The organism is Arcanobacterium urinimassiliense, from assembly GCF_900119495.1.
Lineage (GTDB): Bacteria > Actinomycetota > Actinomycetes > Actinomycetales > Actinomycetaceae > Arcanobacterium_A > Arcanobacterium_A urinimassiliense.
Genome location: NZ_LT632435.1, coordinates 884,736 through 1,000,078 on the forward strand (window position 1 = coordinate 884,736; position 115,343 = coordinate 1,000,078).

Sequence of the window (115,343 nt, forward strand, 5' to 3'; positions counted from 1 at the left end):
CCCCGGGGATAACAGGCTGATCCTGCCCAAGAGTTCATATCGACGGCATGGTTTGGCACCTCGATGTCGGCTCGTCGCATCCTGGGGCTGGAGTAGGTCCCAAGGGTTGGGCTGTTCGCCCATTAAAGCGGCACGCGAGCTGGGTTCAGAACGTCGTGAGACAGTTCGGTCCCTATCCTCTGCGCGCGTTAGAAACTTGTGGAGGGCTGTCCCTAGTACGAGAGGACCGGGACGGACGAACCTCTGGTGTGCCAGTTGTACCGCCAGGTGCATGGCTGGTTTGCTACGTTCGGTAAGGATAACCGCTGAAAGCATCTAAGTGGGAAGCCTGCTCCGAGATAAGGTTTCGATAACCCTTTAGGGTTGGGAGGTCCCCTATAGACTATAGGGTTGATAGGCTAGAAGTGGACAGGCCGAGAGGTCTGGAGCTGACTAGTACTAATGACCGATCACTTACCAACAAATCTATAAAAGTTTTATTTAATGTTTCGCATCCACTATACAATTCCCGGCCACCAACCAAAAAAAGAGGATTCTTTTCAGAAAGAGTGGCTATCCAACCGTTTTGGCGGTGGCAATAGTGCCAGGGAAACGCCCGGTCCCATTCCGAACCCGGAAGCTAAGCCTGGTAACGCTGATGGTACTGCACTCGAGAGAGCGTGGGAGAGTAAGAAACCGCCGCCATTCAAACCAATAAACAGAACGGGGCTCCAAACAAATGGAGCCCCGTTCCCACACCCCAAAAAGAAATTTTACGGATTATGATTTCTAGATAGCACCCGGTTAGGGTGCTTATTTTTATTAGTTGAATTTGGGCCTTAGTATATTACCTATTTACTAGGTATTTTGTGTTTATAGAGTAAGTTTATTTCGCCAGTAAAGTTGGGCAGTGTTAAAAAGTATTTAATTTTTAGTTTTTATTTTACAGCTTTCGCAAAGTTCTATTTTTTGTTAATTCTTTTTGTTAGGCTGGAGCCGATAATGATATGACAAGAGAAAGATTCTACAAAGCTATGCAGAAATCACGTATCTTCGCTACCCGAGTAGGAGCATTTTTCCTTTTCCTTGCTCTGGTATTTTCTGTTTCAATTTTTGGTATCGCTACGAAAGCCAGCGGAGAAGACAACTCCACAAAAAACCTTTCCGCTATCGTAGATAAAGATAAAACTTATGTTGATAAGCGTAGCTCCATAGCGAGCAATGGATATGCGGGAACTATGTATTTTGCTTTGTTGCATGATCCAGAAAAAAACGGCCTGAGCATTAAAGATGGCGATAGCGTAAATATCGGTTTAATTGCAAAAGATCCGAATTTAAATTTTTTGCGTTTCAGTAATAAATTTGATGATATAAAAACGATTAAAGACAGTGCCAGCGGGCAGCTGCTTGCCGATGTACGTAATTCGAACAACATCATCTACTTTACTTTTAAAGATATAGATTTACCTTTTAAAGCGAAAGGCGAGGTAAGTCTTTACGTTTCTAGTTATAACGCGAAAAAATATTTTGAAGAGCATCCCGAAAAAGAGCAAGTGGAATTCAGCTATGAAATACAGATAAATGGGGTGCCAACTGGAAAAATTTATAATTTCGTCCTAAAGAAAGAAAAGCCTACTTTACCTAGTAGTTTTGATCCAGAAAAATCAGCTGGAGGTTATTCGGAGGATAAAGATAAGGATGCGCCAGGGCGTGGAACTATTTACTACGAAATTCACGCCTCTAGTAAATTGCGGCAAAATAACGAAATAGTTATTTATGATATGCCGGATGTAAATTTAGCCCTTGACTGGAATAAGGGCGTAACAGTGTATTTTGCTGCGCAGCCTGGAAGTAAAGCTGGTAACTCAGTGTATATCTTTAATCAAGGGAAAGCTAAGGAAAAATGCCGTTCCTATGCGGGAGATGCAGATTGCGCCCTCTATAATTTTAAAGAGGAAAACACTGATCCTGATAAAACGACCGAGATGTTTTTCTATGATGTGTACTACGTGACGGAAAAGCCAGTTTCGAAAGTGGCCTCTCGTTTACCTGGTTTTGAAGAAAAAAGTCTTATTTTCCCGCGGAAAAATGTGGTTGATAATTCTCAAGAAGTTAAAAGCCAGGGCATGGTAGTAGCTCCGAAGGATATCTTATTGGAAAAGCCTGCGGGCAGTGAACTAACCGAGGTAGAAAAGCAAAAAATTGCTGCAGCAGGAGGCTTACATAAGACGGTAGGGAAAGGCTTTAAACTGCGGATTAAGAATCACCGCAATGCAGCTTTCCCCGCTGGCGGCGGCAATATTGTATTAGCTTTCAATATGCGTGTGATGAATGATTCCTTAGAACTTTCTGATAAAGGGAATCCGCTCTACCACAATACTTTTTCGTATTACGGGCAAGAAATTCCCAACTGTTTACCAACTGATGAAAACTGCACTCCTATAAAGGTAGAGCGTACAGATCCGAAGATGGTAAAAGGGAAAACTGTGAAAGCAGAACTTTCTGTGCCACAAATTACGGCGGAAACTGATAAGTATCAGTCGTTGAATTTTACAAAGAAAAATGCACAAGGTGAACCTTTAGCAGGAGCAAAATTTAGTATTTATAAAGCTACTAAAGAAGGGGAGCGAGGAGAACTAGCTGAAACGAAAGATGGAGTGAAGCTGGAAAATCTGGTGACAAACGCAGATGGAAAGCTCTGTTTAGCAGGTAAAAGCACTCCATTAGATATAAAGATTCTACGTGGGAATTATGTGCTAGTTGAAATAGAGGCTCCGAAGGGATATCAACTTCCGAAAGAGAGCGATACTTTAATTTCAGTGCAAGTGGCGAAGAAAGAATTCTCCATAACAAACGAAATTGAGCCTGCTCCTACGCCGCAACCTGATCCGGAACCGGCACCGCAGCCTGAGCCTGCTCCTACACCGCAGCCTGCTCCGAAACCAGTACCGGAAGTGAAAGAGATGCCGCAGACCGGTAGTAAAGTACTTTTGGTGGGTGGAATTGCTGGGTTGTGCCTCCTGCTAGGAGTGGTGGCAGCGCAGAAAACGAAAGGAAATCGCCGTAAATAGCGAGCCTTTGTAAATAAAATCGATAATCCCCAGGCATTTTCTTTGATGCCTGGGGGTTATTTTTATATGGTCGGTAACCTACACAAATAGGTGAAATATATAAACTTTACTTATATCACATTCTGTAGGAAATTTGCTAGGAAAGTATTTCAGCAAGTAGACTAAAGACTTCTTTATAAAATTTTCCGTATCTAGGTAAAGTTGCACTTACAGCGGCTATTTACAAAGGGTGCGGAGTATTTATAAAGAATAATGTAAATGATACCGTCGCGAAGCGTAAAAGGCGTTTTCTAGATTGTATTGCAAAGGAGGGTTACATGCGTATGCCAAAAACCGTTGTGGTTGGTTTTGCTTTATTTGCTATGTTTTTTGGAGCGGGAAATCTAATTTTCCCCGTAATGATTGGAGCCGATGCGGGACTAAATGTTCTGCCTACTACTATTGGTTTCCTAATTACCGGCGTAGCCCTTCCCGTGCTAGGCATGCTGGTGGTGTCTACTGCTTCTGATAAAGAATTAGAAGGAGGCGGGATACCTTCCCGAATCGGAAAAACGCCTGGTCTTATATTTACTTTAGCTATTTTTCTCTCTACCGGTATGCTTTATGCTGTGCCGCGTGTGGCTACTGTGACGCACGAAATGGCAGTAATGCCTTTCATAAAAGATGCTCCAGGTAGCGATTCTTTGAAGCTTTTCCTTTTCACAGCAGTATTTTTTGCAATCGTTACTTACTTTATTTTCACTCCGTCTCGCGTAGTAGAAAGAGTGGGTGGCTATCTTACTCCAGCTCTGTTGATATTCTTAGCGCTGCTGATAATCGTCACCTTATTTAGTTCTTCTGCTTCATTGCCGAATCCATCCGAAAAGTATGCTAGTGCTCCAGTAGTCACCGGTATAATCGATGGTTACTTTACAATGGACGCTCTTGCCTCTTTCGTATTCGGCTTCATAATAATTTCCGAACTCAAAGAGCGTGGCTATATAGCACGCAAAGATCGAGTACGCGGAATGCTGCAAGCTGGTCTGATTGCCGGTGGCTGTTTAGCTTTGGTATACGTAGGGCTTTCTGCGGTAGGTACGCGAAAGGCGGGTGCCGGATTTGAAAATGGTGCAGAGCTATTGGCTGCAGTAGCTGGAGAGCGCTTCGGAGCTGCTGGGCAACTCATCTTCTCGCTGATTGTATTCTTAGCTTGTTTGACTACCGCCATTGGTCTGCTTAGCTCTTCGACTGAGTACTTCTCGAAGTTACTGCCAAAAGTAAATAAGAATGTGCTAATCGTAGTGCAAATATTGGTGTCTATGGCCTTGGCGAATTTGGGATTGAATATGATTCTGAAGGTAGTAGCTCCGCTCAATCAGCTCATCTATCCGATAGCAATAGTGATAATAGTGCTTTCGCTGCTCGGGCTGGCCTTGCCTTTCCGCTTGAATGTAGCTTATAAAGCAGGAGCAGCGGTAGCGGCAGTATTTGCTCTTCTGGAGGCGCTCTACTTGGCTTGGCCAGATGCATTTACATCACTGCGCATTTTCTTGGATCATTTCCCAGCTGGGCAGATTCAGATGGGCTGGTTAGTGCCAAGCGTAGTAGCTTTGCTAATCGGCATTGCAGTTGATTATGTACGGCGCTCTGCGGAAGCTCCGCAGGCAAAAGCGGAAGTGACTGCATAATTTACATAACTTAATTACTGCATAGCTTAGATGAGCGGGGGCAGCTTTCTGAAGAAAGCTGCCCCCGTTTGATTTCACAATGCATTATGTGGAGATATGAGTAGCATTGCGGGTAGGCTGAGCAGAGTAGAGAGGCGGTAATGCCTCAGTTTTTGAAAATTTAATCGCGAGGAATAATGTCTGATAATCATCGTCATTCTGATCATGCTGAAAAGAAGTCAGCTGGCCAATATAACAAGAAATCAGCTTGGCGCTCTGCAGCCGGCAATTCTCGAAAAGGTGGCCCGCAGCGGTCCGCCCCAAATGGCCGTGGACATTTTTGGAGTAGCGACGAAGACGGGCGCAGCGAGCAAAAACGCGGTAACCGGTACGGAAATAAAGATAATCGGCGTTTTGAGCGAGATTCGCGAGATAGTAATCGAGATAGTAGCGGCGCCGGCAGATTTGCAAATAAACGCCGGGGAAACTGGCGGGATAATGATAGCTCGCGCGGGAGTTGGGGCGATAGTAAAGAGTCCCGAGGGAGCTGGCAGCGCAATAGAGGCAGAAATGGCGATAATTTCTCCGAGCGTTCTGAATATAATAAAAATTCCCGGGGGAACTGGCGGGATAATGATAACTCGCGTAGGAATTGGCGCGATAGCAAAGACTCGCGCGGCTATCAAAATAAATACCAAAAAGAGGGAAGTTTTTCGCGGCGCGATGGCAGCTATCAGAATAGTCGTTTCGCGAATACGGAGGATAATTATCGGGCAGAGCGGCGTAATGAAAGAGATAATCCGCGTCGGCGTCTTTTAGCTGAAATCCCTGAATCTATTACTCCGGAGACTCTCGATAAAAGAACGCGCAAACATTTGCGCAGCCTTACACCCGATAACGCCGACATAGTTGCTCGGCACTTGGCATATGCAGGAGAGATGCTAGATTTAGATCCAGAAGTGGCCTATCAGCACACCAAAATAGCTTTTCAGCGGGCAGCCCGCATTGATGTAGTACGAGAAGCCTTGGGGTTGGCGGCCTATGCTACTGGGCGTTATGGAGAAGCATTAAAAGAGTTGCGTACTTATCGTAGAATGAGTGACGACTATGAACACGTGGCGATGGAAGCAGATGCGGAGCGCGGTTTAGGAAGAGCCGAAAAAGCCTTGCGTTTTATTAGTAATATTCCTTTGCAAAAACTCGATATGGTAGCAAAAATTGAGCTGGCCATTGTAACCTCCGGAGCTCGCGGTGATTTGGGTGATGCTGCGGGTGGTTTATCCGTATTGGAAAAAATTATTGTAGAGAATTTGCCTGCTGAGTTAGCTGCTCGGGTGCAGAGTGTAAAAGCGGATCGTTTAGAAGAGTTGGGTCGCTTAGAAGAAGCGCAAGAGCTGCGTAAGGAGTATTTGCCGATACTGCAGGGGGAAAATGCTGATACCGACTATTTATTTGATTTAGATGAAATTTTGGATGACGAAGCATTTGTAGATGCAGAGTTAGCAGATGAAGAATTAGTGCCCCCGGAGTTGCAGGCGGATTTGGCTGCGGAAGCGGAAATAGATACTGAAGTTGAAGCGGAGGCGGAAGCTGAAACAGATACGAATGTAGAAGCTGAAGTTGATACCGAACCCGAAGTAGTTGTGGAAACAGATACTGAAGTGACTATCGAAGTTGCAGATTCTGTAGATTCTGTAGATTCTGCCGACGCTGCAGATTCTGCTGATACAGATAAGGAGTTAGAGGAGTAGTGGCCTATTTACTCGATTGCCCGCAGCCATTAGCGGTTTATTATGATGCCTTACTCCTGGATTTAGATGGGGTCTGCTATAGAGGAAAATCAGCTATTGACCATGCGCCGGCGTCTTTGGAAAAAGCGGTAGCAGGTGGCACAGAACTTAGATTTATTACTAATAACTCGGCCCGCCCGCCTGCAGTAGTAGCCGCACATTTGAATGAAATAGGTATCGCTGCTAAAGAAGAGCAAGTAATAAATTCTGCTCTTACCACCGCGGAGCAGATACGTGCCCACTATGCACCGGGTAGCAAATTATATGTAATCGGTGGGCTGGGCGTTCGGGAAGCTTTGCAAGATGCCGGATATGAACTAGTGGATTCGGCTGCCGATGATCCGGTAGCGGTAGTGCAAGGTCTGAGTGAAACTGCTTCCTGGGTAGAGCTGTCGGAGGCCGTATTAGCTATTAAAGCTGGTGCGAAGCATTTTGCTACTAATTTAGATGCTACTTTACCGCGTGAACGGGGAGAGATGATTGGTAATGGATCCCTCGTAGCGGCAGTTACCAATGCTACTGGTAGTGAGCCGATAGTCTCTGGAAAACCGAATTCTTTTATGTATGAGTATGCAGTTAGGAAAATATCTGCGCGGCGCCCGCTTGCTGTGGGAGATAGATTAGATACCGATATTATTGGCGCGAATAGAGCAGGCTATGCTTCTTTACATGTATTGACGGGAGTATCTAGCGTCCGAGATATTATGCAGGCCACTCCGCTGGAACGCCCTAGTTTCCTCGGTATTGATCTACAAGATTTACATATGCCGATGCCAAAGGTAGAGAAGAAAGCGACAACCTGGGAGTGTGCTGGCCACAGTGCAGAAGTAAAAGCGGGGAATTTAGAAATAGATGGAGTAATTTACCACGCTGAAAATTCGCCAGTAATAAATTTGGAGCAGTATCGTGCCGCTACCTGCGCAGTTTGGGATTATATAGATAACATAAGCGCAGATAAGCAAATTGCTTTGCCAGATTTCCACGTACAACGTTCGGCATAAGTAGATACATAATCGCTATAAAAGACGGGAAGGAAAATTCGGCTACACCTAAAATCTATGTGTAATAGAAACTAAAGTATCTATATAGAGAAAATATGTATAGATAAAAGATGGAGTAGGGAAGTAAAGGTAGGAAAAGAAATTGATACCGGAAAAAGAGGCAGCTAAGCCTGCTCCACCTCTGGATGCTGCAGAGGCTTTAGAAAAAATTTCTGAGTTAAGTGCCGATGAACAGGTAGAGATGTTGGAAGCGGTGCATCTGGAACTTACAAAACGCTTGAATCGGGCGCGTATCTAGTATGGGGCGGTTGATACGAGTTGATGCAGAATTAGTACGCCGCGGTTTAGCTCGCTCGCGCGCTGCTGCTGCCGAACTCATTCAAGAGCAAAAAGTGTTTTTAGCGGGACTCCCCGTCACTAAACCTTCTCGGCAAATGGATCCTGCACAACCCTTAGTCGTAAAAAATGCGGATGCTACCCCTTATGCTTCCCGCGGCGCCTATAAGCTTATTGGTGCTTTAGATGCCTTAGGGGTAGCAGGTCCGCAGATTTCCGGAATTCGTGCTTTAGATGCTGGCGCTTCTACCGGTGGTTTTACTGATGTGCTTTTACGCCGGGGCGCTGCTTCAGTAGTAGCCGTAGATGTAGGTTATGGGCAGATAGCTTGGCGTTTACGGGAAGATACCCGGGTAGAAGTGATTGAACGTATGAATATACGCAATCTCGATCCGCAGCTCGTAGCTCCAGCTCCTCAGCTAGTAGTAGGAGATTTATCTTTTATTTCTCTCACCTTAGTGATTCCCCCTTTAATAGCTGCTGCGAGTGAGACTGCCGATTTTTTACTTATGGTCAAACCACAGTTTGAAGTAGGGAGAGAAAATATCGGCGCCGGTGGCGTGGTTCGAGATACTAAATTACATTACCAAGCTGTGGAAAAAGTAGCAGAACATGCCACTGCTCAGGGTTTAGAAGTGCTGGCAGCAGTGCCTTCCCCGCTTCCGGGCCCCAAAGGTAATGTGGAGTACTTCCTGCATATGAAAAAAACTGGAAAAACTGCGAGTAAGCAAGCAATTCATGGCATGATTGAAGGAGCAATTCTGGCTGGCCCGGCTAACTCAGCTGGGATAAAAGCGGGGGAAGGAGAATCGAAGTGACTCGCTCTATCGCTCTGCTTACGCACGCATATCGCTTGGATATAAAAGAATCGGTGGCTGCATTCCGGAAAGGGATGCAGGATATCGGATTCGATGTGAAAATGGTGGATGATGGCGATGATATAAGCGGAGCAGAACTGTTGGTAGTATTCGGAGGCGATGGTACGATACTGCGAGCTGCAGAAATAGCGCGGGGGCGCGAGCTACCTATTTTAGGGATAAATTATGGGCATGTAGGATTTTTAGCAGAAGCCGACCCCAGCTCTATTCGGGAAGTAGCCGCTGCCTTAAAAGAGCGAAATTGGAGCGTTGAAAAGCGCATGACCATAGACATTACGGTTGCGCTTCCAGATGGTTCGCTAATATCAGGCTGGGCATTAAATGAAGTATCGGTAGAAAAAGAAGCTTCTTGCCGAATGATTGAGACTGACTTAGCGGTAGATGGGCGAGGCCTTTCTTCTTTTAAAGCCGACGGAGTACTTTTTTCTACCCCGACTGGCTCCACTGCGTATAATTTTTCTGCTGGAGGCCCCATTGTTTGGCCAGATGTAGAAGCGATTCTTATGGTGCCGATTGCGGCGCACGCTCTTTTTACGCGCCCCATGGTGGTGGGAATAAATTCCGAGTTGAAAATGCATATTCGTTCTGAATTGGCAGACGTCTGGTGTGATGGACGGCGTTTGATTCCAGTGCCAGCGGATTCGATAGTAACTGCCCGATATGGGAAAGAGCCGGTGCTACTAGCGAGAGTAAATGATGCTCCTTTTTCGGAGCGTTTAGTGGCAAAATTTAATTTGCCAGTAGCTGGATGGCGCAGTTGGCAACCGCCGGTCATTCCCACTCCGGCCCAAACTTCTCCTAAAATTTCTTCCCAAACTGCGAAACAGATTTCTAAAGCGGTACCTAACTCTCCGGAAACTGCTGCAGCTGCGATTTCTGAGATAGGAAAAAGAAAACCGTGATTGAAGAAATTACTATCCGTAATTTAGGAGTTATTGCGCAAGCACATTTAGATTTGCGGGCAGGGATGACGGCTATTACCGGAGAAACGGGAGCCGGAAAGACCATGGCTTTAACTTCTCTACATCTTTTATTGGGTGGGAAAGCGGATATTTCCAAAATTCGCACGGGAGCTGAAGAAGCTTTTGTAGAAGGAATATTTAGCGTAGCTCCAGATTCTCCAGCTATCGAAATAGTAGAAAAAGCAGGCGGGGAAGTAGAAAAAACTGCAGAGCAAGCCGTGATAATTACGGCTCGAAAATTACTGCGTACCGGGCGATCGCGAGCCTATGCAGGAGGAGTCTCCGTACCTGCTACTTTACTTGCCGAGTTAGCAGCAGAATTATTTACCGTGCATGGGCAATCTGACCAGATGCGTTTAGTAAAATCGAGTGCACATTTATTCGCCCTCGATACTTATGCGGGCTTAAAAACCAAGCCGGTGTGGCAGCAATATATGCAGGTCTGGGAGGAGTATCTACGGCTGCAGCAAGAATTAAAAACGGCGCAAACGGCTAGTAAAGATATCGGGAGCGAAAAAATAGCTTTGACTGCGCTATTAGAAAGAATAGAAAAAGTCGCACCCCAAGTCGGTGAAGATGAAGCACTCAAACAAGAAGCAATGCGTCTGCAAAATACCGAAGTGCTGCGCTCTTCGCTCAATAATGCCCGCCTACTTTTAGATGGAAATACTGGGCAAATAGGAGCCTTAGAACTATTAGATAAGGCCGCTAGCGAACTCGAATATACTGGCGATACTGAGATTGGGAAAATGGCCGCCGCGCTACGGAACACTTCAGAATCAGCTGCCGAAATTCTGAACCAAACTGGCGAAATTCTAGAATCTTTACAAGCCGATCCGCAGCATTTAGATGAAATTTATGCACGCCGAGCTGAATTACGGGATCTACAGCAAGAATTGAGCATGAATATTCCGGAAATCCTAGCGAAAAAAAGTAAAGCGGAGCAAAGATTAGCTAGCTTAGCAGATCCGCAAGCCTACCTAGATGAACTCACCACCCGCACTAATTCCCAGCAGGAACTGGTAGAAAAATATGGGCAGGAAATTTCGGAAATTCGCCAGCGGCAAGCGCAGCTATTGAGTAAGGCGGTCACTGCGGAGCTGCAGGAGCTCGCTATGAAAGATGCGCGATTGGAAATTACTGTGCAGCCGGTGCTTCCCAATAGTACAGGCTGCGACAGCGTGGAATTTTTATTGATGCCACATAAGGGAGCTACCCCGGGGCCGCTCAGTCAGATAGCTTCGGGAGGAGAATTATCCCGCATAATGCTGGCATTAGAAGTAGTACTAGCTGGTGCGCAAGAAATAATAGATCATACTTTTATTTTTGATGAGATAGATGCCGGTATAGGAGGCAAAGCCGCTCTCGCGGTAGGGAAACGTTTAGCGCAGTTAGCAGAAAAATCACAAGTATTGGTGGTTACTCATCTTCCGCAGGTAGCGTCTTGGGCCGGGTGTCAGATTGTAGTAGAAAAAATAAATCCGCGCGCCGGTATTACTGAGGTAAGGGAAGTAAAGGGAGAAGCTCGGGAAAAAGAATTGGCGCGGATGCTTTCTGGGCATAGTGATTCTACAGCGGCACGTATTCACGCCGCAGAATTATTAAAAGACGCAGGTACAGAGGTGTAGAACTGTGATACTCGAGAAATTGCTGGAAAAATTGCGAAAAAAAGATTCCGAAATTGTGTTGCAAGATGCGGAGGGGATAGCTCGGGTAGATAAGCGCACCAAAAATCTTACAAAGCGCTTAAAAGCAGGGGAAATTGCCGTAATTGACCATACTGATATAGATCGAGTGTCGGCAGAGGCATTAGTGGAATGCCGACCAGCTGCAGTCTTAAATGCTGCTCCTTCCACTTCTGGGCGCTATCCGAATCTCGGCCCCAGTATTCTCCTGGAAGCGGGTATTCCTTTAATTGATAACCTGGGCGAGGAAATTATGGGTATCCCCGAAGGTACAATAATTTCTTTTGCGCCGGGCGGAAAAATTTATAGAGATGGGGAATTGATAGCCACTGGCGTGGAACAGAATGAAGAATTGAATGCTGCGGATTTGGCGCGGGCCCGGGCCGGAATGAAAGATCAGTTTAAAGCTTTCGCTGCTAACACCATGGAATATATGGAAAAAGAGCAGGATCTTATTCTAGGCGGCGTAGGTGTACCAGAAATTGCTACTTCACTGGTAGATAAGCACGTGCTTATTGTAGTGCGCGGATATCGCTACAAGGAAGATTTAATAGCGCTCGCCCACTATATCCGAGAGTATCGACCGGTAATTATGGGAGTAGATGGCGGTGCAGATGCGGTACTTGAAGCTGGTTATACTCCCGATATTATTATTGGGGATATGGATTCGGTGTCTGATTCGGCGCTGCGCTGCGGGGCGGAAATTATTGTACATGCGTACCGAAATGGGAAAGCTCCCGGTCAGCAGCGTGTGCAAGAATTAGGGTTGGATTATGTAGTATTTCCGGCCGCCGGTACCTCAGAAGATATTGCGATGCTGCTAGCTGATGCAAAAGGGGCAGAATTAATCGTAGCAGTAGGCACCCATTCCACTTTGATTGAATACCTAGATAAAGGCCGCGCCGGAATGGCCTCTACTTTTTTGACTAGGCTTCAGGTTGGGGCGAAATTAATAGATGCAAAAGGCGTATCTCAGCTCTATCACTATCGCATATCGAATCTGCAGATATTTATTTTAGTGCTGGCAGGTTTTCTCGCGATTGGGGCAGCCGTAATTGTTACTCCCATGGGGCAGATTCTCTTAGACTTAATACGTGTATGGATATCAGATATTTTCCATTGGTTACAAGGAATATTTTAGGCGGTAAAGATGATTGATTTTCGCTACCATATTGTTTCTCTAGTTGCCGTATTTCTTGCTCTAGCCACGGGTATAATTCTCGGGGCTGGCCCGCTGCAAGGATCAATAGGCAACGCTCTCTCCGGAGAAGTCAGTAGTTTGCGAAAAGATAATACTGCCTTGAAGGCGGAAATAGGCGAGTTGAAAAAAATAAATGAGCAAGAGGAATCCGCCATTGCCGATATGGCTCCGGAGCTAAGTAAAGGCACACTTACTGGCCGTAATACTACCGTAATTGTATTTCCGGATACTCCCAAAGAATATCTAGAAGATACTAAAGAATCTTTAGAGGGAGCGGGAGCGAGTATAAATGGCATTATCGAAATCTATCCAACTTGGACGGATAAAAATAAAGAGACAATGCGCACGCAGTTAGCTGCTTCGTTAACACCTTTAATAGCGGCGGATATGAAATCCTCTGAAGTAAATTCATTACTTGCAGCAGCTTTGAATCAATTAGCTCGCGGAGGCAAAGCAACTGGTAATAATGCGGAAATTGGGAAAATTCTCGCCGATAGTAAAGATCCGCTTTTGAAAATTTCGACTGGCTGCGATAAACCAGCTGAAAGTATTATTTTCCTTTCGCCGGATATACCGGATACTCCTGCCCCTGATAATGAGCCGACAAATCCAGATAAGGTAGCACAGCTTGATTATGATGCAAAAACTTATGCAGCTTTGGTGGCAGCGATAGGGGAAAAAGGGCCAACTGTGCTGGCCGGTAACGCTAATTCACAGCATGATTTAGTAATCGTAGTGCGCACGAATAATAATAAAGTTTCTACCGTAGATTCTTTACATCGAGCGATTGGAAAAGCTAATATTCCGCTCGCATTAGCGGCTGAATTTACTGATAAAACGGTGCGTTATGGTCTAGGGGATACCGCTTCATATGTGATTGGCCCGCGCATAGTAGTACCGGCGGGAGTATTACCGAGTGCAGGAGCTAGTCAGTGAATAAAAATGCCGTAAAAGCTGCTGCTGGTGCCATACTCGGCTATGGGGGTGCGCGCAGTATTTATCCGTTATTAAGCAGCTCTACTTGGGAAAAAACTTCTTTTCAAGGTACTCCGGTATCTTTGCGTGCCGGTTTCGCGGCGGCGAGTGCGCTCGGCAGTGGTTTAGTGGTTATACTTCCAGTTCCACCTGTGCGAGCAGCCTTGATGATGACGGCGGCGGGAAGTTTTGCCGGCTGGTTAGATGATCAATATGAAGATAAATTTTCCACGCAAGGGAAAGGTCTTGCTGGGCATTTGCGGGCGCTTCGAGAAGGGAAAATAACTTCGGGTGTAGTAAAAATAGCTGTTATCGGAGCGGGAGCCACAGTAGGAAGTATACGGCTGCTTTCGGAGCAGAAAATAGGGAAAAAATCTCTAGGAGAATTTCTGGCTAATGCGCTGCTGCTAGCGGGCAGTGCGAATTTGATAAATTTATTTGATTTGCGCCCCGGGCGTGCTCTAAAAGTGGTCACTTTGTTGGCTTTGCCGGGACTGCGTCTACCAGGAAGTGCGTCTGGGATTGCCGGAGCATTGCTCACCGCTTCTGCTTTAAGTTTGCCGGCTGATTTGCGCGGAGAAACTATGCTGGGTGATTTAGGCGCGAATGCGCTGGGGGGAGCTCTTGGGGTGCTGTTGGCGCTGCCAGTATCTTTTCCGCAAAAATTATTTCGAGCTGGATGCGTCACCTCTCTAATCATGCTTTCGGAAAAAATTTCTTTTTCGCGTTGTATAGAGAAGAATGCTTTGCTTTCTGCCCTTGATAATTGGGGGCGCCCCGAGCGAAAGAATAAATAAGTGATGCAGCGATTTTTTGGTAAAGCAGCTGGGGCAGCCGGAATAATTGCGTTACTTACTTTGCTTTCCCGGCTCGCGGGATTGATAAGAAAATTAGCGCAATCGTGGGCTGTTTCCGATAGCGCGGTAGCTGCCGCTTACGATACTGCTAATACGCTGCCAAATATACTTTTCGAAGTAGCGGCTGGTGGAATGCTTGCCGGAGCAGTTATACCGCTGATTTCTAGATATATAGCGCAAGGAGATTATAATTCCCTACGCCAGAGCGCTTCAGCTCTCTTTACCTGGATACTATTGGCCGGAACTACGGTAGCACTGGCGGTAATTATCGGGGCTCCGCAGTTGGCGCAGCTCCTTTTCGGGGCTGATACGAGCCCGCATGTTTTAGTTCTGGCGGCGGCTCTCTTACGAATGTTTGCCCTACAGATTCCACTTTATGGATTATCGGTGGTATGCACCGGAGTGTTGCACGCGCACAAAAAATTTACTTTGCCAGCTTTAGCTCCGCTACTTTCCTCGCTGGTAGTAATAGCGGTATTTAGTTTTTATGCTTATCGAATTGGTCCGGAGGTGCCACCGGAGCAAGTACCGCACAATGCACTCTTATTACTCGGCTGGGGTACTACCGCGGGGGTAGCTGCTTTTTCACTTCCACAGCTAATTCCGGTGCAGAAAATAGTGAAATTGCGTTTCACCTTGCACTTTCCTCCTGGCGCCGCGCGAATGGCTTTCCGCCTGGGATTAGCCGGCTTAGGGGCGCTACTTGCGCAGCAATTAGCGATTTTAACTATTATGTACACCGCTAATACGGCCGGAGGGGTGGGGGCATACAGTGCCTTTAGCTATGCGTATGTGATCTTTATGGTGCCTTATGCAGTATTGGCAGTACCAGTAGCCACGGTAGCTTTTCCCCGTATTTCATTGGCGGTACAAAAAAATTCGCAGCGAGAATTGCTAAATTTAGTAGCGCGCTCTACTCGCCTAGTACTCGCGATGGGAATGATATCGGCAGCTTTAATTATTGCTTTAGCACGGCCGGCGAAAATTGTGCTGGAAGTGGGGCGGGATATTGCAGGATTAGAGCAAGCTTTGGTGGCCCTAGCTATCGGAGTGATTGGATTTTCTTTGCTTTATCACGGAGCCCGCATACTTTATGCGCTGGAGGAAGGAAAAAAGGTAATTCTTATTAACTCTTTAGCTTGGGGCGGGGTGTGTTTATTAGTAGTCTTGGGAAAAATTTTCGGCATAGCGGGGCGGATTCCTACTCTCCAAGCTATCGGAGTAGCTATGAGTGTGGGATTAAGCGGGGGAGCTTTTCTAGTTATTTTTACGCTCCGCCGGCTGCTGGGAGAAAAAGCAATAACGGGGTTGAGGAGAATCTTTGCCAGTGAATTGCTGCTTCTAGTGCCGGCTACGATTTTGGGGTGGCAATTCACGCACTACCTATTAGAAATGGGGAATAATTCGGAGATTTCTGCTTTTCTCGCTGCGGGAATAGTTGGAATCCTACTGTTAGCTGCCGGCGCTGTTCCCTACTTTTTTCTTGAGCGCTGCAAGAAAGAAAAATAAATATCGAAAATCGGAAGATAAATAATAAATCGGGAGATAGATAATGTGGAAAGAAAACGAATCGGCACTGGCTGCGGATTTATGCGATATAGATGCTCCAGCGCATGTGCAAATAGTAGCTAGTAAAGAGTGCTTTCGCAGTCCTATCTTCACTATCTATGATGACGATATTGAATTTGCTTCTGGCGATAAGGTAAAGCGGCAATATATGCAACATGCAAATGCAGTAGCAGTAGTGGCTCTTCGCGCTCAAGATGTGCAGGAGAAGGACGCAGGAGAACCGAGACGCGCTCGAGAAGACGCTCGAGAAAGCACAACAAAATCGGAATATGTGAGTGAAAAGAATTGGGAAGTGCTACTTATTCGCCAATATCGCCACGCTCCCCGGCGGCTTTTTTGGGAAATTCCTGCTGGTTTATGTGATGTAGCTGGTGAGCATCCGGAGCAAAGTGCCCAGCGGGAATTACTGGAAGAAGCAGACGTCAAAGCTACCTATTGGGAAAAACTGGTTTCTTTTTATGCCTCTCCTGGTTGCTCCACTGAACGTCTAGATATCTATCTGGCGAGTGGCATAGTAGAGGCGGCGGCTGAAAATACTTTTGTGCGCGAAGCAGAAGAACGAGAAATTTATTGCCGGTGGTTTCCACTTCCGCAAGTGCAAGAGCAAATTCGCCGCGGCGCTTTAACGAGTCCCACCTTAGTGACGGGAATTTTAGCTTTGGGAGATTTCTTAGCCACGGGGAAATCTCCGCAACTGTGAGTATGTATATTTTCAATACTTCCGACTTGCGTAATTGCAATAAAGAAAGGAAAATGTTACTTAAAGGGTAAAGGGAAAATTTAGCACTTTGCAAAGGGGGAGCAGTGGAAAAAGAAATCCCAAGCACGTGCGAGCAAATTCTGCATTTAATTATTGAACGCGGTCCTATTACTCCTGGAGAATTGGCAAAATTACTGGTGTTGACGCCGGCAGCAGTGCGGCGGCATATTTCGGTTTTAGTGCGCGATGGGCATATCGAGGTATACGAAGGGCACAATCATCGGCGAAAAGATCGGGGGCGGCCTTCCCGCCGCTACGTGGCTACTACGCGCGGACAGGCGCAGCTAGAAGAAGGCTATGCCGATATGGCTACGGAAGCTTTGCGATTTATTAATAAACGCCTCGGTGAAAAAGGGGTAAATGAATTCATTGAGCAGCAGGTGGCGAGTATAGAAGAACGCTACGGCGAAGTATTAGCAGCGGCGGGAAGTAACCCAGTAGAGCGGGCTAAAGTGCTCGCTCGCGCCTTAGATAAAGACGGATTCATGACCACTCTACGCCGGGGTGGACCTTTTGGAATGGCGCTTCAGCTCTGCCAAGGGCATTGCCCGGTGCAAGATGTGGCAGAAGAGTTTCCGGCACTCTGTGAAGCAGAAACACAGGTATTTTCCCGTTTATTGGGAGTGCCAATTCAGCGTTTAGCTACTTTAGCGGGTGGTGAGCACGTATGTACCACCAGCATTCCAATTGGTGATCCACAGATGCTCCGCGCGCGGCTAGGGGCGAAGAAAATATGAGAGAGAATCGCTGAGTATTAGATAGGCGATAGTGAATAGATAGCAGTAGATAAGCGATAACAAGTAGACGATAGTAGATAGCGGTAAAGCTAGGAACAGTAATGCGGGTATTCCGCGGGAAAATGATGATGAGAGAGCTGAGGTAATCAGTAAATGGCGCAAACGACACCAGGGAAGAGAGAAACTCTTACCCAGGAAGAAACGATTGCTGCTTTTGATAAAAAGTATGAATTCGGGTGGCACGATAGTGATATTGCGGGAGCTAGCGCGCAGCGTGGCTTGAGCGAAGCAGTGGTGCGCGATATATCTCGGCAAAAGCAAGAGCCGGAGTGGATGCTGAAGAAACGGCTGCGAGCTTTGCAGCTGTTTATGCGCCGCCCGCTTCCTACCTGGGGAGCAGATCTTTCCGGCATAGATTTCGATTCTATTAAGTATTACGTGAAATCTACTGAAAATATCGCAAATAATTGGGAAGATTTACCCTCGGATATCAAGAAAACCTATGATCGGCTCGGAATTCCGGAAGCAGAAAAAGAACGGCTTGTAGCCGGAGTAGCCGCGCAGTATGAATCAGAAGTGGTATATCACCAGATTCAAGAAGATTTAGCCCGGCAAGGCGTAGTATTTCTCGATACTGATTCTGGCTTACGTGAATATCCAGAAATTTTTGCAGAATACTTCGGGAAAGCCGTGCCGCTTGGAGATAATAAATTTGCTTCCTTAAATTCTGCTGTTTGGTCGGGTGGATCGTTCATCTATGTACCGAAAGGAGTGCACGTAGAGATACCACTCCAAGCGTATTTCCGAATGAATACTGAAAATCTCGGGCAATTTGAACGCACCCTGATTATTGCTGATGAAGGTTCCTACGTGCATTATGTAGAAGGCTGTACAGCTCCTATTTATAAATCAGATTCATTGCATGCGGCAATAGTAGAAATTTTTGTGAAAAAAGATGCGCGCGTGCGCTATACAACCATTCAAAATTGGTCGAGTAACGTGCTTAATTTAGTTACTCAGCGCGCCATAGTGGAGGAAGGCGCCACTATGGAATGGGTAGATGGAAATATTGGTTCGAAACTCAATATGAAATATCCAGCTTGTTATTTGGTAGGACCGCATGCGAAAGGGGAAGCGCTTTCTATGGCTTTCGCCGGAGCTGGGCAGCATCAAGACACCGGAGCAAAAATGGTGCATATGGCTCCGCATACCTCCTCTTCTATCGTCTCTAAATCGGTATCACGCGGTGGAGGCCGTTCTTCCTATCGCGGCTTGGTACAGGTAAATGAAGATGCACATCACGCAAAATCAAATGTACTTTGCGATGCTTTGCTCGTAGATTCCATTTCGCGTTCTGATACCTACCCATATGTGGATGTGCGGGTAGATGATGTAGAAATGGGGCATGAGGCCACCGTATCGAAAGTTTCTGAAGATCAACTTTTCTACTTGATGAGTAGGGGTATGACGGAGACAGAAGCTATGGCTATGATTGTACGCGGCTTTATTGAGCCAATTGCTCGCGAATTACCTATGGAGTATGCCTTAGAGTTAAACCGCTTGGTAGAGCTGCAAATGGAAGGATCGGTTGGCTGAAATGACGCAAAAAAATAAGTTTTCTTCTTCTCGTGCGGACCGGCCACTCTCATTCAAGTCTGCTGATTTCCCGCTTCCGCAAGGAAATGAAGAAGAATGGCGTTTCGCTCCTTTAGAGCGAATTTCCGAGTTCTTTGATTCAGATATTGCGGGTGCTCCTCCACAGATAACACTACATGCGCAGCAAGCGGAGCAAATTGTGGAAGAAGATCTACCCCGCAACGATGCTCGCTTGGGGAAGCTAATGCCTCCGGAAGATAAATTAGGGGCTTTAGCTTGGGAATCTTTTTCTACTGCGCGGGCGATTACCGTAAAAGAAAACGCCGTTCTGGATAATGAAGTAGTAGTCGATATAAAAGGGCAAGCGAACGGGGATAATTCTGCTCTACCGGCCGCCCTGCAGCTGCTGATTACGGCCGAAAAATTTTCCCAAAGCACCATCGTGCTTAACCACAGTGGAAGCGCCAAGCTGACTTCCGGAGTGGAAGTGATGGTGGAAGAAGGAGCACAGCTAGTTTTAGTTTCTATCCAGGATTGGGATAGTGATGCAAAGCAGGCACTTTCTTATCGGGTGCGCGTGGGAAGAAATGCTACTTTCCGGCACATAGTAGTTACGCTAGGTGGAGATATCGTACGCATTACCACTTCTGTGGAGTATGCAGATACGGGCGGAGATGTAGATTTGCTAGGTGCTTATTTTGTAGATGCTCGCCAGCATTTTGAACATCATCTATTTATTGATCACAACCAGCCAGATTGCCGTTCTCATGCCACTTATAAAGGAGCGCTGCAAGGGGAGTCGGCACATTCAGTTTGGATAGGTGACGTGCTGATTCGCCCGCAAGCTACCGGCACTGATACCTATGAATTGAATCGTAATTTAATTTTGACGCGAGGTGCTGCGGCCGATTCGGTACCGAATTTGGAAATAGAAACTGGCGAAATTGTCGGAGCGGGGCACGCCTCCGCGACGGGCCGTTTTGATGATGAGCAGCTTTTCTACCTCAAATCACGCGGTATTCCGGAAGCAGAAGCGCGCCGGCTCGTGGTGCGCGGCTTTTTTGCGGAGCTGATTAATAAAATAGGGGTGCCTTCGGTAGAAGCGAAACTCTTAGCAGCTATTGAAGAAGAACTGGCTCTAACCATGGGAGTGAGCAATGGTTGAAAAACTTTGTAGTGTAGCCGATTTGGCGCCCGGAGAAGTGAAAGGATTTCAAGTAGCAAACCGAAGCGGAAAATTGGTGGATATTGCGTTGGTGCACAGCGAGAGCGGCAAATGGTATGCCTTGGCTGATAAATGTTCGCACGGCCGGATAAAACTATCTACCGGTTTCGTAGAAGGAGAATGTTTAGAATGTGAATGGCATGGATCGCGTTTTTCTTTAGAGAGCGGCCAACCTCTGAATCCGCCGGCTTCTCGCCCGGTGGCTACTTATTCCTTAGAAATTATTGATCAAGCAATCTACGTCAACTTAGATAATTAAAGAGAAAAGAAACTACAGTGGCTAATTTAGAAATTAAAAACTTGCATGTATCCGTCACTACCTCGGAAGGGGATAAACCCATCCTCAAAGGAGTGAATCTAAAGATTAATGATGGAGAGATTCACGCCATTATGGGGCCGAATGGATCGGGAAAATCTACTCTGGCTTATTCGATTGCTGGGCATCCTAAATATCAAATTACTTCCGGGCAGGTATTGCTCGACGGAGAAGACATCGTGCCTCTGAGTGCAGATGAGCGGGCACGAAAAGGTCTCTTTTTAGCTATGCAGTATCCGGTAGAAGTGCCGGGAGTATCGGTGGCTAATTTTCTGCGCACCGCCCGTACCGCGATTGATGGGAAAGCTCCTAATCTGCGTGCTTGGGTAAAAGAAATGCGCCAAGCGATGCAGAGATTAAAGATTGATGCCGATTTTGCAGAGCGCGACGTAAACTACGGATTTTCTGGCGGGGAAAAGAAGCGTTTAGAAGTGCTGCAGCTCGAGCTATTGCAGCCTAAGTTCGCGGTATTAGATGAGACTGATTCGGGCCTCGACGTGGATGCGCTGCGTTTAGTGGCAGAAGGCGTGAATCGCGTACATGCCCAAAATGGTAACGGCGTGCTTTTGGTAACGCACTATACGCGAATTCTGCGCTATATTAAACCAGATTTCGTGCACGTATTTGTAGATGGGCAAGTGGCAAAATCCGGAGGACCAGAACTAGCTGACCAGTTAGAAGAACACGGGTATGCGGAGTATGAAAACTGAGAAGATGCTGGCGGAAAATTTTCCGCAGATGCCGGTAGAGCGGGCAGATTTTCCGATTTTACAGCGGCAAATGCGGGGAGGAAAACCGCTTATTTATTTAGATTCTGCTGCCACGGCGCAAAAGCCGCAGCTGGTATTGGATACGGTAAATGCGCAAGAAACTCTGCACAATGGAGCAGTGAAAAGAGGAGCGCATGAGCTGGCGGAAGAATCTACTACTGCCTATGAAGATGCGCGGCAAAAAGTAGCGGATTTTGTGGGAGCGGACGCAGCAGAGATAATTTGGACAAAAAATTCTACTGAGTCGCTCAACTTGCTTGCTTATTCGTTCGGTAATGCCAGTTGTGGGCGGCAGCTGCCCAATGCAAAGCATAATTTTGCTCTCGGCGCGGGGGATAACATAGTAATTACGCGGGCTGAGCACCATGCCAATTTAGTACCCTGGCAAGAGTTATGCCAGCGCACGGGTGCGGAATTGCGCTGGTTAGATTTAGACGCAGCTGGGCGTATCGATTTAGCGACGGCTTCCGTAATTGATTGTAATACGAAAGTATTGGCTTTTACGCATGTATCTAATGTGACGGGAGCTATTTCTCCCGTGGCAGAGTTAACTGCTCTGGGGCATAAAAATGGGGCAGTAGTGGTCTTAGATGCCTGCCAATCGGTGCCGCATATGCCTATCAACTTTCAAAGTCTCGATATTGATTTTGCAGCTTTTTCCGGCCATAAAATGGGTGCTCCTACTGGTATTGGCGCCCTCTATGGAAAAGCAGAACTATTAGCTGATTTGCCGCCCTTCCTCTGCGGAGGATCCATGATAAAGCAGGTGAGCATGGAAATCAGCACTTATGCAGATCCGCCGGAGAGATTCGAAGCAGGTACCCAACCAGTGGCCCAAGTAGTTGGATTTGGGGCGGCGGTAGATTATTTGCAAAAAGCGGGTATGGAAAATATCGCCGCCTACGAGGAAGCACTTACTGCTTACGCCTTGCCACGGATGCAAGAAATCCCCGGAGTGCGAATTCTGGGGCCAGCATCGGCAGAAAACCGCATAGGAGCTATCTCTTTTGCAGTGGCTGGAGTGCACCCACACGACGTAGGGCAAGTATTAGATTCCTATGGGATTGCAGTGCGGGTGGGGCATCACTGTGCACAACCTCTACATCGGCATTTTGGGGTGTGGGCTTCTAGCCGGATTTCTTTTGCCCCTTATAATACGGTAGAAGAGATAGATATATTTTTAACAGCGCTTGCCGAAGTGCGTAAATTTTTCGGAATTGAGGATATTAAATGAGCGGTTTAGATCAGCTCTATCAGCAGATTATTCTCGATGCGGCGCGGGAGCGCTACGGAGAAGGAAGTCTGGAAAATCCAGATGGGGAATCTTTCCAAGTGAATCCTACCTGCGGCGACCAAGTAAAAATGCAGGTACAACTTTCGGAAGATGGTTCCCGTATTTCTCATATTGCGTGGGAAGGGCATGGTTGCTCGATATCGCAGGCTTCTATCTCGATTATGACGGAAATGCTCGAAGGTTTAGAAATAGCGGAAGTAGAAAAAATCTATAACGTTTTCCGGGAGATGATGGATAATCGGGGGCATGATATTTCTGCTGCAGACAGTGAACTTTTAGATGCTGCAGCGGCGTTTCAGGGAGTTTCTAAGTTTCCGGCTCGTATAAAATGCGCTTTGCTGGGGTGGATGGCACTTCTCGATGCGACTACCCAAGCAACCGCGCAGGAAGGAAAAAACCATGAGTGAGCAGCTGAATAATACGGCAGAAAATCCTGCCACTATTGCCGATATTGAAGAAGCCTTGCGCGATGTAATAGATCCGGAGTTAGGGATTAATATCGTAGATTTAGGCTTACTCTATGGAGTAACTTTCGATGGAAAAGTAGCCATTGCCGATATGACTCTTACTTCTGCTGCTTGCCCACTCACAGATGTAATTGAAGAGCAATCGAAGCTAGCAGTAGCGGGTCTAGTAGAAGAATTGCGCATTAATTGGGTGTGGTTACCGCCGTGGGGGCCAGATCGAATTACCGAATCGGGGCGGGAGCAGCTGCGGGCGCTAGGTTTTAATGTCTAATTTTTCCCTCACTACTTCTCTCGCTAAGATATCTCTGTGATTAGTGCGCAAGAATTATCGCTACGTATAGGGGCGCGTCCGCTCTTGAAGGCAGCCAATCTGCATGTAGATAAAGGGCAAAAGATTGGATTAGTGGGGCGCAACGGAGCTGGTAAAACTACTTTATTGCGATTACTCGGCGGCGAGAATCCACCAGAGAGTTTAGAATATGGCGGGAAAATTTTTCGCCGCGGCACTATCGGATATCTTCCCCAAGATACGCGTGCGGGAGAGAGTGCCGCCACCGCCGGAGAACGGGTGCTTTCCGCGCGGGGAATTGCAGAGAAAATTCGCCGTATCCGCAAAGCAGAGCGCGATATGTCTACTTTAGAGGGTAATCGCCAGCAAAAAGCTATGGAGCGCTATGTGCGCCTAGATGCAGAGTTCACAGCGGCCGGGGGATGGGCAGCTCATGCCGAAGCAGCACAAATTATGGCGGCATTGGGGCTAGAGCAAGATATATTAAATTCTCCTTTGGGTACGCTTTCCGGTGGGCAACGCCGCCGAGTTGAATTAGCGCGGGTGCTTTTTTCGAAAGCAGATACGCTTCTCCTAGATGAGCCCACCAACCATTTAGATCATGATTCTATTCTCTGGCTGCAAGATTGGTTAGCGAGTTACAACGGCGGGTGCATAATTATTTCCCATTCCGTCGATCTGCTGCGAGGTACTGCCAATCAAATTTGGTTTTTTGATAGTCGGCGAGCTGCTATAGATGTCTATGCTATGGGCTGGGATGCCTATCTTCGGCAACGGCAAGTCGATGAAAAACGCCGGCAGCGGGAGCGGAAAAATGCGCAGAAAAAAGCTGCTGCGCTGCTGGCACAAGCCGATAAAATGCGCTATAAAGCTACGAAAGCGGTGGCGGCGCAAAATATGGAAGCGCGGGCGCGGGGATTGCTGGCGGAGGTAGCAGAAGAAACTCCCGAAGAAAGAGTGGCGGCTCTGCGTTTCCCAACCCCGGCTCCGTGTGGAAGAGTGCCGCTCGAAGGAAAAAATTTGGCGAAAAAATATGGAGAAAAAGAAATTTTTTCCGGATTAGATTTAGCTATTGATCGCGGTGGGCGAGTAGTGGTGTTGGGGCTAAATGGAGCGGGGAAAACTACTCTCTTAAAATTACTATCCGGAAAGATTGCTCCTAGTGACGGAGAAGTCATCTATGGCAAGGGGGCCCGCATCGGATATTACGCGCAAGAGCACGAAAGTATTGATGACGATTTGACCGTGCTAGAAAATATGCTGCAAGTGGCTCCGCCGCTTTCTGATACCCAATTGCGGAGCGTATTGGGCTCTTTTCTTTTTTCGGGTGCAGAAGTGGAGAAAAAAGCCGGGGTGCTTTCTGGGGGAGAAAAGACGCGCCTCGCGCTAGCTATGTTGGTAGTATCCGGAGCGAATGTGCTGCTTCTTGATGAACCAACTAATAATTTAGATCCAGCTTCACGGGCGGAAATTTTGAAAGCCCTACAGCTTTACGAGGGCGCTATAATTTTGGTTACCCATGATGAGGGAGCAGTCGCGGCTCTTGATCCGCAACGAGTATTGTTGCTTCCCGATGGAGAAGAAGACCTCTGGTCGGCAGATTACTTAGAACTTATATCTTTAGCTTGAGCGCTTTGGCGGGTTTGAGCGGCTTGGCGAGCTTGGCGTTTTTGCGCTAAATATTTTTTGCGCTGCTCTGCCCAGAGTTTGCGCAATTCAGGGTCGCTCATCACCAAAGCTACCGTCTGGCAATCTTCTGGTCCGCTTACATAGGCTTGGCAGAGTGTGCACGGTTCCCCGAAACGCAGCGGGCATTCCGGTTGGTTAAAATGCCCACGGGTGGGGCGGCCGCTTCGGGAAGGGAGAGTCACGGTATATCCCATCCGCACAGGGCGGCGAGTGCATCGAGCCGGCGAAAAGGAAGTGCGGTATCTGCATGCTCATTTACCAGAGGTTTAGCGCAGAATGCTACCCCGTAGCCAGCTGCATCCAGCATCTGTAAATCATTTGCTCCATCGCCCACTGCGAGAGTTAGCTGCAGATCTATATTTTCTGCTTTTGCCCACTTTTTTAATGCGACGGCTTTTGCCCGGGCGTCAATAATATCTCCACAAGTATTTCCTGTGAGTTTGCCGGCAGATTTTTCGAGATTATTGGCTAAGAAGTAATCAATCTGGCAGCGCTGAGCCAGACTTTCCACTATCTCCAGGAAGCCCCCGGAAACTAAAGCGAATTTTGCACCCTGAGCTCGCCCCGCAGCTAAGAGTTTTTCTACGCCGGGAGTGAAGCTGAGGAGAGGAAGAATATCGCTACAGACTTGGGCAGGTAAATCTTTTAACGCCGTTACCCGCTGGTGCAGCGATTTAGCGAAATCTAGTTCTCCCCGCATAGCGGCAGTGGTGATAGCGCGAATTTCTGCTTCTTTGCCGGCAAAACGAGCCAGTACTTCTATTACTTCTTCGTTGATGAAAGTAGAATCCACATCGCTGACGATGAGGCGCGGTCCGTGCTGCGCTAATTTACCAGTGAAAAAAGCGGCGGCGTTGCGGGAGCTGGAAGGTAATAAGTTCGAAATCTGGTGGTGGAGTTGTTGCGGGCGAGAGGTGGTGAAAGTAAAACTTTGGGCATAAAAATCGGGAGTATCGAGGTTACGCCCAGTTAAATTTCGAATATCCGGAGCTAAATCCCGCAGTTTTGCTTCCCAATTAATAGAAAAAGGGTCCAAAGATACGAGGGAGAAACGCACCGGCGTCTCTCCCTCGTAGTAATCCCATGTACTCATAGTAATAATTCTACTAGAGAAAACTTTCTTTACAGATTTTTATTTCTCTACGCGCATGCCTTTCGGCACTACTACGATTCCTCCCTCGCTTACGTGGAATCCGCGCTCTCTATCGTGCTCTAAATCCACGCCTAACTGGGCGCCTTCGTCTATCACGACGTTCTTATCCACGATGGCGTTTGCCACTATTGCATTTCTTCCGACTTTTACATTGTCGAAAAGTACTGAATTTCGTACCGAAGACCAAGAATTTACGCGGACGAAAGGAGAAAGCACGGAGCCCATTACTTCACCTCCAGAGATAATCACTCCCGGAGAAATTATGGAATCTAGTGCGTGCCCTAAGCGCTCGTGATGGCCATATACGAATTTTGCAGGTGGGAAACCGGTGTAACCGGTGAGAAGAGGCCATTCCCGATTGTAGAGATTGAAAATCGGGCTCACCGAAATAAGATCCATATTCGCTTCAAAGAAAGCGTCGATAGTACCTACATCGCGCCAATAGTTACAATCACGCTCGGTGGCACCCGGAATTTCGTTGAAGGTGAAGTCGTATACGCCGCAATCGCCGCGCTCTACGAAGGCCGGCACAATATTTCCGCCCATATCGTGGGCAGAACTATCGTCTTTTGCGTCTTCTTTGAGTGCTTCTACTAGGGCTTCGGTGGTGAATACATAATTTCCCATCGAAGCGAGAATTTCGTTAGGAGAATCTGGCAATCCTGTGCAGCTGGTCGGCTTCTCTAAAAATTCTCGTACTTTCTTTACGTCAGTGGGGTCAGTGTCGATTACGCCAAAAGCGCTGGAAAGTTCGAGTGGTTGGCGAATTCCCGCAATAGTGAGCCCGGCTCCACTTTCGACGTGCTGGGCAATCATCTGGGAAAAATCCATCCGGTAGATATTATCAGCGCCGGTAATTAAGACTATATCGGGTTTTTCATCTTCAATTACATTCATTGACTGGTAGACGGCATTAGCCGAGCCTAGAAACCAATCTTTACCTTTGCGCTGTTGTGCCGGTACCGGAGCAATATAGTTACCTAGCAGCGTAGACATCCGCCAAGTTTGAGCAATATGGCGGTCAAGTGAATGTGATTTATATTGAGTGAGCACTACCGTCTTTAAATATCCAGAATTGACTATATTTGAAAGTGCGAAATCAATTAATCGGTAAATACCGCCAAAAGGCACGGCGGGTTTTGCTCGATCGGCGGTCAGCGGCATGAGACGCTTTCCTTCTCCTCCGGCGAGCACAATTGCAAGTACATGGGGTTTCTTAGTCATACTTCAACCATACCCTAAAGCAGAAAAGAATAGGGTGCACGTCACAGATATTTTTCATTTTCTTTTTCGCTTTGCGTTTTTCGCTCCGTGCTTTTTCACCGCAGCTTCTATTTCTTAAAAATTAGCTTTTTCATTTTCGCTAATGCATACCTGCCCTTTTTCTAGTCGTATCACGTAAACTGAAGGAGTTGAGAGCAGGGATAACTTAGGAGAAGGCAATGAGAGTAGATTTATTGACTCGGGAATTTCCGCCTTTCGTTTACGGAGGTGCCGGAGTCCATGTGACGGAATTGGCTAAGGTTTTGAAAAACCATGCCGAAGTGCGAGTACATGCCTTCGATGGGCCGCGGCTAAAAGAAGAAGTTCCTGGCGTTAAAGTGCAGGGATATGATTATCCGCACGAGCTCGAAAAAGCTAATTCTGCTCTCCGCACTCTCGGAGTCGATTTACAAATGGCTAATGATTTGGCTGGGGCCGATATTGTGCACTCTCATACCTGGTATGCCAATATGGGCGGGCATATCGGAGCAATGCTACACGGTATTCCGCACGTAATTTCGGCACATTCCCTCGAGCCTCTGCGCCCGTGGAAACGCGAGCAATTAGGTGGGGGATATGAAGTCTCTTCGTGGGTGGAAAAGACTGCCTATGAAAATGCAGCCGGTATTGTGGCGGTATCGCATGCGATGCGTTCCGATATTTTACGATGCTATCCAGCAATCGATCCGGAACGAGTCCGCGTGATTCACAATGGTATCGATTTAGAAGATTGGAAAGCTCCGCAGAGCATAGCTGAGTGGGAAGAAGCGCGAAAGTATTTCACTACTTATGGTCTAAATCCGGATAAGCCAACTATCGTTTTCGTAGGGCGCATTACTCGGCAAAAAGGAGTGCCGGGATTGCTGCGGGCTTTGGCGCAGATACCAAGCGATATTCAAGTAATTCTCTGCGCAGGAGCTCCCGATACGCCGGAAATAGCAGAAGAAACTCGCCATTTAGTAGCTAATTTACAAAAAGAGCGTTCCGGAATTGTTTGGATTGAAGATCATTTGCCCCATGCACGTATTGTGCAGTTGGAAGCGTGCTCTACGGTATTCGTCACTCCTTCGATTTACGAACCGCTCGGAATAGTGAATTTAGAGGCGATGGCGGTGGGCTTGCCAGTAGTAGGGACGGCGACGGGAGGTATTCCTGATTGCATTGAAGACGGAGTTACTGGCACTTTAGTACCTATCGAACAGATGAATGACGGCACGGGTACACCGTTAAATCCGGATAAGTTTGAAAAAGATTTAGCGCAGGCGCTTACGGAGATGTGTGCCAATCCGCAACGAGCTAAAGAGATGGGGCAAGCGGGACGGAAACGGGTAGAAGAACATTTTGCCTGGGAAGCTATCGGCGAACGGACTATGGAATTTTACCGAGATATTCTTTCTCGATAAATGCTAAGAGAAGCAGAAGAATTCTCGATGCGCATCATAAATACCGAAATAGCGGATACGCGGTTAGCAGATTTTACTTTGCTCACCGATGTAGCCCTGCGGAAAAAGCTGGAAACTGAACGCGGTCTTTATTTGGCAGAAGGCTTGAAAGTAATTGCGCGGAGTTTAGCGGCGGGGCATGTGCCGCGTGCTATTCTATCTGCTCCGCGCTGGGTAGAAGGTATCGAAGAACTACTAGAAAAATCTGGTTATGCGGCGGCAGCGGTGCCAATTTTTGTAGTTTCGGAAGAGCAAACACAAGAGATTACTGGTTATCGTATTCATCGCGGAGCTTTAGCGGCGATGAACCGCCCGCAACTACCGGAAGTAGATACTTTCTTAGAGCAGTTGGCTGCGAAAAAAGGTCGGCGTATTATTTTTATACTCGAGGATTTGGTGGATCACACCAATGTGGGAGCAATTTTTCGCTCTGCAGCTGCGCTGGGGGTAGATGGAATTTTAGTGAGTCCATCGTGTGCGGATCCACTCTATCGACGTTCTGTAAAAGTATCTATGGGCAGCGTATTCCAAGTACCCTGGGCGCGGCTATCTACTTGGCCACGCAGCATAAAGCAGCTACAGGAAGCGGGCTGGATTACTGCTTCTTTAGCTCTCGATAAAGAAGCTATTTCGTTGCGAGATTTTGCTGCTCTTCCGGCGGTGGCGGCTCCAGCGGCGCGCATAGCTCTTATTCTCGGCACCGAAGGCGATGGCTTGAGCGGGCGCACAATAGCAGCTGGAGACTATAAAGTAATGATTCCGATGTGCCATGGAATAGATTCTCTAAACGTGGCGGCAGCAGGCGCATTAGCTGCTTGGGAATTGGTAGGAAGTGCGGGGGATAAATAACCCGCGGGTGTAGGAAGCTCCGGTAGTGTAGACAGCTTAGGTGGTTCGAGTACTTAGACAGAAGGTGGCGTTGGCGTCTCTTTTTCAGTAGCTTGCGCATAAAGATGGAGCGGTTCAGCGAGTAAATCTAGCAGTGAGCACTCCAGCACTTGGGCAACTTTCAAAAGAGTAAAAAGCTGCGGATTAAGAGGCCGATTACTTCTTCTATCTGAACGAGCCGATTCCATAAGTTGATAGTGATTGCGGTCAATGCCAGCTTCTAAAGCTATTTGTTCTTGCGTTTTTCCGATTAGTTTACGCTGCCGGCGCAGGGCCTGTGCCAAGGCGGAGGCGAGGATTTTTTCTGCTGGACTATAGGTGCTCACGTTACAATTATGGGGTATACACGGCTATTTGTGGGCGGGGTATACACGGTATTTTAAGATATTTCTGCGGATTGAAAAAAATCTAGTTGCCGCCAGGCTTCGTATAGGGCGATAGCAGCAGAGTTAGCTAAGTTTAAGGAACGCCGCGCCGGCAGCATCGGAATGCGGAGTAACTTCGTTATACGTGCATCATCTAATACTGCAGCAGGTAAACCGGTTGGTTCCGTGCCGAAGAGCAGTACATCTTCATCTTGATATTTTTCAGTGGCATAGGAATTGCGAGTATGAGAAGTAAAAGCAAAAATTCGGCGCTGATCTCCGAAATAGGATTTTGCTGCTTCCCAATTAGGGTGAATTTTTACTTTCGCTAAGTCGTGATAATCCAAGCCAGCTCGGCGGAGATGAGCATCAGAAAAATCGAAAGCAAGCGGCTCGATTAGGTGTAGGCATGCTCCGGTACAAGCCGCTAGACGGATCGCATTTCCGGTATTTCCCGGTATTTTTGGTTCATGGAATACTATATGCAGCACTTATTCAGGGTAACGCAAAAGCTACGTATATGCTTGTAGAATAAGAAGGGGAAACTGTGAAATTGAGAGGCGGAAATAAAATGTGGAATATGCGGGCACTTATAAGAATAGCTAGTATAGCTGGGCCAGCTCTTTTTAAAATACTGCGTAAATACGGGCCAGAGATACGAAAGTTGCTTGCCGAAAACCCAGATTTGCGCCAAAAACTCGAGAAAAGAATTCGCCGTACAGCGCAGAATAAGAAAACGCGCACAGGAGAAAATTTGGCCCAAAGGATAGCTATGTTGCGCGAGCAGACCACTTATCTCTACGCCTCCGCTAATACGCCGGAAATAGCGGCACAAGTGCGTTTTTGGCGCAGTGAGATTGGAGCTTTAGAGAATTCTCTTCCATTGCTTGCCGCAATGAGTGAAAAAAGACGCAAGGCTGAAGTAGCGCGGTTGCATGAGCGTTTAGATGATTTATCAGTGGCATTGCTGGATCTTACAATCAGTGATGATATTGAAGATGCTTGGAGCGGAGATATGCCAAAGCAAAATAGAGATGTGGAGGGCGATAAAAATGACGGAGGGGCAAGCAGCACAGGATACTAAATAAAAATAGGCGAGAGGGGTAAGCTTTGCGATTTATCGCAAACTCGTACAGATAACCTGAAAGAAGTTTTCTGCTGGATAAAATTTAATAAAAACTTTTTGGGACATATTTTTGATAGGAGATGTCCCAAAAATTTTTTCTGATTTCTGTTTCGTTGTCCCAAAAATGTCCCAAAAACGCGTTTTTCGGCATTTTGAAAATACCATTTTTCATTGGTATATCAAGGAAAAGTGGTTAGTGCGCGGAGGGGGACTTGAACCCCCACCCTCTAATACGAGGACTAGCACCTCAAGCTAGCGCGTCTGCCTATTCCGCCACCCGCGCAGGTGTATTTAAGCGACGGATAATAATTTATCATTACTTGCGGATACGCGCAATTTTGCAGTCACGCGCAGCTGTGATTTAAGGCAAATCTGGCTGTGTTTTCCCTCTGTGCGCCGCGAGAGCTATGATGGAAGAGAAATAAGTATGGAAGAGTACCTGTGCAGGATGAAGTGACTATGCGAAAATCAGATAAAGACCCGCGGCAACCGGAAGAATTAGTGCGGGAATTTCACGAAGTGTACGGCTTGCCAATTGTGCACGATAAGCCAAATGTAGATCGGGAACGAGTACATATGCGGATGCGGCTTATTGCAGAAGAATTTTCTGAATTAGTAGGGGCAGTGTATGGGAAAGCTGCTCGGCAGACTATAGAAACTGCTTTCCGCAAAGCAGTAGAAGAAGATGACGGTACTCGTGATACTGTCGAAACTGCCGATGCGCTGGGCGATTTGACGTATGTGATATACGGTATGGCCCTAGAAACCGGTATCCCGATGGTGGAAGTATTGGAGGAGATTCAGAATTCTAATCTTTCGAAACTGGGCGCAGATGGAAAGCCAATTTATCGAGAAGATGGGAAAGTACTAAAAGGTCCCGGATTTTTTTCTCCTGATATTGCGCGGGTACTGGGCTTGTAGGTATTGCCAAGGCGCCTGAAGCAATTTTGGAAATTTATCTAATATAAATTCTAAATAAATAGCGAGCGGGGAAGTGCTAGTAGCACTTCCCCGCTTACGTTATCTGTAGGGCAGTGAGTGGTAATTAAGACTCAAAACCCATAATTCTAGCTAGGCATTCTTATATGCTCTAGATTTGCGCAATGCGATTGCGCCTGCTCCGCTGAGCGTAAGGACAGCTCCGAGCAGGGCACTGCCAGCAAATCCAGTCTGGGGGAGCTGCGGTTTCTTCGCAGCAGCTGCCTTCACCGTTACCTTCGCTACCGCAGAGACACTCGCGCCATTTTTATCCGTAAGAGTAAATTTAATCTCATAGGTGCCGGGCTTAGCGTTGGAAAAATCTCCTGCGTCCACCTTTACCTGGTTTAGTAAATTCGGCCCATCCTGCGCATCTGCTGCTTTGGTGACTAGAGAAAGGAAGTCGAGGTTTTCCCCTGCCGTAATGGTGGCGTCCTTAACTTCTAATACCGGAGGAGTATTCGGTACATAGATGGGATACACAGCTAAATCTTGCATAACTGCGGTATCGGCGTTGAAAGCAACTCCGCTGCCATCTGCTTTGGTATTCCATTCTTTAAATACGTAGCCTTCTTTAGCCGGATTCGGGGCGGTAGGTAAAGTTTTCTCTAGACAGGTCGTGCCGTCACTGAGGCAGTTCTGGGCCAGAGAATGCTTGTAATATACCTGTATCGAAGTAAGTAAATCTGGATCTGCTCCATCTACGCTCTCTTTATAGAACTTCACTTCCGGAATTTTTTGATCCAAAATTACGGTAAATACGCGACCCTTAGCGAATTTAGTCATCGTATTTACGCTGTCATTTCCTACTTCCCACCTCAAATACTCGAAATTGCCTCTGTGAATTGTAATAGAGCTGAGCGGCATCACTTCACTTTTATTTGTCTCTTCGTCAGTATAGATATAGTGAAAACCGTTCGGCATATAGCCTTCGGATGCAAGCTTATCTAAATCCTGCGCGGGTGGAAGGGTCACTTTACTATCTTTGTCGATTGCCGTAATTAAATAATCCTGACCTTCTTTATACTTAGGATTAATGCCGGTTACTTTTCGGCCATCTACCATAATAAGGTCTTTAGCCACATCCGCATTCTTCGCATAAGCAATATTTAATACCTGCATATGGAAACGCACTTCGGCAATTGGATTAGTGTCTTCTTTTACATTCGTAGCAGAGGCGTGATCGGTACTTACCGTCATTACCTCACTTTTTTCCGCATCTTGTTTCCTTAGGTCAGATTTTAGAGCGGTAAACCACGTATGATAGCCAGAAGGAATAGTAGATTTATCTACTTGTATCGTATAGGCAGCGCCCTGGGGGTAGGGGCCAAGATATTTAGCGCCTGACCAGCGGTTTGATGCTCCTAGTGTCCCCTTGGTGGTTTCTATGAGCTTGCCATCTTCGTCATATACGTGAAAAGCAACATTATTCCAAATTTCTTTTACTTTTTCTTGAGTTGGATGGAAGCTGCCGTATACGCTCATGGTGGCATTTGCCCCAATAGTTTCGCGTGCGTGGTGGAATATGTCGTTGGTATCCCTATTGACGTATATTTCTGGAAGAACTTCTATACGCACTTGTTTAGATGAATCGTTTTCCTGCGCATTAGCTACTTGCATGGTGGTAAGTATTCCGAATCCAAGCAACATGAGCGTAGCTATTGCCCAAGTTATAGTTTTCTTTACACCTTTTTGCATTTCATATTCCCCTTAAAGGCTTTTATAGGAAAAGCCCTGTATGTTTGTGCAGTTATATGCTAACAAGTAAAGGGATGAGTAGAAAGTATAATTTTCAACTGTGAGGTAGAAGTTGAGATGAATGAGGTGAAAGGCGTGCGCGCAATAAATCAGTGCGCTTTACCGGCGTCGGCTCGCGTCCAGATAGATTCGGCAATCTCGCCCAGGAGATAAGTATTGCCTTCCGATACGAAAGCCGATTCACCGCCGCCTACTTCGTAATCCTTTAATAGCCCGAATGCCCACTTACTAAGCAGCAAAATAGCTATTAAATTGATAATAGACATGAAGAACATCGAAGTGTCGGCGAGCGTCCACACAAAGCTCAACTTCGTCACCGCTCCGATATAAGCAGCTGCTACAACTGTGAGACGCAGTAGCAAAGTAGCTTTCTGCGAGCGGGGGAAGAGGTAGTTCATATTTACTTCTGCATATACATAGTTTCCAATCAGAGTGGAGAAGCAGAAGAAGAAAATAAGTACCGTCATTACCGGTTCTACCCAGCTGCCGAGTGTGCTGGACATAGATTTAATGGTGAGGGCAGCTCCCTCAAGCTTAGATTCCTGCCCCGGAGTGTAGAGCCCCGAAACCAAGATTATAAAAGCCGTAGCTGAGCAAACCAGTATGGTATCTACAAATACGCCCATCGATTGGAGCAGACCTTGCCGAGCTGGGTGAATAGTGGTGGCGGTAGAGGCCGCGTTCGGAGCGGAACCCATACCGGCTTCATTTGAATAAAGACCGCGCTTCGTGCCATTGAGTAGGGCTGCTAAGAAACCACCTGCGGTACCAGCGGCAGCGGAGTCAAGCCCAAAGGCAGAGGCAAAGATGGAAGAAAATACCGGAATTATTTGATCGAAATGTATAAAGATTATTACTAGTGCTAAGAAACAGTAAACGAGCGCCATAAGCGGTGCCATTAGCTCAGTTACCTTAGCTACAGATTTAATTCCCCCGAGAATTACTACGGCGGTGATGATTGCCATGGCGATACCGGTGTAAATGGGGTTTACGCCGTAGGTGGATTTCAGGGTGTCGGCAAAAGTATTGGATTGTACGAACTCAAAAGCAATACCGTAGGTGAAAAGCAGGGAGATGGCGAAAGCAGCACCCCATTTCCACGATTTTAGGCCTTTCCAAATATAGTAAGCGGGACCGCCCCGGAAAGTGCCGTCGTACCAGGGTACTTTGAAAAGCTGCGCTAAGGCGGCTTCTACGAAGGCGGTGGCCATGCCAATGAGAGCTACTAGCCACATCCAGAATACGGCGCCGGGCCCACCCAAGACGATTGCGATTGCTACTCCCGCTATATTGCCAGTACCTACGCGGGCTGCTAAGCCCATGGCGAAGGCTTGGAAAGAAGAGATCTGGCCTTTTTCAGCATCACGAGAACCCGCTATTACTTTTAACATTTTTCCGAACAGCCGCACTTGGAGGGCACGGGAACGGAAAGTGAAATATAGGCCGGTGCCTACTAGTACGGGAATTAATATCCATTGATAGATGTAGTCGTTAAAAATGCCTAAAAAATTTGTAATAGCGTCCATAAGCTGTAACTCTTGAGTAGGTGACAAGTTTCTCTAACACTTTAATAGGGAAAATTGGCTTTGAGCAATATATTTTGCAAAAACTAAAAAATTTTTAGATAGGGAAAATGGGTATATGGCCGGGGTAGAAAGTGAAAATGACGTATCGGAGAAGATAATACGAGTGAGTGGCGGAATTTTTTACCAAGCTGGAAAGATACTCGCTGCTCAGCGTGCCTCGGGGCGTGATTTAGCTGAATATTGGGAATTTCCTGGGGGAAAGATCGAAGCTGGAGAAAGTGGAAGAGAAGCTCTATACCGGGAACTTAAAGAAGAATTACAGGTGGAAGCGGAGATAGGGGAATTTTTTGCACGTTCCACATATCGTTATTCTTTCGGAACTGTAATTTTAGACACATATTTTTGTGCTTGGCGCAGTGGTGACTGGAAATTACACGTGCATAAGGAGCTACGGTGGCTGGCGATTTCCGAGTTATTGACGTTGCAATGGGCGCCTGCCGATGTGCCTATTATTGAAAAATTGTTGCAGGAAGATTTTTCTGCCGGTATTTATTAAATAATTTTGCCTTTTGCTAGGCTGTGATGGTTGATATGCGTGGATAATGTTCTGCTGCGGAATCTGGGTTTGGTGTGAATAGATTTATTTATAGATAGAGATTAAAAGAGTTATGCAAAAAATTATGAGCCTGCTGCCGGGATTGGCAATGGTGGCTATCGTCGCCGTGATAGCTTATTTTACTAATTACTTTCTACCAGTGCTTTCTACGCTTTTAGTAGCTATTTTACTCGGTATTCTGCTGCGCAATGTGGGTTTAATACCGGCGCGGGCAGAAGCAGGAATTGCTTTTGCTTCTCGCACTGTGCTGCGAGCTGGAGTGGTGCTACTTGGTTTTGAGCTTTCGATTCCCGTAATCGCTTCGCTGGGTTGGGGAGTGATTGCCACGATTCTGCTTACAGTTAGCTGCACTTTTCTTATCACACTACTTTTGGGGCGGCTTATGCGTCTCTCTTTGACCGATACTATTCTCACTGCTACTGGTACTTCCATTTGCGGGGCGGCAGCAGTGGCAGCAATGACTGCGGTGACTAGCCAGTATGACGAGGACGATGCTGATGCGGCTGCAACAGCGGTAGCAGGCGTGACTATCTACGGCACGCTCGCGATGTTTCTCTTGCCGATTCTGGTGCCGATTTTCGGATTGAATGATCTAAGTGCCGGTACTTGGATAGGGGCGGGAGTCCATGAAGTGGGGCAGGTAGTGGCCGCGGGAGGATTAATCAATACTGCAGTTTTAGATACTGCTGTGGTCACGAAACTAGGGCGAGTGCTTATGCTCGCTCCTTTAGTAGTAATAGTGGGTATAGCCTTGGCACGGCAGGAACGAAAAGAAGGCAGCAGCTTGGTGCGTACACAAAACGAAAAGTCTGCCAATCCGCCTATCGTGCCACTTTTTGTAGCTGGATTCGTGGCAATGGTGGCCTTGCGCTCAGTTTTAGGGTTGCCCGCTGATCATATTCTTCCGGAGCTAATTACCCAAATCGCTACTTTGCTCTTGACTGCGGCCATGGGTGCGATGGGGGCGGGGGTACACTTGCGCAAAGTGCTTACCACCGGCCGGAAACCTATGTTACTAGCGGCGGCAGCGGGAATAACTGCTGCTAGCGTCTCTTTGGTAGGCACCATGCTTTTTCTCTGAAGGTTTCCACAAAGATAAATCTGAATCTCTCGTAAACTAGGTATTTTTTAAGCTGATAATATGCTTTTCTCTTTTGTGCGCTGGCTCGGTTTTCGCTCTCAAAATAAAGCTTTTGCACCGTTTTGCTTGGGAATATGGGTTCTATCAGTAATTTTTTTGCTAAGCAGCCTCTACGTATTTAGCCTCGAGGAAGCGGCAGCCGCAGACGATACGCCTACTGCGCAAGCAGAACGAGTGGCTGCTGCCCAGAATTTTTTACGCACGCAACTAAGTGCGGATAATCCTGATCCGCATGGAGGAGTGGGATATCGCGGCAATCGGCGTGCTATTTTTGGGGAGCCGTGGCTAGATGTTGATGGTAACGGCTGCGATACTCGCAACGATATACTTGCTCGCGACCTAGAAAATGTGGATTTTTCTCCGCGGGCGGGGCAGCAGAATTGGGCGGCTGGAAAAGGTGTGGGAGTAGCTTCTTGCCCAGATGCCACGGTATACAGTGGCAAACTACGTGATCCCTACACTGGAAAAGAAATAGAATTTCGCCGCGGTGCGCAGAGCTCTGCACAAGTGCAAATCGATCATATTATTCCGCTTGCCTATGCTTATATGCACGGTGGCTGGGAACTAGCGCAAAAAGGAGAGAAAAATTTACTGCAAGAATTTGCTAATGATCCGGTGAATTTACGGGCAGTATCTGGCGCAGCCAATAAAGAAAAATCGGCAGCGGGGCCGGCGCAGTGGCTCCCCGAAAATCGTGATTTTCATTGTGAATATGCGCTAGAGATGGTGGCGGTATTAGAAAAATATAATTCGCGCGGCTTCACGTTAGCGCCCGCAGACCGGAAGGCTTTGCTAGATATTCTCGATAATTCTTGTAGTGGTGCCAGGGGAAAAATCGGGGCAATTCGCCAGCAAATGGTAGAAAACATGCCCATAGTTATTTTTCTAGGAGGCGGTGCGGTGGTAATAATTTTCTTTTTTAAGGAGCCCCGGCGTAGTAAAAAATCCGTAATTTATAAAAAACGTTAATATCTTTAGTTATTCTTTGAAAACTGCACGCAAACTGGGCTACTCTGGAGTTATGGCTGTAGATTTGCAAACTGCGTATACTCGCTTGGTAAATGCACTAGAAGAATTTCATAGTTCGGTATTGGAATTTTCCGATGCGGAAGCACCGGCGGTATTGCGCGCCACCGATCATTTAGTGGATGCCTACACCGTTTATGACGATGCGATTTTCACCCAATATGGGGTAGAGATGCCTTTCGATACCTACGCCGACGATGATGACGACGATGACGATTACGAAGGCAATGAAGCTTTTGATTTTTATGCTCATGATGACGATGATGATGACGACGATGAGTATGATTTCTCCGACGCGGATGATGAAGATGATGACGACGATTACGGCGAAGATGATGACTACGATGACTATGATTACGCCGACGACGATGATGAGGATGACGATTAAAGAAAATGACTGATTGGCGTGGTTAGCGCAGTAATTCAGTCAAATAATTTAATACGCCTTTAATTTTTTAATTTGCCTTTAATTTGCGCTTTTGGTTTCGCGCGCGCTGGCTATACAACTATCTAAAGAGATGGATAGGCAATATGTGGGCGCGATACGTCGTTTAGTACATTAAATACCTGCGGAGGAAGCTCTTCTATTTCGGCGCTGAAGAGTTGATCAGCTTGGTTGGCAGTACGTGGCCCGCAAATCGCACAAGCCACGCCATTTTGCAGTGCCCAAGCTAAAGCCACATCGGTGGGAGTGCGCCCGAGCCCGTCGGCGGCTTTGGCTACCGCTTCGGTGATACGGCGGGGAGTTTCTTCCAAATAGGGAGCTACCATAGCGTAGAGGTGTTTAGTGGCCGCCCGCGAAGTGGGCGGAATAGTATTGCGATATTTACCAGTTAAGACTCCGGCCGCAAGCGGGGAAAAAGCAATCATTCCTAATCCGAGCGCTTGCGCCATAGGGAAATTATCTAGCTCAGTTTTTCGCTCTAAGAGTGAATAGGGAAAAGCCAGAGCAGTGGGGAGAGGTAAGTGTAAATCTTCCATAATCTGCCGGAATTGCGCACTCTTCCAGGCGCTTTGCCGGCTAAATCCCAGATAGCGTACTTTTCCTTGTTCTACAAAATTAGCAAGGGTGCTGAGCATTTCCGCAGCTGGTATTTGTGGATCTGGTTCAGGAACGAGCAATAAATCCAGGTAGTCAGTTTTTAGAGTGCGCAGGGTTCCATGCAGGGAACGGTAGAGATGACTGCGCCCTCCCCGCAATTCGGTACCTTTTTTGTTATTGGAAATCTGCCCGCACAATACTAAATCGGTACGGGAAAAAGCCTTGTTTAGCAGAGCTCCCACTACTGCTTCGGCATCTCCTTCTCCGTAATCTGGGGAGATATCTAGTAGATTACCTCCCGCGTTGAGTAAGGCGGCGAGAATGTGGGCGGCATCAGCTGGCTCTGTATCGCGCCCCCAGTTGAGAGTGCCGATTCCGAGATTTCCTACCTGTAATCCAGAATTTCCAATCTTGGTGTGCTTCACACCTCCGAGCTTAGCTCAACTCTGGGGAAAAAATATAGCTAAGCTGAGGGAGTGGGAATATTCGAAGCCATAATTTTAGGTATTGTGCAAGGATTGACGGAGTTTCTGCCCATATCCTCTTCGGCACATTTACGCATCGTTGGAGAGCTATTTCCAAACTTAGGCGATCCGGGAGTGACCTTTACCGCCGTCACTCAAATAGGCACGGAAACAGCTGTGCTCATCTATTTTTGGAAAGATATTCGGCGCATCATCAGCAATTGGTTTCGGGCTTTACCGCTGGTGCCGGCCGCAAAACGACTTCCGCAAAGTGATCAGTATGTGCGGCTGGGTTGGATAGTAATAGTGGGTTCTATCCCGATTGCGGTATTGGGATTAGCGCTGGAAGATGCCATAGATTCGGTATTTCGTAACCTCTATGTGACGGCCTTTATGCTGGCACTTTTTGCTATTTTGCTCGGTTGGGCAGATCGCTGGGGGAAAAAACAACAGCAATTAAGTGATATGCCGATAAAGCATGGCTTAATTCTTGGCTTCGCGCAGTCTTTGGCGCTTATCCCCGGTGTTTCACGTTCGGGAGGTACTATCACTGCCGGTTTACTCCTCGGCTATACCCGCAGCACTGCCGCGCGTATTTCTTTTTTCCTGGCTATCCCCGCTATCTTAGCTTCCGGATTTTATCGACTTTTTAGTGACGACGGCACTGGCCCGCAAGTAGGAGCTCTTCCCACCCTCGTAGCCACGCTAACTGCTTTTGCGGTGGGATTTGCAGTTATAGTCTGGTTCTTGCGGCTAGTGGAAACAAAATCGTATATGCCTTTCGTAATATATCGTTTAGTTCTCGCAGCTACCGTAGTAATTATGTTGGGCAGCGGCATATTGGAGATGTATTAAATGCGTACTTGGGCTGAGCCAAAACTAGAGAAATTACCCGGCACGCCGCCGCCGCTTTATTTACGTGATACTAATACCGGGGAGCTGCGCCGGCATTCTTTTTCGGATCTGCATCTTTGGGTATGTGGAATCACCCCCTACGATGCTACACATCTCGGGCACGCCAATACCTACGTATTTTTCGATATTCTTGCTCGTACTTGGAGGGATTCCGGGCGAGTACTGCGCTATGCGCAAAATCTTACCGATATTGACGATCCGCTTTTTGAGCGTGCCGCGGCCACCGGCGTCTATTGGAAAGACCTTGCCGCCGCGCAGACGCAACTTTTCCGCGAAGATATGGAAAAATTACGCGTGATTCCCCCGCAGGATTGGGTTTCGGTCTCGGAAGCGCTTCCGGATTTAATGGAGCAGGTAGAGAAGTTTCGCCACCAAGAAAATGCTTATGAATTGTCGAATGCCAACGGCAGTACCGATATCTATATTTCTTTAACAGGAGATACCCATTTCGCGGCCGCGCCCATTTTTTCAAATATGGATCTAGCAGCTGTATTTGATGCGCACGGTGGAGATTCTGCTCGCCCCGGGAAACGAGATATTCTCGATCCCTTGCTCTGGCGGGGAGTGCGCGGGGCAGATTATTCCCCTATTGATTTACGCGATGGCGGTTGGCGGCCGGGGTGGCATATTGAATGCGCCGTAATAGCCCACAAGTTACTGGGCAGAGTGGATGTGCAAGGAGGGGGAGCTGATCTAATTTTCCCACACCACGAGATGAGTGAGGCCCATTTACGTGCGCTAAGTGATGATGCGGCGCCGGTCGGTATCCATATGCACAGCGGGCTAGTGGCCTATCAAGGGCAAAAAATGTCTAAATCGCTAGGTAATTTAGTGCTGGTTTCCAAATTAATGGCTGCGGGAGAAGATCCGCGGGCAGTTCGTTTAGCTATTATTCAGCATCATTATCGCGAAGATTGGGAATATGACGATGCAGTATTGCAAACAGCTACTATGCGTTTGCAAAATTGGCAGCGGGCGGCGCACGCTCCTATAGAAACTCGCCCAGAATCTGCGCCGGCAGCTGCTGCAATTACGGAAACTGCGGCAAGCGAAAATTCGCTAAAGCCTGCTGCGGTGTGCACCGAGCAATCTTTGGCAGGTACGGAAGCAGCGGTAGGCACAGAAAAATCGGTGCGGGAGTTTTTACAGGAGATGCGCACTCACTTAGCAAAGGATTTAGATACGCCGCGCGCCCTCAGGCTGGTAGATAACTATACTGCTGCTATAACTAGCTGGGAATCTAGTGCGGCGCGGCAACTTTTTATTACCACAATAGATAATCTTTTAGGGATTGCGCTATGAAAACTGCTAGTAATTTTTCCGGTGCGGTGCTCTTCGATATGGATGGCACTCTCACTGATACCGAAAAAATTTGGTGGGAAGCGGAGCAGAAAGTTTGTGCGCGGGCTGGTTATGAGCTAAAGGTAGAAGAAGCGAAAATGAGTATTGGAAAATCGCTTCCGGAAGCAGCGCGGCAAATTGTGGAATACACCGGAATCGATATGACGCCCGCGGAATACGAAACCGAATTGACACAGCTAGTAGCACAAATAGCCGCGGAAGAAGGACTACCGTGGCGGCCGGGAGCCTTTGAATTATTGACTTGCTTGGTAGAAATGGGGATTCCTTCTGCTCTCGTCACGTCTTCTTACCACAGCTTTGCGCGGCACGCTCTGCGCCGGGCTCCGCAAGGCAGCCTAGAAGTAATAGTGAGCGGAGATATGCCCATTCGGGGGAAACCACAGCCAGATCCTTATTTAGAAGCGGCGCACTTACTCGGAGTAGATATTCACAATTGTTTAGCCTTTGAAGATTCTATACCGGGGCTCTATGCCGCTTTTCAATCGGGGGCGCGCACTTTTGCAGTGCCTTTTATGGTGGAATTGCCGCGTCTGCCAGGAGTGCGCTTCTTAAAGTCTCTTCAAGAAGTGGATGCAGATTTTCTGCGGCAAGAGTTTGCGGATTTAATACCCTAGCGCTGATACAGTAATACGCTTTTTAATACATTAATTATGCTAATACACTATGCGTGCTTTAATGCATTTCTAGGATGCGATACGACGTGATGTGATAGGAAGCGATGCGATGAGAGCGAAGTCCGTATTAAGAATCTGCTCTTTGTACCGTAAGCAACTGCGCAGCTCCCTCTTCATTCCAAGGCGGGGTGCTTGCACCAAAAGCTGGGCAGAATTTTTGAAAACTGCACCAGCTACATAGGGGGCTGGTACGCGGAGCGAAATAGCGTTTCTCCAAACTGTGCAAGATATTTTTCCATACTGAATCTACTTGCCGGCAAAATAAATCAATATCCGCTTCCACCGGGTCATAGCTGAGAATCTGGCTATTTTTTAAATAGAGCAGCTGTGCGCGTAGCGGTAATTTACCATCGCGAAAATACAGCGCTGCCACATAAAATAAAAGCTGAAATATGGCGTCTTCTTGAAACTGTGGTTGGGGTGATTTCCCTGTTTTATAATCCACAATTCGAATATCTCCCGCCGTATTTTTATCTAAGCGATCAATTATGCCGCGAATTGCTAATCCGGAAGGCAGATAGGTATTTATAAACATCTCGCGCTGGGCTGGCTCTAAATACTGGGGATTTTCTAAGTCAAAATAATTTTTTAGCAAGGGGCGCGCCGATTCGAGCCAGGGTGTAATCTCCGCAGCGGTAGGAAAAATTTTGAGAGATTCCGGGTGCTTTTCTAGGTGTGCTTTCCAGTGCGGAATCAACATATCTTGGGCTTGTTCTTCATTCCGCTCTGCAGCTGGCAAGAGAAAGAGATTTTCTAAAACGGAATGTACGAGAGTGCCGCGAAGTGCTTCTTGGGAAGGCGTTTCAGATATTTTGTCGATTGTGCGTAGGCGAAACTTAAAAGGGCAGCGCTGAAAATCTTTTATGCGGGAGGGGGAGAGCGCAGCGTGAGTTGAGTTCATAGCTCTACCGTACTACGCCTTTTGGGGAACTTTCCTCCAGCCCGTAGAATGTGGAATGTGCAGGATTATCCACAAGATCAAAAAGCGCGGCGGCGCGGGCCCTTTCGAGCCGGTGAGCGCGTGCAGCTGACTGACAGTAAAAATCGTCACTATACCATTACGCTGACTGCCGATGGGTATTTTCAATCTCGGCGGGGAAGTTTTTATCATCGGGATTTGATTGGGAAAGAGGAAGGTACGCTGCTCACCACGGCAACGGGGCACAAACTGCTGGCATTCCGCCCACTTATTTCGGATTATGTACTCTCGATGCCGCGTGGTGCCACCGTGATATATCCGAAAGATGCTGGGCAAATTGTGCACTATGCGGATATTTTTCCAGGTGCGCAAGTAGTAGAAGCCGGTTTAGGCTCGGGAGCTCTAGCTATCTCGCTTTTGGCCGCCGTGGGTAAAGAAGGGCATTTAACTTCGGTAGAACGCCGCCCCGAATATGCCGATATAGCGCGCGCCAATGTGGAATCGTGGTACGGCACCGCGAATTTGCCCTGGGAAATAAAAATAGGAGACTTGGCAGAAGTATTGGCAGATTTTCCTCCCGCCCAGATAGATAGAGTAGTGCTCGATATGCTCGCTCCGTGGGAAAATATTGCCGCGGCGGCGCGGGTACTAGTGCCGGGAGGCGTATTTTTAGCCTACGTAACCACTATTCCGCAGCTTTCGCGCCTCACCGAAGAACTGCGCATATCTGGGCAATTTACCGATCCTACGTCATTTGAAATACTGCTCCGCCCCTGGCACGTAGAAGGACTTTCCATTCGCCCCGTACATTCGATGGTGGCACATACGGGATTTTTATTAACGGCGCGGCGCTTAGCTGGCGAATCCGCCGGGCAACTTTTTACTCCAGAGCAATTATCGGAAGCTGTTCTTCCATTTCGCGGAGAAGATAGTGATTGGGAAGCAGAATTAGATCGAGATTTTAAGAACGAGAAGCGGATTCGGAAAATTCGGCGAGCGGTGGCGCGGCGAGCTGACCAAGAGAAAAGCGGTCTTTCTCACCCCGGTGAAAATATGGAGAAACTAGAAGCACAACTGCGGCGGGAGCAAAAGGAGAAAATATGCCCATCGAAGCAGCCCGAGTAATTGGTTTAGAGACGGAGTTTGGAATTCTAGATGCGGAGCATAAATCCGCAAATCCGATAGTGCTCAGCACCGAAGTAGTTAATTCGCTAGCTGAATTCGGGGCGGCAGCGGATAAAAGCGCAAGTAACTGGGATTATAGTGGTGAAGATCCACTCCAAGATGCGCGCGGTTTTCATCTAGAGCGCGCGGCTGCCCACTCCTCACAGCTCACAGATTCCGGTGCCAAGTATGGCACTTCAGTGGCGGCAGAAATGGCATTTTTGCCCCGCCCGCGCCCAGAAGAGCTGCGTCTTTCCCGAGTAGCGAATACGGTATTGGCAAACGGGGCTCGATTTTATGTAGACCATGCACATCCGGAATATTCCGCTCCGGAAGCTGCCAGCCCGCGCGCGGCCGTGCTCTGGGATCGGGCCGGAGAGGTAATTGCACAGCGTGCTATGCAAAAATTGGCGGAGCAGGGTAAGCAATATGTGCTCTATAAAAATAATGTTGACGGAAAAGGCGCTTCCTATGGTGCGCATGAAAATTACTTGCTCTCACGCCGAGTAGATTTCGCTACTATCGTGCGTTATCTGACTCCTTTTTTAGCTACGCGGCAAATTTTCTGCGGAAGTGGCCGGCTGGGGATTGGGCAAAAATCAGAGCAGGCTAATGCTTTTCAGATAGCACAGCGTGCTGACTATATTGAAAATGATGTGGGGCTAGAAACCACTTTTAATCGTCCGCTTATAAATAGTCGTGATGAACCACATGCACCGGCTAATTATCGCCGTCTGCATTTAATAAACGGCGATGCCAATCAATTCGATATTTCTACATTTTTAAAAGTTGGCACTACTTCGCTCGTACTCGGCTTATTAGAAAGTGGAAATATCCCGCTTTCCTTAGAAGCGGCGACTTTAACTGATCCAGTAGCTGCTACTTGGCAAATATCGCATGATCTTTCGCTGCGGGCGCCTGTAGAAATGCAAGATGGGACTGCGAAAACGGCCGTGGATATTCAAGAGATGTATCTGGAAGCCGTGCGAGATGAAATAGAAAAGAATGGCAATAAAGATAGCGAAACTTTAGAAATAATCGACCTCTGGCAGCAGACTTTAGACGCTCTACGCACCGATATTTTTTCTTTAGCTACGCAGGTAGAATGGATAGCGAAATACCAGCTACTGCAGTCGTGGCAGCATAAATATGGGCAGAGTGATCTGGGAGAAAAATTACGGGCGCTGGATTTACAGTGGCATGATTTACGGCCAGAAAAATCCGTGGTGCAAAAGCTGCGCCAGGCCGGGCGGGTAAAACAGCTTTTTAGTGACGCAGAAGTGCAGTGGGCAGCTGCTAATCCTCCATCCCAGACGCGCGCCTACGTGCGGGGAAGTTTAATTAAGAATTTTCCGGCGGGTGTGGCAGCGGCTGGCTGGGGAGGAATAGTTTTAGATATTCCGGAAAATCCGCAGCTAGTGCGAATTCCGCTTTTAGATCCACAGCCAAAAAATTTAGCGGAATATCGCAGTTGGATAGAAAATAGTTCGTCAATAGAGGAGTTTTTCCAGCTATATAGCAAGCAAGGGTACGGAGCATAATTGTGTGCTCTCTGGAGAAAAAGTAGAGTTAAATGATGGCAGTAGTCAGGGAGAGAAACAGAGAAACAGAGAAACAGAGAAACAGAGAAAATAATGGCAAATGATGCAGTAAATAAAGTAGATAATTTCGCTAGCGGGTTAAATGCGGGTAATGGCAGCAATGCGGCGAATGCGCAAGATGCGGCTAATAACCCAGTGGCGGCAGAGGAAAAAGTCGATGAAAATCTAGATATGCTGCTGAGCGATATTGGAGAAATACTGGAAGAAGATGCAGCAGCTTTCGTACAAGGTTTTGTACAAAAAGGTGGGGAATAAGTGGTGCAGCCGGAAAAAAGAATTTTCGGTATTGAAAATGAATATGGCATAACTTGCCCGCGGATCGACGGGCGCGGTTCTGCACTGTTGCCGGAAGCAGCTGCTCAGTTACTCTTCGCTCCTTTGGTGGAAAAAATGCACACGGCCAATGTGTATCTACCGAATGGAAGTCGGCTTTACTTAGATGTAGGTACCCATCCAGAGTATGCCAGTGCCGAATGCGATGACCCCGCTGATTTACTGGCAAATGACCGCGCCGGGGATGCGATATTACGAGATTTAGCAGCGCAAGCTAATAAAGAATTACGTGCAAAGCAGGCGGGGCAGATTCATCTTTTTAAGAATAACGTCGATAGTGCCGGGCATTCTTTTGGCTGCCATGAAAATTACCTAGTGCGCCGGCGGCGTGACTATCGGGCGCGGGTAGAATCATTGATTCCTTTTTTCGTATCTCGGCAGCTACTAGTGGGAGCGGGTTATATTATGCCCGCTAGCGAAGATGAGGCTGCACATTTTGAAATTTCCCAGCGGGCGCGTTATATATCAGATTCGATATCCGCTGCTACTACTAATTCTCGTCCACTTATAAATACCCGCGATGAACCGCACGGAGATCCGGAGCGGTTTCGTAGACTCCACGTGATAGTAGGAGATTCGAATATCGGTGATGCCACCACTGCCTTGAAAATATGCATGACGGAAGCAGTGCTGGGAATACTGGAAACGGGAGAAAAACTACCGGAATATACTTTAGAAGATCCCTTAGCCGCCTTACGGGCAATTTCGCAGGATTGGCAAGCAGTGGTGCCTTTGGCAAACGGAAAAAGTATTTCTGCACTAGATCTACAAATCGTTTTTTATCAGTGGGTAGAATCCCACTATGAAAAGTGGGGATGGGAGGTACAATCGCCCCTTCGTCAATATGCTTTCCAACTGTGGAAGCGAGCTTTAACTGCTTTGGAAGCAGATAATTTATCGGCAATTGCCACCGAAATAGATTGGGTAGCAAAATGGCGTTTTTTCCGCCGCTATCAGGAAAAATTTTCTTTAGACTACGGAGATATTCGTTTAGCCCGTCTGGAATTAGCTTGGCATGATATTACGGAAAAAGGTTTGCGCGATTCCTTAGAAGAGAGCGGGATTTTGCAGGTATTGCTCACTCCTGCCGAAATTAGTGCAGCTCAATTACTACCTCCGCGTACTACGCGGGCAAAATTGCGTGGAGATTTTATTCAGGCGGCGCAGGCGGCGCGTGCTACTTATTTAGCAGATTGGTCTACGCTGCAGTTGGTGGACGGCGCTGGCGTCCATAGCATAGAGTTAGATGATCCTTTTGTAGCTACTGATAAACGGGTAGAGCTACTTTTGGCTCGGTTGGAGAAATAATGCCAAGACGCTTAGCCTTACTGGCTTTAGGAATAGGGCTATTAATTGGTCTGTTACCAGGATTTACGCACTGGTTTACGGGGCCAGGCCCGGCGGATTTACGTATTAGTGCCTATGGAGAAATTGGGGAACCAGTATTTTTGCAGGTTACTGGCACTCCGCGTATTGCCGATAGGGGAATTCGGGTACTTAAAGAAGGAAAAGGCGAGAAAATAAAGGCTGGCGGGCAGGTACTTTTTCAGGCGACGTCATTTATATATAAAAATGGGTATCGCTTGGTTGAGAACGAGTACAGCCGCATCTATGCCGGAGTAGCGGAAGCGGAAAGTCTAGGGAAAGTAGCGCCAGCACTAATCGAGCAAAAAATTGGCAGTCGTATAGAGGTCGTTGAAGTGCCGGAAAATGAAAATAAGGCGGAAATAGTAATAATCGATATTTTGCCGCTGCACATTGCGGGCGAGAATAAAAATTCTGGCGCAGCGGGGCTTCCTACAGTTACGGAGGATGCGGCAGGTGTACCGCATCTACAGGGGGGAGACGCCCATACATTCCGGACGGCGGTGCTGAAAGCGGGATCGGGAGTGCAGCTGCATAAAAAATCGCGGATATATGCTAATTATGTGCGCACCGATGCGCAGGGAAAGGTGTTGGAAAATACCTGGGAAAATCCTGCTCCTGCCTATTTGGAATTAGAAAAATTATTTACGGGATTGCAGAGCGGACTTATAAATGAACGGGTAGGATCGCGAATTTTGCTTACAATTCCCGCGGCGCAGAGCCGAGGAGATAAAGATATCTATATGGTGGTAGATATATTGGCAGAAGTGGCAAATAGAGAGGCAGCGGGAGCGGAAAAATAATTTTCGGGGCTAGCGGAAATAGCGGGAGAAATTTAAGAAGGAAAATATTATGGGCGTAGCAGTAAGAGTAATACCCTGCCTAGATGTGGCAAAAGGCCGGGTAGTAAAAGGGGTAAATTTTCGCAATTTACGCGATGCCGGCGATCCGGTGGAGTTGGCAAAGCTTTACAGTGAGCAGGGCGCCGATGAGATTACGATTTTAGATATCGCCGCTTCGCTGGAAGATCGCGCTACTACTCAGAAATTGGTAGAAGACGTCAGCGCGCAGGTATTCATCCCTTGTACAGTGGGTGGAGGTGTGCGCTCCGTGGCTGATGTGCAGCGTTTACTGGCTGCCGGTGCCGATAAGGTCGGGATTAATACGGCTGCTATTCGCCGTCCGGAGCTATTAAAAGAAGTGGCGGAAACTTTCGGAAATCAAGTTATCACTCTTTCTGTAGATGCGCGCCGGGCTCCGGGTTTGCAGACGGCTTCAGGATATGAAGTCACCACGCATGGTGGAAAGCAAGGTACTGGTATAGATGCACTAGCCTGGGCGGAAAAGGCCGTAGCTTTAGGAGCGGGAGAAATCCTCCTCAATTCTATGGATGGAGATGGCACTACTGCCGGATTTGATTTAGAAATGATTGAGGCGATGCGGCAGGTAGTAGGGGTGCCAATTATTGCTTCCGGTGGGGCGGGTAAGGCAGAAGATTTTGTAGCTGCTGTACAAGCTGGTGCCGATGCCGTATTAGCAGCTTCCGTATTCCACTTTGGAACCCTCTCGATTAAAGAGGTAAAGCAGGCTTTGGCAGCCGCCGGAATCGAGGTGCGGTTGTGAGTAAGAAAAGTGCGGATGTGGAGAATAAAGGCACAGCTGTGAGCAATAAAGATATGGCTGTGGCTGCAGCTGCGGGCAATAAAGATATTGCGGCAGAAGATAAACTTGCGGCTGATATTTATCGGCGTCTGCGCTGGGATGCATCCGGTTTAATATGTGCGGTAGCGCAAGATTATCTAAACGGAGAAGTCCTTATGGTGGCATGGATGGACGAAACTGCGCTAGCGCGTACGCTCCGCACGGGAAGAGTCTGGTATTGGTCGCGTTCGCGCCAGGAGTATTGGCGAAAAGGTGATACTTCGGGGCATATTCAAGAAGTAGTGCGCGTAGAAGTAGATTGTGACGGCGATGCACTACTATTGCAGATACGGCAAAAGGGAGCAGCTTGCCATACAGGCACGCGGAGTTGCTTCCAAGCAGGTGGAGAATTACCGGTACAGGCGGCAGTAAAAGTTTCTTAGTGTATAAGTTGAGAGATAGTTACAAAGGTGAGTAGCGTGCAAATATTATCTATTCCATCTCCATCAGTAGGGGTTTGGTATTTGGGACCTTTACCGGTGCGGGCCTATGCTTTGGCAATTATTACCGGAATTATATTTGCTTATATTTGGAGCGATAAACGCTATCGCGCCAAAGGTGGTCCAGAAGATACCTTGGCCGATGTAGCTATTTGGGGAGTAATTTGTGGAATCCTAGGTGCGCGTCTTTATCACGTATTCACCACTCCGCAGCCTTATTTTGGTGCGCAGGGTGATATCTGGAAAGCTCTGCGGATATGGGAAGGTGGCCTGGGAATTTGGGGCGGAGTAGCGGGCGGAGCATTGGGTATCTTTATCGCCTTACATCAGCGCGGATTGCGTTTCGCTCCGGCTGCGGACGCTATTGCGCCCACTTTATTGATTGGGCAGGCTATTGGGCGTTTTGGTAATTATTTCAATCAAGAACTCTATGGAAGACCTACTAATCTGCCATGGGGCTTGGAAATAGCTCCGGAAAAAATTAGTGGGGGATACCCGCCCGGCACTCTCTTTCACCCCACTTTTCTCTATGAAGCGCTGTGGTGTTTATTAGGAGCTTTTTTGCTGGTGCGTCTAGAAAAACGCTTCCACTTAAATAGCGGTATGCTCGCAGCTGCCTACGGTATGTATTACACGCTGGGGCGGCTCTGGATAGAGATGCTCCGCATTGATCAAGCAGAAATAGTGGGGGGATTGCGGCTAAACGTCTGGACGTCTGTAGTTATTTTCCTCGGTGCACTTTCTTTATTCCTCTTTTTGCGCACGCTTCGCCGGCAAAATCCGCAAATAAATGATATTTATCTGCCGAATGCACAGCCAACTGCGGATGCGAGATAACTTATAGTGTTTGAAGAGAGATATTTTGCCAATATCAGCTAGGATAGATGTATGCGTAGAGCAAAAATTGTATGTACATTAGGGCCAGCTACTGCTTCGAAAGAAAAAATAGTTGAGTTAGTAAAAGCTGGTATGAACGTGGCGCGTATCAACGCCTCGCACGGAGTTCATGCTGAGCATGAACAGAATATCGACTGGGTGCGGGAAGCAGCTGAAGAGTTAGATACGCCGGTTGCGGTGTTGCTAGATTTACAAGGGCCAAAGATTCGACTCGGAACCTTTGCCGATGGGCCAGTAATGCTTAATCCCGGAGATATCTTTACCATTACCACCGCGGATGTGGCTGGTAATGCGCAGTTAGTCTCCACTACTCATAAAGGCCTGCCTGGTGATTGCGCTCCCGGCGATAAGATTCTTATTGACGATGGCAAAGTACAGGCGCGGGTATTAGAAGTTACTGATACCGAAGTGAAGACGGAAATTCTTATCGGCGGTCCAGTTTCCGATCATAAAGGGGTAAATTTACCGGGAGTTGCCGTTTCGGTACCGGCCCTTTCGGAAAAAGATCGAATCGATTTGGAATGGGGCTTAGAGTACGGCTGTGATTTAGTGGCACTTTCGTTTGTGCGCTCTGCCCGGGATGTGCAAGATGTGCACGAAATAATGGATAAAGTTGGGTGCACGCGGCCGGTAATCGCAAAAATCGAAAAACCGCAAGCAGTGGAAGTCCTCGAAGAACTGATCGATGTATTCGATGGCTTTATGATTGCGCGAGGTGATTTAGGCGTCGAACTGCCGCTCGAACAAGTTCCAATTGTGCAGAAGCGGGCAATTGCTTTGGCGCGCCGGCACGCGAAGCCAGTAATAGTGGCTACGCAAGTATTAGAGTCAATGATAAGTGCCCCCACCCCGACCCGAGCGGAAACTTCTGACTGCGCGAATGCTATTTTAGACGGTGCCGATGCCGTCATGCTTTCGGGAGAGACCTCGGTAGGTAAGTACCCAGTACGCTGCGTAGAAACGATGGCGTCGATTATTGAATTTACGGAAGATAAAGCCTTGGAGAGCATTCCGAAGCTCGGTAATTTACACCGCACGCGCAACGGCGTTCTCACTAAATCCGCTTTAGACGTAGGCGAAGCACTCGGCGTTAAATACTTGGCAGTATTTACTTCCTCCGGGCAGACAGCGCGGCGTATGTCTCGCCTGCGTTCCCGGATTCCACTGTTGGTATTTACTCCACACCGGGAAATTCGCCGGCAGTTAGCACTTTCTTGGGGAGTGCAATCGCTGTTGGTGCCGCCGGTAAAGAATACCGACGATATGGTGGATCAGGTAGATCGAGTACTGCGGAAGCGCGATATGGCAGTGATTGGCGATAGAGTGGTAATCATCTGTGGTATGCCTCCGGGGAGCAGCGGTTCTACTAATACTATTCGTATCCATAAGATAGGGGAGACCTTTAAACTGTAAAACTCCTGCCAATGTGATAGATAACCTTGGTTGGAGCTTGAAAAGTAGAGCTTTCTCCTTATAGGATTTATGCGTTTCCTTTGGAAACGTACGCTCCTGTGGTGGAACTGGTAGACACACTGCACTCAAAATGCAGCGCCCACAAAGCGTGCGGGTTCGAATCCCGCCGGGAGCACCGCCTAGAATATGAGCATTTAGGCTATATATACTTTGCAATGGAGAGAAGGTAGCCGTGTCGGAAAAGAATACGCCAGCTGCAGGTGAGTCGTCGCCAGAAAAGCCGATACGGGCTCTGGTGGCAGAAGATGAGACCTTAATTCGCCTAGATATTGTCGAAACTCTACAAGATGCCGGTTATGAAATAGTGGGAGCCGCTGCCAACGGAGCAGAAGCGGTAGAGATGGCAGCAGAGCTAAAGCCGGAATTGATTGTAATGGACATTAAAATGCCGGTAAAAGACGGCATAACGGCGGCAGAAGAGATTTTAAATACGCAGAATTGTGCAATCGTCATGCTGACTGCTTTTTCCCAGAAAGATTTAGTAGAAAAAGCCCGAGATGCCGGCGCTATGGCTTATGTAGTGAAGCCGTTTACGCCTGCTGATCTATTACCGGCAATTGAAATAGCTATTTCCCGCAGTCAAGAAATGGCGGCTCTGGAAGCGGAAATAGCTAATATGGAAGAAAAATTCACCAGTCGGAAGATCGTATCGCGGGCTAAGGGGCTTTTGCAGGAAAAAATGGGATTTACCGAGTCCGAGGCTTTTCGTTGGATTCAAAAAACTTCTATGGATCGGCGTCTAACTATGCGCGAAGTAGCGGAAGCCGTTATCGAACAGGTGGGGTAAAGCAGAATTTAATCTGCACTAAATTATTTTCCCGGGTAATCTGGAGTTATGAATAGCCCTACCTTATTGCTCATTGATGGCCACTCCATGGCTTTCCGCTCTTTTTATGCACTGCCTTTTCAGCAGTTTCGTACGCAAGAGGGGATATATACCAATGCGGTATTTGGCTTTACTAAGACATTGCTGCGTTTACTGCGCGATTATCAACCCGACCATGTGGCGGTAGCTTTCGATTTGCCGGGTGGTACTTTCCGTACGCGCGTCTATGGTGAATATAAAGGCGGGCGAGCGGCTACCCCAGAAGAATTCAAAGGGCAGATATCTTTAATTCAGCAATTGCTGGAAGCAATCGGGATTACCTGGATTACAGTGCCGGATTATGAGGCAGACGATATCCTTGCCACGCTCTCCCAGCGGGGAGCCAAGGCGGGAATGAAAGTTTGGGTAGCTTCTGGTGATAGGGATGCTTATCAGCTAGTCAATGAGCAAGTGACGGTACTTTATCCGCAGCAAGGAAAATTAGTGCCTTTTAATGCCGAAAAAGTACGGGAAAAGACGGGAGTCACTCCGGATATTTATCCCGATATGGCTGCCCTGGTGGGGGAAAAGGCGGATAATCTACCGGGAGTGCCGCTAGTAGGGCCAGTGCGCGCCCAAAAATGGCTAGAAGAATACGGCTCTTTAGAGGCTATTTTAGAGAATGCCGATAAAATTACCGGAAAAGCGGGAGATAATTTACGCGAATCACTGGCGCAGGTGCGGCGAAACCGCGAGCTAAATGCGCTAGTGCGCGATTTAGAGATTGAAAAAAGTTTTGCCGAAATGGAGGTGTGCGGGGTAGATTTACCAGCTTTTTCGCAGCTCTGCGCGACCTTAGATTTTAATCATTTACGATCGGAGATTTTGCATACGCTTCCCGTTAAAGAAGGCGCAGAACCCGTGGTGGAGGCCAATTCTCAATTGCGGGAATTAAAAGAGGAAAAGCTATCACCGGGCGCCTTGGAGAATTTTTTGGCAGCACATTCTGCTCCCTTTGCAGTTGCGGTAAAGGGAAATACCAAAGCAGGGCAAGGCACAGTAGAAAGTTTTTCCATCGCCGCTGCCGACGGGTCTGCAATTACCAGTGATTTTGCCGCTCTGCCAGCTAGCGATAAGCAGGCTTTAGCTGCTTGGCTGGCTAATGTGGAAATATCCAAAGTGGGGCATAACGTCAAAGGTATGAATCATGCTTGGATTGGGGAGGGAATGCGCCTATATGGCACCGTTGCCGATACAGAAATTCAAGCTGCGCTACTTCATCCCGATCAGCGGAAATACGAAGTAGATAAACTGTGCCTACGTTATTTAGCTTTGGATATCAGCTCAGCGAATGACGGTACTTTAGGAATTAACGCCGATGGCACTCTCGGAGGCGATAATTTTGCGCGGCGCACCCTTGCCTTGCTGGATTTAGCAGATTTCTTAAATGCCGAATTGGCAAAGACCGGCACGGCGCGCCAAGTTTTAGAGCTGGAATTAGCGGTATTAGAAGTGCTCACCGAGATGGAAGAGCGCGGAATCTGCGTAGATAGAAAAATTTTGCAAAATCTGGCGGCTGATTTCGCGGCGAGCGCGGAAAATGCGACACAGTTAGCCTATCGGGCGATAGACGATGAAAACGTAAATCTTTCTAGCCCGAAACAACTCCAAGCAGTGCTTTTTGATAAATTGCAGCTGCCTCCGACTAAAAAAACCAAATCTGGAAGCTACACTACGAACGCGGAGGCTCTTGCCGATTTATTAGAAAAAATAAGTAATCGGGAAGATGCACAGGCGGTGGCGGGGCAGCAATTTTTGTCTGCGCTCTTAGCGCGGAGAGATGCTGTGAAACTTTCTCAATCCATTACTGGTTTGCAAGAAAGCGTGCAAAAAGATTCGCATATCCGCACCACTTTCCAACAGACCACGGCGGCTACCGGGCGGCTTTCTTCTACGGATCCGAATTTGCAGAATATTCATGCGCGTACGGCTGAAGGGCAGCGGATACGTAGTGCTTTTGTGCCGTCGCCGGATTACGATTTACTTCTCACTGCCGATTATTCGCAAATTGAAATGCGCCTCATGGCGCATCTTTCCGGAGATAGCTCCCTTATTCAAGCCTTTAATGATGGAGCAGATTTACATCGATATGTGGCTAGCCGCGTTTATAAGGTTCCTGAAGCAGAAGTCACTGCTAGCCAGCGTTCTCATATTAAAGCTATGAGCTACGGCCTAGTTTATGGACTTTCTGCCTATGGTCTGGCGGCCCAGCTGCATATTTCACCGGGAGCTGCGCAGAATCTTATGGATGAATACTTTAGCCGTTTTGGGAAAGTGCGTGATTATTTGCAATCTTTAGTAGAAAAAGCGCGGGCGGATGGCTATACCGAGACAATTACCGGGCGGCGGCGTTATTTGCCCGAGCTGAGTTCGCAAAATACGCAAGTGCGGAAAGCGGCGGAAAGAATGGCGCTCAATGCGCCGATTCAAGGTTCTGCTGCCGATATTATTAAGAAGGCCATGTGGAAGGTGGAATTACGGCTGCAGCGGGAAAATTTGCAGGCGCGTATGCTGCTGCAGGTACACGATGAATTGATATTTGAATTGCCAGCTGCTGAGTTAGCGCAAGTAGAAGCATTGGTGCGTGAAGAAATGGAAAATACTATCCCACTGAGTGTGCCGCTTTCGGTGGGTATTGGATCCGGGGCGAATTGGCAACTGGCTGCCCACTGAAACTCAGATAACATACGCAGAAGCTGAGTATTTCTTTGCCAATAATTCGCTCTTGCGGTATTGGAGAGCCACCTATGCCCGGTATGCGTCGGTTAGTTTGTCTGGTAGGTATCAACTAGTCCGCTGCCAGAGCTAAGAAAATTTGTGGGCAATTAGTCAAAGAAAAATTTTGTTTTAGGCTTGCTTTCAACGGGAAAAGCCCCGTAGAGTGGTGTACTGGTATGCCGGACTTTCCAGCCTGCCAATTGTCCATGTAAGAACTAGTTTTATCCGTAACGGAGTCACCAACTCTATGAGTGAAAATATTACATCCTCCCAAATTCCGGAGGTTGCCATAAATGATTTCAACAGCGAAGAAGAATTCATTGCCGCTGTTGATAAGACCATCAAATACTTCAATGACGGAGATATCGTCGAAGGAACCGTAGTTAAAGTAGACCGAGATGAGGTACTTCTCGATATCGGCTACAAGACGGAGGGAGTTATCCCTTCGAAAGAGCTCTCCATCAAGCATGATGTCAATCCGGATGACGTCGTCCAAGTTGGTGACGAAATCGAAGCGCTCGTAACGCAAAAAGAAGATAAAGAAGGGCGGCTGCTTCTTTCGAAGAAGCGGGCGCAGTATGAGCGGGCTTGGAATGAAATCGAGAAAGTTAAAGAGGCAGACGGCGTAGTCACTGGTACCGTGATCGAGGTAGTCAAAGGCGGCCTCATTCTCGATATCGGTCTGCGGGGCTTCTTGCCGGCTTCTCTCGTGGAGATGCGGCGGGTACGCGATTTGCAGCCTTATATTGGGCGGGAAGTAGAAGCGAAGATTATCGAACTCGATAAGAATCGCAATAACGTGGTACTTTCGCGTCGGGCTTGGCTAGAGCAGACGCAGTCGGAAGTGCGTACGCAGTTCCTCGATACTCTCCAGAAGGGGCAAATTCGCGAAGGCGTTATTTCCTCTATCGTCAATTTCGGAGCTTTCGTGGATTTGGGTGGCGTAGACGGTCTGGTACACGTATCCGAACTCTCTTGGAAGCACATTGATCATCCTTCCGAAGTAATCGAAGTAGGAGATAAAGTAACCGTAGAAGTACTGGATGTAGATTTCGATCGGGAGCGGGTATCCCTATCTTTGAAGGCTACGCAAGAAGATCCGTGGCAGACCTTTGCTCGTACCCACAGCATTGGCCAAATCGTACTGGGCAAGATTACCAAGCTGGTACCGTTTGGCGCTTTTGTGCGGGTGGAAGACGGCATCGAAGGTTTGATTCACATTTCAGAGTTGGCGCAACGTCACATTGATCTACCAGAAGAAGTCGTAAAGATTAACGACGAAGTATTCGTAAAGGTAATCGATATTGATTTAGAGCGCCGGCGTATTTCTCTCTCGCTGAAGCAGGCTAATGAGGGAATAGATCCGAATTCAGAAGATTTCGATCCTTCGCTCTACGGTATGACCGCTGAATATGATGCAGAAGGCAATTACAAGTATCCAGAAGGATTTAATCCGGAAACCAACGAGTGGATGGAAGGCTACGAAGCGAATCAGGCGGCCTGGGAGCAAGAATATGCTGCCGCCGAAAGCCGCTGGAAGGCTCATAAAGAGCAAGTAGCGGAAGCGCTGAAGGCAGACGCAGCGGCAGCAGCAGAAACTGCCGCCGCAGAAGTTCCTGCCAGCTATTCTTCGGATACGGCTCCTGCCGAAGCGGAAGAAGTGGCCGGTACGTTGGCTAGCGATGAAGCACTAGCAGCGCTGCGGGAGAAACTTACCAGCAACTAATAAAGCTGCTAAGTAAGTAGCAATAGTTATTCAGGTGGGGCGGAGAAATTTTCTCCGCCCCACCGCTATAATTAGGCTGCAAAGTAGAGCAAAAGTGTAAATGCACGCACATAGATAAAATCTGAGGATATAGGGGCAGAAATGCTGCAAATTGGATTAGGTGGAGGTATCGGTAGTGGTAAATCTGCTTGTGCGGCAGCCTTAAAAGCACTCGGAGCGCAGGTAATTGACTATGACCAGCTAGCGCGGCAGGCGGTAGTTCCGAGGAGTGCCGCTTGGCAGAAGATAGTGGCCCGCTGGGGGAAAGATATAATAGGGGTAGATGATTCATTAAATCGAGCTGCTCTCGCAGAGCGGGTATTTAATTCGGCGGTGGAATTAGCAGCATTAAATTCTTTTATACACCCAGAGGTCTATCGGCTGGCATCTGCACAACTGCACCAACTGCCAGAAAATTCAATTGTAATTCACGATATTCCACTTTTATATGAGAGCGATTTAGCTCTCCGCACCCATGCCAATATAATTTTACAGGCAGAAGAAAATATCCGGATACAGCGGTTAGTAGAAAATCGGCATTTTACAGTGGAAGCGGCGCAGAAAAGAATTGCTAGCCAAGTGAGCGCAGAGAAACTGGCAGAGATTGCTGATGTCTTGATAGATAACAATGCTGCGGCCACTGAATTGGCAGAGATTGCGGGGCAATTATGGAGAGAATGGTTGCTTCCTTTTGCGAAGAATTGGGAAAATCAAGAGCGTTTTTTCGCGCCGAGAGGAAAAATTTCGCCGCGCGTCAGATTCTTCGCGAATTTGCCTCTTATTGTGCGAAGATTGCAGAAACTGGGCTTAGCTGCACAAATTCTGGCAGATAGTAGTGAAGAAAAAGTGATACAGATAGAAAAAGGAAATATGGCCGATAGGGATTTTTGTAGAGCTTTGCGGGAGAGCGGATTACTACTGGAGCGGGGCGAAATAAAAGCCGCTAATCCGCGGTGTACAGTTGTATTTCAAATAGCGGAGAAAAAGTAAAATGCGCCCTGTTACACCGCTAGTGCGCCAAGATGCACCTTTTCAAGTAATTTCTGATTATAAACCGGCTGGTGATCAGCCAGCGGCAATTGCTGAATTAGCGACCCGACTCCGCGGTGGGGAAAAAGATATCGTGCTTTTAGGTGCCACCGGCACGGGTAAATCTGCTACTGCGGCTTGGCTCATTGAAGAAGTGCAGCGCCCTACCTTGATTTTAGAGCCCAATAAAACTTTGGCGGCGCAGATGGCCGCGGAATTCCGGGAGTTACTTCCGAATAATGCGGTAGAGTATTTCGTCTCTTACTATGACTACTACCAGCCGGAAGCCTATGTGCCGCAGAGCGATCTTTATATTGAAAAAGATGCTTCTTCTAATGACGAAGTGGAGCGGCTCCGCCATTCGGCTACTAACTCCCTTTTGACCCGCCGCGATACCGTAGTAGTGGCTTCTGTTTCGTGTATCTATGGTCTAGGTACTCCGCAGGAATATGTAAATAGAATGGTGCGTTTGGAGCGGGGTGGGGAAATTCCGCGCGATGAACTATTGAAAAAATTTATCACTATGCAGTATTCGCGTAATGATTATGAATTTACGCGGGGTACTTTTCGGGTAAAAGGCGATACGGTAGAAATAATTCCCGTATATGAAGAGCTAGCTATTCGTATTGAATTTTTTGGAGACGAAATAGAATCGCTCAGTTATTTGCACCCTCTGACGGGAAAAGTGCTTTCTGATACGGATCATGTACATATATTTCCAGCTTCACATTACGTGGCGGGGCCAGAGCGCATGGAAAAAGCTCTAGCAGGTATCGCAGCAGAATTAGATGAGCGGCTAGCGGTGCTGCGGGAGCAGGGGAAACTTCTTGAAGCGCAGCGGCTGGAAATGCGCACTACTTATGATTTAGAAATGATGCGGAATCTGGGAATTTGTTCCGGTATCGAAAATTATTCTCGGCATATCGACGGGCGAGAGGCAGGTACCCCGCCTAATACTCTCTTAGACTATTTCCCAGAAGATTTCCTCTTGATTATAGACGAATCACATGTGACGGTGCCGCAGATAGGAGCGATGTATGAGGGGGATATGTCGCGGAAGCGCACGCTGGTAGAGCACGGTTTTCGTCTGCCTTCGGCACTGGATAATCGACCGTTAAAGTGGGAAGAATTTTTAGAGCGAATCGGGCAGACTGTCTATCTTTCAGCCACACCGGGTCGCTATGAACTAGAACAAGCCGACGGATATGTAGAACAAATAATTCGCCCCACTGGGTTAGTAGATCCAAAAATCTCGGTAAAGAGCACCAAAGGCCAGATAGATGATTTATTAGAGGAAATTCGGGTGCGCGTGGAGCGATCCGAACGAGTACTCGTCACTACTCTGACGAAAAAAATGGCAGAGGATCTTACGGAATACTTAGCCGAGCGCGGGGTGAAAGTAGAGTATCTGCACTCCGATGTGGATACTTTGCGCCGCGTGGAATTATTGCGGGAGCTGCGTTTAGGTAAATTTGATGTATTGGTGGGAATCAATTTGCTGCGCGAGGGGTTAGATTTACCAGAAGTATCGCTAGTGGCTATTTTAGATGCCGATAAACAAGGCTTTTTGCGTTCCACTACATCTCTTATTCAGACGATTGGGCGAGCAGCGCGTAATGTGGCCGGTGAAGTGCATATGTATGCTGATACCGTCACGCCGAATATGCGCCAAGCAATTGCTGAAACGAATAGGCGGCGGCAGAAGCAGATAGCTTATAACCAAGCTCATGGTATTGATCCGCAGCCCTTGCGGAAAAAAATATCTGATGTCACGGATATGCTGGCGCGCGAAGATATTGATACCCAAGAACTGCTAGCAGGTGGATACCGGCAAGAGCACAAGCTGGCTACTACGGCGCAACGGCGAGACGGGCAGGAGATTGCGGATCTGCTTACGGATTTGACTGCGCAAATGCATGAGGCGGCGCGCCAGCTGCAATTTGAATTAGCGGCGCGAATTCGGGACGAAATCCGCGATGTGAAGCGGGAACTGCGGGCTATTGATGATTAAAATTCCCGGCCTACGGGGGTGCTAAGTCTACCCCAGCAGGGTAGCAAGCTGTGCGGTAAAAATCCGTAGTGGTAATTTAGCGGCGAAGCGTGGGAATAATCATTATTTCTAGTCAGGAAAATTCGCTCGGAAAAGTTAGAATAAGGGGCGGAGGGGAGTATTCCCATAGAATATCGATTCGTCAGTACGGTGCCCCGGCATCCGGATCGAGGCCAATCTTGGCGGGAAGAGACCTCCGGTACCTCTAAATAGCAATGTACCGGAAAGGGGCAAAATGCTACCGTCAATTCTCACGAACTCCGTAACCACCTTACTTCCTGCCTCTGTAAACGGAGCTTCGGGGAGTGGAATGACAGTATATTTGTGGGAATGGTTTGCACTCGGTGCCGCTATTCTGGCATTGATTCTCTTTGATCTATTTGGCCATGTGCGCCGGCCTCACGAACCAACTATAAAAGAAGCAGCTATCTGGAGCGCTCTCTATGTGGGAATTGCGATTATCTTCGGTTTAATAGTTTATTGGCGGCATGGTAATCAATTTGGTACCGAATATTTTGCCGGCTATATTACGGAAAAATCGCTTTCTCTCGATAATATTTTCGTCTTCATCATAATAATTGCGGCTTTCCGCGTGCCGCGCATATTCCAGCAAAAAGTGCTCATGTACGGCATTGTGATTGCGCTACTGCTGCGCCTGATATTCATACTAGTCGGGGCGGCGCTGATTGAGCGTTTCGTATGGGTATTCTTTATATTTGGAATTTGGATGTTCTATACGGCTGCTAAGCAGGTATATGACGGCGTATTGGAAGGGCGAGCGCGCGGAAAAGAAATCAATCCGCACGAAGAATACGAGCCGAATTTCATCACCCGGCTCATATCAAAGTATTTGCCGGTGACGGATGGCTATGTAGGCGATAGGATGATAGCTCGGCATCAGGGAAAGACAGCTATTACCCCGCTTTTACTCTGCGTAGTTTCTATCGGTTCGGTAGATTTAATGTTTGCGCTGGATTCTATTCCCGCTATCTATGGTCTTACGCAGGAACCTTTTATAGTTTTCGCCACCAACGCTTTTTCTTTACTCGGTTTGCGCCAGCTTTTCTTCCTAGTAGATGGATTACTTGAGCATCTTATTTATTTACACTATGGCTTAGCCGTAATCCTGGGCTTTATTGCCGTAAAGCTGGTGCTACACGCCAGCCACGGTTATGGAATTTTCACTTTTGTGCCGGAGCCTTCCATCTTGGTTTCCGTAGGCTTCATCCTCGGCGTCATTCTCGTTACCATAGTTTCTTCGGTGATTGGCGCGCGGCGGTTAAATAAAAAATAAGGACAGCCGGCTAGGCGCGCAAAATACCGTGCGTACAAAATATCGTGAGCGCAAAATGCTACAAGTGCAAAAATTCTACAAGCACAAAATGCCACGAGCGTAGCACAAAACCCTGCGAGCGCAGCGTAATAATAAAATATAAACTCTGCCTCGGCCGGAGAAAGTAAATTTTTTAGAAATCAGCAGGCGCTGGAAATTGGGAAAGAATTAGGAAGCGAAAGGCCCGATATTCGGATTCCATTCTTTAACTTCTCGATCCTTAATGATTTCCTGCGCGTGCAGTGGATCGGGATCCAGCAGCGTAAGTGCCTCGGCGGGAGTAGTAGCTTTTACAATGATAAGAGCTTGCCCATCTCCCAGGGGCCCAGAGGCTAAAAGCTCGCCTTTTTCGAAGAGACTGCGCAGAAATGCGCGATGCCCCGGGCGTTCTCTCGCTAAATCTTCGCTTTTTTGTGGATCATAGGTATATACAACTGCGTAAATTTTTTTCTCCATACGGCAATTTTAGTACGAAAGATACTGTAAAACATGAATTCTCTCTTAATTCCCGCTCTCTTTTGTCAGGGTTTTTCTGGCCAGCTAAGCTGAAGATGTGCATGAAACTATTCATATTCAGGGAGCCCGAGAGCATAATCTAAAAAATATCACGGTAGATATACCGCGCGATAAGCTAATCGTATTTACGGGGCTCTCTGGATCGGGGAAATCTTCGCTCGCTTTTGACACTATTTTCGCCGAAGGCCAGCGCCGCTATGTAGAATCCCTCAGTTCCTACGCCCGCCAGTTCCTCGGGCAGATGGATAAGCCAGATATTGATTTTATCGAGGGGCTTTCTCCTGCTGTTTCTATCGATCAACGTTCCACGAGCCGCAATCCGCGCTCTACGGTGGGGACGATTACCGAAATTTATGATTATTTGCGTTTGCTTTACGCGCGAGCTGGTACCCAGTTCTGCCCGCAATGTGGGGAGAAAGTGACGGCGCAAAGTGCCGAACAAATCGTAAATTCTCTTTTAGAGTATCCCGAAGGCACGCGCGTACAGATCCTCGCTCCCGTAGTAAAAGGGCGAAAAGGCCAGCATTTAGATTTAATAAAAGATTTAAGTGGCGAAGGATTTTCCCGCTTGCGGGTGGATGGCGAAATTTGGCGAATTAACGAAGTGCCGCCGTTAGCCAAGACGAAAAAGCACAGCATTGAAATAGTGGTAGATAGATTGGCGCTCAAAGCAGGTATTCGTACTCGTCTCACTGATTCAGTAGAAACAGCGTTGCGCCGAGCAGGTGGTACTTTAATAGCTGATTTTGTAGATTTACCAGCTGCGGATAAAAAACGGAGCCGTACTTTTTCTGAACAGCGTTCTTGCCCGCAGGGGCACATTCTAGAGTTAGAGGAAATCGAGCCTCGCACTTTTTCTTTTAATGCTCCTTACGGGGCGTGCCCAGAGTGCTCTGGTATTGGCTCTAATTTGCAGGTATCGCCGGATTTAGTGGTCCCTGATGAGGATTTAAGCATTCGGGAAGGGGCAATTGTGCCTTGGGCAGTTACTGCTTCTGCTAAAGCTCGGGAATATCATATGCGCCAGCTTTCTTCCCTCGGGAAAGAACTAGGCTTTGATATGGATACGCCGTGGAAAGAAATTCCCGCTGCCGCACAAGAGAAAATTTTGCATGGCTACAACTTTAAAATAAAAATGCAGTATCGAAATCGGTGGGGGAGAGAACGCATCTACTCCACTGGATTTGAAGGAGTACTGCACTTTGTACGGCGTAAGTATGACGAAACGCAGTCGGAGCTATCAAAAGAACGTTATGCGGGGTTCATGCGCAATATCCCTTGTGCGGTATGCGGGGGAGCGCGCTTGCGCCCAGAAGTTTTGGCGGTAAAAGTGGGAGGATTGAATATTGACGAAGTTACCCATCTTTCTATCGGGGAAGCGGCAGAGTTCTTCCAGAATTTACAGCTGGAAGCGCGTGAGCAAAAAATTGCGCGGCAGATATTGCGGGAAGTAATCGCTCGGCTGCAGTTCATGGTGTCAGTAGGTCTGAGCTATCTCTCGCTGGCGCGTTCCGCAGGTACGCTTTCCGGAGGGGAAGCCCAGCGCATTCGCCTTGCTACCCAGATAGGATCAGGCCTAGTAGGAGTACTTTATGTGCTCGATGAACCCTCTATTGGCTTGCATCAACGCGATAACGATAAATTGTTGAAAGCACTGCAGCGTTTGCGGGATTTAGGTAATACCTTAATCGTGGTAGAGCACGATGAAGATACTATCCGTAGTGCAGATTGGATATTAGATATTGGCCCGCGGGCGGGCGAGCAAGGTGGAGAGGTAATTTATAATGGTCCGCCGGCCGGAATTGTGGATGTGGAAAAATCTTTGACCGGTGCCTATTTGGCCGGGCGGCGGGAGATTGCCGTACCACTACAGCGGCGAAAAATAGATAAACAAAAGCAGCTGCGCGTATGGGGAGCGCAAGAGAATAATCTGCAGAATATTGATGTAGATTTTCCCCTGGGAGTATTTACTGCGGTCACCGGCGTCTCTGGTTCCGGTAAGTCTTCACTAGTTAATTCGATTCTCTATGAATCTTTAGCTAACTCACTTAATAAAGCGCGCCATCTACCTGGGAAACATAAAAAAATTACCGGTGGAGAGAGCTTAGAAAAAATAGTGCACGTAGATCAGTCCCCAATCGGGCGTACTCCGCGTTCTAACCCCGCTACCTATACTGGTCTTTGGGATCATATTCGCCAGCTTTTTGCACAAACTCCGGAAGCGAAATTACGTGGTTATGGGCCGGGGCGTTTTTCTTTCAATGTGAAAGGTGGGCGCTGTGAATCGTGCCGTGGCGATGGCACTTTAAAAATTGAGATGAATTTTTTGCCAGATGTCTATGTGCCCTGCGAAGTCTGCCACGGAGCTCGCTACAATCGCGAAACCTTGGAGGTGCGTTACAAGGGAAAAAATGTGGCAGAAGTGCTTGATATGACGATTTCGGAGGCAGGGGTATTTTTCCAAAACATCGATCGTCTCACGAAGTATCTTGCTACTTTAGAATCAGTGGGATTGGGCTATATCCGGCTAGGTCAGGCGGCCACCACGCTTTCTGGCGGAGAAGCTCAGCGGGTAAAATTGGCGGCCGAACTGCATAAACGTTCCCGCGGTTCCACTATCTATGTATTGGATGAGCCCACTACTGGTCTGCACTTTGAAGACGTGCGCAAATTGCTTGGAGTGCTGCAGGGGCTCACAGATAAAGGAAATACCGTAGTAGTTATTGAGCATAATTTAGACGTTATAAAATCTGCTGATTGGGTAATAGATCTTGGCCCAGAAGGCGGAAAAGACGGCGGAAAATTGGTGGCAGCGGGTACGCCGGAAGCGGTGGCACAAGTAGCTGGTTCTTATACGGGCACTTATTTGCGCTCGATTTTGCAAAAAGCAGGCACACTTTAAGATGGCACATCCGGATACTTACCGCCCGCAGACGAAAGATATTCCCTTAGATCCGGGAGTCTATCGTTTTTTAGATGCCGAAGGGCGAGTGATATATGTAGGGAAAGCAAAATCGCTGCGGGGGCGTTTACCAGCTTATTTTGCCAATCCGGATACTCTGCATCCGCGGACGCGCCGTATGGTATTTAGCGCTGCGCAAGTAGTGTGGGTAGTAGTTAATTCGGAAATTGAGGCACTCACGCTGGAATATGCGTGGATAAAAGAGTTTGCTCCACGTTTTAACGTAATGTATCGGGATGATAAATCTTATCCGTATGTGGCCGTCACTACGGGAGAGGAATTTCCCCGGTTGCTTATTACTCGAGCGAAGCAACGCCCCCAAAATCAGTATTTTGGCCCGTATACGCGCGCTACTGCGGCGCGGGAAGCAGTCGATTTATTGCAGCGCGTATTTAAGGTGCGTTCTTGCACCAAGGGGGTATTTAATCGCGCGCAGCGCACGGCGCGTCCCTGTCTAAATGGCTATATCGATAGATGTACAGCTCCTTGCGTAGGGCGAGTAGAGAAAGCGGAATATCAGCAGCAGGTACAAGAGCTTTTAGAATACTTGCACGGAGATGGCGAGAAATTACGGGCAGAGTTGCAAAGGGAAATGGAAGCGGCAGCTGCCCAATTAGATTTTGAACAAGCTGCTAAAACTCGAGATCAACTGCAGGCTTTAGCGAGTATTGCGGAGCAAAATACCCTCGTAATGAAGAAAGATATCGATGCGGATGTATTCGGAATAGCGCGTGATGAACTAGAAGTTAGTGTGCAAGTATTTTACGTGCGGAGTGGGCGGATTCGCGGGCAAAAAGGCTGGGTAAGTGAAATAGGTGAAGAAAGCCAAGAAGATTTATTAAATCAGCTTATATTGCAGGTGTACGGGGAGCTTTCACTGCGGGAAAAGCAAAATACTTTTCGGCAGCGGGAGCAGCCGCGCTCGGTGGACGATGTGGCCTACACTTCGGCGCAGGCAATTCCGCAGGAAATTTGGTTGCCGGGTGCGCCGCGGCAGTTGGAGGATTTACAGAATTGGCTGAGTGAATTGAGGGGGGCAAAAGTACATATTAAAGTGCCGCAGCGGGGTAAAAAATTTAAGTTAGTTGAGACGGTGAATATGAATGCCTTGCAGGCGCTCAATCATCACAAATTGCAGCGTTCGGTAGATCTGACTGCCCGCTCTCAAGCTCTAGAAGAATTGCGGCAGGGGCTGAATATGGATAGAGCGCCCCTGCGTATCGAATGTTACGATATTTCGCATACCCAGGGAACTAATCAAGTGGCTTCAATGGTGGTATTCGAAGATGGATTGCCAAAAAAGAAAGATTATCGGCATTTCGTAATTCGCGGGGAAAATGGCGCGGGCGGAGTTGATGATACGGCCGCCATGGCGGAAGTGTTGGAAAGAAGAATGCATAATCTCGAAAAAGAGGATGCTTCTTTTCGTTTTCGCCCTGATTTAATAGTGGTAGACGGGGGCCTGCCGCAAGTGAATGCGGCTAGCAAAATAATTACCGATCCAGATATAAAAATAGTGGGTTTGGCGAAAAGACTGGAAGAAGTGTGGATTCCGGGGAGTGATTTTCCGCTTATTCTGCCGCGTTCTTCTCCGGCGCTGCATCTTCTGCAATATCTGCGCGATGAATCGCATCGATTTGCAATTACGCATCATCGGAAACGCCGCGCCAAGTCAATGACTCGTTCCCAGCTAGATGCAATTGCTGGTTTAGGGGAAGTGAAACAGAAAGAGTTGCTGAGGTATTTTGGTTCGGTGCAAAAGATAAAAGCAGCTCGTCCCGCTGAATTAGCGCAAGTAGCTGGAATCGGAGCAAAGATGGCGGAAACTATTTTTCAGCATTTCCATCCGGAAGATTCGCCCTTGCTGCCTGGGGAATGAAGCGCGAAGAATAAAAGAATTAAAATAAATAAGGCAAAAATTTCTTTTGCGTAGAGTTAAAACGGGGAAAATGGCAACATAGAGGTATGGCAGATTTTTCCGATATAAACGACACAGGCAAAATTCCTATTGGTATTGCGAATATGGATTTTGCAATGAGCCTGCCGCAAAATGAGTTTCCGGAAGTGTTAATAATTACGGGAATGTCTGGGGCTGGCCGCTCGCAAGCCGGAGCTACTCTGGAGGATTTAGGCTGGTACGTAATAGACAATATGCCCCCGCGCCTAATTATGGCCATGCTGAAATTGGCAATGTCCGGAGGCGGAATTAAAAAGTTGGCCTGCGTAGTAGATGTGCGTTCCCGGAAATTCTTTCAAGAGCTCTTGCATGTTTTACAAGATCTGACTGATGCGAGCATACCGTATCGAATTATTTTCCTAGATGCCGCAGATGCCGAACTAGTACGCCGTTATGAATCGGTACGCCGCCCGCACCCCTTGCAGGATGATGGTCGGCTTCTCACTGGTATACGCCGCGAGCGGGAGTTGCTGGCAGATTTGCGCACCCGCGCCGATGAAGTAATCGATACTACCCACCGTTCGGTACATGATTTAGCGCGGGAAATCCGCCGTTTAGTGGGCACGGATTCGGAAATTAAATTAGAGCTGACGGTAATGTCTTTCGGCTTTAAATACGGTTTACCTCTCGATGCGGATCATGTAGCAGATGTGCGTTTTATTCCGAACCCCTATTGGGTAAGCGAACTGCGCCATCTGAGCGGTAAAGATGAGCCGGTGCGTGATTTTGTGATGAAAGTAGATGGAGCTCAACAATTTGTGCAGCGTTATGCAGAGCTTATTACGGGTATGGTGGCCGGCTACGAGCACGAATTGAAACCATACGTGACGGTGGCGATTGGCTGTACGGGAGGTAAGCATCGCTCGGTAGCTATTTCCGAAGAATTAGCGCGGCAGCTGCGAAATAACGGATTAAATGTGCGCACTATTCACCGAGATCTAGGGCGGGAATAATATGCCAAATAATTTTGAAAGTGGCTCCCGGGGGAAGCGAGTAGTAGCCCTAGGAGGTGGGCACGGGCTTTATACTTCTCTTTCCGCTCTGAAATTCCTTACGCGCAATATCACTGCTATTGTCACAGTTGCGGATGACGGTGGCAGTTCCGGGCGTTTACGCGCAGAATTAGGCGTACTTCCGCCCGGAGATCTGCGGATGGCTTTAGCAGCTCTATGTGATGACGGAGAATGGGGTTTAACTTGGCGCGATGTGCTGCAATATCGTTTTCATTCACACGGTGATTTAGATGGCCATTCCTTGGGGAATTTATTAATTACGGGACTCTGGGAGCTGCTCGGAGATTCAGTACAAGGCTTAGATTGGGTCGGGAAACTACTAGGCATTAAAGGAAAAGTAGTGCCTATGGCTTCTGTGCCGCTTTCGATAGAAGCCGATATTCTCACTGCAGATGGCACGCAGACTATTTACGGGCAAAATTCAGTGGCAAAATCTAATGCCGATATTTCCCGTATTCGCATCATTCCGCCAAATCCGCCTGCTCCTGCCGAAGCGGTGACGGCAATCCAGGATGCCGAATGGGTAATTTTTGGCCCGGGATCCTGGTACACTTCCGTAATTCCGCACCTTATGGTGCCTGATTTACACGATGCCTTTATCGCTACGGCGGCGAAAAAGATGCTGGTAATCAACTTAGTAGCTGATTCGGAGACTTCTTCGATGTCGCCGGCCGACCATGTGCGCAGTTTTTATAGTCATTCTCCGGATTTATCTTTAGATGTGATTTTGGTCGATGAAGGGCTGGCTTACAATGCGGCAGAATTGGAAGCAGCAGCTGCTCTATGTGGTGCAAAAGTAGTGGCAGCTCCGGTAGCTAATTATCGCCAACGGGGAGTGCACGATCCGCTCCACTTAGCGGCGGCTTATCGGGAGATTTTTGCTTCCTACTGTTAAAGTAGGAAAACGAAATTATTTTTGGAAAGAAGGCAAATTTCGTGGTGGCTTTGACCCAGGCAGTAAAAGACGAGCTAGCTGGAATATATCCACAGGTAGCTTCCTCTATGACGGCAGAAATAGCCATTATGTTTCGCTTTGCGGGTGGTTTGCAGATAAATGCGGGAGTAATCGGACTTCAAGCAGAACTGACTCACGCCGGTGCGGCGCGGCACCTTTGGGAGCTCCTGCGCACTATTTATAACGTAGAAGCAGATATAATCGCCGTCACGAATGCTATGCGCAATGGGAATCGCTATATTGTGCAGTTGAAATCCTACGGAGAGCGCATTGCACGCCGGGTGGGGTTGCTCGATGCGAAAGGTCGGCCTATTCGCGGAATACCTCCGCAGATAGTCGGCGGTACGAAGGCTGATGCAGCTGCCGCGTGGCGGGGAGCTTTTCTGGCCCACGGTACTCTTTTGGAACCAGGGCGCAATGCTTCTTTAGAGCTCACTTGCCCTTCTTTGGAAGCAGCCTATGGAATTGGGGGATTGGCGCGCCGGCTCGATATCCCGTATCGAGCCCGGGAATCGCGCGGTGCGCATCGGGTAGATATTCGTGATGGTGATGCTATTTCCGCAATGCTTACGCGCATGGGAGCTAATGATGCAGTAATTCGGTGGGAAGAATTGCGCACGGAGCGGGAAGTGAATGGAAACGCAAACCGCTTGGCTAATTTTGATGACGCTAATATGCGCCGAAGTGCTGATGCGGCGGTAGTGGCAGTAGTGCGGGTGAAGCGGGCTTTTGAAATTCTGGGCGAGCAGGTGCCAGATAATTTACGCCAAGCAGGAGAAATGCGAATTAAGTATCCGAGCGATTCTCTTTCTATGCTAGGTAAGCGTCTACAGCCAAACGCTACGAAAGATGCAGTGGCCGGCCGGCTGCGTCGACTCAACACTATGGCGGATAAACGGGCGGCTGAATTGGGAATTCCAGATACTTTAGCGGCAGTAGCTGAGCTCACTTCCGCTTCACAATGTTGACTTAATAGAGATTTCTGGACTAATTGACAGTTATTTCGAGCACGCAGCAGGCGTTTTTAAAAGCGAAAAAGTAATTTTTTACGAGTGAAAAAGTGGTTTTTTATCAAAGTAAAAGTAAATTCGTGTGAAGGTGGTCATTCTTAGCATTAGTCCTATAAGAAGCTAAATAAAAAACGATAAAATAATAGCGAAACGAATACGGTGCCTCTCAATGCCGATTCGTTAAATCGGGGGATTTCCCAACGATTTTGATAACTACGTGCACTAGGTGTACAAGGAGGAATAGAGTGACTATTCGCGTTGGTATCAACGGATTTGGCCGTATTGGCCGCAATGTTACCCGGGCAGCTCTTGCCAAGGATGTAAATTTTGAAATTGTGGCAGTTAACGATCTGACTGACAACAAGACCTTAGCTCATTTATTTAAGTATGACACCACCTTAGGTCGGTACCCAGAAGAGGTTTCCTATACTGACGAAACCATCACCATTGGGAACCACACCATTAAGGTACTGGAAGAGCGCGATCCAGCTGATTTGCCGTGGAAAGAACTCGGAGTGGATGTAGTAATCGAATCCACCGGGCGCTTTACCAATGCGGAAGCTGCAAAGGCGCATATCGAAGCAGGAGCTAAGAAAGTTATTATTTCTGCTCCGGCCAAGAACGAAGATGCTACTTTCGTAATGGGCGTAAACGATAAGGATTACGATCCGGCCAAGCACAACATCGTATCGAATGCTTCCTGCACCACGAACTGCTTAGCTCCTTTGGCTAAGGTGCTGTATGAAGAGTTCGGCATTGTTAAGGGCCTCATGACCACCGTACACGCCTACACTGCTGATCAGCGTCTGCAGGACGGCCCGCACAGCGATTTGCGCCGGGCTCGGGCTGCTGCCATGAACATTGTGCCTACTAAGACGGGCGCAGCTGCGGCAGTTTCTCTGGTAATCCCCGAGCTGAAAGGCAAGTTCGATGGCTATGCACTGCGCGTACCGGTAATTACTGGTTCTGCCACCGATTTGACCTTCGAAGCTGGCCGGGAAGTAACGGTAGAAGAAGTAAATGCAGCTGTTAAGAAGGCTGCTGAAGGTGAGCTCAAGGGTATCCTCGCTTACACCGAAGATCCCATCGTATCCACCGATATCGTAACTGATCCTCATTCTTCGATTTTCGATGCTGGCCTGACCAAGGTAATCGGCAACCAGGTGAAGGTAGTTTCCTGGTACGACAACGAGTGGGGCTACTCCAACCGGGTAGTTGATCTTACCTCGTTGATTGTTTCTAAGCTGTAAATAGGTACGGAAATATTTTATGGGTGCTCGTGCTTTCAGATATGCGCGAGCACCCATTTTAATTATTTAGCAATATTGGATGGTGAAATATGAGAACTATTGATTCCCTAGGGGATATTGCCGGAAAGAAAATCTTTGTACGGGCTGATTTTAATGTACCTCTAGATGAAAATCGGCAGATCACGGATGACGGCCGGATTAAGGCGGCGCTGCCCACTATTAAACGCTTGCTGAGCAATAATGCAAAAGTAATTTTGGCAGCTCATTTGGGGCGTCCGAAAGGCACAGTAAATCCAGATTTTTCCTTAGCGCCGGTAGCTGAGCGTTTAGGTGAATTGCTCGGGCAGAAAGTGCAGTTAGCGAAAGATACCGTAGGAGAAGATGCGCAGCGGTGCACAGCAGATATGACGGCAGGTGCAGTCGTATTGCTGGAAAATGTCCGTTTTGATGCACGGGAAACTTCGAAAGACGATGCTGAGCGGCAAGAATTGGCAGCAGCTTATGCCAAGCTAGCTGATTGCTTCGTATCAGACGGCTTCGGAGTAGTACACCGTAAGCAGGCTTCGGTTTACGATATTGCGCAGCTTTTGCCTTCAGCGGCGGGAGAATTAGTATTTAAGGAAATCGATTCGCTTTCCAAGGCGACCTTAAATCCGGCTCGCCCCTACACTGTGGTACTAGGTGGTTCTAAAGTATCCGATAAATTAGGGGTAATTGAAAACTTGCTCGAAAAGGCCGATCGTCTGCTTATCGGCGGCGGAATGGCTTATACCTTCTTGCGCGCACAGGGATATGAAGTAGGCACTTCTTTGCTGGAAGCAGATTATGTAGAAACTGCTCGTTCTTATCTGGAAAAAGCGCAAGAAAAAGGCGTGGAATTACTATTGCCAGTTGATAATGTGACAGCTCCAGAATTCAAGGCAGATGCCCCGGCTTCGGTACATAGCTCTGAGGCTATGCCGGCAGGAGAAATGGGTCTGGATATTGGACCCGAGACCGCAAAACGGTATGCTGAGGCTATTGCTGATTCAAAGACGATAGTATGGAACGGACCTATGGGAGTATTTGAATTCGCTGCTTTCTCTGCCGGTACGCGGGCAGTAGCTCAGGCTATGCAGGATGCAGCTGGATTTACTATTGTAGGTGGAGGCGATTCTGCCGCAGCTGTGCGGACACTCGGCTTTGAAGAAGAAAAATTTAATCATATTTCCACGGGCGGGGGAGCTTCTCTAGCTTTCTTAGAAGGGAAGACCTTGCCGGGAATTGCAGTTTTGGAGGATTAATTAAATGGCACGTACACCTTTTATGGCTGGTAACTGGAAGATGAATTTAGATCATCTGGAAGCTACCGCTTTAGTACAGAAATTAGCCTGGACTTTAGGTGATTTAAAGCATGACTACAGCAAGGTGGAAGTAGCAGTGATTACTCCTTTCACTGATTTACGTTCCGTGCAGACGCTGGTAGAAGCAGATGAATTGGAAATTAAGTACGGCGCGCAGGATGTGTCGATTCACGATGCAGGCGCCTATACGGGTGAAATCTCCACTGCTATGCTGACGAAACTTGGTTGCACCTATGTAGTAGTTGGCCATTCGGAGCGTCGGCAGTATCATGGGGAAACTAATGAACTGATTGGCCAGAAAGCTAAGAAGGCTCTGGATGCTGGCTTGATTCCGATTATGTGCTGCGGAGAAGCTCTGGAAGTGCGTAAAGAAGGCAAGCAGGTAGAGTTCGTGCTGGGGCAGATTACGGAAATGCTAGCTGGGCTCAGCAAAGAGGAAGTAGCTAAGTCGGTAATCGCCTATGAGCCGATTTGGGCTATCGGTACCGGCGAAGTAGCTACGCCGGAAGATGCCGAAGAAGTTTGCGGAGCTATTCGGCAAAAAGTTGCCGAACTCTTCGATGCTGCTACGGCAGAGGCCCTCCGTATTCAGTATGGTGGGTCAGTTAAATCTGGAAATGTGAAAGATATTATGGCTAAGCCCAATGTGGACGGAGCCTTAGTAGGCGGAGCTTCGCTAAAGGCGGAAGAATTCGCCAAGATCGTCACCTACTTGGATTAATCAACTCTGCGCCTTGCTCAATTCGGGCAAGGCGCAGAAATCTTGTACAATAATCAGGAAATACTTATCGCAGCGTTTATTGAAAGAAAAGTTGAAACGAAATGAATATCTTATTAATTATAATTTCGGTATTGCTGGTGATTACCAGCCTATTATTAATAGGCGCTATTTTGCTGCATAAAGGCCGGGGAGGCGGTATCTCCGATATGTTCGGAGGTGGAATCTCCACATCTATGCGCTCTTCGGGAGTGGCAGAGCGGAATCTGAATCGGATTACGGTTGGTCTTTCTATTCTCTGGTTTGTGCTGGTAATTGCGGTAGGGCTGATTGTAAAAGTACTTTCTTAACTTTTAAAAAGTTTCAAAAACGTGGGGGTCACGCGAATTTCGCGTGACCCCCACGGTGGTATTGAGGCTATGAAAGAGTTTTACTTCATAGCATCTTCTACGGTTTCGATTAGCTCATTCCAAGCTATCTCGAATTTTTCTACTCCTTCATCTTCGAGTTTCTGCGTAGCGGCAGCGAAATCTATTCCTAAGTGAATAATTTTCTTAATTATGCGCTGTGCATCTTCTAAATGAGGGCGAATAGTATCACCTGCAATATCGGCGCTTTCTATAGTGGCCCGAAGAGTTTTCTCCGGCATAGTATTTACCGTATTTTCGGCTACTAATTGATCTACATACAGAGTCGGAGAATAGTCTGGATTCTTTACTCCGGTAGAAGCCCAAAGCGGGCGCTGCACATTCGCTCCCTGCTCTGCCAACTGCTGGAAGCGAGGATTATTCTCAAACAACTCCATATAGGCAGCGTAGGTGAGGCGGGCATTCGCGAGTGCGGCCTTTCCACGCATATCTAAAGCATCGGGAGAGCCAATTTTTTCTAGCTGGGCATCTACTTCCGTATCTACTCGCGATACGAATACCGATGCCACGGAATGAATTTTTTGCAAATCTTTTCCAGCAGCTGCTGCTTTTTCTAACCCAGCTAGATACGCTTCTACCACTTCGCGATAGCGCTCTACGGAGAAAATCAGAGTCACATTTACGGAAATTCCTTCGGAAATTACTTCCGTAATAGCGCGTAGACCTTCCTTCGTAGCCGGAATTTTAATCATGGCATTGGGCCGGTCTACTAATTTCCAGAGTTCTTTTGCTTGCGCAATAGTAGGATCGGCGCGATGAGCTAAGCGTGGATCTACTTCAATAGATACGCGGCCATCTTTTCCGGTTTCGCGATAGAGATCTGCAAATAGATCACAGGCGTTGCGCACGTCGTCACTGGTCAGCTTAGTAATAACGGCTTCCGCATCGGCGCCGGCTTGCGCTAGCTGGGCAATATCTGCTGCATAGTCAGCTGCCCCAGAAATAGCTGCTTGAAAAATTGCTGGATTAGTAGTCACTCCGGCAATTTCGCCATCTTTGATCATTTTCTCTAAGCCGCCACTGGTAAGGCGGGAGCGCGAGAGGTCATCTAACCATACGGAGACGCCATAGTCGCGTAATTTTGCAATATTTCCCATTATTTAGCCTTTCACTTGGCTGCCGCTAAAGATTCTTTAGCGGCTTTGACTACGTTTTCTGCCGTTAAACCGTACTTTTCAAAAAGTCGGCCCGCGGGTGCAGATTCACCATAGTGATCGATTCCCACTGTACGGCCGCAATCACCGACGATTCCTTTCCAACCGAAAGTAGCGCCGGCTTCTATCGAAACCCGTGCCTTTAATGCCGGAGGAAGCACGGAATCTTGGTAGCTTTGTTCCTGCTCACAGAACCATTCCCAACAGGGGAGAGATACTACCCGGGCCGAAATATTTTCTTTTGCTAAAGCAGTGCGTGCTTCCAGAGCCAGTGCTACTTCCGAGCCGGTGGCAATTAGTACCACATCTTCTCCATCAGCTAGCACATATCCGCCTTTTAGCACTCCATCAGCGGCAGCGCAGGCGTCGTCGCCCCGGGCAATAACGGGCAGATTTTGCCGCGATAAAATAATTGCCGCTGGGCGATCAGTGCGCTCGAGGATACCGCGCCAAGCATAAGCGGTTTCATTTGCATCCGCCGGGCGGACTACATCAAAACCAGGAATAGCGCGGTAAGACCACAGATGTTCAATTGGTTGATGGGTGGGGCCGTCTTCACCGACTCCAATAGAATCGTGTGTCCATACCCAAATTGACGGAATTTCCATAAGCGCTGCCAGCCGTACGGAGGGGCGCATATAATCGGCAAATACGAAGAAAGTACCACCATAAGCACGAGTGGGGCCGTGTAGCACGATACCGTTCACTATTGCTCCCATGGCGTGCTCGCGAATACCGAAATGCAAAGTGCGGCCGTACTTATTGCCCGGGAATGCTTTAGAAGCGCGATCTGCCGGCAGGAAAGAAGGCTCTCCCGTCATAGAAGTCTTATTGGAGCCGTCGAGGTCAGCCGAACCGCCCCAGAGCTCCGGAAGTACATCTTTCAAAGCAGTCAATACTTTTCCAGATGCAGAACGAGTAGCTACGCTTTCTCCAGCTGCGAATTCCGGAAGTGCTGCTTCCCAGCCCTTGGGCAACTCTCGCTTTTGTAAACGGCTAAGCAGTGCACTCTGTTCGGGGTTATTTTGCTTCCAAGCTGCAAACTTTTCATCCCAGACCTTGCGCGCAGCTGCGGCATTGGCAGCAGCCTGCTGGCGAGTATGCGCTAAGACTTCTTCTTCTACCTGGAAATTCTGATCTGGATCCAGCCCGATTGCTTCTTTCAAGCCTCGAATTTCGGCATCGCCCAGAGCTGCGCCATGGGAACTGCCACTATTTTGCTTAGTCGGGCAAGGCCAGGCAATAATAGTCGAAAGTTTAATAATAGAAGGCTTATCCGTCACTGCTTTGGCAGCTTCTACGGCATCGTAAAGTGCCGCATAATCTTCCTTATAGGAGCCGTCTTCTTGGCGCCACTTCACTTCTTGGGTATGCCAACCGTAGGCTTCATAGCGCTTGAGCACATCTTCCGTGAAAGCAATCTTAGTGTCGTCTTCAATAGAAATTTGATTATCGTCAAAAATTAAAATCAAATTACCCAGTTCCTGCGTGCCAGCCAAGGAACAGGCTTCGGAAGTTACGCCTTCTTCTAAGCAGCCTTCTCCGGCTACTACATAGATAAAGTGATCAAAGGGGCTTTCACCGGCCGGAGCTTCTGCGTCGAAAAGTCCCCGCTCCCGGCGAGCAGCCATTGCCATACCCACTGCCGAAGCTAGACCCTGCCCAAGGGGGCCAGTGGTCATTTCTACTCCCTTGGTGTGTCCATATTCCGGATGCCCAGGGGTGAGAGAATTTTCGGTGCGTAGATTCTGTAAATCCTCTAGCTCCAGCCCATATCCAGCGAAGAAAAGCTGATTATAAAGCGTGAGGGAAGAGTGCCCTAAAGAGAGCACAAAGCGGTCGCGCCCTAACCACTGTGAATCGCTGGGGTCGTGGCGCATTATTTTTTGAAATAGTAAATAGGCGAGCGGCGAAAGGGAAATAGCGGTGCCGGGATGCCCATTTCCCGCTTTTTCTACTGCATCGGCTGCTAAAGCTCGCCCGGTTTCCACTGCTTTTTGATCGAGTTCCGACCACTTCAAATTGCTCATCTATTTATTTCCTCGCTTTCACCTGCTTCGTTTCCACGTAAGCCGGTAATAAAATATGAAAGAGATACACTACAAGGATACATTGTCTTTACGAAGATTTGTGGGGCGCGCCACGCATCTGTGGGGCGTACCACGGAAAATGACAGAGGGAGTAAATATGCCGGAATTAGCTGGTAGTAAAGCTGCTATTTCTCCTAAACTGCTGCAAAGCGTGCGCGAGTACTTAGCGCATCTGCAGATTGAACGTTCACTTTCTCCAAATACTCTCGCTGCCTACCGCAGTGATTTAGAAAAATATTTAGAGTATCTATCCAGGCAGGGAGTGCAGAACTTTTCGGAGATAAACTCTGAGCAAATAGCGGCTTTTGTAGAATATCTACGCATTCCCCAAAAAAATCATCCCGCAAAAGCTATTTCTTCGGTAAATAGAATTTTGGCGGCAGTTCGGGGTTTACACTCCTTTTTATTAACGGAAGGTATCTGCGCTAGTGATCCAGCTGCCGAGGTAACTCCGCCAAAACTTCCGAAGCGTTTGCCGAAAGCGCTCACCGTAGGGGAAGTACAAAAAATTTTGGATCTAGCAGCTAGGGGAGACGATGTAGTGGCCTTGCGCGACCAGGCACTTTTAGAATTTCTTTACTCCAGTGGAGCGCGTATCTCGGAGGCGGTGCGGTTAACTCCTGATGATCTGGATATGGAAAATAAATTAGTGCGTCTATTCGGGAAAGGGCGCAAAGAGAGAATTGTACCGCTCGGATCCTATGCACAAGCGGCACTGTCAGCATATCTCGTGCGGGGTCGCCCGGAATTAGCGCGGCGCGGCAAAGGCAATAGCTTTATCTTCCTTAATAAGCGGGGAAATCCACTTTCTAGGCAGTCTGCTTGGGGAATAATTAAAGAGTATGGAGAAAAAGCTGATATTAAGGAAATAACTCCGCACAGTTTTCGCCATTCTTTCGCTACCCACCTGCTACAGGGTGGAGCTGATATCCGCGTAGTCCAGGAAATGCTAGGGCACGCTTCGGTGGCAACTACCCAGATTTATACCCGCGTCACTCCCGAAACTATTCGGGAAGTTTATGTAAGTTCCCACCCACGCGCCCGCGAGGATGTTCAGCGTGAAAAATTCAGGTAGATTAGTATCGTGAGCGCTGAACAAACAGATATCTTTACCGAACTTAATCCAGGGGCGGATTTTCCGCTCCCTCCCGAACTATCTACCCACGGCCCCGGGCGTATTATCGCCATGTGTAACCAAAAAGGGGGAGTGGGTAAGACTACTACTTCTATTAATCTGGCTGCGGCGCTGGCCGATTATGGGCGAAAAGTATTGCTGGTAGATTTTGATCCGCAGGGTGCTGCTTCGGCTGGGTTGGGCGTAAATGCAATGGGCTTAGAGCGCACTATCTATAATGAACTCTTGGCAGCTAAGCCAAATGTGCGGGAAATTATTCATCCTACCGAAGTGGCTAATTTGGATTTAGTGCCAGCCAATATCGAATTATCTGCTGCAGAAATTCAGCTCATTAACGAAGTAGCGCGCGAGCAGTCTTTAAGCCGAGTGCTGCGCAGTGTCGAAGCTGATTACGATGTAATAATTATCGATTGCCAGCCGTCTTTAGGGCTCCTTACCGTCAATGCGCTCACCGCCGCCCACGGGGTGATTATTCCTTTGGGAGCAGAATTTTTCGCTATGCGGGGAGTAGCGCTATTAGTGGATCAGATTGAGCGCGTACAAGATCGGTTGAATCCCCGTCTTACATTAGATGGAGTACTATTGACGATGGTAGATAGCCGGACTCTGCATTCGCGGGAAGTGATTGAGCTAGTGCGGGAGCGTTTTGGAGATAAAGTCTTCGATACGCAGATTTCGCGCACTGTAAAGTTCCCGGATGCTACTATTGCCGCGGAACCGATAACCACTTATGCACCCAGTCATAGTGGAGCAAAAGCATATAAACGCTTAGCTCGGGAGCTCATTTACCGGGGAGCATCTGCTTGAGCAGATATAGTCATTAACCATGGATAGCGCTCCTTCTCTTTTTTCGCCGGCGCCGCCGGAAGTATTTGCGGTAGATTTAGACGTATTTGCTGGCCCTTTTGAAGTGTTGCTCTCCCTAATTGCTCGGCGCAAGCTCGATATTACTGAGGTGGCTTTGGCGCAAGTAACCGACGAATTTATTGCTTTTGTAAAAGAGCAAGAAGAATTAGATTTATCGGTCACTTCGGAATTTTTAGTAGTGGCTGCCACGTTATTAGCTTTAAAGGCGGCGCGGCTTTTACCAAAAGAAGAAAGCGAAGCAGAAGATTTAGAATTGCTGGAAGAGCGGGATTTGCTTTTTGCAAAGCTCCTCCAATATCGCGCTTTTAAAGAGGCGGCGCAGGATATGGCCAACCGTCTTGACCGAGAATCTCGTTATATTCCGCGATGGGTGCGGCTAGAGCCGCAATTTCAAAAACTTTTACCGGAATTGCAACTAGAGATAGATGCGAGTGGATTGGCTGCTCTCGCGGCACGGGCACTCTCGCGCAAGGCTCCGGAAGTGGACTTGCGGCATCTCCATGCGCCGCTTGTATCAGTGCACAGTCAGATAGAATATATTCGTACGCAGCTTCCGCGGGGAGAAAAAATTACTTTTTTGCAGCTCTGCGCAGGAGCAATGACTACTCAGACCATAGTTTCGCGTTTTCTAGCTATTTTGGAACTCTTACGTGCACAAGAAATCGAAGTGACGCAGGAATCTCCCTTAGCTCCGCTGTTTATTTCGCGGCTGGAAGAGGCTGGTGCAACTAATAGCACTGGGAACGGGGCAGCTGCCGGAGTAGCTAGCGAAGCGGCAGAAAAAGCTGAGGTAGAGGTAGATGAAGAAGTAGCTGAGAGAGCCGTTGCGGGAGTAGATGAAGGAGCGAGAAATGCCTGAAGATTTTTCTTTTTATAAAGGAGCTTTAGAGGCGGTGCTGATGGTGGCGGAAAATCCGATACCGCTGGCGCAATTAGCAGCATCTTTAGATATAAGTGAAGCGGAGACGCAGCAGCTCCTCAGTGAATTAGCACGTTCTTATACCGAAGATTCCCCTTATCCACGTGGTTTTCAACTGCGGGAAAGCGGTGGGGGATGGAGATTTTATTCTCATCCGCGCTACGGAGAAATAGTTGGAAAGTATATTACTGCTGGAAAAGTTAATAAACTTTCTATACCAGCTTTGGAAACTCTTGCAGTTATTGCCTACCGGCAGCCAGTGACGCGGGCCCAGATAGCCGCTATCCGCGGGGTAAACGTGGATTCGGTGCTCCGGACGCTCTTGGCGCGGGATTTAATAGAGCAAGCAGGTGCCACTGCCGATACAGGGGCTGGGCTATATATTACGACTGCGTATTTTTTGGAAAAAATGGGTATGAATTCCTTGGCAGAATTGCCGGATTTAGCTCCGTATTTACCCGATGAAGAAAATTTAGAAGAGGTAGAGAAAGAAATATTATGAGTAGAGCAGAGCAGGAAATTTTTGATGCCCAAGGGGAGCGCCTTCAGAAAGTACTCGCCCATGCGGGAGTGGGTTCGCGGCGGCATTGTGAAGCTTTAATGGAGCAAGGCCGCGTAGAAGTAAACGGAGTGATTGTACGCCAGCTTGGCATGCGCGTAGACCCCAGAAGTGCTCAAATAAAGGTAGACGGGGTGCCGGTACAAGGTGATTTAGAAAAAGTAACTATTGCTTTCTACAAACCTCCGCGCGTCGTATCTACTATGAGTGATGATCAAGGCCGGAAAACCCTTGCAGATTATTTAGATGATCGCCCGGAACGTCTTTTCCATGTGGGGCGGCTAGATATTGATACGGAAGGGATAATTTTACTTACCAACGACGGTGAACTAGCGCATCGTCTTACACATCCTTCTTATGAAATTCCTAAGACTTATATTGCGCGGGTGGAAGGGCAAGTCACGCGCGGATTAGGGAAAGTTCTGGAAGCGGGGGTGCAGCTAGAAGATGGAATGCAAAATGTGGATTCTTTCGTATTAAAAGAAGCAGCTCGCCGCAATTCAATCGTTGAAATTACGCTGCATTCGGGGAAAAATCGAATTGTGCGCCGGCTGATGGAAGAAGTTGGCCATCCAGTTATGGAATTGGTGCGGGTGCGTTTTGCTAATATCACGGCGGGAAGATTAAAACCTGGGCAATATAGAATAATCGGTGGCTCCGAGTTGGGAGCACTTATGCAGATGGTAGATATGTGATGAAAGAAGAGCAAAAAACTTTGCTGCGGAAGCAACTTGCTCCGGATTCTCTCGTAATAGCAATCGACGGGCCTTCGGGTTCAGGTAAATCTACGGTGGCGAAGGAGCTCGCATTTCGCCATCATCTTGCCTATTTAGATACCGGCGCTATTTATCGAGCTGCTGCGTGGTGGGCACAACATCAGCAAGTAGATTTAGCGGATACCCAGGCCGTGGCACAGGTGGTGGAAAATATGCCACTGCAAATCAACTTAGATCCGCGTCAACAGCAGTTTTTTTGTGCGGGAATAGATATTACGGAGGCGATTCGCACCCCGGAGCTCACGCGAGTAGTTTCTCAGGTATCTAGTAATCTGGCCGTGCGGGCAATTCTAAAAGCTAAGCAACGCCAACTTATTGAAGCAGAAAGCGGCGCAGGAAATAATTCTGCCCCATATGCGCAAGGGCGGGGGATCGTAGCAGAAGGTAGAGATATAACTACCGAGGTAGCTCCAGATGCTCCAGTGCGGGTATTACTTACGGCTTCGGAAGCGGCCCGGCTCCGGCGGCGGGCTTTGGAAGTGCGCGGCAGCATTGATGCAGAAAATTTAGCGGCCACCCGGGCAGAAGTGGTGAATCGAGATCGTAAAGATTCGAAAGTTACTAAGTTTCTGCAGGCAGCTCCGGGAGTGTATAGTATTGATTCATCAAATTTGAGCGTGGATGAAGTGGTAGCGGAAATCGAAAAACTGCTTCCGAAAGGTAAAAATGGCGGAACGAAACTCAGCTGAAGAAACTTCGGCTGCTTATGTGCAGCAGGAAGCACTGCAGAAATCAATTCTGGCGGAATATGATTTAGCGGTAGAGGATTACCAATTACTGGATACAGATACCGCTCCAACTGATTCTCCAGTGCCGATGGAGCTGCCGGTATTAGCAATTATTGGCCGCGCCAATGTGGGGAAATCTACCTTAGTAAATAGAATTTTAGGGCAGCGCCTGGCGATTGTAGAAGATCAGCCAGGGGTGACGCGCGATCGGGTACGCTATCCTGCGGAGTGGAATGGCCGCAAATTCATTCTTATGGATACTGGCGGTTGGGAAGTGAGTGATGCAGATATTGACCGCTCGGTATCTCTCCAAGCGGAATATGCAATTGCGGCTGCCGATGCTCTCGTGCTGGTAGTAGATGCGACGGTAGGAGATACCGCTACTGACGATAGAATTGTGGAAATTATTCGTAAATCCGCTAAACCGGTAATTTTAGCGGCAAATAAAGTAGATTCTCCTAAGCAAGAAGCCGAAGTGGCGCTGCTGTGGGGGATGGGGCTGGGAGAGCCCTATCCTATTTCAGCTCTGCACGGGCGGGGGATTGGAGAACTGTTAGACGCTGCGCTGGCAGTATTGCCCGCAGCTAAGACAGCTCCGGCTATATATAGTAGCGAAGCACCGCGGCGCATTGCCCTTGTGGGAAAACCTAATGTAGGTAAATCTTCTCTGCTCAATAAATTAGCTGGTGAAAATCGAGTAGTAGTAGACGATTTAGCTGGCACTACTCGAGATCCGGTGGATGAATTTATAAATCTTGACGGGGAAGACTGGATATTAGTAGATACCGCGGGAATTCGCCGGCGCGTGCACCTCGCCAAAGGGGCAGATTATTATGCTTCTTTGCGCACCCAGGGAGCAATCGAAAAAGCGGAATTAGCTTTAGTGTTGATAGACGCCGCACAAGAACTCACTGAGCAAGATATTCGGATCATGCAGCAGGTAGTGGATGCGGGGCGAGCCATGGTTCTGGTCTGCAATAAATGGGATCTAGTAGATGAAGAGCGGCAAGCGGAGTTAAATCGAGAATTAGAAGCAGAATTAGTGCAGATGGAATGGGTGGAGCGCGTCAATATCTCTGCTGCTACCGGTTGGCATACGAACAGAATCGCTGCAGCAATGCGGCGTGCCTTAGAATCGTGGGATAAACGAATTGCTACTGCGAAATTAAACTCTTTTCTCAGTGAAGTGGCAGCCGCAAATCCACATCCCGTACGGGGAGGAAAGCAACCGCGTTTATTATTCGCTACGCAGGTAGAGAGCCGCCCACCTCGTTTCGTCTTTTTTACCACTGGCTTTATGGATCATGGCTACCGGCGTTTCTTAGCGCATCGCTTGCGGGATGAGTTTGGTTTTTCTGGCACTCCGATAGAAATATCGGTGCGGGAGCGGCAACGGCGGAAGAAAGATTAAGCAGACATAAAAGATTAAACGGAAATAAAAGACTAAAACTGTGGATTTCAGATTTTCATCGAGATTCCGCGCGATATGAGTAGTAAATGACGAAGCCCAGAATCTCCAGCGCGGAGATTCTGGGCTTTTCGTCGGGCTAGCGGGATTTGAACCCACGACCCCTTGACCCCCAGTCAAGTGCGCTACCAAACTGCGCCATAGCCCGGATATTTTCATATCGACGAATATAAATAGTAGCAAAAACTGCGCTAAGTTCCAAAAGCTGCGCGGGCGGCGGTGAAAATTGCGGAAGAGAATTGCAGAAGAAAATTTTGCCAGTGGATTGCGAAAGGGAAAAGAAAATTACTAGTGCGAAATTCTCTATCGCCTTCTCATTTCAGGGCTACTTGCGATAAAGTAGGGGGAGGCTAAGTATTAGGAGGAGAGCGGAATGAGCGGTGTAGATTTTAATCTTAACGACGATGCTGAATTTTCCAATTCTCCTGCTACTTCCCGGTTTTCCGGTATTTTTCGGGAGCCGGAAGCGCCTTTGCCCGTGCGCGGTTTAGATGCGGATGATCTTGCTTCTATAGATGCCCTGCCGGCTGATTCTGCGTTACTAATTGCACGCCGGGGGCCGAATGCAGGAGCCCGTTTCTTGCTCAATGCGGCGGAGACCACCGCAGGGCGTCATCCTAAATCAGATATTTTCTTGGACGACGTCACAGTGTCGCGCCGGCACGTAGTTTTTTTACGTACCCCGGAGGGTTTCTTCGTGCGTGATAAGGGCTCACTGAATGGTACGTATCTGAATCAAGAGATAGTAGAAGAAGCTCCGCTAAATAACGGTGATGAAGTGCGTATTGGGAAATATCAATTCACTTTCTTCTTATCTCCGCGGGCGGCGCAATGATTCTTCCTGCACAGCAGGCTGCCGCTGAGGTAGCTCTATCTTCTTATTGGCCGCAAGCCGTATCGCACGATGCTTATCTGAAAATAGGTGAGGTGTTGGGAATTCTCAAAGCGGAATTTCCTTTTCTAGCGGCTTCAAAAATTCGCTATTTTGAAAGCCAAGGTTTGTTGCACCCACAACGCACAGCTTCGAATCAACGGCAATTTTCTCCTGCTGATGTGGAGCGCTTGCGCTTTATTTTAGGCGAACAGCGCGATCGTTATCTAAATTTGCCACAAATCAAAGAGATGTTGCGCCAGCTTGATAGTGGGGAAGTGGTCAATGAGCACCCCGGAAAAATGCGCGCTCTGGGAGATAAAGAAATAGCAGCTCCTCGCCCCGGTACCCGCCTACATAAAGAGGAATTGGCTACCCTGACGGGAGTTTCAATCGCCAAACTTGAAGAATATCTGAATGCCGGCTTATTAAGCGCGGATGCGCGGGGGAGGCTGACTGCGCAGTCCATAGATTTGGTGCGCTATGCACAAATATTGGAAGAGCGAGGAGTAGATATTCGTTTTTTGAAAGCTGTGCGCAACGGAGCTCGGAGCCATGCGGTAGCGATTCTAAACTCTTTGGCAATTGAACGGGCGCGCAAATCTCCACTGGCAAGAGAGCGCGCTTTGGCTGACACTGCCGAGATTTCAGCCGCACTCAGCAATTATTATCGAGCTCAGCTATTGGAGAATCTCGATATCGAACTTCGCTAAAACTTAAAATACAGCTTTAAGAAACGCAGGTGCGACACGCCAATTTTCTTAAAGTCTAATCGTTGAGTTTTTCGATAAATAGCTCTAGGCTGGAAAGGTAAATATCGGAGGAGGTTCGGGTGAGCGAAAATATGGCTAATAGTGAGGCCCGTCCGCAGCGTATTCAGCCTATGCTGTTTGGAGATAGATTACCGGATATTGATACGATGACCGGCTATCGGGGTCCGGCAGTGTGCCGCGCTATTGGAATTACTTATCGGCAGCTCGATTACTGGGATCGTACTGGCTTGGTAGTGCCGAGCGTGCGCTCGGCTACTGGTTCTGGATCTCAGCGTCTATATTCCTTCCGAGATGTATTAGTGTTAAAGCTCGTAAAGCGGCTTTTAGATACGGGTGTTTCCCTCCAGCAAATGCGTCTAGCTATTGAGCAATTAGCTGAGTATGGGGTAGAAGACTTAGCCAGTATTACTCTTATGTCCGATGGAGCCTCGGTGTATCTATGTACCAGTAATGACGAGGTAATCGATTTGATACAGGGTGGGCAAGGCGTATTTGGAATCGCGATTAATAAAGTGTGGAGCGATGTGGCGGGCTCTCTTTCTCATCTGGAGACGGAGAGTTTAGAAAATTCACCGGTGGTAGATGAATTAGCTGCGCGCCGTGCGGCAAAAATACAGGCTATTTAGTTCGGTATAGTATCTAGCTCGGTATGGTTATCAGAGCACTTTGAAAGTTCTCCTTTCTGCATAAGAGAGGAGGAGTATCTCTAAAGGTGAATCTAAGTTACTAGCAGCAGGTTTATTCTCATGCGCTAATTTGACATAATGTACATTATCGGATTGAGGGGAATTGGGTGGAACTGCCTCAATAACTAGGATTTAGCCAATAGTGAAGAAATAGCAATGCTCAGATAGAAGATCCTTAAACTCATATATGAGACTGGGTGGGAAAAGCTTTGGCGGAAAGATTTGCAAAGAGCCGAAAATCTGTAAGGTACAAGCTTGTGTAGCTCTCTGCACAAAGCAATTTTTGCCTAGATAAGCTATTATAGTTATGCAATTATTTTTTCGAAAAGTAGGTTTTATGGCTGAGCGCTCTCTGCGAGGAATGAAAATTGGCACCAACTCTTTGGAGTCAGATATCGGCGTTGCTTTTGTAGAGCGCCGAGAAGAGCATTATCAGTGCGAAAATGGGCATGATTTTATGCTCTCCTTTACTCTGGGAGCCGATGCGCCGCAGAAATGGAAGTGCAAATGCGGTGCCGAAGCCGATTTAATTAGCGGTGAAGGTACGGAGAGCGAAAAGAAGAAAAAACCGGTACGTACGCATTGGGATATGCTTTTAGAGCGCCGTAAAGCGAAGGAATTAGATGCGCTACTTAAAGAGCGCCTAGATTTGCTGCGTTCTGGCAATTTTTATCAGCGTCACTATTAAAATACGCTTGCTCTCTCCTGTATTTTCTGCATTTTTCTTAGCGAGTTTTTTGCTTAGAGAGTTTTTACTTAACGAATTTTGTTGTAGCGAATCTTTTTAGAGAATTTTTTAGAAACTTTCTATTTTTCTAAATCAGCTTTTACGGTGTTCTCTATTTATTTTTTCTGCTCGCTTTTCGCATGCGCCACCGCTCGGGGGTGAAAACTATATAGAAAAGCAGTGCCACTCCCCCTAAATAGGTGATTATTGTGCGGATTTTATAGCTCTTAGTGGCAAGAGTGACGTGCGAATTCAGCGCAATTTCTTGAATTTGCGCTGCTGATACGCCTAATTTGCTTTGGTAAAGTACCTTTCCGTTTGGCGTAATTATGCCAGAAACTCCGGAAGTCGATACTTGCAGAGTGCTCTTTTGGTGTTCGGCAGCACGAAATCTGCTCATAGCAAATTGCTGCAAAGGTTCTCCAGAATTACCGAAAGAGGCATTATTAGTCGGGACTACGAGCAGCTGAGAATTTTGCGCTGCTTTCGCCACAATATTTGTATAGGCCACTTCAAAGCAGATAGGAGTGCCAATTTGTATCATCTGCGCGGAATGATCAGCGCGAGCAGGAATTTTTACTTGGAGTTGGGCGGGAGCAGAGCCGGGAACCATATCGGTAGAAATTTCTTCGGCAGCTGGTACAAAGCGGGAAATAAAATTACGTAGCGGTAGATACTCGCCGAAAGGTACCGGGTGCTGTTTGGAGTAGCTATCAATAATTCCTGATTCGTCAATCGCTACGTAATCATTGGTGCGTACATTGGAAAAATAATTCTGCGTACCGAGCAGTAAAGGAGCCGGAGCGATAGCTGCTACCGCTTTTTCTACCATTTTCCCTGCGGCATAGTCACGGCGAAAATTCCTATCTGAAGCCGATTCTGGCCAAAGTACTAAATCGGGATTTTGATCTGCAATCAGGTAGGTAGCTTGGAGATGATTTTCGGTGACGATAAGTGCTCGCGACTCCCCTGGCGCTAGTTTTGCTACGTCTGGTACATTGCCTTGCACGATGCCTATGCGCAAATTTTGGGTAGCTGCAGCTCCACTTGGTATTAAGAGTGGTAGCACGAGCAGTAATACCGCCCCTACTACTGCTCTCCCACTGCGGAAAACCTGCTTTTCTCGCAGTTGTTTGAGCGCATAGCCGAGTAAAATACTGATAAAAACTGCTGTAAAACTAACTAATTGGATAGAACCCCAAGGTGCTAAATGTAGTAAAGGAGCATCTACAAATATAAAAGCTGTATTCCCCCACGGCATTCCTCCGTATGGCACGGCACTGCGTAGTTGCTCAGTTGCCACCCAGAGAAGAGAATCGCCTCCGGCGAGAAGAAGCAGCTTCTGCCAAGGCGGTGCAGAAAAATTAAGCGGCAATAGCCGGCGGTAGAGCAGCACCCATAAGGATGTACATAAGCCGATGAAAAGAGCTTCGATTGCGGCGAGAGCTAAACGAGCGGCCAATAAGGACGCAGCTATTTCGGCCCAGTCAAAGAGCAGATAAAAATAGAAAGCTCCCCAGATCCATCCAAATAAAAAAGCGCTTTTGGGGCGGGCATGAAGAGAGATTAGGAAGAGCAAGGCAAGTGAAAAAAATGAGAGTGGCCAGCAAGCAATGGGTGGATTTGCCGCATAGAAAGTTGCTCCTCCTACTCCGGCAAAAAGAGTGTTTAGGGCAAAGGAGCGGAAATTTTTTGCACTTACTGCTCGAACCACTTTTCTATTCTACCTAGAAAAAGCGACAAAAAAGCTAAAGCAATAAGCTCCGTTTTTCACCTCGGACCGCCATTATGACGTTTTCTATCGTGAAGAAACGGAGCCTATTTGCACATATTCATTGCTTACCCACTAGCCTAGAATCCGCGCCCCCGATATGCAAGATAGAATGACTTTAATTACTGAGATATTTATAGCCATTCCCAACGCCGCACTAATTTAATTGCCGCTTGGGCGCTAGCACCCAGCCAAAATCCGTGTCCAGCATTTTGGAGTTGCCCTAAGAGATCTAAAAGCCTCCGGGCAGCGCTTATAAAATCGCCTACTTCTAAGTGGGAAGCTGCCAATACTTCTGCGAGAGGAACTTTCTGTGCCCAAGCATAAAAAGCTTCTATACCGCCGGGGTTCGGCTCGGCAGTGAGCTCTAAATGCTGCTTTTCTTCTTGCGCGTGTAGAAAATCGTAATTTCGTAAAATAGCCTGCCATGCGGCACGTAGCGCTTTTTGGTGTGGCGCAATTCCCGCTAATCTTCTATCACCGAGGAATGCGGCACAAACACCGGCAAATTCGGCAGGCTGTAGCTGCGCGAGAGCGGCCTCATTGAGTGAAAGTGTTAATAAAAGATCCTGCTCATTATGGATGCCGCGTAAAAGCTGCGCTCCCCCAGCTAGCTTTAGCTCACCTGGCGTAGCTTTTTGCAAATATCCTAGTTCTTTCAATACTTCTGCTGTGGCGTCAAATTGGATAGCCACGGAATCAGCGAATTTTTCGGTTTTCTTCTCCAGCTGCGCGGCACGGCGGCACAAAGTAATATATTCTTGCCCTTGGCGCATATGCGCTGGCAAATCTGGGCAAGAATGCACTGGATTTTGCACGAGTTCTGGCTCGTCGGGCACGCTGAAGCGACTCCAGGATTCGAGAAGGTCACTATCGCTCCCTAAATCTAATCTCTCCCCCGCTATAGCGAAAATTTCTTCGGCAATTTCATTGCGTAGTTGCCTATTCTTTAAAGAAATTCCGAAAGGTAAGGGAATTTTTCCTAAGCAGCGCATATGAGAACTCAAATCTCGCTCTGCCAGCCAAATTAATTTTCCATAGATATTAATTATCCGGAGGCGGCGCGGTTCTTTCGCTATTACGATGCCATATTCTAATTCGCGCTGGCGGGCGTAGGCGTAGAGGAATCCACTTTTTGCTTCTTCCCAGCTGCGCAGAATTTTTGCTCGGTAATCTTCCTTTGCGCGTTTCCGGTAGGCTTTCGAAGCTCTTCCTGCTTGCTGGCGCAACTGTATATAGCTGCGGAAATCGCCCTTCTCGCAAAGCTTTGCTATTTCTGGCTCGAGCTGTGCTATGCGTCGGTGTATACGCCGCAATTTTCCACGCAACTCTCCTAATTCAGCATTTTTTTGAAATTGGGCGAAAGAGGCACCCATTATCTCGCGTGCTGCCGAGTAACCGTAGTTATGTATAAGATTTACTACCGTATTATAGGAAGGGAAAAATGCCGATTGAAGTGGCTCAACAGCTCCAGAAGTTATTTTTTCTAGATGTGCTATATCGATATTGCTATTAGCGGCTATTATAGCGTTCCCGATGCTATCTTTTCCGCGGCGGCCGGCGCGCCCAATTAGCTGGGTATATTCAGTGGCCGTCAGATCTTGGAAGGATTGTCCGTCCCATTTGCGGAGCTCTTCTAGTACGACGGTGCGCACCGGCATATCGATTCCCAAAGAGAGGGTGCCAGTAGCGTATACCAAGGAGAGCAATCCGGCTCCCATCAACTGCTCAGTGAGCTCCTTAAAAGCAGGAAACATTCCCGCATGATGAGCGCCAAAACCACGAGTCAATGCGGTAGCCCAAAAATTGAATTTAACTGCTCGGGCGTCAGCAGGTGTTAAAGAGTTGCGTAAATCAGCTAGGTGCCGGCGAATTTCTTTTTGTTCAGCTGCGTTGGTAAAAATAATTCCTGCATCGACTAAATCACTTACTGCGCAATCGCAGCCACGGCGCGAAAAAATAAATTCAATAGCCGGAAGTAACTGGGCAGATTGCAGCGTAGAAATAATGCGTTTTCGATCTCCAATACGCAGCGGCTGCCGCCTTCTTGTTTTGGCGTTATTTACGCTCAATAACTCCTGTATTTTTGCTTTGCGAAAATTGCCGTTCGCACGAAAAATTGGATATAAATCTTTTTTCTGCAGCATAAACTGCTCTAGCGGCACTGGGCGCGTATAAGAAACTACACTTTTACCTCTCCCCCGTACCGAGGAGAGCCATTGGGAAAATTCATCGACATTAGCTACAGTCGCAGAAAGTGAAATAAGCCGGCAGGAGCTGGGAAGCTGTAAAATTATTTCCTCCCATACGGGCCCGCGCGCTGCATCAGCCAGATAGTGCACTTCATCTAGTACCACATATCCCACTTCTGCTATGAGCTCGGCCTGCTGAAAAAGCATATTGCGCAGCACTTCGGTGGTGACTACTAAAATTGGAGCAGAACTGTTGATGGTAGTATCTCCCGTCAAAAGCCCTACATATTCTGCTCCGAGTTGAGCACAGAAATCTCGGTATTTTTGATTAGAAAGCGCCTTAATTGGGGCGGTGTAGATACAGCGTAAAGAGCGAGCGAGTGCTAATTCCACGCCAAATTCTGCTACTACCGTTTTCCCAGCGCCCGTAGGAGCAGCTAGTAAAACATCTTCACCCCGCATTAACGCCTGAATCGCCTCTAGTTGGAAATCATCTAGATAAATCCCGCGGGCGGCGTAGCGGTCGCGAAAATTTTTAATTAAAAGATTCTCCATTAGTTCCTAAACTATAAGATGTACCGATTTTGGGCACACTTTAATCGTAAGCGGTAAATCTGCCACATATTCTCCGTCTGCCATTACATGGGGTGGATGGATTCCGGCCTCGCTAGCTGCTTCTACGTGTATTTTGGTGGTAATTATTTCGTGTACTCGTTTATCTTGCAGGTGCCGGCGGAAAAGTAATTTGGGAAGGAGTTGAGCCAGTTCCCAAAAACGTACGCTACGCAGAAGTATGACATTTAATTTTCCATCGTCCACCCGCGCAGTAGGAGCGATATTGAAACCACCTCCGAAATAGCGGGTATTGGCTACACAGAGTAAGAGCATATCGCCTTGTGCGGTCTTTCCATTCACACTAATGCGCACTCCGTAGGGCTTATAGGCGCTTAAAGCGGGGAAAAGAGCGCGCACATAGCGTAAATTACCTTTTGGCCACCGTAATTTATTAGTTCGATAATTTACATCGGCATCTACCCCAAAGCTAGCAATCGCTAAAGCGTAGGTACTCTCGTGTTGGGTAATTATTTTCATCGAATCAATTACCCGAATTTTTTTATTGCGAAGTGCATCAATAATTTGCGTAAGCGCTACCTCTGGAGCGTGGATAGGTAAAGAAAATTCGCGGGCGATATCGTTTCCGGAACCAAGTGCAATAATTCCTAAAGGCATTTCGGTGCCCGCCACCGCCTGTAATCCCAGATGTACCATCCCATCACCACCCATGGCAACGAGTGCATCGATGCTATTTTCTACTACAGCTTGCCGGGCATTTCGCACGGTATGCTGCGCATCGCTGCCGGTGAGCCAACACAATTCTACTGTGTGCCGTTCAGCAATAGCTTCTAGTAGTGGCCGGTATTTATTTGGATCGCCACTGCGTGCTTGCGGATTTAAGATAATGCCAATTTTCATTTTTTATTTTTTTCTCTAATAGCGCGGGCAGCTTCCCGATGAGTTTCGTCGAAGCGATCATAATCGGTTGCTACTTGAGTATCCCAGCGGTTAGTGGCCTTCACCAATCTCCCCTGCCGTTTGCTATCGCGTAAATCTTTAATTTCGCGGCGCGTGCGGTGGGCTTGGCGGGCGCGCTCTTTTTCCTCGTAGATATTACTTTCCGAAACATAATCTTTTATATGCGGGGTGGCGTAGGTAGAAAATGCGGCGCCGAAACCGTGGGCAGCTTTTAATAAGTGCCGAAACGAAATCCACAGATTACGCAGCAAGATTCCCAGATACACGGCTAGTATAAGTAAGCCGATTATTAAAATTTTCCCTATCATGCTTCGCTTTCTTCATAAATATCTAAAAGTGCCGCTGCCTTCTCTGCTAATGGTAGCAAACTGGTAGTAGTAGCGATCTTTTCTACCCCATCTCCGAGTCGAATGAGTAACTCCGCCACCCACTGCAGATTCGCAAAAGGAAGCTCTAAAACTGTTTCCTGCTCATTATCTAGCAGCACTGCCTGCGGTATTTGCTCTGCTACCCATTTTATACTCCCCTGCCCATAAAGACGCAGCTGCCCGGTATGAAACTGTAAAGGAGTCCGGCGAAACTGCGTTTTTATCTCCGCATACTGCCGTTTCGATAAACTGGCGCGGCCCATTTTCGCCTGGCTAATTCGATCTAAACGATAGTTACGGCAGGATCCCTCGGTATAAACCTGCAGTAAAGGAACATCTTTTACCTGTATCTGAATTGGAAACCCCGATACTTCTTTGCTGGTAGCGTACCCGGAACTATGCGTTTTCCAATAAGTGAAATGGATTTCTTGCCGATTATTAATAGCTGCTTCCAAAACCTTATAGACTTCTCGATTGCCCGTTATCTGCGGAGGGCGCCACATCGCGCTCCCATACCCATGGGCAGCCGCGCTGGAAGTAAGCAGATTGCGCAAGTGAAAAAGACTGGGCACTGCAGCTGGGTCAATTAGATTAACTAAATAATCAAGGACTGCCACTAGGGTAATTAACTGTACTAAATTGAGCGAAATATCTGTGCGTTCTGGGCTTTCCAGTAGTCTAATGCGGCAATCCGGGCGGGCGTTTTCTACATCAGAAATCTGTAAATCCACAATAGAGCAGTATCCCCCGGCTTGCGTAATTTCTACTGTAGATAATTCTCGCAGTTCTTTATGCATTTTTTCGCAAGATATTTGATAGTGGTCGGCTAATTCTTGGAGCGTGATAGAAGTAGCTTTTTCCTGCAAATAGTAGAGAATGGAAAGTTTGCGCGCTAAAGAAATATCGCCTTTTTTACTATCTGGGCGCGGTGGAAAAGGGGCACTTTGAGAAATCGAAGCCGTGCTAGGTGTGGTCTTAAGCGCGGTCTTAGGTGTGGCGCTAAGCGTGGCGCTTTTAGGAGCTGCAGAACTGGGAACAGAATTGGACTCCGTAGAATTGGTGAGATTGCAAGGTGCTGCGGTAAATACTTCTCCTCCTTTAGCTAAACGCTGTAAGTGCTGGAGCCGCTCATAGAAATCTTGGCGGATTTCGCGTGGCGCGAGTAGTTGGGCATCTCGGCCGTAGAATACGAGGTATTCATACATATCTTCTTTTTGCATTTGGCAAATATGCAAATCTTCTTGAGCGCTGCCATCTTTAGCAGCGGGAGCACTAGTTACTTTTGCGGCCAGTTCGCGCAGAGGTAGAGCGCGTGATTTCTTAACTCGTACTTGGAAATCGTAGGTAGAAAAACCATTTATAATTTCTAGCTCGCTATCTGCGCCGCGGGATTTTTCGCTCCCGAAATTGGTGGTATTAGTAGCAGAATCGGCTAAAAGCTGTGGTTTCTCTAAGATGCGGTCAATTTTATAGGTACGCAGGGGCGGATTTTCCGCCGTACTTTTATCTATTTTGTAGGCGAGTACATAAAAAGCATCATAGTGAGCTTCGATGCGCACTGGTTCTATTATTTGCTGAGTACAGCGAGAATTATATGCGGCCGCGTATTTTATGGATATGCGCTGGCGGCGGGCAATCGCCGTTGCGATTTCTAAAATATATTTTCCCCGCGGAAGGTGTATACGATATGCGGTATTCTTTTCTGTTAAATTACTTGCCGAAAGTAGAATTTGCAAAGCTGCACTAGCGTATTCTGCTTCGGCACTTTTGCCACTTTCCGCTAGTAGATTATAAAGAATAGATAGATCAGGAGGAGCGCCGCTAATAGTAATTTTATGGGAATTATCGATCCAATAAATTTCTTCGTTATGAGCGCCGAGGCGCACGCGCAAATCTTCTCCAGATTCCCGCAGCACACTGATATCAGATTCTAATAAGTGCCGCCGTTGGCTAAGGCTTTTTTCTTTATCTTGATAGGCCGGTAGGCGCAGGAGTTCTTCGAGAGTGCTGTGGTCTTCATTTAGTTTACAACGCAGTGTATAGCGCCTATCGCTAGCGGTGCGCGGAGCGGTCATATCGTTATCTCCCATGTTCATACTCTAGTCGATTACACTAGAAATATGATTTTTTGGCGACGCGGGAAAATTGTAGACGTTCTCGGTACTTGGGGAAAAACTGGTGAATACCAAGTTCTTTTAGAAGATGGGAATACGGCGCGTGCTCTAGCCTATTTTCCTTTGGTTGGTCAACCGCAGCTACAAGAAGAAGTATTGCTTTCGAGCGCGGCGGTAGTGCGCGGCTTGGGCACTGGCGGCTATTTATTTATCATCGCTATCCCCGCGCGTCTTCCAGCCGATACGCCCACTACTCCGGGGCATATTGTAAAAGCTCGCTATACGCCGCTGCAGTACATGGTACAGGGAGTAGATGAACAGGAATCCCCTTATTATGAAGAGCTGAAAGACGCCGATTCTATTATGGGAATGCCGGTAATTGCGGCTGATTTACATTCCGCCTTGCCGGCGATAGTGCTGGGTATAAAAGAAAAACAACCCGCGGCACGAATTGCCTATATTATGAGCGACGGAGGTGCCTTACCAGTCTGGTTTTCACAAATTCTCTGGCAGTTGCAAAATACGGGAGATATTATCGGCACTATTTCCTGCGGGCAAGCATTTGGTGGTGATTTAGAAGCCGTAAATATCTATAGTGCTTTGCTGGCAGCTCGCTTAGTGTGGAAAGCAGATTTTACTATCGTCACACAAGGCCCTGGAAATTTAGGAACCGGTACTCGCTGGGGATTTTCCGGAACCCAGATTGGAGAAGCTTTAAATGCGGCCGGAATTTTAGCGGGAATTCCTATTAGCGTATTGCGAATGTCGAGTGGAGATAAAAGAGAACGGCATCGCGGGATATCGCATCACAGTATGCAGGTCTTGCAGCGGATAGTTACCACTCCTTGCCGGGTACCGGTACCCGCATGGGCAGATTTAATTGCGGGAAATTCTGAGTTTAGGCTCCCAGCAGATATCGAAAAAAAGTTAGAAAAGCAGATTCGCGAACTAGAAAAATATCCGCAGCTGCAAGTAGCAGCAGTTTCTACAGCTGGATTGGGAGAATTACTCAGCTCTTCCCCCTATCCACTGCGCACAATGGGGCGAGATTTTACCGCTGATCCACTCAGCTTTTTAGCTGCGGCCGCGGCCGGCCGCTATGCGGCTGAGTTATATCGGTAGCTATAGATTTCGGAAAATTTTCGGAAAATTTTTGGGCAACCCTCGCAAAATTAAATTCGCGAAGTGAGAATCGGGGTGACGATAATTCCGCGCGCTCCTGCCGCGTGCAGCTTATCCATTATCGGATTTATTTCGCGGCGGCGTACCATGGACCGCACTGCGGACCAGCCTGCCTCGTGTAGAGGCGAAATAGTAGGCGATTGGAATCCCGGCGTAAGTTTTATTGCAGCATCTAATACGTCATTCGGGCAATCATAATCTACAAGTACGTATTCTCTTGCCACTATTACTCCCGCCAGGCGGGCATCTAAAATTTCCAAAGCCGGACTATCGCAGGCGGCCGGATTAGAAATTAAAATAGCTTCCGATTCTAAGAGAGGTTCGCCGAATACTTCGAGCCCGGCAGCGCGTAGCGTGGAGCCAGTTTCCACTACATCTGCGATAGCGTCGGCTATTCCTAAATGCACTGAAGATTCTACGGCGCCATCTAAATGCACTATTTGGGCGTCTATATTTCGTTTTTCCAAATAATTCTTTAGGAGGCGATCATAGGAAGTGGCGATGCGTTTTCCTGATAAATCCGCCAAGGAAGTAATTTGGGCCCGCGGAGCCGCAAAACGAAAAGTCGAGCGAGCAAATCCAAGCGCTCGATGCTCCAGAGCGGAAGCGCCAGAATCTAGTAAAAGATCGCGCCCCGTAATACCTACGTCTACCGTGCCTTCTCCTACGTATATTGCTACATCTCGGGGGCGAATAAAAAAGAACTCCGCTTCATTAGCTTCGTCGAGTAATACGAGTTCCCGCCCTTCGCGGCGTTGCCGATAGCCAGCTTCTTGGAGCAGAGCAGTAGCCGGAGCGGAGAGAGACCCTTTATTGGGAATTGCAATCCGTATCATAGGTGGTAGTACTCCTTATAGGTATTTATAGATATCGTCTAAAGTAAGCCCGCGCGCTAAGGCCATAACTTGGGCATGGTAGAGAAGTTGCGATATTTCTTCTGCTAACTCGGCATCACTTTCGTATTCGGCAGCAATCCACACTTCCCCAGCTTCTTCTACTAGCTTTTTCCCAATTTGGTGCACGCCTGCTTCTAATTCCGCTACGGTACCTGAGCCGGCTGGGCGTTCTTTTGCTTTTTTCTGCAATTCGGCAAAGAGACTCTCAAAATTTTTCACAACTATCCCCTACTTAGAAAAAGTTAAATATATATCCACGAAGCACAATTGCTTTAATGACAATGCCCCTGAGCTAATTCGCGCAGCGCCGCCACTTCGGCATAAGCATCAGCAGATTTATATACCGCCGATCCAGCTACGAAAGTATCTGCTCCGGCATCAGCGGCAATCTCGATAGTTTTACGGGAGATTCCGCCGTCTACCTGTATCCAAATATCCAGACCAGATTTTTCAACGGCAGCGCGGGCTCTCTGTACTTTGGGCATCATCGTATCGATAAAAGATTGCCCACCAAAACCAGGCTCGACCGTCATAATAAGTAACATATCGAATTCGTTGAGAATATCTAGATAAGGTTCGATAGGGGTAGCTGGTTTGAGAGCGATACCGGCTCGCGCCCCCATTTTCCGTAATTCCCGCGCTAAGCGAAGCGGAGCTTGTGCTGCTTCGGCGTGGAAAGTGACGGAAGACCCGCCGGCCTCTACGTACTGCGGAGCCCAAATATCGGGATTTTCAATCATCAAATGGCAATCTATGGGCACTGGTGATACGCGCGCAATCGCTTCCACCACCGGGACGCCGATAGTCAAATTTGGCACAAAATGCCCATCCATTACATCTACATGGGCCCAATCGGCATTGGATATTTTGCCTAATTCACCCTGTAAATCAGAAAAATCACAGTTTAATATCGAAGGACTTATTCTAATGCTCACTCTTTCACTCTACCCTATAAACTGCGCGGATATGGCAAATCCTATTAGTTTTCTAATTTAGTTTTTCTGCAGGATAGCCAGGAACATAGCATCAGTATCATGTAAATCTGGCCAAAGCTGGAGAAGATTATCGGTACCCGAGAGAGGTTGTAAGGCGTTTTGTGTGGCAATTGCCGGTGCATCTAAAAGCACAGCTTGCGGATGGCGAGTACAGAAATCTTTTATAATAGCGCGCGTTTCCGGTAAATGTGGAGAGCAGGTGGAGTAGGCGATTATTCCTCCGGGGCGCACAGCCTGCCACCCGGATTCCAGCAATTTTATTTGTAGCTTCGCTAAGTCGAGAGCATCTCCCGCTTTTTTCCGCCAGCGCGATTCGGGGCGGCGGCGTAAAGCCCCTATACCCGTGCAAGGTGCATCGATAAGAATACGGTCATAAGATTCGGGCTCTTCTTCTCCGATTTCGCGCCCATCTCCGCAGCGGAGGGCTACTCGTTCCGCCCACGGCGCTACTGCTTGTTCCACTAATTCAAGTCGATGCGGATGTAGCTCATTAGCGAAGATATTTGCTCCTCTGCTTGCTGCGATAGGAGCTAGCGTAGCAGTTTTTCCTCCTGGCCCGGCGCACATATCTAGCCAGCGACTATCATTTCCTTCTATAGGAGCTGCCGCAAAAGCTGCCACTACCAATTGGGAACCTTCGTCTTGCACTCCAGCTAATTTATCCTGCACCGCAAAAATTCTTCCCGGATCCCCACCTTCTAGAGTAAGAGCAGTGGGCACTAAAGAAGGCGGTGCAGATTCCATTTTTCCGCGGGAAATATCAGCAGCTAATTCAGCTGGGGAAATGCCGCGCGCCGCTAAAGTTACCTTTGCCGGTTTATTATTGGCTTTTAATACTGCTAAAAGCTCTTGCGGATTTCGCCCCGCGGCTTGTAAAGAAGTAGCGAAAGCGCGCACAATCCATTCCGGATGGGAAAACCATACCGAAATAAATTTCAAAGATCCGCTTCCCCCTAGTTCCGCTTGTAATAAATTGCGCCACTCGTTCAAAGAGCGCTCGGATATACGGCGTAATACAGCATTTACGAATCCAGAAGCGCCGGTACCTACTTCATTGCGGGCAAGCATTACTGTTTCGTAGATAGCTGCGTGCGGCGGAGTCTCGAGAGCTAAAAGTTGATAAGCTCCCATGCGCAGTAGCACTAAAACTGGTAAATCAATTTCCGAAATCTGCCGGCCAGCGCAGCATTTCGCTATTATGGCATCCCACCTGGATTGCAAGCGCAGTACTCCGTAGCAAAGATTAGTGGCGAAGGCAGCGTCGCGGCGTTTCACATAGGCTTTATTTAGGGTGGCGGGCAGTTGCAGATTTGCGTAACCATCATTTTCGATTACGTCTACCAGCACCTGAAATACAATACGCCGTACTTTTTCTGATTTTGCTCGCCCCGGGCGCCAGTTGGGTGCTTTACCTTCACTCATCTAAATCCTCATCCTTACTCTACTCTGCTGGCCGTTCATCACTGGAAATATGGATTTTCTTGGCGCAGTCCTCGCCACCAAGCATCTGCCGGCATTTCTTTTTTCCCGCTTGGAGTGAGGAGTCGTAAGCGTAACGGGGTGCTCGCACTTCCCACATAAATGCATTTTCCTATTGCTTGCAATTGACCAGGCAAAAGTGAAATTGACGAATTTTCTTCTACCACTTCAACTTTGCCGATTTTTAAGCGTCCACCATCTAAAGTAGTCCAAGCTCCGGGGCGGGGATTAAAAGCATTGATACGGGCGCGAATAGCTGATGCCGGTTGTTGCCAATCTATACGCGCATCCGCAGTGGTGAATTGCGGTGCGTAGCTAATTTCTCCTGCTTGCTCGCGTAAATCGATACCGGTGGGTAGCGCAGAGAATAATTCCGTTAAATGGCGGGCTCCCCTATTAGCCAGCTGCTCTAACAAAGTACCAGCATTTATATCTGGATCTAAAGGCAGCGCTTCTTGCAGAGCAATTTTTCCAGTATCTAGGCCGGCAGCAATTTGGAAAATACTGATGCCCGTCATTTTATCTTGTGCCGCAATTGCTGCTTGCACCGGAGCGGCTCCGCGCCAGCGCGGTAAGAGAGAAAAATGGAGATTAAACCATCCGTAATTAAATACTTTGAGAAGTTCAGGCGGAATAATCAACCCGTATGCCACTACCGCTGCCGCTTCTGCTCCATAGGAAGCAATTTCGCTTTGAATAGCTTCGTCCTTTAGAGAGGTGGGAGTCAGCACCGGAATTCCGTGCTCAAGAGCAAAAGAATGTATCGGAGATTTTTCTAATCGCCGTTTTCGCCCTACTGGAGCCGGAGGGCGAGTAAGTACCGCGGCCACTTCGTGCTTCTCTAATAGTGCAGAAAGTGCCGGAATTGCTGGAGCGGGGGTACCCGCAAAAATTATTCGCACCCTTTTATTCTAAACAGGAAAGAAGACGAGGTCTAAATGGAAAACTTCGGATAAGATATTTATTTTTTCAGATAGCTATTTACGGCCTTTCAGTTATTTTCTGCAAGCTGCTATGGTTTTCTGAACTTCGCTTAAAGTATTGGGTTGATATTTACGCGCACCCCGGGCGCAATTTTCTTAATGGATGCTTTACAGAAAGCGGAATATAAATCTTGTTGGATTGTAGGCCTGGCGTTGGTATCGAAGCGCATATACAAAATAGTATCTTCGCCTTCGCTATGGGGGCCGAGCAGCGTAATTCCTGGTATTACAGAGCTCAGCCCGCCCTGTAAAAGTACGTCGAGTGTTGCATCTTTTTCTTCGGTTGGAGATGGCATCGGCAAATAATTCCGCAAGGCAGTGAGTAATTCTTTTATTTCTGCGCCCACGCCCCGTAGTTCATACCACCGGCAAGTAGGAGGAAGCTGAAGTTGAGAGCGCTCTGCTAATTGAGTAGCTTCCCAGTGCGAAAAATCGCCATTTTGTAATACTTGTAATAAGTGTGGAGGCACATCTCCGACGATGAGTAATTTTCCTCCAGCTGCCCGAGCGGGAAGGGCCGGTAAAATTTGGGTAACTGCGCGCAAAAAATAGGATTCTGATTCTAAACGCCCCGAACGCAGTAAATATCCGGCATCGAGGAGTACTCCTGCCGCAAAACTTTGGGGCAAAGTAGAAAAATTGCGTGGCGTACTCACTACAATGCGTGGATCATTATTCGCTAATTCAATATCCTCGCCAGCGCGGGCAATATTTATGATAACTCCGGGGAATGCCCGCCCGATTTCCTGCGCTGTGCGATGCGACCCAATACGTACTGCACGTAATTTATTTCCCCCGCATTTTTGGCAGTGAAAATTCCGATAACTACTAGCACAACGGGAGCAGGATGGAGGGCAATGTGGAGCAGAAATCTGCAAATATCCACCACAGTGGGGGCAGAGTGCTAATTCTCGGCATTTTTCACACGCAGTGAGTGGAATATATCCGGTTTGCGGTACTACTACTAATACCGGGCCGGATTTTAGTGCCGCCCGCATTACTTGAAATACCGAATCAGGGAAACGCGCCCAAGGTGCTCCCTCGTAGAGAAAGCTATTTGCCGCAAGTATTTGCGGCATTTCCGCAGTTTTATTCTTTTTCGTGCAGCTCCAGCCGGCAGTATTGGCTTTTTTCCACGCACTGCGGAGAGCTGGCCCATAATTAAAAGAGAGCAAAGGTACAGATTCAATTTTTTGCCGATAATATAAAATCTCACAAGTGTGAATCTGGGGGCGGCGCTTTTCTATATAGGCGCTATGGTTTTCATCCAGGATAGAAATAAACCCCAAGTTCGAGAGCGGAGCCCAAGCAGCACTACGGGTACCGATCACTACCCTTGCTTCTCCACTCAAAATACGTAAAAAATTTCGATAGCGGCGCGGTGGATCATCTTGTGCAGTAATTTGCGCCACCGGCAGTGTGGGTAGTTTTTTCTGTAAGTACCTGGCTAGCTCTGCCACTTGCTGAGCCGTGGGAAGTATGAGAAGTGCGGATTTTCCCGCTGCGGCTGCCATCTGTATAGGGGCAAGAATCATCTGTGCAAAGCTATCGTGTGCCTCGAGATAGATAAGAGAAGTAGCGGGAGTTTTATCAGCCTGTTTGGTTTGTAGATTTTTAAGCACTTCTCCCCCGCACTGATAATTTTCCCAAATTGGTAAATCAGTAGCATAAGAGGCGGTGAAATCTGTAGCCGATACCGCAGACAAATAATCTTTTTCGACAGCGGCTTGCCGCGGTGGAATAGCTAGGCGCAAGCAATCAGAGAGAGGGCAAATTGCTGCCTTTGCTACCATTTGGGCAAGTTCATAAATGTTTTTTTGTAATACCGGAATGGGCGAGATTACTTTGCGCAATGGGCGTAGTTTTCTACCAGCTTGAGTTTGCGAGGTGCGCTCAATAATATAGCCACGCACTTCTTGCCCGCCGAATTGCACTGCCACGCGCGCCCCTATCGGCACATCGGCAAATTTAGCGGGCACTTCGTAATCGAAAGCCTGATTCATATGCAAAAGAGGCAGGCTGAGCACTACTTTTGCTACCGGATTTGGCACTTCAGAATGAAAAGTTTGGAATTGCGGAGTCAGAGAAAGTAATTCTTCTTGCGCCGAAAAATTGGGCAAGGCAAAGAGATCAGTTTGCTCTGCTTCGTATCTATCCATATCTTTATTGAACCACGAAGCTCCGAAAAATTTTTAGTCCTAAGGGAGATATTCGCAGTTAAAGATAGTTACTTTCGGAGCTCCTAATGCTTAGAGCTGGGTAACTGCCTCTTTTAGCGCTGCAGCTCTATCGGTTTGTTCCCAAGTAAATTCGGGTAATTCCCGCCCAAAATGCCCATAGGCAGAAGTTTTGGCATAGATAGGCCGCAGAAGTTGTAAATCCTCGATAATCGCAGCTGGGCGTAAATCAAATACCTTTTCTACCGCACTTTTAATGTTTTCTACCGGAACTTTTTCGGTGCCGAAAGTTTCTATACGTAAAGAAACGGGATGAGCTTTCCCAATTGCATAAGAAATCTGGATTTCACAGCGTTCAGCTAGTTCGGCAGCTACGATATTTTTTGCAATCCACCGTGCTGCATAAGCGGCAGATCTATCCACTTTCGAGGGATCTTTCCCGGAGAAAGCTCCACCGCCGTGGCGAGCCATGCCGCCATAGGTATCGACGATTAGCTTGCGCCCGGTCAAACCGCTATCACCCAGCGGGCCTCCCACTACGAAGCGGCCGGAAGGATTAATTAGAATCTGGGTGTCGGCAAGAGAAAATTGTGGTACTTCTGCCCGGAAAACCGGCACGATTACCTGTTCTTTTATGACCTTCTGTAGATAAGATAGCTCTACTTCTGGATCATGCTGGGTAGAAATAACGATTGAAGCAATCCCTACTGGCTTTTCATTCTCGTCGTAATTTACTGTTACCTGCGTTTTTCCATCTGGTCGCAAGCCTCCAACTATCCCGCTTTTTCGCACAAAAGCGAGCTTTTCGGCTAGGCGATGAGAAAGATGAATAGGTAGAGGCATTAATTCTTTAGTTTCATTGCACGCATAGCCAAAAATTAAACCTTGATCGCCGGCACCTTGCTGATCGTATTTATCAGCTGCATCCGCACTGCGTTCTTCGAGCGAATTATCTACTCCCTCGGCAATATCGGGCGACTGCGCTCCGATAGATACTGCTACTCCACAAGAATCGGCATCGAAACCAATTTGGGAAGAGGTATAGCCAATAGAACGCAGTGTATTGCGCACAATTTGGGGAATTTCTACATAAGCACTCGTAGTTACTTCCCCTATCACATGTACCGTTCCAGTGGTGACGATGGTTTCTAAGGCGACGCGGGCGTTTTTATCGACTTCCAGCATGGCGTCGAGAATAGCATCCGATATTCGATCACAGACTTTATCCGGGTGACCTTCCGTAACCGATTCAGAAGTAAAAGGTTGTATCATTTTTGCTTTCTCTTATCTCTTGCTCTTAATTCAATTATGCCGATAATTTTTGGGAAAGAAAATATATTAACTCGTGGGCTATATGAGATTTAGCTCCCTGATATGATGCGACTTCTTTGCCGTCTTTGGTGAAGAGTGTAATACCGCTTTCCACTTCCCCAAATCCGATATTCTCCCCCACTAGATTGACGGCAAGAAAATCTGCGCCTTTTTTCTTAGCTTTTTCCGCGCCGTATTGCAGATATGGAGTATCTTTATCACCCGTCTCCGCAGCGAAACCTAGCACTATTTGATCAGCGGACCGATTCTCCACTAATTTTTGCAAAATATCTGGATTAGGCAGCATCTCTAAAATTATTTTTTCGTTATCCCGCTTTATTTTTTCATTTTGTGGCTGGGCAACTCGATAATCAGCCACCGCTGCGGCCATGATTACGATATCAGCTTGCGCAGATTCTTGGGGCATAATTTTCGCCATCTCGGCCGCAGAAAGCGCGGATATTACTTTTACTTCGCGCGGAATATCTGCCTCTACTCTCCGGTCCATATGAGCAGCTACTAAGGTAACAGTGGCACCAGCTGCCTGCGCTGCCAGAGCTATCTCTACCGCCATTCTTCCCGAGGAACGATTAGAAATATAGCGAACTGGATCTATAGCTTCTACCGTGCCGCCGCCGCTTATACATACCTTTTTCCCTGCTAAGGGAAGATTTTGCGGTATGCTCGTCGCTCGGTTTTGGTTACGCAAAATTTCTCTTAAATCCTGGCAAATAGCGGCCGGATCAGCCATGCGCCCAATGCCCTTATCCCCACCAGCTAATTCTCCGGTAGCGGGGCCGCTAAAGTGGAATCCACGCTGGCGCAAAGTTTGAAAATTAGCTGCGGTTGCCGAATTATTCCACATCTCGCTGTGCATGGCGGGAGCGAGCAATACTGGGCAGGTGGCGGAAAGTACCGTAGCAGTGAGCGGATTATCGCTTATACCAGCGGCTATTTTAGCCATAGTGTTGGCAGTGAGCGGAGCTATTACTAGTGCTGCCGCCCGTTTTCCGATAGCAATGTGTTGTGCAGATCCAGCCGTCGTAGAAAAGTCTTTATATACCGGATTTCCGCTTATTGCTTCCCAGCTTTTTTCTCCAATAAAGGAGAGCGCTGCGGGAGTGGGAATTACGATCACTTCGGCACCCTGTTTTTTGAGTAACCTAATGAGTTCTAAGCTTTTATAAGCAGCAATACCACCAGTTACCCCCAGCGCAATAAGAAATTCCGGCGCAGGGCAATTTGCCGCGACGCCGGATTCCAAAGTAGAGAAATCTGCTGGAAAAGCCATTAAATTTCGAAATTCATTTCCAGTTTATCGTCTGCTATTTCTTCAAAAGCTAAAGAAAGAGGCTTATCTTCCGGAGTGGAAGGTACGAGCGGCCCCACATTAGTGATATTGCCGTCTCCCGATTTCATTTCCTGCCGGTAGGCATTAATTTGCCGAGCCCGCGCAGCTCCAAAAACTGCCAAAGTATATTTAGAATCTACTTTGCTGAGCAGTTCATCAATCGGGGGCTTAATAATGCCTTCCGGATTAGGGCTAGTTCCAAACATTCATACCTCACAAGTAATTATTAATTCTGCACGGGCATTTTCAGCTATGCACTGCCTTATTATACTCGCAGTTATTTATGATATGCAGAATCTTGCTGGTGGCATTAGCCACTGCGTCATTTATTACCACGTAGTCGAATTCATCTTGCGCAGCTAGTTCAGTTTTGGCAGTAGCAAGCCGAATTTTTTGCTCTGCCGCATCTTCCGTGCCGCGCCCCCGCAGTCTTTTTTTGAGTTCTTCCCAAGAAGGCGGAGCGAGAAAAATTTGCACCGCTTGCGGTAGGGATTTTCGCACCTGGCGCGCTCCCCCTAAATCAATTTCCAAAATTACATCTTGCCCGCTAGCGAGAGCCTGGGTGACGGGTGGGCGGGGCGTGCCATAGTAATGCCCGTGTACTTTAGCCCATTCCAACATTTCGCCATTGGTGACTAGCTCTAAAAAGTGCTTTTCATCCACGAAATAGTAGTCTTTGCCGTCTACTTCTCCGGGCCGCGGATGGCGGGTAGTGGCTGATATAGATAGCCACACTTTATCGATTTTCTTCAGTAATTCTTTTAATACTGTATCTTTGCCAACAGCGGTCGGCCCGCAAAGCACAAATGCTCGCCCTGTCTGCTCACCCATGACTCTATTTTTTGTATAACAGAAAAGGAAGTCAAATTTATTCTAAAAATTACCTATAAAAAGACTTTTTAAGAGACCGGGCGGTCAAAACTAAGTCTTGACCGCCCGGCATAATCATTACATATTTACTTAGGCATCTTCGCGCCGCGCCATTGCCTTATCGAAATCGCGCGTACCTACGAATACTTCCTGCTTGTACGGATTTACGCCCAGCTTCTTGGCGCGGTAAATCACGTAACCAATCGCTAATACATTAGCCAGCAAGGCCACTATAGAAACGGTTAGGTTTACATTCGGGTTGTTCACCGAATCGGTAGAGAATACGGAGTAATCCTGGAACATGGGGAATACTTGCGCAAACATGCACCAGAGTGCCAGCGTATTGGCGCGGTTCTGGATCCAGCCGCCCTTATTCCAAAATGCATTGGCTACTGTCGGTGCGAGAAGTAATGCCACACCACAGTACCAAGCGTGCGTTGGCAGGCAGTTATAGGTGTAGCAGAAGTTCCACAAATCATAAGCTACAATGAATACCCAAGTCATATCGGGCCAGAGCATATCCTTCTTCCCTTTCGAAGAATAGATTCCCCACCAACCAGTCATGACGAAGATGTTAATCAATCCAGCCGTGCCGTTGAATACATTGTGCCAACCGCCGTAGAGAGTTACTCCTTCGGTGGATACCCAAGTGGTATTCCAGGCGCGGACGGCAGATTCGAAATCGGAAACTACTGCAATCAGAATATTGATAGCTACGATTACGAAGGGGAAGGCTTTGAACCAATCTACATTTCCGAGCTTCCCCCACTTGTACTTCAGCACCATGAAGCCGATGCATCCAGCAGTAGCCGCATAGAGCTTTGCATAGTGGAACCAAGAACCCATGTGGATATAGGTTGGATTGTTGAGCGCCCATTCTGCCCCCATAGCTCCCCCGATATTAATAGCGAGGAAGTAGACGGTAAGAATTGCCGGAATTACCAGGAAGCAGGTAATTCCTCCGAATCGACTGCGGCGAGCGAATTCATTAGCGGCGATTAATCCGCAGAATACGAGTACCCAGCCGAGCCACTGATAGGCGGCGGTATCTCCATATACATTGAACAGCATTGTTCAGCCTTTCTTTATTTAACTATTAATTTTTTACTTAAAGAACTTTGTCACGGAGGTGAGGTGGAATATGAGGTTCGATATGCAGAGTTTGGGCTGCTATCTGCTTAATGACGGAATTAGATAGTTCGGGCCGCCGCCGAATCAAGGCAATTAATCCGGTCAGCAGCATATAGAAAGTTTCTTCTACATATTCAATATCTACTTCGTGCTTACGTGCGTAATCACGCACCGTAGTTTGGGAAATATATTTTGCTACCCGAGCGGCGGTGCGGTCAGAAAATTTTAAGTATAGTTCGGCATTTGCACTAGCCGTTAAGCTGCTTGTAAAAGGACCATCTTCATTGACGATACGCCGCATTAATTTGGTGGCTTCGTCTAGCGCTCCATTAATATCGCCGGGTTGGCGTTTCTTATTCCAATCTTGCAGTTCGGATAAGAACGCGTCGATTGTATGATCGAGTACTGCTTCTACTGCAGCATCTTTAGAAGGAAAATAATGGTAGAAAAGAGAACGGCTCACTCCGCAGCGCGAAGTTATAGAGGAAATAGTGGTCTCGGTGACGCCGCAGGAAATAATTTCCCCGCGGGTGGCTTCTAGTAGCATCCGGCGAGTATCCTTGGATGCCGATACTTTTTTCTCCACAGTTTTCCCTCCTTAGAATGAAAATAAAACGTAATTGACAATGCGTCAACGATTGTGGGGAAAATCTTTCGACACTTTAGGAAGGAATGTCAGGAAGCATTGCTAGTTAGGACAAAAGTCCTGAGAAGAATTCTAAATATTACTTACTGGTAAAGACATAAGAATAACCTGGGCTCAGACGACACAGTCTGAGCCCAGGTAACGGTTTAAAGCAAAATGTAGGAAGCTACGGAAAAATTATCCGAACATTTCTACGAGCGCTTTGGCCTGATTCGGCCCTAAACCAGCTACGCGGCGCGATTCGGAGATACCGACTTTAGCCATAATTGCTTCCGCTTTTGCTTGGCCGATTCCTGGCACCGACATTAACAGCGCCGAAACCTTCAATTTGCCAGCCACATCATCTTTCTTTCCGCGTGCGAGCACGTCGGAAACCTTAATATCGCCAGCTTTTAGTTGCTTCTTTAGTTCTGCACGCTCACGGCGTACTAAAGCTGCTTTCTCTAATGCAGCCTGCCGCTGTTCGGCGGTAAGAGTAGGCAGAGCCATGTAGCTTCCTCCTAAGTAGTTCCAATAGGTTCAACTTGGATATTACCCCTATAATGCGGAAAAATTCACTATTTTCCGAAAATTCTGCCATTTTGTTACGAAAATGCGTATTTCAGCAGTTAATAATGCCTAAAATGCGCAAATTTGTAAGATTTTTTAGTCCAGAAACGGCGGAAATGAAAAATTTACAGCGCAAAATAACTACATCTGCATCGCAAAATAACTAGGTATTTTCTGAAAAACGTAACTTATCTAGTGAAAATAAGAAAATAAGAATTTTACCGTTTTTCACCGATTTTTAGCGGAACGAGGATTAGGATTCCGGAACTTCTGGAGAAGCGGCGGAGATCTGCGCAGAATTTTCCGCGAGAGTATCTTCTACAAAAATTTCCGTATCTAATCCACTCAAATCAGCAATTGTATTGCCAGCTCCGGCAGTTTCTCCGGCGTAGATATCGGCAATTTTATTTAGCACTCCCATATTAAAAGGCACAGCGGCGTCCGTAGAAAAATCTCGGGTCAAATTAGCAATTTCCGTAGCTACTACGGCGATTTCTCCATCTAAAAACATCAATTCAGCTGCGCCAATACGCAGTAAATTTCTATCTACGGTAGTCATGCGCGAAAGAGCCCAATTTGGAGAAGCCGCATCAATCATTGAGTCGATATTATCGGCCCATTCTCCATAGGCATTGACTATCGCTTGCCCATATTCCCCAATTGGCACTTGAGCAGTAGATAACTGCGTGCGCTGCGCCAGCAAATCCGTAATGGAATTTGCGGGGATGCCTTTTATATCGGCTTCGAATAGCACATCTAAGGCACGTTGGCGCTGCAACGAGCGCCCTTTGCGTTTCTTATTACGGCGTTTCTTATCCACTTCTCCGTATCGCTCTCCGTTTAAGCGCGGTTTATATATTCTCCAGTTCGCGTATCTACCTTGATCTTGGTGCCAGACTCAATAAAGAGCGGTACCTGAATATCATATCCAGTTTCCAAAGTAGCAGGCTTCGTACCGGCATTCGAGCGGTCGCCTTGCAGACCTGGTTCCGTATGGGTAATTTCCAAAATTACCGAGGCTGGCAACTCTACGAAGAGCACCGTGCCCTCATGCATAGCGACGATTACATCTTGATTTTCGAGCAAGAATTTCTTGCTATCCCCGAGGATGCTGGCAGAAATCGGCAGCTGCTCGTAGGTCTCGCCGTCCATGAAAATAAAATCTTCGCCGTCATTGTACAGGTACTGCATATCGCGACGATCTACCGTAGCAGTTTCTACTTTTACACCGGCGTTAAAAGTCTTATCGATATTTTTATTGGTGAGTACATTCTTTAATTTAGTGCGCACAAAAGCAGGGCCTTTACCCGGTTTTACATGCTGGAACTCCACAACCTGCCAAAGCTGATTATCAATCTTTAGCACCATTCCGTTTTTTAAATCATTGGTGGTAGCCATGCAATCCTCACTTAAATGAACTCTTAACTAATAAAACAACGCTATTAGGATAGCTGATAGCACGCCTTGATAGGGCATGATTTAAAGAACTGAGTGCTGATTAACTTCTTTTTATTTTGGTATGCCCCATCGGAGAAGAATCAGATTTCTTCGTTCTTTTCTAACTGCAACTGCTGCCAAATTTGCGCTGCGGCTGTTTCGGGAGTGGTATTGCTGGTATCAAAACTAAAAGTCGCAATTTCTTGATAGAAATTTTGCCGTTCTTCATAGAGCCGGCGCAGTTCCCGCCGCAGTAGGATAAAGGAACTACGCTGGCCAATTAATTCTTTTCGCACCACTAGTTTACTGAGATTTGCCGTCAAATTAATTACCGTAAAATCGCCGCTGCCCAAGGTATCCACTAATTTTTGGCGTTTTTCAGCCAGAATTTTCTCTAGCTTTGCAGTGGTTTTACTGTTGCTATCAGTTCCGAGGGGGAAAAATATTCCCGCAGGAAGTGCAATGACTAAGGAAATATCGGACGGAGGAAGATCAGCTTGTAGCGCTTCCCATATTTCCAGCTGTGCTAACTGCAATTTCCCTGCTTCCCCGGTCAATATCATCTCTGCAGCATCTAATCCCCACTCAGCCACTAACTGATCAATATCTGCGGCTTGTATCCCGTATTTCTGTAGCGAATATGCTAAGGCTGATTTTCCCGTCCCCGGAGCTCCAATTAAAATAATTTTTTTCATGCGATTCCAATGGCTTGAAAAGCTCCATCTAGGAGAGCTGAATCTGGATTTTCCAATATACGCGGCTTCCCAATATCTCCTAAAACTACGAAACGCAGCTGTTGGTGCCGCACTTTTTTATCAACTTGCATAAAACTAAGCAGTTCTTCTTTTCTCGCTCCTTTATACGAGACTGGAAGACCTACGGCGGCAAAAGCATCGCGATGCAATTCGGTAAAACCGGAAGGAGCTATGCCACTCAATTCTGCTAAAGCGGCAGCGAATACACATCCGATAGCTACTGCTTCTCCGTGCCGACAGTTATAAGAAGTAGCTTTCTCTAGAGCATGGGCGAGGGTATGACCATAGTTAAGCACTATTCGCCCTCCTTTTTCTTGCAGGTCAGCATCTACAATTTGCAGTTTTACTTTTATTGCTGCTCCCACCATCTCAGCTAAAGCAGGCGATGTAGAAGTGAAAAGATTAGTGCCATGTGCAGCCAACAACTCGAGAATATGCCTATCGGCAATAAATCCGCATTTAATTATTTCTCCCATTCCGGATTTCCACTCGGCATGGGGCAAAGAATCCAGCGTGGCTAAATCACAGTAGACTCTGCGTGGATTAGTAAAACTACCGACTAGGTTTTTTCCGCTTTCGGTATTGATAGCAGTTTTTCCCCCGATAGCGGCGTCTACCATTCCCAACAAGGTAGTGGGCACGTTGATATTTGCTACTCCGCGGAGCCAAGTAGCAGCGAAGAAACCTCCTAAATCGGTAACGCTTCCACCTCCTAGCGAAATCACTACTCCATCTCGGCCGAGATGATTACTTCCTGCTAGCTCCCAGCCTTGTAAAAGAGTGGAAATATCTTTTGCTGCTTCCCCGCGCGGAACTTCCCAGAGGGCGGTGGGCTGTGCTCCTACGAGTAAAGCTTCGCGAATTCTTTCGGCAGACCGGGCAGTATCGGGAGAATGTACCACTAATGCGGCGGCATACTTTTGCCCGTGGGCGGTAATTTGCGCTTGCAGATTTCTGCCGATTATCACTTCATAGGGATTTACCCCCGCAGAGCTGAGTACTTGCTGAGGACTCTGGAGAGTTTCCAAGACTTTTTCTACTACAAAAGCAGCTGGGCGGGAATCAGAAAAAAATGTGCAAGTAGCTAAATCGCGGTAATACTGCATGCGTTCGCGGCGCAATTTCTGCATTTCAGCTTCCGCATTAGTAGTGAAAATAGGGCGCGGAGTGCGCGATTTTTGCACGCGTGCTGCGAGCACTTGGTCAGCGGCATCAATTAAAAATACCCGTTGCCCTTGTAAAGCGGCGCGGGTATCGGGATTTAGTATGGCACCTCCCCCGAGAGAAAGTATCCCGCTAAAATCGGTGAGTGCAGAAATAATCGCCTGGGATTCGATACGGCGAAATTCTTTTTCTCCCGCCGTCGCAAAAATTTCGGCAATGCTGCGGCCAGTTTTTTCTCTAACCAAAGTATCGGAATCACGGAAAGCTACTCCGAGCCGGCGAGCCACCAGCCGCCCTACAGTAGATTTACCGGCTCCCGGCATACCGATAAAAATAACTTTTGGCTGCATCTTATTTTCTTTCCGGAGGGATAGCGGCCTGGAAATTCGCTAAATTACGGCGTACTTCCGCGAGACTATCTCCCCCAAATTTTTCGACCATAGCTTCGGCCAGCACGAGAGCTAGCATCGCCTCTCCGATTATACTTCCGGGTACTATGGCAGTGGTATCGGAACGTTGATGAATAGCCTCTGCTTCGGCTCCAGTGCTGATATCGATAGTGCGCAGAGCCCGAGGTACAGTAGAAATAGGCTTAAAGGCGATTCGCACTACCAAAGTAGCTCCATTCGATATACCGCCTTCAATGCCGCCGGCATTATTCGTAAGCCGCTCTAGGTGATTTGCTTTCCTGATTATTTCATCGTGGGCGTTAGTTCCATATTGGGCAGCTGCTGCAAATCCAGCGCCTATTTCCACCCCTTTTACAGCCGGTATAGACATCATCGCTCCAGCTACTTTGGCGTCTAATCTATTGGCTGGTACCGCATAGGTGCCTAATCCGGTGGGAACTCCCTCGGCAATTATTTCTGCTATGCCTCCCACAGTATCGCCACTTTTTTGGGCTTTATCTATTTCCGCGCAAAAAAGCTTTTCCGTCTTTTGATCGAGAGTACGCACCGGAGAAGCATCTAAGGCGGGGATATCTGCCGCGGTAGCAGTCCGATAATTTTCCGCTGCTACTTTACCTACTCGCACTATCTGCGAAGTAATTTTTATGCCGGCTGCCTGCTCTAAAAAACTAGCGGTTAAAGATCCGAGTACCACTCGTGCTGCTGTTTCGCGCGCAGAAGCTCGCTCAAGTACGGGGCGTATATCCGTAAAACCATATTTATTCATTCCCGCTAAATCAGCATGCCCGGGGCGTGGGCACGTCAACGGTTTTCCCCGCGGAAGTTCCCGTGCATCTCCGCGGCCATTTTCTAACTCTAAATCGGAAGTAGAAATAGGCTGCGGATTCATAACGGTTTTCCATTTTTCCCATTCGGGATTGCAGATTTCGATAGCGATAGGAGATCCAATACTCTGCCCCTGTATGAGGCCGCTTAAAATTTTTATTTCATCCTTTTCAAATTTTTGCCGGCTTCCCCGCCCGTAGCCGACTCTCCGGCGGTATAACGCATTTTTAATATCGTGCTCCGAAATTTCTACTCCGGCGGGCATTCCTTCTAAAAGTGCTATTAAAGATTGCCCGTGCGATTCTCCTGCCGTACTCCAACGCATCATACTTCCATAATGCCATGCGCCAATAAAAAATTCTGCCTAGATAGCTCTGCTAAATATCTAAACTAATGCCAGAGCACAGAACCAGCCAGTAAAAATAGCGGGCCCGAGCGCAAAAGAATTTTCGGAAGCTTTTGGTAAAGAAGCTCTGTAGCGTTGATAGCAAATTTTACTAATTGCCAAGCCAGCGGCGGCTGCGAAAGTGTAAAACATCGTATAAAAAGCGGCAGTAGGTGCGTAGAGAAAGCTAAAAGTACTGGTGGCTGCCAACAGTGGCACATCGCCTTTTCCTAACCCGCCACAGTTGGAGAGAAAGGTAAAAATGACCTGAAGAGAACTCAAAATAAGCATTGCAAGGGCGAGTTGTAAGGGTGAAAATATATTTTTCTTCCAGCCAATTCCACCGCTGAGCACCAGGGTGAAAATAGCTATATAAGTCCAAATGCGCAGTAAATATCCGCGGCGATAATCGATATAGGCATTTATGCCGCAGGGAATCCCGAAAGCTAGGGAGCTACTAAGCCAGAATAAAGAAAAATTTTTCCCCCAGCTGAGCAATAAAATAATTCCGCCGAGCACGCTGATAAGCAGAAAAAATTGGCTGGTATTTAGGCAACTCAGAGTTAAATTATAAGTAGCAGTAGCGGCAATATGCGGAATTTTTTTCTGGCGTATATCGTGCATAGAGTGCATAGCGTAAGTATAAAAATTTGCCGGCGCAAAAATCGCTACCGAAATTAACTGTGGAAAATATAGGCGTTTGTGGTGGCTGTAGACATCTAAAGTATTTGCCGCATTTGCTCTACATCCGGATCTTTACCAGTAAAAAGTCGCATTTGCAGAATAGCTTGATGTAAAAGCATTAATTTGCCAGGTATTACATTCCCGCCTGCCGCTTGCCATGCCGTCACTAAGCGACTCGGATAAGGATCGTAGGCCACATCTAATAAAAATTTTCCCGTTAAATCAGTGCCAATAATTTGCGCGGCAATTTCGTCAGCCACCCCTGCCGGCAAAGTAGAAATAAGTAAATCAGTATTTTGGATACGCTTCGGTGCAGCCGCTAACAAATGCGTAGATAGAGAAACTCCCAGATTATGTGCAGTTGTAAATACCGTTCTCGGCCCAGCTAGCCGGCGAGCACAGACTTCAATCTTCGCCACTTCTAACTGCGCTAAAGCTGCTAATGCCGAAGAGGCTGTAGCGCCAGAACCGAGTATAAGCGCTTTTTTATAGCTACGATTGGGTGCGATTTCCGTGATCGCATTTACGATTCCCCCGATATCGGTATTAAATCCGATAAACATCTGGCTTTTTCCCAGGGGTTGGCAAATAAGAGTATTTACTACCTGCACTTTTTGTGCCAAATCATCAGCCATATCCGCGCAGTTAAAGGCTTCCCGTTTCAGCGGCATAGTGACGGCGAAACCATCCCACTTTGTACCTGCTTTTTCTAAGAAATCGGCTAATTCTCCGGCCGAAACTTTTA

The 115,343-nt window shown here is 47.7% G+C and carries 105 protein-coding genes, 3 tRNA genes, 1 rRNA gene, 1 pseudogene and 1 other annotated feature (2 of these 111 cut by a window edge); of the genes and pseudogenes, 71 read left to right on the forward strand and 39 right to left on the reverse strand.

The window, feature by feature from the left end:
- Positions 1–461, forward strand: a sequence feature (23S ribosomal RNA rRNA prediction is too short); it begins 1,064 nt to the left of the window's first position.
- Positions 462–567: 106 nt separating this feature from the next.
- From rrf to BQ7117_RS04100, 23 genes are all read left to right on the forward strand, one after another.
- A 5S ribosomal RNA gene (gene rrf / locus BQ7117_RS03995) occupies positions 568–684 on the forward strand.
- 302 nt (positions 685–986) lie between these two features.
- The gene (locus tag BQ7117_RS04000; protein ID WP_143273970.1) at positions 987–3,050 is read left to right on the forward strand and encodes a prealbumin-like fold domain-containing protein; all 2,064 of its coding nucleotides are present in this window, start codon (positions 987–989) and stop codon (positions 3,048–3,050) included.
- 317 nt (positions 3,051–3,367) lie between these two features.
- The gene (brnQ, locus tag BQ7117_RS04005; protein WP_073996304.1) at positions 3,368–4,717 is read left to right on the forward strand and encodes a branched-chain amino acid transport system II carrier protein; all 1,350 of its coding nucleotides are present in this window, start codon (positions 3,368–3,370) and stop codon (positions 4,715–4,717) included.
- Between the two features lie 176 nt (positions 4,718–4,893).
- On the forward strand, positions 4,894–6,447 hold the full coding sequence (locus tag BQ7117_RS07740) for a hypothetical protein (RefSeq protein WP_073996305.1): 1,554 nt from the start codon (positions 4,894–4,896) through the stop codon (positions 6,445–6,447).
- A complete protein-coding gene (locus BQ7117_RS04015; RefSeq protein ID WP_073996306.1) occupies positions 6,447–7,487 on the forward strand; it encodes an HAD-IIA family hydrolase in 1,041 nt (346 codons plus the stop codon). Before BQ7117_RS07740 ends, BQ7117_RS04015 begins: the two co-directional genes overlap by 1 nt.
- Before the next feature lie 142 nt (positions 7,488–7,629).
- Entirely contained in the window at positions 7,630–7,785 is a 156-nt protein-coding gene (locus tag BQ7117_RS07695) for a hypothetical protein (RefSeq protein ID WP_154662964.1), read from the forward strand.
- Between the two features lies 1 nt (position 7,786).
- Positions 7,787–8,641 carry a TlyA family RNA methyltransferase gene (locus BQ7117_RS04020; protein WP_073996308.1) on the forward strand — a complete coding sequence of 285 codons (855 nt, stop codon included), beginning with the start codon at positions 7,787–7,789 and terminating at the stop codon, positions 8,639–8,641.
- Entirely contained in the window at positions 8,638–9,603 is a 966-nt protein-coding gene (locus BQ7117_RS04025; protein WP_073996309.1) for an NAD kinase, read from the forward strand. The genes BQ7117_RS04020 and BQ7117_RS04025 overlap by 4 nt, the downstream gene beginning before the upstream one ends.
- On the forward strand, positions 9,600–11,291 hold the full coding sequence (recN, locus tag BQ7117_RS04030; RefSeq protein WP_073996310.1) for a DNA repair protein RecN: 1,692 nt from the start codon (positions 9,600–9,602) through the stop codon (positions 11,289–11,291). The genes BQ7117_RS04025 and recN overlap by 4 nt, the downstream gene beginning before the upstream one ends.
- Before the next feature lie 22 nt (positions 11,292–11,313).
- Positions 11,314–12,489 (forward strand): putative cytokinetic ring protein SteA, encoded by a 1,176-nt coding sequence (gene steA / locus BQ7117_RS04035; protein ID WP_084790056.1) that lies wholly within the window; start codon positions 11,314–11,316, stop codon positions 12,487–12,489.
- Between the two features lie 9 nt (positions 12,490–12,498).
- Entirely contained in the window at positions 12,499–13,485 is a 987-nt protein-coding gene (locus tag BQ7117_RS04040) for a copper transporter (RefSeq protein ID WP_073996312.1), read from the forward strand.
- Positions 13,482–14,321, forward strand: coding sequence for a hypothetical protein (locus BQ7117_RS04045; RefSeq protein WP_073996314.1), 840 nt, complete (start codon positions 13,482–13,484; stop codon positions 14,319–14,321). Before BQ7117_RS04040 ends, BQ7117_RS04045 begins: the two co-directional genes overlap by 4 nt.
- Before the next feature lie 3 nt (positions 14,322–14,324).
- Entirely contained in the window at positions 14,325–15,890 is a 1,566-nt protein-coding gene (gene murJ, locus BQ7117_RS04050; RefSeq protein ID WP_237563086.1) for a murein biosynthesis integral membrane protein MurJ, read from the forward strand.
- Between the two features lie 43 nt (positions 15,891–15,933).
- Positions 15,934–16,650 carry an NUDIX domain-containing protein gene (locus tag BQ7117_RS04055; protein WP_073996316.1) on the forward strand — a complete coding sequence of 239 codons (717 nt, stop codon included), beginning with the start codon at positions 15,934–15,936 and terminating at the stop codon, positions 16,648–16,650.
- Positions 16,651–16,754: 104 nt separating this feature from the next.
- Positions 16,755–17,447: a helix-turn-helix transcriptional regulator gene (locus tag BQ7117_RS04060; RefSeq protein WP_073996317.1), complete on the forward strand. Its 693-nt coding sequence runs from the start codon at positions 16,755–16,757 to the stop codon at positions 17,445–17,447.
- A 153-nt stretch (positions 17,448–17,600) separates the two neighbouring features.
- Complete coding sequence (gene sufB, locus BQ7117_RS04065; protein ID WP_073996318.1) at positions 17,601–19,043, forward strand: Fe-S cluster assembly protein SufB; 1,443 nt, start codon at positions 17,601–17,603, stop codon at positions 19,041–19,043.
- 1 nt (position 19,044) lies between these two features.
- The gene (gene sufD, locus BQ7117_RS04070) at positions 19,045–20,208 is read left to right on the forward strand and encodes a Fe-S cluster assembly protein SufD (protein ID WP_073996319.1); all 1,164 of its coding nucleotides are present in this window, start codon (positions 19,045–19,047) and stop codon (positions 20,206–20,208) included.
- On the forward strand, positions 20,201–20,527 hold the full coding sequence (locus BQ7117_RS04075; protein WP_073996321.1) for a Rieske (2Fe-2S) protein: 327 nt from the start codon (positions 20,201–20,203) through the stop codon (positions 20,525–20,527). The genes sufD and BQ7117_RS04075 overlap by 8 nt, the downstream gene beginning before the upstream one ends.
- Positions 20,528–20,544: 17 nt before the next feature.
- The gene (sufC, locus tag BQ7117_RS04080; protein ID WP_073996322.1) at positions 20,545–21,294 is read left to right on the forward strand and encodes a Fe-S cluster assembly ATPase SufC; all 750 of its coding nucleotides are present in this window, start codon (positions 20,545–20,547) and stop codon (positions 21,292–21,294) included.
- Positions 21,284–22,588 carry a cysteine desulfurase gene (locus BQ7117_RS04085; RefSeq protein WP_073996323.1) on the forward strand — a complete coding sequence of 435 codons (1,305 nt, stop codon included), beginning with the start codon at positions 21,284–21,286 and terminating at the stop codon, positions 22,586–22,588. The genes sufC and BQ7117_RS04085 overlap by 11 nt, the downstream gene beginning before the upstream one ends.
- Complete coding sequence (sufU, locus tag BQ7117_RS04090; RefSeq protein ID WP_073996324.1) at positions 22,585–23,055, forward strand: Fe-S cluster assembly sulfur transfer protein SufU; 471 nt, start codon at positions 22,585–22,587, stop codon at positions 23,053–23,055. The genes BQ7117_RS04085 and sufU overlap by 4 nt, the downstream gene beginning before the upstream one ends.
- A complete protein-coding gene (locus BQ7117_RS04095; protein WP_073996326.1) occupies positions 23,048–23,386 on the forward strand; it encodes a metal-sulfur cluster assembly factor in 339 nt (112 codons plus the stop codon). The genes sufU and BQ7117_RS04095 overlap by 8 nt, the downstream gene beginning before the upstream one ends.
- A gap of 36 nt (positions 23,387–23,422) precedes the next feature.
- The gene (locus BQ7117_RS04100; protein WP_073996327.1) at positions 23,423–25,033 is read left to right on the forward strand and encodes an ABC-F family ATP-binding cassette domain-containing protein; all 1,611 of its coding nucleotides are present in this window, start codon (positions 23,423–23,425) and stop codon (positions 25,031–25,033) included.
- Here BQ7117_RS04100 and BQ7117_RS04105 read toward each other — a convergent pair.
- Genes BQ7117_RS04105 through glgC form a run of 3 tightly spaced genes read right to left on the reverse strand, consistent with a single transcriptional unit; the run spans position 25,006 to position 27,470 of the window.
- Complete coding sequence (locus BQ7117_RS04105; protein WP_073996329.1) at positions 25,006–25,275, reverse strand: DUF6767 domain-containing protein; 270 nt, start codon at positions 25,273–25,275, stop codon at positions 25,006–25,008. The two genes, BQ7117_RS04100 and BQ7117_RS04105, sit on opposite strands and share 28 nt — an antisense overlap.
- Positions 25,272–26,186, reverse strand: a complete 915-nt coding sequence (gene serB, locus BQ7117_RS04110) for a phosphoserine phosphatase SerB (RefSeq protein WP_084789883.1) — start codon at positions 26,184–26,186, stop codon at positions 25,272–25,274. Before serB ends, BQ7117_RS04105 begins: the two co-directional genes overlap by 4 nt.
- 39 nt (positions 26,187–26,225) lie before the next feature.
- On the reverse strand, positions 26,226–27,470 hold the full coding sequence (gene glgC / locus BQ7117_RS04115; RefSeq protein WP_073996330.1) for a glucose-1-phosphate adenylyltransferase: 1,245 nt from the start codon (positions 27,468–27,470) through the stop codon (positions 26,226–26,228).
- A 218-nt stretch (positions 27,471–27,688) separates the two neighbouring features.
- Between glgC and glgA the strand changes: the two genes are divergently transcribed.
- Both glgA and BQ7117_RS04125 read left to right on the forward strand, forming a co-directional pair.
- On the forward strand, positions 27,689–28,912 hold the full coding sequence (glgA, locus tag BQ7117_RS04120; RefSeq protein WP_073996332.1) for a glycogen synthase: 1,224 nt from the start codon (positions 27,689–27,691) through the stop codon (positions 28,910–28,912).
- Positions 28,913–29,800 carry a TrmH family RNA methyltransferase gene (locus tag BQ7117_RS04125; RefSeq protein WP_237563050.1) on the forward strand — a complete coding sequence of 296 codons (888 nt, stop codon included), beginning with the start codon at positions 28,913–28,915 and terminating at the stop codon, positions 29,798–29,800.
- A gap of 53 nt (positions 29,801–29,853) precedes the next feature.
- Here the strand turns inward: BQ7117_RS04125 and BQ7117_RS04130 are convergent, their stop codons facing one another.
- The gene (locus BQ7117_RS04130) at positions 29,854–30,165 is read right to left on the reverse strand and encodes a helix-turn-helix domain-containing protein (RefSeq protein WP_073996333.1); all 312 of its coding nucleotides are present in this window, start codon (positions 30,163–30,165) and stop codon (positions 29,854–29,856) included.
- 53 nt (positions 30,166–30,218) lie between these two features.
- A complete protein-coding gene (locus BQ7117_RS04135) occupies positions 30,219–30,695 on the reverse strand; it encodes a tRNA (cytidine(34)-2'-O)-methyltransferase (protein WP_073996334.1) in 477 nt (158 codons plus the stop codon).
- A gap of 80 nt (positions 30,696–30,775) precedes the next feature.
- Here BQ7117_RS04135 and BQ7117_RS04140 point away from each other — a divergent pair, with 80 nt between their 5' ends.
- A complete protein-coding gene (locus BQ7117_RS04140) occupies positions 30,776–31,288 on the forward strand; it encodes a hypothetical protein (RefSeq protein ID WP_073996335.1) in 513 nt (170 codons plus the stop codon).
- Positions 31,289–31,527: 239 nt separating this feature from the next.
- Here the strand turns inward: BQ7117_RS04140 and BQ7117_RS04145 are convergent.
- Positions 31,528–31,613 (reverse strand) — tRNA-Leu (locus tag BQ7117_RS04145).
- Positions 31,614–31,801: 188 nt separating this feature from the next.
- Between BQ7117_RS04145 and BQ7117_RS04150 the strand changes: the two are divergent.
- Positions 31,802–32,251: pseudogene (locus BQ7117_RS04150) on the forward strand (pyrophosphohydrolase domain-containing protein); the annotation flags it as partial.
- Between the two features lie 150 nt (positions 32,252–32,401).
- On the opposite strand, the gene BQ7117_RS04155 reads toward BQ7117_RS04150, so the two are convergent.
- Positions 32,402–34,006 (reverse strand): InlB B-repeat-containing protein, encoded by a 1,605-nt coding sequence (locus tag BQ7117_RS04155; protein WP_073996336.1) that lies wholly within the window; start codon positions 34,004–34,006, stop codon positions 32,402–32,404.
- A gap of 149 nt (positions 34,007–34,155) precedes the next feature.
- Positions 34,156–35,592, reverse strand: a complete 1,437-nt coding sequence (locus BQ7117_RS04160) for an alanine/glycine:cation symporter family protein (protein ID WP_073996337.1) — start codon at positions 35,590–35,592, stop codon at positions 34,156–34,158.
- 115 nt (positions 35,593–35,707) lie between these two features.
- Between BQ7117_RS04160 and BQ7117_RS04165 the strand changes: the two genes are divergently transcribed.
- The 4 genes from BQ7117_RS04165 (at position 35,708) to BQ7117_RS04180 (ending at position 38,763) form a co-directional block, all read left to right on the forward strand.
- Complete coding sequence (locus tag BQ7117_RS04165; protein WP_073996338.1) at positions 35,708–36,148, forward strand: (deoxy)nucleoside triphosphate pyrophosphohydrolase; 441 nt, start codon at positions 35,708–35,710, stop codon at positions 36,146–36,148.
- Between the two features lie 112 nt (positions 36,149–36,260).
- Positions 36,261–37,289: a YeiH family protein gene (locus BQ7117_RS04170; protein ID WP_084789888.1), complete on the forward strand. Its 1,029-nt coding sequence runs from the start codon at positions 36,261–36,263 to the stop codon at positions 37,287–37,289.
- 60 nt (positions 37,290–37,349) lie between these two features.
- Positions 37,350–38,318 (forward strand): HNH endonuclease family protein, encoded by a 969-nt coding sequence (locus tag BQ7117_RS04175; protein ID WP_073996339.1) that lies wholly within the window; start codon positions 37,350–37,352, stop codon positions 38,316–38,318.
- A gap of 52 nt (positions 38,319–38,370) precedes the next feature.
- Complete coding sequence (locus BQ7117_RS04180) at positions 38,371–38,763, forward strand: hypothetical protein (protein WP_073996340.1); 393 nt, start codon at positions 38,371–38,373, stop codon at positions 38,761–38,763.
- A 122-nt stretch (positions 38,764–38,885) separates the two neighbouring features.
- Here BQ7117_RS04180 and BQ7117_RS04185 read toward each other — a convergent pair whose 3' ends face one another.
- Positions 38,886–39,842, reverse strand: a complete 957-nt coding sequence (locus BQ7117_RS04185) for an aldo/keto reductase (protein WP_073996341.1) — start codon at positions 39,840–39,842, stop codon at positions 38,886–38,888.
- Positions 39,843–39,893: 51 nt separating this feature from the next.
- On the opposite strand from BQ7117_RS04185, the gene BQ7117_RS04190 reads away from it, so the two are divergent.
- The 3 genes from BQ7117_RS04190 to BQ7117_RS04200 are packed head-to-tail and all read left to right on the forward strand — an operon-like array spanning position 39,894 to position 42,772.
- Complete coding sequence (locus BQ7117_RS04190; protein WP_073996342.1) at positions 39,894–40,736, forward strand: undecaprenyl-diphosphate phosphatase; 843 nt, start codon at positions 39,894–39,896, stop codon at positions 40,734–40,736.
- Positions 40,737–42,098 carry a hypothetical protein gene (locus BQ7117_RS04195; protein WP_073996343.1) on the forward strand — a complete coding sequence of 454 codons (1,362 nt, stop codon included), beginning with the start codon at positions 40,737–40,739 and terminating at the stop codon, positions 42,096–42,098.
- Complete coding sequence (locus tag BQ7117_RS04200) at positions 42,095–42,772, forward strand: HAD family hydrolase (RefSeq protein WP_073996344.1); 678 nt, start codon at positions 42,095–42,097, stop codon at positions 42,770–42,772. The genes BQ7117_RS04195 and BQ7117_RS04200 overlap by 4 nt, the downstream gene beginning before the upstream one ends.
- A gap of 127 nt (positions 42,773–42,899) precedes the next feature.
- Here the strand turns inward: BQ7117_RS04200 and BQ7117_RS04205 are convergent, their stop codons facing one another.
- Positions 42,900–43,733 (reverse strand): RecB family exonuclease, encoded by an 834-nt coding sequence (locus tag BQ7117_RS04205; RefSeq protein WP_073996345.1) that lies wholly within the window; start codon positions 43,731–43,733, stop codon positions 42,900–42,902.
- A 57-nt stretch (positions 43,734–43,790) separates the two neighbouring features.
- Here BQ7117_RS04205 and BQ7117_RS04210 point away from each other — a divergent pair, with 57 nt between their 5' ends.
- The 16 genes from BQ7117_RS04210 to BQ7117_RS04285 all read left to right on the forward strand — a co-directional run bounded on the left by BQ7117_RS04210 (position 43,791) and on the right by BQ7117_RS04285 (position 62,446).
- Positions 43,791–44,876 (forward strand): tRNA (adenine-N1)-methyltransferase, encoded by a 1,086-nt coding sequence (locus BQ7117_RS04210; RefSeq protein WP_237563051.1) that lies wholly within the window; start codon positions 43,791–43,793, stop codon positions 44,874–44,876.
- Complete coding sequence (dop, locus tag BQ7117_RS04215) at positions 44,852–46,456, forward strand: depupylase/deamidase Dop (protein WP_237563052.1); 1,605 nt, start codon at positions 44,852–44,854, stop codon at positions 46,454–46,456. The genes BQ7117_RS04210 and dop overlap by 25 nt, the downstream gene beginning before the upstream one ends.
- A 93-nt stretch (positions 46,457–46,549) precedes the next feature.
- The gene (locus BQ7117_RS04220; RefSeq protein ID WP_073996347.1) at positions 46,550–46,771 is read left to right on the forward strand and encodes a ubiquitin-like protein Pup; all 222 of its coding nucleotides are present in this window, start codon (positions 46,550–46,552) and stop codon (positions 46,769–46,771) included.
- The gene (locus BQ7117_RS04225; RefSeq protein ID WP_084789889.1) at positions 46,772–48,157 is read left to right on the forward strand and encodes a proteasome accessory factor PafA2 family protein; all 1,386 of its coding nucleotides are present in this window, start codon (positions 46,772–46,774) and stop codon (positions 48,155–48,157) included. It abuts the gene before it with no gap.
- Positions 48,157–49,017 (forward strand): FKBP-type peptidyl-prolyl cis-trans isomerase, encoded by an 861-nt coding sequence (locus BQ7117_RS04230; protein WP_073996348.1) that lies wholly within the window; start codon positions 48,157–48,159, stop codon positions 49,015–49,017. The genes BQ7117_RS04225 and BQ7117_RS04230 overlap by 1 nt, the downstream gene beginning before the upstream one ends.
- A gap of 49 nt (positions 49,018–49,066) precedes the next feature.
- On the forward strand, positions 49,067–49,837 hold the full coding sequence (gene hisF, locus BQ7117_RS04235) for an imidazole glycerol phosphate synthase subunit HisF (RefSeq protein WP_073996349.1): 771 nt from the start codon (positions 49,067–49,069) through the stop codon (positions 49,835–49,837).
- 53 nt (positions 49,838–49,890) lie between these two features.
- Positions 49,891–50,298: a phosphoribosyl-AMP cyclohydrolase gene (hisI, locus tag BQ7117_RS04240; protein ID WP_073996987.1), complete on the forward strand. Its 408-nt coding sequence runs from the start codon at positions 49,891–49,893 to the stop codon at positions 50,296–50,298.
- A gap of 36 nt (positions 50,299–50,334) precedes the next feature.
- Positions 50,335–51,192, forward strand: coding sequence for a prolipoprotein diacylglyceryl transferase (gene lgt, locus BQ7117_RS04245; protein ID WP_237563053.1), 858 nt, complete (start codon positions 50,335–50,337; stop codon positions 51,190–51,192).
- Positions 51,193–51,243: 51 nt separating this feature from the next.
- Positions 51,244–52,665 (forward strand): pyruvate kinase, encoded by a 1,422-nt coding sequence (gene pyk, locus BQ7117_RS04250; protein ID WP_073996351.1) that lies wholly within the window; start codon positions 51,244–51,246, stop codon positions 52,663–52,665.
- 92 nt (positions 52,666–52,757) lie between these two features.
- Positions 52,758–52,840: transfer RNA gene (locus BQ7117_RS04255), tRNA-Leu, on the forward strand.
- A 57-nt stretch (positions 52,841–52,897) separates the two neighbouring features.
- On the forward strand, positions 52,898–53,512 hold the full coding sequence (locus BQ7117_RS04260; RefSeq protein WP_073996352.1) for an ANTAR domain-containing response regulator: 615 nt from the start codon (positions 52,898–52,900) through the stop codon (positions 53,510–53,512).
- A gap of 48 nt (positions 53,513–53,560) precedes the next feature.
- A complete protein-coding gene (gene polA / locus BQ7117_RS04265; RefSeq protein WP_073996353.1) occupies positions 53,561–56,263 on the forward strand; it encodes a DNA polymerase I in 2,703 nt (900 codons plus the stop codon).
- Positions 56,264–56,555: 292 nt separating this feature from the next.
- Positions 56,556–58,034, forward strand: coding sequence for a 30S ribosomal protein S1 (gene rpsA, locus BQ7117_RS04270; RefSeq protein WP_073996354.1), 1,479 nt, complete (start codon positions 56,556–56,558; stop codon positions 58,032–58,034).
- Between the two features lie 141 nt (positions 58,035–58,175).
- On the forward strand, positions 58,176–59,063 hold the full coding sequence (gene coaE / locus BQ7117_RS04275) for a dephospho-CoA kinase (protein ID WP_073996355.1): 888 nt from the start codon (positions 58,176–58,178) through the stop codon (positions 59,061–59,063).
- Between the two features lies 1 nt (position 59,064).
- Positions 59,065–61,113, forward strand: a complete 2,049-nt coding sequence (uvrB, locus tag BQ7117_RS04280; protein ID WP_073996356.1) for an excinuclease ABC subunit UvrB — start codon at positions 59,065–59,067, stop codon at positions 61,111–61,113.
- Between the two features lie 349 nt (positions 61,114–61,462).
- The gene (locus BQ7117_RS04285; RefSeq protein WP_073996988.1) at positions 61,463–62,446 is read left to right on the forward strand and encodes a TerC/Alx family metal homeostasis membrane protein; all 984 of its coding nucleotides are present in this window, start codon (positions 61,463–61,465) and stop codon (positions 62,444–62,446) included.
- A 207-nt stretch (positions 62,447–62,653) separates the two neighbouring features.
- On the opposite strand, the gene BQ7117_RS04290 is transcribed toward BQ7117_RS04285, so the two are convergent.
- Entirely contained in the window at positions 62,654–62,941 is a 288-nt protein-coding gene (locus BQ7117_RS04290) for a YciI family protein (protein WP_073996357.1), read from the reverse strand.
- A 97-nt stretch (positions 62,942–63,038) separates the two neighbouring features.
- Here BQ7117_RS04290 and uvrA point away from each other — a divergent pair, with 97 nt between their 5' ends.
- The 9 genes from uvrA (at position 63,039) to secG (ending at position 74,559) form a co-directional block, all read left to right on the forward strand.
- Positions 63,039–65,903 (forward strand): excinuclease ABC subunit UvrA, encoded by a 2,865-nt coding sequence (gene uvrA / locus BQ7117_RS04295; protein ID WP_073996358.1) that lies wholly within the window; start codon positions 63,039–63,041, stop codon positions 65,901–65,903.
- Between the two features lies 1 nt (position 65,904).
- The gene (gene uvrC, locus BQ7117_RS04300) at positions 65,905–67,842 is read left to right on the forward strand and encodes an excinuclease ABC subunit UvrC (RefSeq protein WP_073996359.1); all 1,938 of its coding nucleotides are present in this window, start codon (positions 65,905–65,907) and stop codon (positions 67,840–67,842) included.
- An 86-nt stretch (positions 67,843–67,928) separates the two neighbouring features.
- On the forward strand, positions 67,929–68,873 hold the full coding sequence (rapZ, locus tag BQ7117_RS04305) for an RNase adapter RapZ (protein WP_073996360.1): 945 nt from the start codon (positions 67,929–67,931) through the stop codon (positions 68,871–68,873).
- Between the two features lies 1 nt (position 68,874).
- The gene (locus BQ7117_RS04310) at positions 68,875–69,828 is read left to right on the forward strand and encodes a gluconeogenesis factor YvcK family protein (RefSeq protein ID WP_073996361.1); all 954 of its coding nucleotides are present in this window, start codon (positions 68,875–68,877) and stop codon (positions 69,826–69,828) included.
- 44 nt (positions 69,829–69,872) lie between these two features.
- Positions 69,873–70,856 carry a DNA-binding protein WhiA gene (whiA, locus tag BQ7117_RS04315; RefSeq protein WP_073996989.1) on the forward strand — a complete coding sequence of 328 codons (984 nt, stop codon included), beginning with the start codon at positions 69,873–69,875 and terminating at the stop codon, positions 70,854–70,856.
- A 287-nt stretch (positions 70,857–71,143) separates the two neighbouring features.
- Positions 71,144–72,148: a type I glyceraldehyde-3-phosphate dehydrogenase gene (gap, locus tag BQ7117_RS04320; RefSeq protein WP_073996362.1), complete on the forward strand. Its 1,005-nt coding sequence runs from the start codon at positions 71,144–71,146 to the stop codon at positions 72,146–72,148.
- An 89-nt stretch (positions 72,149–72,237) separates the two neighbouring features.
- Positions 72,238–73,431: a phosphoglycerate kinase gene (locus BQ7117_RS04325; RefSeq protein WP_073996363.1), complete on the forward strand. Its 1,194-nt coding sequence runs from the start codon at positions 72,238–72,240 to the stop codon at positions 73,429–73,431.
- 4 nt (positions 73,432–73,435) lie between these two features.
- Complete coding sequence (gene tpiA / locus BQ7117_RS04330) at positions 73,436–74,212, forward strand: triose-phosphate isomerase (RefSeq protein ID WP_073996364.1); 777 nt, start codon at positions 73,436–73,438, stop codon at positions 74,210–74,212.
- A gap of 101 nt (positions 74,213–74,313) precedes the next feature.
- Positions 74,314–74,559, forward strand: a complete 246-nt coding sequence (secG, locus tag BQ7117_RS04335; RefSeq protein ID WP_073996365.1) for a preprotein translocase subunit SecG — start codon at positions 74,314–74,316, stop codon at positions 74,557–74,559.
- An 80-nt stretch (positions 74,560–74,639) separates the two neighbouring features.
- Here secG and tal read toward each other — a convergent pair whose 3' ends face one another.
- Together tal and tkt are read right to left on the reverse strand one after the other, a co-directional pair.
- Positions 74,640–75,734, reverse strand: a complete 1,095-nt coding sequence (tal, locus tag BQ7117_RS04340; RefSeq protein ID WP_073996366.1) for a transaldolase — start codon at positions 75,732–75,734, stop codon at positions 74,640–74,642.
- Between the two features lie 11 nt (positions 75,735–75,745).
- A complete protein-coding gene (gene tkt, locus BQ7117_RS04345) occupies positions 75,746–77,821 on the reverse strand; it encodes a transketolase (protein ID WP_073996367.1) in 2,076 nt (691 codons plus the stop codon).
- 55 nt (positions 77,822–77,876) lie between these two features.
- Between tkt and xerD the strand changes: the two genes are divergently transcribed.
- From xerD to der, 7 genes are read left to right on the forward strand one after another with little or no spacing between them, the layout of a single operon-like run.
- Positions 77,877–78,956 carry a site-specific tyrosine recombinase XerD gene (gene xerD / locus BQ7117_RS04350; RefSeq protein ID WP_337189421.1) on the forward strand — a complete coding sequence of 360 codons (1,080 nt, stop codon included), beginning with the start codon at positions 77,877–77,879 and terminating at the stop codon, positions 78,954–78,956.
- Positions 78,957–78,965: 9 nt separating this feature from the next.
- Complete coding sequence (locus tag BQ7117_RS04355; protein WP_073996369.1) at positions 78,966–79,823, forward strand: ParA family protein; 858 nt, start codon at positions 78,966–78,968, stop codon at positions 79,821–79,823.
- 19 nt (positions 79,824–79,842) lie between these two features.
- The gene (locus BQ7117_RS04360) at positions 79,843–80,742 is read left to right on the forward strand and encodes a segregation and condensation protein A (protein WP_073996370.1); all 900 of its coding nucleotides are present in this window, start codon (positions 79,843–79,845) and stop codon (positions 80,740–80,742) included.
- Entirely contained in the window at positions 80,735–81,304 is a 570-nt protein-coding gene (gene scpB, locus BQ7117_RS04365) for an SMC-Scp complex subunit ScpB (protein WP_073996990.1), read from the forward strand. The genes BQ7117_RS04360 and scpB overlap by 8 nt, the downstream gene beginning before the upstream one ends.
- Positions 81,301–82,056, forward strand: a complete 756-nt coding sequence (locus BQ7117_RS04370; RefSeq protein ID WP_073996371.1) for a pseudouridine synthase — start codon at positions 81,301–81,303, stop codon at positions 82,054–82,056. Before scpB ends, BQ7117_RS04370 begins: the two co-directional genes overlap by 4 nt.
- A complete protein-coding gene (cmk, locus tag BQ7117_RS04375) occupies positions 82,056–82,826 on the forward strand; it encodes a (d)CMP kinase (RefSeq protein ID WP_073996372.1) in 771 nt (256 codons plus the stop codon). The genes BQ7117_RS04370 and cmk overlap by 1 nt, the downstream gene beginning before the upstream one ends.
- A complete protein-coding gene (der, locus tag BQ7117_RS04380; protein WP_073996373.1) occupies positions 82,804–84,276 on the forward strand; it encodes a ribosome biogenesis GTPase Der in 1,473 nt (490 codons plus the stop codon). The genes cmk and der overlap by 23 nt, the downstream gene beginning before the upstream one ends.
- 131 nt (positions 84,277–84,407) lie before the next feature.
- Here der and BQ7117_RS04385 read toward each other — a convergent pair.
- Positions 84,408–84,481: transfer RNA gene (locus BQ7117_RS04385), tRNA-Pro, on the reverse strand.
- Positions 84,482–84,706: 225 nt separating this feature from the next.
- On the opposite strand from BQ7117_RS04385, the gene BQ7117_RS04390 reads away from it, so the two are divergent.
- From BQ7117_RS04390 to BQ7117_RS04405, 4 genes are all read left to right on the forward strand, one after another.
- Positions 84,707–85,168: an FHA domain-containing protein gene (locus tag BQ7117_RS04390; RefSeq protein ID WP_073996374.1), complete on the forward strand. Its 462-nt coding sequence runs from the start codon at positions 84,707–84,709 to the stop codon at positions 85,166–85,168.
- Positions 85,165–85,917, forward strand: coding sequence for a transcriptional regulator FtsR (ftsR, locus tag BQ7117_RS04395; protein ID WP_073996375.1), 753 nt, complete (start codon positions 85,165–85,167; stop codon positions 85,915–85,917). Before BQ7117_RS04390 ends, ftsR begins: the two co-directional genes overlap by 4 nt.
- A gap of 119 nt (positions 85,918–86,036) precedes the next feature.
- The gene (locus BQ7117_RS04400) at positions 86,037–86,603 is read left to right on the forward strand and encodes a MerR family transcriptional regulator (protein ID WP_073996376.1); all 567 of its coding nucleotides are present in this window, start codon (positions 86,037–86,039) and stop codon (positions 86,601–86,603) included.
- 397 nt (positions 86,604–87,000) lie between these two features.
- A complete protein-coding gene (locus BQ7117_RS04405) occupies positions 87,001–87,351 on the forward strand; it encodes an RNA polymerase-binding protein RbpA (protein WP_073996991.1) in 351 nt (116 codons plus the stop codon).
- 151 nt (positions 87,352–87,502) lie between these two features.
- Here the strand turns inward: BQ7117_RS04405 and lnt are convergent, their stop codons facing one another.
- The 5 genes from lnt to BQ7117_RS04430 form a co-directional block, all read right to left on the reverse strand.
- The gene (gene lnt, locus BQ7117_RS04410; RefSeq protein ID WP_073996377.1) at positions 87,503–89,104 is read right to left on the reverse strand and encodes an apolipoprotein N-acyltransferase; all 1,602 of its coding nucleotides are present in this window, start codon (positions 89,102–89,104) and stop codon (positions 87,503–87,505) included.
- 191 nt (positions 89,105–89,295) lie between these two features.
- Positions 89,296–91,908: a DEAD/DEAH box helicase gene (locus BQ7117_RS04415; RefSeq protein ID WP_073996378.1), complete on the reverse strand. Its 2,613-nt coding sequence runs from the start codon at positions 91,906–91,908 to the stop codon at positions 89,296–89,298.
- Between the two features lie 6 nt (positions 91,909–91,914).
- Positions 91,915–92,826, reverse strand: a complete 912-nt coding sequence (locus BQ7117_RS04420) for a diacylglycerol/lipid kinase family protein (protein ID WP_073996379.1) — start codon at positions 92,824–92,826, stop codon at positions 91,915–91,917.
- Positions 92,823–93,194, reverse strand: a complete 372-nt coding sequence (locus BQ7117_RS04425) for a hypothetical protein (RefSeq protein WP_073996380.1) — start codon at positions 93,192–93,194, stop codon at positions 92,823–92,825. Before BQ7117_RS04425 ends, BQ7117_RS04420 begins: the two co-directional genes overlap by 4 nt.
- Entirely contained in the window at positions 93,191–95,344 is a 2,154-nt protein-coding gene (locus BQ7117_RS04430) for a WYL domain-containing protein (RefSeq protein WP_073996381.1), read from the reverse strand. Before BQ7117_RS04430 ends, BQ7117_RS04425 begins: the two co-directional genes overlap by 4 nt.
- 30 nt (positions 95,345–95,374) lie before the next feature.
- Between BQ7117_RS04430 and BQ7117_RS04435 the strand changes: the two genes are divergently transcribed.
- Entirely contained in the window at positions 95,375–96,490 is a 1,116-nt protein-coding gene (locus BQ7117_RS04435; protein ID WP_073996382.1) for a DUF3866 family protein, read from the forward strand.
- Between the two features lie 50 nt (positions 96,491–96,540).
- On the opposite strand, the gene hisG is transcribed toward BQ7117_RS04435, so the two are convergent.
- From hisG to BQ7117_RS04535, 20 genes are all read right to left on the reverse strand, one after another.
- Positions 96,541–97,386, reverse strand: a complete 846-nt coding sequence (gene hisG / locus BQ7117_RS04440) for an ATP phosphoribosyltransferase (RefSeq protein ID WP_073996383.1) — start codon at positions 97,384–97,386, stop codon at positions 96,541–96,543.
- Between the two features lie 15 nt (positions 97,387–97,401).
- A complete protein-coding gene (locus BQ7117_RS04445) occupies positions 97,402–97,665 on the reverse strand; it encodes a phosphoribosyl-ATP diphosphatase (protein WP_073996384.1) in 264 nt (87 codons plus the stop codon).
- Positions 97,666–97,718: 53 nt separating this feature from the next.
- Positions 97,719–98,381 carry a ribulose-phosphate 3-epimerase gene (rpe, locus tag BQ7117_RS04450; RefSeq protein WP_073996385.1) on the reverse strand — a complete coding sequence of 221 codons (663 nt, stop codon included), beginning with the start codon at positions 98,379–98,381 and terminating at the stop codon, positions 97,719–97,721.
- Positions 98,382–98,438: 57 nt separating this feature from the next.
- Complete coding sequence (locus tag BQ7117_RS04455; protein ID WP_073996386.1) at positions 98,439–99,863, reverse strand: transcription antitermination factor NusB; 1,425 nt, start codon at positions 99,861–99,863, stop codon at positions 98,439–98,441.
- Positions 99,864–99,901: 38 nt separating this feature from the next.
- Positions 99,902–100,822, reverse strand: a complete 921-nt coding sequence (gene fmt, locus BQ7117_RS04460) for a methionyl-tRNA formyltransferase (protein ID WP_073996387.1) — start codon at positions 100,820–100,822, stop codon at positions 99,902–99,904.
- Between the two features lie 131 nt (positions 100,823–100,953).
- Complete coding sequence (locus BQ7117_RS04465; RefSeq protein WP_073996388.1) at positions 100,954–103,062, reverse strand: primosomal protein N' family DNA-binding protein; 2,109 nt, start codon at positions 103,060–103,062, stop codon at positions 100,954–100,956.
- A 90-nt stretch (positions 103,063–103,152) separates the two neighbouring features.
- Positions 103,153–104,352: a methionine adenosyltransferase gene (gene metK / locus BQ7117_RS04470; RefSeq protein WP_073996389.1), complete on the reverse strand. Its 1,200-nt coding sequence runs from the start codon at positions 104,350–104,352 to the stop codon at positions 103,153–103,155.
- Positions 104,353–104,386: 34 nt separating this feature from the next.
- On the reverse strand, positions 104,387–105,682 hold the full coding sequence (coaBC, locus tag BQ7117_RS04475; protein ID WP_084789895.1) for a bifunctional phosphopantothenoylcysteine decarboxylase/phosphopantothenate--cysteine ligase CoaBC: 1,296 nt from the start codon (positions 105,680–105,682) through the stop codon (positions 104,387–104,389).
- On the reverse strand, positions 105,682–105,948 hold the full coding sequence (rpoZ, locus tag BQ7117_RS04480) for a DNA-directed RNA polymerase subunit omega (protein ID WP_073996390.1): 267 nt from the start codon (positions 105,946–105,948) through the stop codon (positions 105,682–105,684). The genes coaBC and rpoZ overlap by 1 nt, the downstream gene beginning before the upstream one ends.
- A 40-nt stretch (positions 105,949–105,988) precedes the next feature.
- Positions 105,989–106,573 carry a guanylate kinase gene (gene gmk, locus BQ7117_RS04485; protein WP_073996391.1) on the reverse strand — a complete coding sequence of 195 codons (585 nt, stop codon included), beginning with the start codon at positions 106,571–106,573 and terminating at the stop codon, positions 105,989–105,991.
- A gap of 129 nt (positions 106,574–106,702) precedes the next feature.
- Entirely contained in the window at positions 106,703–107,683 is a 981-nt protein-coding gene (locus BQ7117_RS04490) for a DUF5692 family protein (protein WP_073996392.1), read from the reverse strand.
- Positions 107,684–107,720: 37 nt separating this feature from the next.
- Positions 107,721–108,329 carry a TetR/AcrR family transcriptional regulator gene (locus BQ7117_RS04495; protein WP_237563054.1) on the reverse strand — a complete coding sequence of 203 codons (609 nt, stop codon included), beginning with the start codon at positions 108,327–108,329 and terminating at the stop codon, positions 107,721–107,723.
- Positions 108,330–108,566: 237 nt separating this feature from the next.
- Entirely contained in the window at positions 108,567–108,878 is a 312-nt protein-coding gene (gene mihF, locus BQ7117_RS04500; protein WP_073996393.1) for an integration host factor, actinobacterial type, read from the reverse strand.
- A gap of 313 nt (positions 108,879–109,191) precedes the next feature.
- Positions 109,192–109,758: a transcription antitermination protein NusB gene (locus BQ7117_RS04505; RefSeq protein WP_073996394.1), complete on the reverse strand. Its 567-nt coding sequence runs from the start codon at positions 109,756–109,758 to the stop codon at positions 109,192–109,194.
- 20 nt (positions 109,759–109,778) lie between these two features.
- Entirely contained in the window at positions 109,779–110,336 is a 558-nt protein-coding gene (efp, locus tag BQ7117_RS04510) for an elongation factor P (protein ID WP_073996395.1), read from the reverse strand.
- A 140-nt stretch (positions 110,337–110,476) separates the two neighbouring features.
- Entirely contained in the window at positions 110,477–111,070 is a 594-nt protein-coding gene (locus BQ7117_RS04515) for a nucleoside/nucleotide kinase family protein (protein ID WP_073996396.1), read from the reverse strand.
- The gene (gene aroB / locus BQ7117_RS04520) at positions 111,067–112,644 is read right to left on the reverse strand and encodes a 3-dehydroquinate synthase (protein WP_073996397.1); all 1,578 of its coding nucleotides are present in this window, start codon (positions 112,642–112,644) and stop codon (positions 111,067–111,069) included. The genes BQ7117_RS04515 and aroB overlap by 4 nt, the downstream gene beginning before the upstream one ends.
- 1 nt (position 112,645) lies before the next feature.
- Positions 112,646–113,857, reverse strand: coding sequence for a chorismate synthase (gene aroC, locus BQ7117_RS04525; protein ID WP_073996398.1), 1,212 nt, complete (start codon positions 113,855–113,857; stop codon positions 112,646–112,648).
- A 57-nt stretch (positions 113,858–113,914) separates the two neighbouring features.
- Complete coding sequence (locus tag BQ7117_RS04530) at positions 113,915–114,547, reverse strand: hypothetical protein (protein WP_073996399.1); 633 nt, start codon at positions 114,545–114,547, stop codon at positions 113,915–113,917.
- Positions 114,548–114,633: 86 nt separating this feature from the next.
- A protein-coding gene (locus BQ7117_RS04535; protein WP_073996400.1) for a shikimate dehydrogenase family protein crosses the window boundary here: on the reverse strand, positions 114,634–115,343 show its 3' portion. It continues 91 nt past the right edge of the window; the window shows 710 of its 801 coding nt (coding positions 92–801); its start codon lies beyond the right edge, outside the window — the gene reads right to left on this strand; the stop codon is at positions 114,634–114,636.

Coding starts and splice junctions, on each gene's coding strand:
- BQ7117_RS04000 (WP_143273970.1), top strand. CDS start 987: ATGACAAGAGAAAGATTCTACAAAGCTATGCAGAAATCACGTATCTTC.
- brnQ (WP_073996304.1), top strand. CDS start 3,368: ATGCGTATGCCAAAAACCGTTGTGGTTGGTTTTGCTTTATTTGCTATG.
- BQ7117_RS07740 (WP_073996305.1), top strand. CDS start 4,894: ATGTCTGATAATCATCGTCATTCTGATCATGCTGAAAAGAAGTCAGCT.
- BQ7117_RS04020 (WP_073996308.1), top strand. CDS start 7,787: ATGGGGCGGTTGATACGAGTTGATGCAGAATTAGTACGCCGCGGTTTA.
- BQ7117_RS04040 (WP_073996312.1), top strand. CDS start 12,499: ATGATTGATTTTCGCTACCATATTGTTTCTCTAGTTGCCGTATTTCTT.
- murJ (WP_237563086.1), top strand. CDS start 14,325: ATGCAGCGATTTTTTGGTAAAGCAGCTGGGGCAGCCGGAATAATTGCG.
- BQ7117_RS04055 (WP_073996316.1), top strand. CDS start 15,934: ATGTGGAAAGAAAACGAATCGGCACTGGCTGCGGATTTATGCGATATA.
- sufB (WP_073996318.1), top strand. CDS start 17,601: ATGGCGCAAACGACACCAGGGAAGAGAGAAACTCTTACCCAGGAAGAA.
- sufD (WP_073996319.1), top strand. CDS start 19,045: ATGACGCAAAAAAATAAGTTTTCTTCTTCTCGTGCGGACCGGCCACTC.
- BQ7117_RS04075 (WP_073996321.1), top strand. CDS start 20,201: ATGGTTGAAAAACTTTGTAGTGTAGCCGATTTGGCGCCCGGAGAAGTG.
- BQ7117_RS04085 (WP_073996323.1), top strand. CDS start 21,284: ATGAAAACTGAGAAGATGCTGGCGGAAAATTTTCCGCAGATGCCGGTA.
- sufU (WP_073996324.1), top strand. CDS start 22,585: ATGAGCGGTTTAGATCAGCTCTATCAGCAGATTATTCTCGATGCGGCG.
- BQ7117_RS04095 (WP_073996326.1), top strand. CDS start 23,048: ATGAGTGAGCAGCTGAATAATACGGCAGAAAATCCTGCCACTATTGCC.
- serB (WP_084789883.1), bottom strand. CDS start 26,186: ATGAGTACATGGGATTACTACGAGGGAGAGACGCCGGTGCGTTTCTCC.
- glgC (WP_073996330.1), bottom strand. CDS start 27,470: ATGACTAAGAAACCCCATGTACTTGCAATTGTGCTCGCCGGAGGAGAA.
- glgA (WP_073996332.1), top strand. CDS start 27,689: ATGAGAGTAGATTTATTGACTCGGGAATTTCCGCCTTTCGTTTACGGA.
- BQ7117_RS04125 (WP_237563050.1), top strand. CDS start 28,913: ATGCTAAGAGAAGCAGAAGAATTCTCGATGCGCATCATAAATACCGAA.
- BQ7117_RS04140 (WP_073996335.1), top strand. CDS start 30,776: ATGTGGAATATGCGGGCACTTATAAGAATAGCTAGTATAGCTGGGCCA.
- BQ7117_RS04155 (WP_073996336.1), bottom strand. CDS start 34,006: ATGCAAAAAGGTGTAAAGAAAACTATAACTTGGGCAATAGCTACGCTC.
- BQ7117_RS04160 (WP_073996337.1), bottom strand. CDS start 35,592: ATGGACGCTATTACAAATTTTTTAGGCATTTTTAACGACTACATCTAT.
- BQ7117_RS04165 (WP_073996338.1), top strand. CDS start 35,708: ATGGCCGGGGTAGAAAGTGAAAATGACGTATCGGAGAAGATAATACGA.
- BQ7117_RS04170 (WP_084789888.1), top strand. CDS start 36,261: ATGCAAAAAATTATGAGCCTGCTGCCGGGATTGGCAATGGTGGCTATC.
- BQ7117_RS04175 (WP_073996339.1), top strand. CDS start 37,350: ATGCTTTTCTCTTTTGTGCGCTGGCTCGGTTTTCGCTCTCAAAATAAA.
- BQ7117_RS04180 (WP_073996340.1), top strand. CDS start 38,371: ATGGCTGTAGATTTGCAAACTGCGTATACTCGCTTGGTAAATGCACTA.
- BQ7117_RS04195 (WP_073996343.1), top strand. CDS start 40,737: ATGCGTACTTGGGCTGAGCCAAAACTAGAGAAATTACCCGGCACGCCG.
- BQ7117_RS04200 (WP_073996344.1), top strand. CDS start 42,095: ATGAAAACTGCTAGTAATTTTTCCGGTGCGGTGCTCTTCGATATGGAT.
- BQ7117_RS04205 (WP_073996345.1), bottom strand. CDS start 43,733: ATGAACTCAACTCACGCTGCGCTCTCCCCCTCCCGCATAAAAGATTTT.
- dop (WP_237563052.1), top strand. CDS start 44,852: ATGCCCATCGAAGCAGCCCGAGTAATTGGTTTAGAGACGGAGTTTGGA.
- BQ7117_RS04220 (WP_073996347.1), top strand. CDS start 46,550: ATGGCAAATGATGCAGTAAATAAAGTAGATAATTTCGCTAGCGGGTTA.
- BQ7117_RS04230 (WP_073996348.1), top strand. CDS start 48,157: ATGCCAAGACGCTTAGCCTTACTGGCTTTAGGAATAGGGCTATTAATT.
- hisF (WP_073996349.1), top strand. CDS start 49,067: ATGGGCGTAGCAGTAAGAGTAATACCCTGCCTAGATGTGGCAAAAGGC.
- hisI (WP_073996987.1), top strand. CDS start 49,891: ATGGCTGTGGCTGCAGCTGCGGGCAATAAAGATATTGCGGCAGAAGAT.
- pyk (WP_073996351.1), top strand. CDS start 51,244: ATGCGTAGAGCAAAAATTGTATGTACATTAGGGCCAGCTACTGCTTCG.
- polA (WP_073996353.1), top strand. CDS start 53,561: ATGAATAGCCCTACCTTATTGCTCATTGATGGCCACTCCATGGCTTTC.
- rpsA (WP_073996354.1), top strand. CDS start 56,556: ATGAGTGAAAATATTACATCCTCCCAAATTCCGGAGGTTGCCATAAAT.
- coaE (WP_073996355.1), top strand. CDS start 58,176: ATGCTGCAAATTGGATTAGGTGGAGGTATCGGTAGTGGTAAATCTGCT.
- uvrB (WP_073996356.1), top strand. CDS start 59,065: ATGCGCCCTGTTACACCGCTAGTGCGCCAAGATGCACCTTTTCAAGTA.
- BQ7117_RS04285 (WP_073996988.1), top strand. CDS start 61,463: ATGACAGTATATTTGTGGGAATGGTTTGCACTCGGTGCCGCTATTCTG.
- BQ7117_RS04290 (WP_073996357.1), bottom strand. CDS start 62,941: ATGGAGAAAAAAATTTACGCAGTTGTATATACCTATGATCCACAAAAA.
- uvrC (WP_073996359.1), top strand. CDS start 65,905: ATGGCACATCCGGATACTTACCGCCCGCAGACGAAAGATATTCCCTTA.
- rapZ (WP_073996360.1), top strand. CDS start 67,929: ATGGCAGATTTTTCCGATATAAACGACACAGGCAAAATTCCTATTGGT.
- BQ7117_RS04310 (WP_073996361.1), top strand. CDS start 68,875: ATGCCAAATAATTTTGAAAGTGGCTCCCGGGGGAAGCGAGTAGTAGCC.
- BQ7117_RS04325 (WP_073996363.1), top strand. CDS start 72,238: ATGAGAACTATTGATTCCCTAGGGGATATTGCCGGAAAGAAAATCTTT.
- tpiA (WP_073996364.1), top strand. CDS start 73,436: ATGGCACGTACACCTTTTATGGCTGGTAACTGGAAGATGAATTTAGAT.
- secG (WP_073996365.1), top strand. CDS start 74,314: ATGAATATCTTATTAATTATAATTTCGGTATTGCTGGTGATTACCAGC.
- tal (WP_073996366.1), bottom strand. CDS start 75,734: ATGGGAAATATTGCAAAATTACGCGACTATGGCGTCTCCGTATGGTTA.
- tkt (WP_073996367.1), bottom strand. CDS start 77,821: ATGAGCAATTTGAAGTGGTCGGAACTCGATCAAAAAGCAGTGGAAACC.
- xerD (WP_337189421.1), top strand. CDS start 77,877: ATGAAAGAGATACACTACAAGGATACATTGTCTTTACGAAGATTTGTG.
- BQ7117_RS04360 (WP_073996370.1), top strand. CDS start 79,843: ATGGATAGCGCTCCTTCTCTTTTTTCGCCGGCGCCGCCGGAAGTATTT.
- scpB (WP_073996990.1), top strand. CDS start 80,735: ATGCCTGAAGATTTTTCTTTTTATAAAGGAGCTTTAGAGGCGGTGCTG.
- BQ7117_RS04370 (WP_073996371.1), top strand. CDS start 81,301: ATGAGTAGAGCAGAGCAGGAAATTTTTGATGCCCAAGGGGAGCGCCTT.
- cmk (WP_073996372.1), top strand. CDS start 82,056: ATGAAAGAAGAGCAAAAAACTTTGCTGCGGAAGCAACTTGCTCCGGAT.
- der (WP_073996373.1), top strand. CDS start 82,804: ATGGCGGAACGAAACTCAGCTGAAGAAACTTCGGCTGCTTATGTGCAG.
- BQ7117_RS04390 (WP_073996374.1), top strand. CDS start 84,707: ATGAGCGGTGTAGATTTTAATCTTAACGACGATGCTGAATTTTCCAAT.
- ftsR (WP_073996375.1), top strand. CDS start 85,165: ATGATTCTTCCTGCACAGCAGGCTGCCGCTGAGGTAGCTCTATCTTCT.
- BQ7117_RS04405 (WP_073996991.1), top strand. CDS start 87,001: ATGGCTGAGCGCTCTCTGCGAGGAATGAAAATTGGCACCAACTCTTTG.
- BQ7117_RS04415 (WP_073996378.1), bottom strand. CDS start 91,908: ATGGAGAATCTTTTAATTAAAAATTTTCGCGACCGCTACGCCGCCCGC.
- BQ7117_RS04420 (WP_073996379.1), bottom strand. CDS start 92,826: ATGAAAATTGGCATTATCTTAAATCCGCAAGCACGCAGTGGCGATCCA.
- BQ7117_RS04425 (WP_073996380.1), bottom strand. CDS start 93,194: ATGATAGGGAAAATTTTAATAATCGGCTTACTTATACTAGCCGTGTAT.
- BQ7117_RS04430 (WP_073996381.1), bottom strand. CDS start 95,344: ATGGGAGATAACGATATGACCGCTCCGCGCACCGCTAGCGATAGGCGC.
- BQ7117_RS04435 (WP_073996382.1), top strand. CDS start 95,375: ATGATTTTTTGGCGACGCGGGAAAATTGTAGACGTTCTCGGTACTTGG.
- hisG (WP_073996383.1), bottom strand. CDS start 97,386: ATGATACGGATTGCAATTCCCAATAAAGGGTCTCTCTCCGCTCCGGCT.
- BQ7117_RS04455 (WP_073996386.1), bottom strand. CDS start 99,863: ATGAGTGAAGGTAAAGCACCCAACTGGCGCCCGGGGCGAGCAAAATCA.
- BQ7117_RS04465 (WP_073996388.1), bottom strand. CDS start 103,062: ATGGATAGATACGAAGCAGAGCAAACTGATCTCTTTGCCTTGCCCAAT.
- metK (WP_073996389.1), bottom strand. CDS start 104,352: ATGATACAACCTTTTACTTCTGAATCGGTTACGGAAGGTCACCCGGAT.
- coaBC (WP_084789895.1), bottom strand. CDS start 105,682: ATGGCTTTTCCAGCAGATTTCTCTACTTTGGAATCCGGCGTCGCGGCA.
- rpoZ (WP_073996390.1), bottom strand. CDS start 105,948: ATGTTTGGAACTAGCCCTAATCCGGAAGGCATTATTAAGCCCCCGATT.
- gmk (WP_073996391.1), bottom strand. CDS start 106,573: ATGGGTGAGCAGACAGGGCGAGCATTTGTGCTTTGCGGGCCGACCGCT.
- BQ7117_RS04490 (WP_073996392.1), bottom strand. CDS start 107,683: ATGCTGTTCAATGTATATGGAGATACCGCCGCCTATCAGTGGCTCGGC.
- mihF (WP_073996393.1), bottom strand. CDS start 108,878: ATGGCTCTGCCTACTCTTACCGCCGAACAGCGGCAGGCTGCATTAGAG.
- efp (WP_073996395.1), bottom strand. CDS start 110,336: ATGGCTACCACCAATGATTTAAAAAACGGAATGGTGCTAAAGATTGAT.
- BQ7117_RS04515 (WP_073996396.1), bottom strand. CDS start 111,070: ATGAAAAAAATTATTTTAATTGGAGCTCCGGGGACGGGAAAATCAGCC.
- aroB (WP_073996397.1), bottom strand. CDS start 112,644: ATGCAGCCAAAAGTTATTTTTATCGGTATGCCGGGAGCCGGTAAATCT.
- aroC (WP_073996398.1), bottom strand. CDS start 113,857: ATGATGCGTTGGAGTACGGCAGGAGAATCGCACGGGCAATCTTTAATA.
- BQ7117_RS04530 (WP_073996399.1), bottom strand. CDS start 114,547: ATGCACTCTATGCACGATATACGCCAGAAAAAAATTCCGCATATTGCC.